This window comes from Xenorhabdus griffiniae, assembly GCF_037265215.1.
Lineage (GTDB): Bacteria > Pseudomonadota > Gammaproteobacteria > Enterobacterales > Enterobacteriaceae > Xenorhabdus > Xenorhabdus griffiniae.
Genome location: NZ_CP147737.1, coordinates 921109 through 1036451 on the forward strand (window position 1 = coordinate 921109; position 115343 = coordinate 1036451).

General features: G+C 42.1%; 97 protein-coding genes, 2 tRNA genes, 4 pseudogenes and 1 other annotated feature (2 of these 104 only partly in view). Of the genes and pseudogenes, 49 read left to right on the forward strand and 54 right to left on the reverse strand.

Features of this window, described 5'->3' with window-relative positions; genetic code table 11:
- A protein-coding gene (locus WDV75_RS04055) for an ABC transporter substrate-binding protein (RefSeq protein WP_273559151.1) crosses the window boundary here: on the reverse strand, nucleotides 1-735 show its beginning. The gene continues 888 nt to the left of window position 1, outside the view; the window shows 735 of its 1623 coding nt (coding positions 1-735); the start codon lies at nucleotides 733-735; the stop codon falls past the left edge of the window.
- A gap of 554 nt (nucleotides 736-1289) precedes the next feature.
- Between WDV75_RS04055 and gltP the strand changes: the two genes are divergently transcribed.
- Complete coding sequence (gene gltP, locus WDV75_RS04060; protein WP_273559153.1) at nucleotides 1290-2603, forward strand: glutamate/aspartate:proton symporter GltP; 1314 nt, start codon at nucleotides 1290-1292, stop codon at nucleotides 2601-2603.
- Between the two features lie 83 nt (nucleotides 2604-2686).
- On the opposite strand, the gene WDV75_RS04065 is transcribed toward gltP, so the two are convergent.
- From WDV75_RS04065 to mak, 5 genes are all read right to left on the reverse strand, one after another.
- A complete protein-coding gene (locus WDV75_RS04065; RefSeq protein ID WP_273559155.1) occupies nucleotides 2687-4309 on the reverse strand; it encodes an ABC transporter substrate-binding protein in 1623 nt (540 codons plus the stop codon).
- A 169-nt stretch (nucleotides 4310-4478) separates the two neighbouring features.
- Complete coding sequence (locus WDV75_RS04070; RefSeq protein WP_273559157.1) at nucleotides 4479-6113, reverse strand: ABC transporter substrate-binding protein; 1635 nt, start codon at nucleotides 6111-6113, stop codon at nucleotides 4479-4481.
- A 128-nt stretch (nucleotides 6114-6241) separates the two neighbouring features.
- Entirely contained in the window at nucleotides 6242-7876 is a 1635-nt protein-coding gene (locus WDV75_RS04075) for an ABC transporter substrate-binding protein (RefSeq protein WP_338860726.1), read from the reverse strand.
- A 694-nt stretch (nucleotides 7877-8570) separates the two neighbouring features.
- Nucleotides 8571-10541 (reverse strand): bifunctional 2',3'-cyclic-nucleotide 2'-phosphodiesterase/3'-nucleotidase, encoded by a 1971-nt coding sequence (locus WDV75_RS04080; RefSeq protein ID WP_273559197.1) that lies wholly within the window; start codon nucleotides 10539-10541, stop codon nucleotides 8571-8573.
- A 152-nt stretch (nucleotides 10542-10693) separates the two neighbouring features.
- Nucleotides 10694-11602 (reverse strand): fructokinase, encoded by a 909-nt coding sequence (gene mak, locus WDV75_RS04085; RefSeq protein ID WP_189760321.1) that lies wholly within the window; start codon nucleotides 11600-11602, stop codon nucleotides 10694-10696.
- Between the two features lie 168 nt (nucleotides 11603-11770).
- Here mak and rdgC point away from each other — a divergent pair, with 168 nt between their 5' ends.
- The gene (gene rdgC / locus WDV75_RS04090; RefSeq protein ID WP_273559159.1) at nucleotides 11771-12682 is read left to right on the forward strand and encodes a recombination-associated protein RdgC; all 912 of its coding nucleotides are present in this window, start codon (nucleotides 11771-11773) and stop codon (nucleotides 12680-12682) included.
- A 59-nt stretch (nucleotides 12683-12741) separates the two neighbouring features.
- On the opposite strand, the gene WDV75_RS04095 is transcribed toward rdgC, so the two are convergent.
- On the reverse strand, nucleotides 12742-13890 hold the full coding sequence (locus tag WDV75_RS04095; RefSeq protein WP_273559161.1) for a porin: 1149 nt from the start codon (nucleotides 13888-13890) through the stop codon (nucleotides 12742-12744).
- 466 nt (nucleotides 13891-14356) lie between these two features.
- Here WDV75_RS04095 and WDV75_RS22080 point away from each other — a divergent pair, with 466 nt between their 5' ends.
- On the forward strand, nucleotides 14357-14491 hold the full coding sequence (locus WDV75_RS22080; RefSeq protein ID WP_420497511.1) for a PIN domain-containing protein: 135 nt from the start codon (nucleotides 14357-14359) through the stop codon (nucleotides 14489-14491).
- Between the two features lie 174 nt (nucleotides 14492-14665).
- Entirely contained in the window at nucleotides 14666-15292 is a 627-nt protein-coding gene (locus tag WDV75_RS04100; RefSeq protein WP_273559163.1) for a TetR/AcrR family transcriptional regulator, read from the forward strand.
- 136 nt (nucleotides 15293-15428) lie between these two features.
- On the opposite strand, the pseudogene WDV75_RS04105 reads toward WDV75_RS04100, so the two are convergent.
- Nucleotides 15429-15723 (reverse strand): annotated as a pseudogene (locus WDV75_RS04105) (helix-turn-helix domain-containing protein).
- Between the two features lie 916 nt (nucleotides 15724-16639).
- Nucleotides 16640-16729, reverse strand: a complete 90-nt coding sequence (locus WDV75_RS22085) for an IS3 family transposase (RefSeq protein WP_420497513.1) — start codon at nucleotides 16727-16729, stop codon at nucleotides 16640-16642.
- A 265-nt stretch (nucleotides 16730-16994) separates the two neighbouring features.
- On the opposite strand from WDV75_RS22085, the gene WDV75_RS04110 reads away from it, so the two are divergent.
- Nucleotides 16995-17219, forward strand: coding sequence for a helix-turn-helix domain-containing protein (locus tag WDV75_RS04110; RefSeq protein WP_273559165.1), 225 nt, complete (start codon nucleotides 16995-16997; stop codon nucleotides 17217-17219).
- Here WDV75_RS04110 and WDV75_RS04115 read toward each other — a convergent pair.
- From WDV75_RS04115 to WDV75_RS04140, 5 genes and pseudogenes are all read right to left on the reverse strand, one after another.
- On the reverse strand, nucleotides 17202-18245 hold the full coding sequence (locus WDV75_RS04115) for an acyltransferase (protein WP_273559167.1): 1044 nt from the start codon (nucleotides 18243-18245) through the stop codon (nucleotides 17202-17204). The genes WDV75_RS04110 and WDV75_RS04115 overlap by 18 nt on opposite strands.
- Nucleotides 18246-18257: 12 nt before the next feature.
- A complete protein-coding gene (locus tag WDV75_RS04120; protein WP_273559168.1) occupies nucleotides 18258-18914 on the reverse strand; it encodes an SGNH/GDSL hydrolase family protein in 657 nt (218 codons plus the stop codon).
- 580 nt (nucleotides 18915-19494) lie between these two features.
- Nucleotides 19495-20547: an alpha-xenorhabdolysin family binary toxin subunit B gene (locus WDV75_RS04130; RefSeq protein WP_273559170.1), complete on the reverse strand. Its 1053-nt coding sequence runs from the start codon at nucleotides 20545-20547 to the stop codon at nucleotides 19495-19497.
- A gap of 42 nt (nucleotides 20548-20589) precedes the next feature.
- Nucleotides 20590-21816 (reverse strand): annotated as a pseudogene (locus tag WDV75_RS04135) (alpha-xenorhabdolysin family binary toxin subunit A).
- A gap of 972 nt (nucleotides 21817-22788) precedes the next feature.
- Nucleotides 22789-24705, reverse strand: coding sequence for a BglG family transcription antiterminator (locus WDV75_RS04140; protein ID WP_273559172.1), 1917 nt, complete (start codon nucleotides 24703-24705; stop codon nucleotides 22789-22791).
- 245 nt (nucleotides 24706-24950) lie between these two features.
- Here WDV75_RS04140 and WDV75_RS04145 point away from each other — a divergent pair, with 245 nt between their 5' ends.
- The 6 genes from WDV75_RS04145 (at nucleotide 24951) to WDV75_RS04170 (ending at nucleotide 29293) form a co-directional block, all read left to right on the forward strand.
- On the forward strand, nucleotides 24951-25265 hold the full coding sequence (locus WDV75_RS04145; protein ID WP_189761261.1) for a PTS sugar transporter subunit IIB: 315 nt from the start codon (nucleotides 24951-24953) through the stop codon (nucleotides 25263-25265).
- Nucleotides 25266-25328: 63 nt separating this feature from the next.
- The gene (locus tag WDV75_RS04150; RefSeq protein WP_273559175.1) at nucleotides 25329-26573 is read left to right on the forward strand and encodes a PTS transporter subunit EIIC; all 1245 of its coding nucleotides are present in this window, start codon (nucleotides 25329-25331) and stop codon (nucleotides 26571-26573) included.
- Nucleotides 26574-26602: 29 nt separating this feature from the next.
- Entirely contained in the window at nucleotides 26603-26944 is a 342-nt protein-coding gene (locus WDV75_RS04155) for a PTS lactose/cellobiose transporter subunit IIA (protein ID WP_273559177.1), read from the forward strand.
- 11 nt (nucleotides 26945-26955) lie between these two features.
- Nucleotides 26956-28395, forward strand: coding sequence for a glycoside hydrolase family 1 protein (locus WDV75_RS04160; RefSeq protein ID WP_273559179.1), 1440 nt, complete (start codon nucleotides 26956-26958; stop codon nucleotides 28393-28395).
- A gap of 198 nt (nucleotides 28396-28593) precedes the next feature.
- Entirely contained in the window at nucleotides 28594-28854 is a 261-nt protein-coding gene (locus WDV75_RS04165) for an HPr family phosphocarrier protein (protein ID WP_273559181.1), read from the forward strand.
- A 46-nt stretch (nucleotides 28855-28900) separates the two neighbouring features.
- A complete protein-coding gene (locus WDV75_RS04170) occupies nucleotides 28901-29293 on the forward strand; it encodes a cytidine deaminase family protein (protein WP_273559183.1) in 393 nt (130 codons plus the stop codon).
- A 61-nt stretch (nucleotides 29294-29354) separates the two neighbouring features.
- On the opposite strand, the gene exbD is transcribed toward WDV75_RS04170, so the two are convergent.
- Nucleotides 29355-29780: a TonB system transport protein ExbD gene (exbD, locus tag WDV75_RS04175; protein ID WP_189758347.1), complete on the reverse strand. Its 426-nt coding sequence runs from the start codon at nucleotides 29778-29780 to the stop codon at nucleotides 29355-29357.
- A gap of 6 nt (nucleotides 29781-29786) precedes the next feature.
- The gene (exbB, locus tag WDV75_RS04180; RefSeq protein ID WP_273559186.1) at nucleotides 29787-30758 is read right to left on the reverse strand and encodes a tonB-system energizer ExbB; all 972 of its coding nucleotides are present in this window, start codon (nucleotides 30756-30758) and stop codon (nucleotides 29787-29789) included.
- Between the two features lie 559 nt (nucleotides 30759-31317).
- Between exbB and metC the strand changes: the two genes are divergently transcribed.
- The 3 genes from metC (at nucleotide 31318) to dkgA (ending at nucleotide 34427) form a co-directional block, all read left to right on the forward strand.
- Nucleotides 31318-32511, forward strand: coding sequence for a cystathionine beta-lyase (gene metC / locus WDV75_RS04185; RefSeq protein ID WP_273559188.1), 1194 nt, complete (start codon nucleotides 31318-31320; stop codon nucleotides 32509-32511).
- A gap of 154 nt (nucleotides 32512-32665) precedes the next feature.
- Entirely contained in the window at nucleotides 32666-33337 is a 672-nt protein-coding gene (locus tag WDV75_RS04190) for a DedA family protein (RefSeq protein ID WP_189758344.1), read from the forward strand.
- A 259-nt stretch (nucleotides 33338-33596) separates the two neighbouring features.
- Nucleotides 33597-34427 carry a 2,5-didehydrogluconate reductase DkgA gene (gene dkgA / locus WDV75_RS04195; RefSeq protein WP_273559189.1) on the forward strand — a complete coding sequence of 277 codons (831 nt, stop codon included), beginning with the start codon at nucleotides 33597-33599 and terminating at the stop codon, nucleotides 34425-34427.
- Between the two features lie 132 nt (nucleotides 34428-34559).
- Here dkgA and WDV75_RS04200 read toward each other — a convergent pair whose 3' ends face one another.
- Nucleotides 34560-35768, reverse strand: a complete 1209-nt coding sequence (locus WDV75_RS04200; RefSeq protein ID WP_338860734.1) for a transposase — start codon at nucleotides 35766-35768, stop codon at nucleotides 34560-34562.
- 22 nt (nucleotides 35769-35790) lie between these two features.
- Between WDV75_RS04200 and tnpA the strand changes: the two genes are divergently transcribed.
- A complete protein-coding gene (gene tnpA, locus WDV75_RS04205; protein ID WP_338861193.1) occupies nucleotides 35791-36207 on the forward strand; it encodes an IS200/IS605 family transposase in 417 nt (138 codons plus the stop codon).
- Nucleotides 36208-36280: 73 nt separating this feature from the next.
- Here tnpA and WDV75_RS04210 read toward each other — a convergent pair whose 3' ends face one another.
- Nucleotides 36281-37750 (reverse strand): transposase, encoded by a 1470-nt coding sequence (locus WDV75_RS04210; protein WP_338860736.1) that lies wholly within the window; start codon nucleotides 37748-37750, stop codon nucleotides 36281-36283.
- Between the two features lie 299 nt (nucleotides 37751-38049).
- On the opposite strand from WDV75_RS04210, the gene WDV75_RS04215 reads away from it, so the two are divergent.
- Complete coding sequence (locus WDV75_RS04215) at nucleotides 38050-38367, forward strand: hypothetical protein (protein WP_189758342.1); 318 nt, start codon at nucleotides 38050-38052, stop codon at nucleotides 38365-38367.
- Nucleotides 38368-38373: 6 nt separating this feature from the next.
- Here the strand turns inward: WDV75_RS04215 and WDV75_RS04220 are convergent, their stop codons facing one another.
- Complete coding sequence (locus tag WDV75_RS04220) at nucleotides 38374-39039, reverse strand: YtjB family periplasmic protein (protein ID WP_273558041.1); 666 nt, start codon at nucleotides 39037-39039, stop codon at nucleotides 38374-38376.
- A gap of 116 nt (nucleotides 39040-39155) precedes the next feature.
- On the opposite strand from WDV75_RS04220, the gene serB reads away from it, so the two are divergent.
- From serB to WDV75_RS04240, 4 genes are all read left to right on the forward strand, one after another.
- On the forward strand, nucleotides 39156-40133 hold the full coding sequence (gene serB, locus WDV75_RS04225) for a phosphoserine phosphatase (RefSeq protein WP_189758340.1): 978 nt from the start codon (nucleotides 39156-39158) through the stop codon (nucleotides 40131-40133).
- A 29-nt stretch (nucleotides 40134-40162) separates the two neighbouring features.
- Nucleotides 40163-41548: a DNA repair protein RadA gene (gene radA, locus WDV75_RS04230; RefSeq protein ID WP_273558042.1), complete on the forward strand. Its 1386-nt coding sequence runs from the start codon at nucleotides 40163-40165 to the stop codon at nucleotides 41546-41548.
- A 725-nt stretch (nucleotides 41549-42273) separates the two neighbouring features.
- Nucleotides 42274-43500: a multifunctional transcriptional regulator/nicotinamide-nucleotide adenylyltransferase/ribosylnicotinamide kinase NadR gene (gene nadR / locus WDV75_RS04235; RefSeq protein ID WP_273558043.1), complete on the forward strand. Its 1227-nt coding sequence runs from the start codon at nucleotides 42274-42276 to the stop codon at nucleotides 43498-43500.
- Between the two features lie 670 nt (nucleotides 43501-44170).
- The gene (locus WDV75_RS04240) at nucleotides 44171-44899 is read left to right on the forward strand and encodes an ATP-binding cassette domain-containing protein (protein WP_273558044.1); all 729 of its coding nucleotides are present in this window, start codon (nucleotides 44171-44173) and stop codon (nucleotides 44897-44899) included.
- Nucleotides 44900-44974: 75 nt separating this feature from the next.
- Here the strand turns inward: WDV75_RS04240 and ettA are convergent, their stop codons facing one another.
- Nucleotides 44975-46642, reverse strand: coding sequence for an energy-dependent translational throttle protein EttA (ettA, locus tag WDV75_RS04245; protein ID WP_273558045.1), 1668 nt, complete (start codon nucleotides 46640-46642; stop codon nucleotides 44975-44977).
- A gap of 249 nt (nucleotides 46643-46891) precedes the next feature.
- On the opposite strand from ettA, the gene WDV75_RS04250 reads away from it, so the two are divergent.
- The 4 genes from WDV75_RS04250 (at nucleotide 46892) to trpR (ending at nucleotide 49948) form a co-directional block, all read left to right on the forward strand.
- Entirely contained in the window at nucleotides 46892-47068 is a 177-nt protein-coding gene (locus tag WDV75_RS04250) for a hypothetical protein (protein WP_338860738.1), read from the forward strand.
- Nucleotides 47005-47286 carry a type II toxin-antitoxin system PemK/MazF family toxin gene (locus WDV75_RS04255; RefSeq protein WP_338861195.1) on the forward strand — a complete coding sequence of 94 codons (282 nt, stop codon included), beginning with the start codon at nucleotides 47005-47007 and terminating at the stop codon, nucleotides 47284-47286. Before WDV75_RS04250 ends, WDV75_RS04255 begins: the two co-directional genes overlap by 64 nt.
- Before the next feature lie 364 nt (nucleotides 47287-47650).
- Entirely contained in the window at nucleotides 47651-49570 is a 1920-nt protein-coding gene (sltY, locus tag WDV75_RS04260) for a murein transglycosylase (protein ID WP_273558046.1), read from the forward strand.
- A gap of 54 nt (nucleotides 49571-49624) precedes the next feature.
- The gene (gene trpR / locus WDV75_RS04265) at nucleotides 49625-49948 is read left to right on the forward strand and encodes a trp operon repressor (RefSeq protein ID WP_189758332.1); all 324 of its coding nucleotides are present in this window, start codon (nucleotides 49625-49627) and stop codon (nucleotides 49946-49948) included.
- Nucleotides 49949-50031: 83 nt separating this feature from the next.
- On the opposite strand, the gene yjjX is transcribed toward trpR, so the two are convergent.
- A complete protein-coding gene (gene yjjX / locus WDV75_RS04270; RefSeq protein WP_189758331.1) occupies nucleotides 50032-50559 on the reverse strand; it encodes an inosine/xanthosine triphosphatase in 528 nt (175 codons plus the stop codon).
- Between the two features lie 54 nt (nucleotides 50560-50613).
- Between yjjX and gpmB the strand changes: the two genes are divergently transcribed.
- Nucleotides 50614-51261, forward strand: coding sequence for a 2,3-diphosphoglycerate-dependent phosphoglycerate mutase GpmB (gpmB, locus tag WDV75_RS04275; RefSeq protein ID WP_273558047.1), 648 nt, complete (start codon nucleotides 50614-50616; stop codon nucleotides 51259-51261).
- Here gpmB and robA read toward each other — a convergent pair.
- A complete protein-coding gene (gene robA, locus WDV75_RS04280) occupies nucleotides 51258-52139 on the reverse strand; it encodes an MDR efflux pump AcrAB transcriptional activator RobA (RefSeq protein WP_273558048.1) in 882 nt (293 codons plus the stop codon). The genes gpmB and robA overlap by 4 nt on opposite strands.
- Before the next feature lie 629 nt (nucleotides 52140-52768).
- On the opposite strand from robA, the gene creA reads away from it, so the two are divergent.
- Nucleotides 52769-53245, forward strand: coding sequence for a protein CreA (creA, locus tag WDV75_RS04285; protein WP_189758328.1), 477 nt, complete (start codon nucleotides 52769-52771; stop codon nucleotides 53243-53245).
- A 174-nt stretch (nucleotides 53246-53419) separates the two neighbouring features.
- Here the strand turns inward: creA and arcA are convergent, their stop codons facing one another.
- Nucleotides 53420-54136 (reverse strand): two-component system response regulator ArcA, encoded by a 717-nt coding sequence (gene arcA / locus WDV75_RS04290; protein WP_074022800.1) that lies wholly within the window; start codon nucleotides 54134-54136, stop codon nucleotides 53420-53422.
- A gap of 680 nt (nucleotides 54137-54816) precedes the next feature.
- Nucleotides 54817-54936: a sequence feature (Thr leader region), on the forward strand.
- A gap of 25 nt (nucleotides 54937-54961) precedes the next feature.
- Here arcA and thrA point away from each other — a divergent pair.
- Genes thrA through thrC form a run of 3 tightly spaced genes read left to right on the forward strand, consistent with a single transcriptional unit; the run spans nucleotide 54962 to nucleotide 59663 of the window.
- Nucleotides 54962-57436, forward strand: coding sequence for a bifunctional aspartate kinase/homoserine dehydrogenase I (gene thrA / locus WDV75_RS04295; protein ID WP_273558049.1), 2475 nt, complete (start codon nucleotides 54962-54964; stop codon nucleotides 57434-57436).
- Nucleotides 57418-58368: a homoserine kinase gene (gene thrB, locus WDV75_RS04300; protein ID WP_273558050.1), complete on the forward strand. Its 951-nt coding sequence runs from the start codon at nucleotides 57418-57420 to the stop codon at nucleotides 58366-58368. The genes thrA and thrB overlap by 19 nt, the downstream gene beginning before the upstream one ends.
- Before the next feature lie 2 nt (nucleotides 58369-58370).
- Nucleotides 58371-59663, forward strand: coding sequence for a threonine synthase (gene thrC, locus WDV75_RS04305; RefSeq protein WP_273558051.1), 1293 nt, complete (start codon nucleotides 58371-58373; stop codon nucleotides 59661-59663).
- A 61-nt stretch (nucleotides 59664-59724) separates the two neighbouring features.
- Here the strand turns inward: thrC and yaaA are convergent, their stop codons facing one another.
- Complete coding sequence (gene yaaA / locus WDV75_RS04310; protein ID WP_273558052.1) at nucleotides 59725-60501, reverse strand: peroxide stress protein YaaA; 777 nt, start codon at nucleotides 60499-60501, stop codon at nucleotides 59725-59727.
- 170 nt (nucleotides 60502-60671) lie between these two features.
- Between yaaA and tal the strand changes: the two genes are divergently transcribed.
- Together tal and mog are read left to right on the forward strand one after the other, a co-directional pair.
- Nucleotides 60672-61625 carry a transaldolase gene (gene tal, locus WDV75_RS04315; RefSeq protein WP_273558053.1) on the forward strand — a complete coding sequence of 318 codons (954 nt, stop codon included), beginning with the start codon at nucleotides 60672-60674 and terminating at the stop codon, nucleotides 61623-61625.
- Between the two features lie 123 nt (nucleotides 61626-61748).
- Nucleotides 61749-62324 carry a molybdopterin adenylyltransferase gene (gene mog, locus WDV75_RS04320; protein ID WP_273558054.1) on the forward strand — a complete coding sequence of 192 codons (576 nt, stop codon included), beginning with the start codon at nucleotides 61749-61751 and terminating at the stop codon, nucleotides 62322-62324.
- A 68-nt stretch (nucleotides 62325-62392) separates the two neighbouring features.
- Here the strand turns inward: mog and WDV75_RS04325 are convergent, their stop codons facing one another.
- Together WDV75_RS04325 and WDV75_RS04330 are read right to left on the reverse strand one after the other, a co-directional pair.
- Nucleotides 62393-63793, reverse strand: coding sequence for a glycoside hydrolase family 1 protein (locus tag WDV75_RS04325; RefSeq protein WP_273558055.1), 1401 nt, complete (start codon nucleotides 63791-63793; stop codon nucleotides 62393-62395).
- Between the two features lie 71 nt (nucleotides 63794-63864).
- Nucleotides 63865-65250 (reverse strand): annotated as a pseudogene (locus WDV75_RS04330) (PTS transporter subunit EIIC); the annotation flags it as partial.
- Nucleotides 65251-65694: 444 nt separating this feature from the next.
- On the opposite strand from WDV75_RS04330, the gene WDV75_RS04335 reads away from it, so the two are divergent.
- Nucleotides 65695-66966: an MFS transporter gene (locus WDV75_RS04335; RefSeq protein WP_273558056.1), complete on the forward strand. Its 1272-nt coding sequence runs from the start codon at nucleotides 65695-65697 to the stop codon at nucleotides 66964-66966.
- A gap of 69 nt (nucleotides 66967-67035) precedes the next feature.
- On the opposite strand, the gene satP is transcribed toward WDV75_RS04335, so the two are convergent.
- Nucleotides 67036-67608 carry an acetate uptake transporter gene (satP, locus tag WDV75_RS04340; protein ID WP_189758318.1) on the reverse strand — a complete coding sequence of 191 codons (573 nt, stop codon included), beginning with the start codon at nucleotides 67606-67608 and terminating at the stop codon, nucleotides 67036-67038.
- 349 nt (nucleotides 67609-67957) lie between these two features.
- Here satP and dnaK point away from each other — a divergent pair, with 349 nt between their 5' ends.
- Both dnaK and dnaJ read left to right on the forward strand, forming a co-directional pair.
- The gene (gene dnaK / locus WDV75_RS04345) at nucleotides 67958-69868 is read left to right on the forward strand and encodes a molecular chaperone DnaK (RefSeq protein ID WP_273558057.1); all 1911 of its coding nucleotides are present in this window, start codon (nucleotides 67958-67960) and stop codon (nucleotides 69866-69868) included.
- A gap of 104 nt (nucleotides 69869-69972) precedes the next feature.
- On the forward strand, nucleotides 69973-71109 hold the full coding sequence (dnaJ, locus tag WDV75_RS04350) for a molecular chaperone DnaJ (RefSeq protein WP_273558058.1): 1137 nt from the start codon (nucleotides 69973-69975) through the stop codon (nucleotides 71107-71109).
- A 91-nt stretch (nucleotides 71110-71200) separates the two neighbouring features.
- Here the strand turns inward: dnaJ and WDV75_RS04355 are convergent, their stop codons facing one another.
- Nucleotides 71201-72046: a DMT family transporter gene (locus WDV75_RS04355; protein WP_273558059.1), complete on the reverse strand. Its 846-nt coding sequence runs from the start codon at nucleotides 72044-72046 to the stop codon at nucleotides 71201-71203.
- 207 nt (nucleotides 72047-72253) lie between these two features.
- On the opposite strand from WDV75_RS04355, the gene nhaA reads away from it, so the two are divergent.
- Both nhaA and nhaR read left to right on the forward strand, forming a co-directional pair.
- Entirely contained in the window at nucleotides 72254-73423 is a 1170-nt protein-coding gene (gene nhaA, locus WDV75_RS04360; RefSeq protein ID WP_273558060.1) for a Na+/H+ antiporter NhaA, read from the forward strand.
- Nucleotides 73424-73650: 227 nt separating this feature from the next.
- Nucleotides 73651-74577: a transcriptional activator NhaR gene (gene nhaR, locus WDV75_RS04365; RefSeq protein WP_189758313.1), complete on the forward strand. Its 927-nt coding sequence runs from the start codon at nucleotides 73651-73653 to the stop codon at nucleotides 74575-74577.
- Between the two features lie 64 nt (nucleotides 74578-74641).
- Here the strand turns inward: nhaR and rpsT are convergent, their stop codons facing one another.
- Nucleotides 74642-74902, reverse strand: coding sequence for a 30S ribosomal protein S20 (rpsT, locus tag WDV75_RS04370; protein ID WP_038240544.1), 261 nt, complete (start codon nucleotides 74900-74902; stop codon nucleotides 74642-74644).
- 348 nt (nucleotides 74903-75250) lie between these two features.
- On the opposite strand from rpsT, the gene ribF reads away from it, so the two are divergent.
- From ribF to ispH, 5 genes are all read left to right on the forward strand, one after another.
- Nucleotides 75251-76195 carry a bifunctional riboflavin kinase/FAD synthetase gene (ribF, locus tag WDV75_RS04375; protein WP_189758312.1) on the forward strand — a complete coding sequence of 315 codons (945 nt, stop codon included), beginning with the start codon at nucleotides 75251-75253 and terminating at the stop codon, nucleotides 76193-76195.
- A 26-nt stretch (nucleotides 76196-76221) separates the two neighbouring features.
- Complete coding sequence (gene ileS, locus WDV75_RS04380; protein ID WP_273558061.1) at nucleotides 76222-79035, forward strand: isoleucine--tRNA ligase; 2814 nt, start codon at nucleotides 76222-76224, stop codon at nucleotides 79033-79035.
- Complete coding sequence (lspA, locus tag WDV75_RS04385) at nucleotides 79035-79547, forward strand: signal peptidase II (RefSeq protein ID WP_189758310.1); 513 nt, start codon at nucleotides 79035-79037, stop codon at nucleotides 79545-79547. The genes ileS and lspA overlap by 1 nt, the downstream gene beginning before the upstream one ends.
- 115 nt (nucleotides 79548-79662) lie before the next feature.
- Complete coding sequence (fkpB, locus tag WDV75_RS04390; protein ID WP_273558062.1) at nucleotides 79663-80133, forward strand: FKBP-type peptidyl-prolyl cis-trans isomerase; 471 nt, start codon at nucleotides 79663-79665, stop codon at nucleotides 80131-80133.
- Nucleotides 80114-81067: a 4-hydroxy-3-methylbut-2-enyl diphosphate reductase gene (gene ispH, locus WDV75_RS04395; RefSeq protein WP_273558063.1), complete on the forward strand. Its 954-nt coding sequence runs from the start codon at nucleotides 80114-80116 to the stop codon at nucleotides 81065-81067. Before fkpB ends, ispH begins: the two co-directional genes overlap by 20 nt.
- A 121-nt stretch (nucleotides 81068-81188) precedes the next feature.
- On the opposite strand, the gene WDV75_RS04400 is transcribed toward ispH, so the two are convergent.
- From WDV75_RS04400 to WDV75_RS04410, 3 genes are read right to left on the reverse strand one after another with little or no spacing between them, the layout of a single operon-like run.
- Nucleotides 81189-81686 (reverse strand): FAD-dependent oxidoreductase, encoded by a 498-nt coding sequence (locus WDV75_RS04400; RefSeq protein WP_273558064.1) that lies wholly within the window; start codon nucleotides 81684-81686, stop codon nucleotides 81189-81191.
- Entirely contained in the window at nucleotides 81683-82939 is a 1257-nt protein-coding gene (locus WDV75_RS04405; protein WP_273558065.1) for an MFS transporter, read from the reverse strand. The genes WDV75_RS04400 and WDV75_RS04405 overlap by 4 nt, the downstream gene beginning before the upstream one ends.
- Nucleotides 82940-82956: 17 nt before the next feature.
- Nucleotides 82957-83184: a hypothetical protein gene (locus WDV75_RS04410; RefSeq protein WP_273558066.1), complete on the reverse strand. Its 228-nt coding sequence runs from the start codon at nucleotides 83182-83184 to the stop codon at nucleotides 82957-82959.
- Nucleotides 83185-84241: 1057 nt separating this feature from the next.
- Here WDV75_RS04410 and WDV75_RS04415 point away from each other — a divergent pair.
- Nucleotides 84242-84675, forward strand: a pseudogene (locus tag WDV75_RS04415) (transposase); the annotation flags it as partial.
- Between the two features lie 82 nt (nucleotides 84676-84757).
- Here WDV75_RS04415 and WDV75_RS04420 read toward each other — a convergent pair.
- The gene (locus WDV75_RS04420) at nucleotides 84758-85405 is read right to left on the reverse strand and encodes a GNAT family N-acetyltransferase (RefSeq protein ID WP_273558067.1); all 648 of its coding nucleotides are present in this window, start codon (nucleotides 85403-85405) and stop codon (nucleotides 84758-84760) included.
- A 30-nt stretch (nucleotides 85406-85435) separates the two neighbouring features.
- Nucleotides 85436-86113: a hypothetical protein gene (locus tag WDV75_RS04425; protein WP_273558068.1), complete on the reverse strand. Its 678-nt coding sequence runs from the start codon at nucleotides 86111-86113 to the stop codon at nucleotides 85436-85438.
- 538 nt (nucleotides 86114-86651) lie between these two features.
- Between WDV75_RS04425 and dapB the strand changes: the two genes are divergently transcribed.
- The 3 genes from dapB to carB all read left to right on the forward strand — a co-directional run bounded on the left by dapB (nucleotide 86652) and on the right by carB (nucleotide 92314).
- Nucleotides 86652-87473 carry a 4-hydroxy-tetrahydrodipicolinate reductase gene (gene dapB, locus WDV75_RS04430; protein WP_273558069.1) on the forward strand — a complete coding sequence of 274 codons (822 nt, stop codon included), beginning with the start codon at nucleotides 86652-86654 and terminating at the stop codon, nucleotides 87471-87473.
- Nucleotides 87474-87911: 438 nt separating this feature from the next.
- Entirely contained in the window at nucleotides 87912-89072 is a 1161-nt protein-coding gene (gene carA, locus WDV75_RS04435) for a glutamine-hydrolyzing carbamoyl-phosphate synthase small subunit (protein ID WP_273558070.1), read from the forward strand.
- Nucleotides 89073-89089: 17 nt separating this feature from the next.
- The gene (gene carB / locus WDV75_RS04440) at nucleotides 89090-92314 is read left to right on the forward strand and encodes a carbamoyl-phosphate synthase large subunit (protein ID WP_273558071.1); all 3225 of its coding nucleotides are present in this window, start codon (nucleotides 89090-89092) and stop codon (nucleotides 92312-92314) included.
- An 80-nt stretch (nucleotides 92315-92394) separates the two neighbouring features.
- Here carB and WDV75_RS04445 read toward each other — a convergent pair whose 3' ends face one another.
- From WDV75_RS04445 to prfC, 15 genes are all read right to left on the reverse strand, one after another.
- Complete coding sequence (locus WDV75_RS04445) at nucleotides 92395-92634, reverse strand: helix-turn-helix transcriptional regulator (protein ID WP_311062233.1); 240 nt, start codon at nucleotides 92632-92634, stop codon at nucleotides 92395-92397.
- Nucleotides 92635-92688: 54 nt separating this feature from the next.
- Nucleotides 92689-93441, reverse strand: a complete 753-nt coding sequence (locus tag WDV75_RS04450; RefSeq protein WP_273558072.1) for a pilus assembly protein — start codon at nucleotides 93439-93441, stop codon at nucleotides 92689-92691.
- A gap of 151 nt (nucleotides 93442-93592) precedes the next feature.
- The gene (locus WDV75_RS04455) at nucleotides 93593-94156 is read right to left on the reverse strand and encodes a fimbrial protein (RefSeq protein WP_273558073.1); all 564 of its coding nucleotides are present in this window, start codon (nucleotides 94154-94156) and stop codon (nucleotides 93593-93595) included.
- Between the two features lie 118 nt (nucleotides 94157-94274).
- Entirely contained in the window at nucleotides 94275-95033 is a 759-nt protein-coding gene (locus WDV75_RS04460; protein ID WP_273558074.1) for a fimbria/pilus periplasmic chaperone, read from the reverse strand.
- A 130-nt stretch (nucleotides 95034-95163) separates the two neighbouring features.
- Entirely contained in the window at nucleotides 95164-97824 is a 2661-nt protein-coding gene (locus WDV75_RS04465; RefSeq protein ID WP_422399061.1) for an outer membrane usher protein, read from the reverse strand.
- A 419-nt stretch (nucleotides 97825-98243) separates the two neighbouring features.
- Nucleotides 98244-98786 carry a fimbrial protein gene (locus tag WDV75_RS04470; RefSeq protein ID WP_273558076.1) on the reverse strand — a complete coding sequence of 181 codons (543 nt, stop codon included), beginning with the start codon at nucleotides 98784-98786 and terminating at the stop codon, nucleotides 98244-98246.
- 928 nt (nucleotides 98787-99714) lie between these two features.
- On the reverse strand, nucleotides 99715-100431 hold the full coding sequence (gene deoD / locus WDV75_RS04475) for a purine-nucleoside phosphorylase (RefSeq protein WP_273558077.1): 717 nt from the start codon (nucleotides 100429-100431) through the stop codon (nucleotides 99715-99717).
- 73 nt (nucleotides 100432-100504) lie between these two features.
- Nucleotides 100505-101728 (reverse strand): phosphopentomutase, encoded by a 1224-nt coding sequence (deoB, locus tag WDV75_RS04480; RefSeq protein ID WP_189758296.1) that lies wholly within the window; start codon nucleotides 101726-101728, stop codon nucleotides 100505-100507.
- 77 nt (nucleotides 101729-101805) lie between these two features.
- Nucleotides 101806-103161: a thymidine phosphorylase gene (deoA, locus tag WDV75_RS04485; protein WP_273558078.1), complete on the reverse strand. Its 1356-nt coding sequence runs from the start codon at nucleotides 103159-103161 to the stop codon at nucleotides 101806-101808.
- Nucleotides 103162-103245: 84 nt separating this feature from the next.
- Entirely contained in the window at nucleotides 103246-104025 is a 780-nt protein-coding gene (deoC, locus tag WDV75_RS04490) for a deoxyribose-phosphate aldolase (protein ID WP_273558079.1), read from the reverse strand.
- A 108-nt stretch (nucleotides 104026-104133) separates the two neighbouring features.
- Nucleotides 104134-105399 carry a NupC/NupG family nucleoside CNT transporter gene (locus WDV75_RS04495; protein WP_273558136.1) on the reverse strand — a complete coding sequence of 422 codons (1266 nt, stop codon included), beginning with the start codon at nucleotides 105397-105399 and terminating at the stop codon, nucleotides 104134-104136.
- A gap of 369 nt (nucleotides 105400-105768) precedes the next feature.
- The gene (locus WDV75_RS04500; protein ID WP_273558080.1) at nucleotides 105769-106539 is read right to left on the reverse strand and encodes a TatD family hydrolase; all 771 of its coding nucleotides are present in this window, start codon (nucleotides 106537-106539) and stop codon (nucleotides 105769-105771) included.
- The gene (locus WDV75_RS04505) at nucleotides 106540-107646 is read right to left on the reverse strand and encodes a patatin-like phospholipase family protein (protein ID WP_273558081.1); all 1107 of its coding nucleotides are present in this window, start codon (nucleotides 107644-107646) and stop codon (nucleotides 106540-106542) included.
- Between the two features lie 268 nt (nucleotides 107647-107914).
- The gene (locus WDV75_RS04510) at nucleotides 107915-108313 is read right to left on the reverse strand and encodes a BON domain-containing protein (protein ID WP_273558082.1); all 399 of its coding nucleotides are present in this window, start codon (nucleotides 108311-108313) and stop codon (nucleotides 107915-107917) included.
- A gap of 208 nt (nucleotides 108314-108521) precedes the next feature.
- On the reverse strand, nucleotides 108522-110111 hold the full coding sequence (gene prfC, locus WDV75_RS04515; protein WP_273558083.1) for a peptide chain release factor 3: 1590 nt from the start codon (nucleotides 110109-110111) through the stop codon (nucleotides 108522-108524).
- A gap of 500 nt (nucleotides 110112-110611) precedes the next feature.
- On the opposite strand from prfC, the gene WDV75_RS04520 reads away from it, so the two are divergent.
- Nucleotides 110612-111175: a hypothetical protein gene (locus WDV75_RS04520; protein ID WP_273558084.1), complete on the forward strand. Its 564-nt coding sequence runs from the start codon at nucleotides 110612-110614 to the stop codon at nucleotides 111173-111175.
- Nucleotides 111176-111244: 69 nt separating this feature from the next.
- Here WDV75_RS04520 and rimI read toward each other — a convergent pair whose 3' ends face one another.
- Nucleotides 111245-111697 carry a ribosomal protein S18-alanine N-acetyltransferase gene (rimI, locus tag WDV75_RS04525; protein WP_273558085.1) on the reverse strand — a complete coding sequence of 151 codons (453 nt, stop codon included), beginning with the start codon at nucleotides 111695-111697 and terminating at the stop codon, nucleotides 111245-111247.
- The gene (locus WDV75_RS04530) at nucleotides 111666-112076 is read right to left on the reverse strand and encodes a DNA polymerase III subunit psi (protein WP_273558086.1); all 411 of its coding nucleotides are present in this window, start codon (nucleotides 112074-112076) and stop codon (nucleotides 111666-111668) included. Before WDV75_RS04530 ends, rimI begins: the two co-directional genes overlap by 32 nt.
- Before the next feature lie 136 nt (nucleotides 112077-112212).
- Between WDV75_RS04530 and rsmC the strand changes: the two genes are divergently transcribed.
- The 3 genes from rsmC (at nucleotide 112213) to WDV75_RS04545 (ending at nucleotide 113663) form a co-directional block, all read left to right on the forward strand.
- The gene (gene rsmC / locus WDV75_RS04535; RefSeq protein ID WP_273558087.1) at nucleotides 112213-113226 is read left to right on the forward strand and encodes a 16S rRNA (guanine(1207)-N(2))-methyltransferase RsmC; all 1014 of its coding nucleotides are present in this window, start codon (nucleotides 112213-112215) and stop codon (nucleotides 113224-113226) included.
- A gap of 217 nt (nucleotides 113227-113443) precedes the next feature.
- Nucleotides 113444-113530 (forward strand) — tRNA-Leu (locus WDV75_RS04540).
- 46 nt (nucleotides 113531-113576) lie between these two features.
- Nucleotides 113577-113663, forward strand: a tRNA-Leu gene (locus tag WDV75_RS04545).
- A gap of 32 nt (nucleotides 113664-113695) precedes the next feature.
- Here WDV75_RS04545 and WDV75_RS04550 read toward each other — a convergent pair.
- From WDV75_RS04550 to WDV75_RS04560, 3 genes are all read right to left on the reverse strand, one after another.
- Nucleotides 113696-113974, reverse strand: coding sequence for a DUF1435 family protein (locus WDV75_RS04550; protein WP_273558088.1), 279 nt, complete (start codon nucleotides 113972-113974; stop codon nucleotides 113696-113698).
- 136 nt (nucleotides 113975-114110) lie between these two features.
- Nucleotides 114111-114653 (reverse strand): GNAT family N-acetyltransferase, encoded by a 543-nt coding sequence (locus WDV75_RS04555; protein ID WP_273558089.1) that lies wholly within the window; start codon nucleotides 114651-114653, stop codon nucleotides 114111-114113.
- 176 nt (nucleotides 114654-114829) lie between these two features.
- Nucleotides 114830-115343: the final stretch of an aldehyde dehydrogenase family protein gene (locus tag WDV75_RS04560; RefSeq protein WP_273558090.1), read on the reverse strand. The gene runs 980 nt beyond the window's last position; 514 of the gene's 1494 nt are visible here — the last part of the coding sequence; its start codon lies beyond the right edge, outside the window; the stop codon is at nucleotides 114830-114832.

The following is a 115343-nucleotide window of genomic DNA, read 5'->3' on the forward strand; positions in this document are numbered from 1 at the left end:
GGTGTTTTTATTATCCCAATAATAAGGATTTCTTACTCCAACAATTTTTTCATTCACTTTCCACTCTGCTAATTTAAATGCGCCACTAGAAACAAAAAATTCAGGTTGAGTCCATTTATCCCCGTATTTTTCAACGACTTTTTCGCTAATCGGAGCCGCAATATTGAATGCCAGCATCTGTAAAAAGTATCCAACCGGTTTTTCTAGCCTGACCTCCAATGTCGAATCGTCCAGTGCCTTAACACCAAGCTCCTCCACTTTTTTCTTTCCGGCTAAAATATCTTTAGCATTAACCATAGAAGCATCAACAAAATAGCTGCCATATGGGGAAAGTGTTTTAGGATTTGTCAGCCGTTGCCAGCTAAAAACAACATCATGAGCGGTAATGGGTGTACCATCAGACCATTTGATTCCTTTCCTTAAATGGAAAATCCACGTTTTATTATCCTTAGTTTCCCAGCTTGCAGCCAGTCTAGGTATGATCTGGCCTTGTTTATCCATTCCCACTAACGTATCAAAAAAATCATTGATAATGTTTAATGCAATATTACCTTCAACTTTATCGACATCCAGTGATGCAGGTTCGGCACCATTATTGCGAACAATCTCTTGTTTTTCCGCCAATTGTGTACCAGGTAGAATAACTGCAGCATAAGACAGTGTTGTACTACCCAATATCATACTTATAGAACAAATTAATGTTTTAACCGTTTTTTTGCTGATTTGATTTAACATGTTATGTCTCCCCATGGCTGTGCTGTAATTATTTATTCTTTGTCCTTTATTTTATTTTCAATCCATGTTACAGAATGACATGCTATTTATTACTCAATAAACCATTTAGTGCAACAATAATAAAATTTTCAAATACTGTATTTATAGCTATGTATTTATACACAATAGTTTTCAAATTTCAGCACAGAGGCAAAAAAGTGATGGATAGGGCTTGAGCAAGCCGCTAACCTCAGAAACCCAAATGACAATATTGATACATCAATTCAAGGAATTACTCCTAAATAGCGTTTCAAAATGATAGGAGTATTCCTTACCCCGCGCTCAGCGCGGGGTAAGGGACTCCAACATCTGATACTCTCAGTATTATGAAAACCTATTTAGGTTAATGTCAGATGGGTTCTCATGATCTAACTTGAATAATAAACAAACATCTTAAATGATGACGAGTATCATTTATACATTATTTAAAAGATTATCTCAGATTTTATTGTGCATTAGGTCAAGGTTATTGTATAAGAAAGAGGAGTAAAGAAAAGAAAACATAAGGTTGTCTAATGAATAAGACCGAAACAGTTAATAAAAAGAAATTTAAATTTGGGCTCGGCTGGCAGATTTTAGCTGCGCTAATATTGGGAGTTATTGCAGGAGCAATTTTACATGACAATGAGCACAAACAGTGGTTAATTATTAATGTACTTTCTCCTGCTGGTAAAATATTTATCCAGCTTATTAAGATGATTGTTGTTCCGATTGTAATTTCAACATTGGTTGTTGGCATTGCCGGTGTTGGTAATACTAAACAATTAGGAAAATTAGGTTTAAAAACAATTTTGTATTTTGAGATTGTCACAACAATTGCAATAATTGTAGGCATTTTTTTGGCAAATACATTTAAACCTGGTGCAGGTATCGATATGTCTACTCTCCATCAAATAGATATATCTCAATATGAACGCACAACACAGCAAGTTGAAAGTCATTCACACGGTATTGTTAATACTATTCTATCATTAGTGCCTAATAATATTTTTGCGGCGATGTCCAGTGGCGAAATGTTGCCCGTTATTTTCTTTGCCGTATTATTTGGTTTAGGTTTATCATCACTACCAAAGGAAAAAAAAGAACCTTTATTAACGGTATTACAAACATTCTCTGAAACCATGTTTAGAGTGACTCATATTATTATGATGTATGCTCCAATTGGGGTATTTTCGTTAATTTCAGTAACAGTGGCTAACTTCGGCTTTAGCTCATTATTGCCATTGATAAAATTAGTTATTTTAGTTCACTGTGCAATTTTATTTTTTGCTATTGTCATTCTTGGTTTGATTGCCCGTTACTGTGATATCAACATCTTTATACTCTTTAAAATCCTGAAAGATGAACTACTGTTAGCTTATTCTACTGCCAGCTCAGAAACCGTATTACCCCGTATCATGGATAAAATGGAACAATATGGTGCTTCAAAATCAGTGACCAGCTTTGTTATTCCGATTGGCTATTCATTTAACCTTGATGGTTCAACTCTGTATCAGAGTATCGCCGCTATTTTTATTGCTCAGCTCTATGGAATTGATTTATCCCTTTGGCAAGAAATTACACTTGTCCTCACATTGATTATTACCTCAAAGGGGATTGCTGGTGTTCCAGGGGTTTCTTTCGTTGTTCTGTTAGCCACATTGGGCAGCGTAGGCATTCCATTAGAAGGTTTAGCCTTCATTGCGGGTATTGACCGGATTCTTGATATGGCTCGTACCGCATTAAATGTAGTCGGTAATGCACTCGCTGCACTTGTTGTGGCTAAGTGGGAGAGACAATTTGATCAACAAAAAGCTAAGCAATATGAAGAATCTTTGATTTCTGAATAATATTTATTTTTAATTCTATTTCCCGGAAAGGAAAAGCAATCCTTGCTTTTCCTTTGAATAGATATTATGAACCACTATGGTTATCAATGTTCAATAATATAAAGATCTTTTGTGAAATATTCACCTCTCGTATTAATATTAAACCCACCAATATAGGGTTTAACCATATTATGATTCACATAAAAATAAATCGGAATGGCGGGTAACTCTTTGGTTAGGATGTCTGATGCCTGTTGATAATATTCTTTAGCGTTATTACTACTTGCCTTTTCCACTAATTTGTCAAACTCAGCATTTTCATACATAGATGTGTTTTTGACCTGATTAGATAAAAATATCGTTAAAAATGCCATCGGGCTATTATAATCAGCAACCCATGCTCGCCGGATAACATCAAATTTACCTTGATGCATATTATCCAACATCACTTTCCATTCTTGATTCTGCAAGACAGCCTTCACACCAAGATTCTTTTTCCACATTGAACTCACCGCAATAGCAATTTTTTTATGCCCTTCCTGAGTATTATAAAGCAGATTAAAAGTCAGTGGATTATCTTGATTAAATCCTGCTTCATTCAATAATGCTTTTGCTTTAGCAATACGCTGAGCCTGAGTCCAAAAAGCATAATCAGGTTGCTCAAAATTAAAGCCCCCTATATTTGGCGTAAGCATTGTATATGCCGGTAATTGCCCCTGCCCCAATATCTTATCCACAATGATATCGCGATCTATAGCCAAACTCAGTGCCTGCCTGACCCTGACATCATTAAATGGCGGTTTTTTATTATTAAACTCATAGAAATAGACTGTGGCTTTAGGTGAAATATGTACCTGATCAGGCAACGTTTTCTTCAATGATGGAAAAGATTCTGCGGCAATAGTATTGGTAATATCGATCTCTCCCGCCAGATAACGGTTTAAATCTGCTTTTTCAGAAGAGAGAGGCAGGTAAGTGACTTGATTAATCACTGTATTTTTATTATCCCAATATTGGGGATTTCTAACCCCAACAATCTTTTCATTGACGATCCACTCAGAAAGTTTATATGGGCCACTTCCCACAAAGACTTCTGGTCTGGTCCATTTATCGCCATATTGTTTTACTGCCTTTTCACTTATCGGAAACATAACAGGGTGAGTCAGCATTTGTAGAAAATCTCCGACAGGTTTATCTAGCCTTACCTCTAGCGTCTTATCATCCAACGCTTTTATCCCAAGCTCTTCCGTTTTTTTCTTACCAATCAATATCTGATTTGCATTTACTACAGAAGCATTTTCAAGATAACTTCCATAAGGGGAAACGGTATCAGGATCAATCAAACGCCGCCAACTGAATACCACATCATGCGCGGTAATGGGTGAACCATCTGACCATTTGATATCTTTCCTCAAATGAAAAATCCAGGTTTTATTATCATTGGTTTCCCAATGAGTTGCTAACCTTGGCTCAATATTGCCCTGGTTATCAACCTGAATCAGGCCATCAAAAAAGTCGTTAATAATATTAAATTCAACATCACTTGAAACTTTATGTGTATCCAATGAAGCTGGTTCTGCACCATTATTACGCACAATTTCCTGTTTAGCAGCCAGTTTTGTTCCTTCAGGAACCACCGCAGCATAAGATAATCCGATATTCCCAAACAGGGCAGTGATAGCCAAAGAGAGAATTTTTATCTTTTTGTTTATCGTTATTTTCTTCATATTCTATCCTTCATAACTGTATTTATTTTTTAATCCAATATTTTCCCACAAGGCATTAATTTATATACGCATTAAACTTCAAGTTGCAATTGACAACACTCTATGAAACCTGATTTCTCCCCGCTTCGCGGGGAGATATAAAACGCATCTTGAAGTTAGATTGGTATATTTAATGCTTAATAACATAGAGATCTTTTGTAGAAATATAATCCATTGGGGTAACGTAAAATCCACCAATATAAGGCTTCACCAGGCGATTACTGACATAATAATAAACAGGGATCACGGGAATATCATGATTAAAAATATCCATCGCTTTTTGGTAATAAACGATATCATTCGTTTCACCTGCTTTAATAACTGCCTGATCAAAATCATTATTGGCATATTGTGGTATATTATGACTGCTTCCCGTCAGGAAAGTATCCAAAAAAGACATTGGGCTGTTGTAATCTGCCGTCCATGCATATCTGACGACATCAAACTTGTTCTGATGCATATTATCCAACATCACTTTCCATTCCTGATTTTGTAAACTGGCTTGAACACCTAAATTCTGTTTCCACATTGAAGTGACAGCGATGGCAAGTTTTTTATGGGATTCTCTCGTGTTATAAAGCAAGTTGAATTTGAGCGGATTTTTCTCACTAAAACCGGCTTCGCTCAATAATTCCCTGGCTTTTTCAACCCGCTGTGCCTGCGTCCAGGAAGCATATTCTGGTGGGGATAATGTGATACCGCCGATATTAGGGGGCAAAATATCGAAAGCGGGCAATTGCCCCATTCCCAATACCTTATCAGCAATCACATCCCTATCTATAGCTAGACTTAATGCTTTCCGCACCCTTACATCATTAAATGGCGGTTTTTGCGTATTAAACACGTAATAGTAAGTGCTGAGCATAGAATTCACATGAACTTGATCACTCAATGTTTTCTTTAATGATGCAAAAGAATCCAGAGGAATGGTCATCGTCATATCAATTTCACCGGCGAGGTAGCGGTTTAAATCCGACTTTTCTGATGTAATGGCAAGGTAAGTCACTTTATTAATGACTGTGTTTTTATCATCCCAATAATGGGGATTCCTGATCCCAATCACATTTTCATTCACTTTCCATTCAGATAGCTTAAATGCACCACTCCCAACAAAAACATCGGGATGTGTCCATTTGTCACCATATTTTTTAACCGCTGTTGCACTCACCGGCACTAAAATTGGATGGGTGAGCATTTGCAGGAAATAAGCCACAGGTTTATCGAGTTTCACTTCCAGGGTGAAATCATCCAATGCCTTCACTCCAAGCTCTTCCGCTTTTTTCTTACCCAGCAAAATGTCGTTTGCATTCACTACATGGGCTGTTCCAAGGTAACTGCCATAAGGCGAACCCATTTCGGGATCAAGCAGACGTCGCCAGCTAAATACGACATCATGGGCGGTAATCGGCGATCCATCAGACCATTTAGCGCCTTTTCTTAAATGAAAGCGCCAGGTTTGGTGGTCATTCGTTTCCCAACGTTCAGCCAATCTGGGTTCAATATGGCCTTTTCTGTCGGTGTAAACCAAACCATCAAAAAAATCATGAATAATATTCAATTCAACATTACTTTCTACTTTATGTACATCTAAAGAGGCGGGGAAAGAGCCATTGTTGCGCACAATTTCTTGTTTTTCAGCTAATTGTGTTCCAGGAGGAACAACAGCAGCATAAGAGAGTGTGATGTTTGTTAATAGTATTCCTATCGAACAGGTAAGGATTTGAGGGAGCTTATTATTCATTAACCCAGCCATGATTTTTTTCATATTTTCAACCTCCATTAATTTCCATTTTTATTATTACATTACGATACCATTTTTATTTAACTTATAATTTCAATTAACTTTATTAAGTAATAAGAGCCTAATGAAAACAGGCTCTTATTAAGAAAAGATTAGTGTTTAATAATATAGAGATCTTTTGTCGGAATATTTCCCATTGAGTCAACGTGGAATCCACCAACATAAGGCTTAACGAGTTTTACACGGACATAATAATAAACGGGGATGGCGGGTATTTCTTGATTGAGAATATCAATGGCTTGTTGGTAATCAGCGGGATCATTCGTTTCATCTGCTTTTAAAGCCAATCGATCAAATTCCTTATTTTGATATCGCATATGGTTATTGGTATTCCCTGATGTGAAAATATCTAAAAAGCTAGTTGGGCTATTATAATCAGCATTCCATGCGTATCTCGTCAGCTCAAAGTTACCCTGCGTCATACTATCATTCTGCGTTTTAGTTTCCTGATTTTGTAAGATAACTTCAACTCCCAGATTCTTTTTCCACGCAGAGGTAGCAGCAATAGCAATTTTTTTATGGCCATCAGAGGTGTTATACAATAAGGTAAACTTAAGTGGGTTCTTTTCATTAAAGCCCGCCTCATTCAGTAACGTTTTAGCTTTGGCAATGCGCTGTTCCTGTGTCCATGAGGCATATTCAGGCTGTTTTAAATAAATACCACCCGCCCCAGGGGACACCACATCATAAGCGGGTTTTTGACCATTGCCTAATACCTTGTCAGTGATAATATTTCTGTCCAATGCTAAAGCCAGCGCTTGCCTGATCCGAATATCATCAAAGGGCGGTTTTTGTGTATTAAAGAGATAATAATAAACACTCATCATGGGCTTAACATGTAATTGATCACCAAATTTCTTCTTAACGGTTGGCAAGAATTCCGATGGCCCTCCGTTAGATATATCAATCTCTCCTGTCATATAGCGGTTTAGATCCGCTTTATAATCTGATAATGGCAAGTAAGTGACTTTATTAATGACGGTATTTTTATCATTCCAATAATGGGAATTTCTGACACCCACAATTTTTTCATTCACTACCCATTCAGAGAGTTTAAAAGGCCCATTGCTGACAAAATGTTGAGGCTGAGTCCATTTACTGCCATATTTTTTAATAGCCTGTTCACTAACAGGAGACATGGCGGGATGAGCCAGCATTTGCAGAAAAACGGTTTTTGGCCTTTCCAGGGTAATTTCTACCGTTGCATCATCCAATGCTTTAACACCGAGTTCTTCCGGTTTTTTCTTACCAGATAATACATCTCGGGCGTTCACGACAGTCGCCTGAATCAGATAACTACCGTAAGGAGAAATCGTGTCAGGTGTCACCAGCCGTCGTAAAGAAAAAACGATATCATGGGCGGTAATTGGTGTACCGTCAGACCATTTAACCCCTTTTCTTAAATAGAAGATCCACGTTTTATTATCTTTGGTTTCCCAGCGTTCAGCCAAAGCGGGGATAATATTCTCGTCTTTATCTGTATCAACTAAGCGTTCAAAAAAATCCTGCAAAATATCAAATTCACTGCTCCCCTCAGACTTATGCGGATCTAATGAGGCAGGTTCGGAAAAATTATTGCGGGTAATTTCCTGCTTATCCGCTAATTGCACATTGGGGGGAACAATAGCAGCATATGAGAAAGTGATATTTGCCAGAATCAAACTGATAGAACAGATAAATATTTTAGCTATTTTATTTTTTATTATCCTTACCAACATTGTCTGCATATTAGTGATCTCCATAATTGTTTTCATTATTAAATCATCAATACATATATACGCATTAAACTTCAAGTTGCAATTTACAACACGATTGAAACCCGATTTCTCCCCGCTTCGCGGGGAGAAATCACACGCATCTTGAAGTTAGATGGGTATATACGCATTAAACTCCAAGTTGCAATTTACAACACGATTGAAACCCGATTTCTCCCTGCTTCGCGGGGAGAAATCACACGCATCTTGAAGTTAGATGGGTATACACATTAAACTTCAAGTTGCAATTACAACACGATATGAAACCTGATTTGCTTCCCGCTTCGCGGAGATAAATTAGCATTTCACTTCTGATCTGGATCAAACAATCGTTACAGTATCTTTGATCTATTGGTTTTATCTACGCCGATCTGTATTATCTTTTATCCCCGTCACATTATTTTGTTCCGATATCAATAACCGAAGCCCAGAACTTGCACATCCGCAACATGCAGCACCAATCGCAATCAGAACTCATTGATATTTATCTACCAATCGCCTTTCAATATGCGGCTTATATCTCCCCGCTACTCGGGGAAATATAAACAATCACATTGATTTACAGTTGGATTGGTATAATCCCTTTTGTTATCCCTTAACGTGCACATTTGCCTGCCCTTTAGCTATGTAAGAGAGCAGGCATTCATATAATGATGTTCAGTCCGTTTTATTTTTTCTCTGTCAAATCAATTTGATAGATAGCGAAACCAGTATCATCATTTTTTATATACTTCAGCGGGTATTGGGCGTGTTGTTTAATGAATTTTGCCGCTTTTTCTGTTGGGGACGTTTCGAAACGGATATCTAATTTTTTATCTGTTTTGATTGGCAAGAATGACCAATTGTTTTCAGCCTGAGTTGATACTACGCCCTGCTCTTTGGTTATTCTGGAAATGTAAGAAGCCAAAATGGTGCGATTTTCATCCGGTGAAGCAAATGCAATGTGCTCCTCTCCGGTTCCGGCAAATTTACCGCCGTAACCACGGTAGTTATTGGTGGCGATCAGGAAAGTGGCTTTTGGATCAATCGGCTTACCCTGATAGGTAACATCTTTGATACGGTTCGCATCTTTATTGATAAGCTGACAATCGGTGTCGTATTTAGCGGGTTGAGTCAGGTCTATCTTATAGTTAACCCCGCTGATGGTATCGAAATTGTAAGTACGGAAACCCTCCCAGTTCAGCAATTCTTGCGGTTTGGTGGAGTTTGCATCAATCTGGTTAAACATGCCCGCCGAGCATTCCAGCCATTCAACCACATTCGCCCCCGTTGCTTTCACTACCACCAATGTATTTGGGTAGAGGTATAAATCAGCCGCGTTACGGAAAGTCAAATCACCTTTTTCTACTTCCACAAAATCAGCTGGTGAATTTTTACGCCCGCCCACTTTGAAAGGTGCCGCCGCAGCTAAAACAGGAAGCCCATCCAGATTTGGATCGCCCTGGATAAAGCGTCTGGTGTAATCTACCTGCGCATCGTTGACGATCTGGACAGTTGGATCGCTTTGGATCAGCGCCAGATAGCTGTACATGTTGTCAGTGGCTTTTCCAATGAATTTACTCACAAATTTGCGCGTTCCCAGGTGATCTGTTTCGATAATGGAAGCCAGTTTATTATCGCGTTCAACCAATGCTTTTTTATGGACTTTGTCATAGATAGGGCGGGCTTGCGCTTTGGCCGATTCGACTTTCCATGCACCACTGTCGTTATTGATCACCATATCGACAACCCCCAGATGATCCCCCCATTGCCCCGGCATAACGGCAGGAATGCCATTAATCGTACCATTAGCGACATTAACCCCCTTAATACCTGTATATTCCTTGCTTGGAAACACACCGTGAGCATGACCAAACATAATGGCATCAATGCCAGGAACTTCACTTAGATAGTAAACCGAGTTTTCTGCCATCGCTTTATAAGGATCTTGGGAAAAACCAGAATGGGGAATGGCGATAATCAGGTCTGCGCCTTCTTTTTTCATTTGAGGAACGAATTTTTTCGCGGTTTCCGTGATGTCATTAACAACCACTTTGCCATTGAGGTTGGCTTTATCCCAAATGGTGATTTGTGGTGGCACAAAACCGATATAGCCGATCTTAATCGTGTGCTCTTTGCCTTCGCGATCTTTAACTGGCGTATCAACGATAATATACGGCGTAAAGTAGTTTTTGCCGGTTTTGGCATCGAGGATATTTGCATTGATATAAGGGAATTTGGCACCGGCAACAGCCTGTTTCAGGTAATCCAACCCAAAGTTGAATTCATGGTTACCAAAGTTACCGACGGTATAGCCCATCGTATTCATCAATTTGTAAGCCGGATGAACTTCCCCTTGTTGCAATCCCTTTGCCACTACATAATCCGCCAGCGGGCTGCCTTGAATCAAATCACCGTTATCTACCAAGATCGCATTGGTTGCTTCTGCTTTGGCCGCCTTAATTAAGTTTACAGTACGAACCAAACCAAATTGCTCCGTGGATTTATCTTTAAAGTAATCGAAATCCATCAGATTGCCGTGAATATCTGAGGTTTCCATCACCCTTAAATCAACGGTTGCCGCGTTCACATTAAATGCCACCAGCATTGCCAGCGTTGACATTGTCAACACGTTCTTACTTTTCAACATATTCTTCATCATGTTATGCCCCTTTATATACCAATCGCCTTTCAAGATGCGGCTTATATCTCCCGCTACGTGGGGAGATATAAACAATCACATTGATTTACAAGCTGCAACTTGAAGTTGGATTGGTATAGAGTTGTTCCCAGGCATCATAATAAACCGTTTCAACAAACAGGCCATAACCAAGCCGCACCACGCACACCACTGGAATCCCCATGCACTGCTTTTCTGATGGGGGTTGCACACTCGCCACCAAAAACCCACTCTTTCACTAAATCAGGCAATGTTTGGTAAAGGCGATCAACATTGCTCATGCCACCGCCGAGGACAATCACATCCGGATCCAATAAATTAATCACCTGTGCCAGCGCTCGCGCCAAACGCCTTTCATAACGACGCATCGCCAATTCCGCATACTCATCTCCCTGTGCCAACGCCTCTATAATTTCATGGCCTTTTTTCTGCACACCGCTCAGGCGGAAGTAATCCGTCATAAATCCAGTGCCTGACACAAATGTCTCAGTACATCCTGGTTTACCGCAAAAACAGCGCACTTCATCCTGATACACGCGATCTTCTTCATCCATCCACGGTAATGGGTTATGCCCCCATTCTCCTGCCAATCCATTACCACCGGCATGAACCCGTCCCTTAAATGCAATACCTGAACCACAACCTGTCCCAATGATAACAGCAAATACCATTGGCCTTCCTTCACCTGCACCATCAGTGGCTTCTGATACCGCCAGACAATTTGCATCGTTGGCGATACGCACTTCACGCCCTAACAAAGCAGCGATATCCTTATCCAATATTTTTCCATTCAGCCAAACTGAGTTAGCATTTTTTACTTTTCCGGTAAAAGGCGAAATCGCGCCAGGAATACCAATCCCCACTGTTCCTTGCTGTCCGGTTGCCTGTTCCGCATCGATAACCAGCCCAGCAATCGCTGCCAATGTTTTCTGATAATCATTGCGGGGAGTATCCACCCGTTTGCGAAATAACGTTTCCCCTTGATCGCCTAATGCAATCACTTCAATTTTGGTTCCGCCAAGATCAATTCCTATGCGCATAGCTTATCTTTCCTATTTATCGGGACGACGCTGTTTATTATATGAGAATGAAGACGTGATTATAGGAAACTCATGAAGTTCTAGGGCTTCGTCACATGATTCGTTATCATGCACCCTTATGTTTTAAGATAACCTTTGTCACGATGCGCAACAATATGGGGTAACTGCATGTTATGGTTCAAAAATTTAATGATTTACCGTTTAAACCGAGAGATTTCTCTTTCGGCGGATGAACTGGAAAAACAATTAAGCCCATTGGCATTCACCCCATGCGGCAGCCAGGATATGATGAAAACGGGCTGGGTTTCGCCAATGGGAGCTCACGGTGAAGCATTAACCCATGCTTGCGGCAATCAAATTCTGATCTGCGCACGCAAAGAAGAGAAAATGCTACCTTCTCCGGTGATTAAGCAGGAATTACAGGACAAAATAGCCCGTCTGGAAGGCGAACAACATCGCAAACTGAAAAAGACAGAAAAAGATTCGCTGAAAGATGAAGTCATTCATACGCTGCTGCCAAGAGCATTCAGCCGTTTCAGCCAAACCTATATTTGGATCGATACTGTCAATCATTTGATTATCGTTGATGCCGCCAGCGCAAAACGGGCCGAAGATAATCTGGCACTGTTGAGAAAAACATTGGGATCACTGCCCGTTGTTCCGCTGACTTTCACCAACCCCATTGAATTGACGCTAACCGAGTGGGTACGTTCAGGTGATCTTCCTTCCGGTTATGCCTTGATGGATGAAGCCGAACTCAAAGCCATTCTGGAAGAAGGTGGCGTGATCCGCTGTAAGAAGCAGGATTTGGTTTCAGATGAAATTGCAGCACATATTGAATCTGGCAAATATGTCACTAAGTTGGCCCTGGATTGGGAAGAGCGTATTCAGTTTATGCTGTCAGATGATGGCGCTTTCAAACGGATTAAATTCAGCGAAACTTTACGTGACCAAAACGATGATATCGATCGTGAAGATGTCGCCCAACGATTCGACGCTGACTTTACCTTAATGACGGGTGAACTCAGCGCACTGATCAAAAATACGATTGATGCGCTGGGCGGTGAAGCCGAAAGGTAATGGCAAGCGGACTGCCTTAACAGTTAAATCCATTAAGGCAGTTCAGCAAGAAATGACAATTAGAAACGATAAACTAAACCAACCCCAAAGACATCGTCAGTGCTGATCTTCGCTTTCTTGGTGAAATCATTGTCTTTCAATAAGTTGAATTGATATTCAGCATATGTGCCCATATTTTTGTTGAAATTATAGAAGGCACCGACTGAAACATATTTCACCAAATCTTCAGATCCCTTGTCTGTCAGTATGCTCTTATCAGCCAGGTCATTACCCAAATCTTTACCTTTGGAATAAACAAAAGCAACAGAGGGGCGCAAGCCGAAATCAAACTGATACTGAGCCGTCAACTCAATGTTTTGGGTTTTATTGGCAAACATCGTGTAGTTATTCACAGAGCTGCCAAATCTGGTCATATTACGGGTTTCACCATACATGGCTGCCAGATAGACATTATCTTTGTCATACTTGGCAGAAACGATCCATGCTTCGGCTTTATTCCCTTTTGCCAGAACCTTAGCGGCGTCAGAACCCAGTTTCTGTACCGAAGTCCGGTTAGAGTTGCCGTATGATGCCCCAATGTTGAAGCCATTACCAAAGTCATAGGTACTGGAAAGGCCAAAACCATCACCATTCTGCCTTGCAACATCACTACGGCTATTTTTAGTGCCATCATCATTTTTAGCCTGATACTGCAAGGCAAAATTCAGACCATTGACCAGACCAAAAAAGTCAGTGTTACGGTAGGTTAATAACCCGGTTGAACGCCCCATCAGGAAGTTATCGGTTGCGGCCATGGAATCACCACCAAATACTGGCAATACATCTGTCCATGAATTGGCATCATAAACCACACCATAATTGCGCCCATAATCCAGCGAACCGTATTCGTCAAATTTCAATCCAGCGAAAGCCAAACGTGTTCTGGTGTTTGCCCCACTTTCCACTTCTGTGCCATTGGCACCCATATTGAATTCCCAGCGCCCGAAGCCCGTGAGTGTATCCGTAATTTGGGTTGAACCTTTAATACCGATACGACCGACAGAACCATCACCAGACTGACTATTTGATTTGGAGAAAGTTCTCTGCACATCGGCTTTTCCATATAAATCTATTTTATTTCCATCTTTATTATAAATTTCAGCAGCATTCGCTCCCCCTGTAATGAGAAGTACCGAAATTGCCATTGCGAGTGTGTTGCGTTTTATCATTATCATAATCCTCATTAGTCTTGTTATTATTTAGCCACCGCCAAAATATTCATCCCCCAAGAACGACTTGCTCTGGCATAGTCAATAATCAGGTAGGCGGAGTATTTTACTTGTTTTAGTTAATTTAATGTTAAATTTGTAACAAGTAATGACGATACTAAGATCTAAACAAGCCTTTTGCTAACAAAAATTAGCAAAAAATGCCATCTTGTGATGAACGTCACATCATAGAAATATTCCCTATAATTCAACAATATTAATTATGAAAATAAATTATTAAAAACAGTAAGTTATAAATAATGGGTGGGTAATAAAAAATGCTATGGAACAAATCAACATGGGAGGTGGTCATTAAAAGCAATTTAAACAAACCTGATTTTTCCATAGATCCCGAACAGTTCAGGGATGGGCTGTTTGACGCTGGTTTGATTGAAATCCCCATTAAAAGCGATCATATGCTCGTTGTATGCAATTAAATAAAGACCCATTTGATCGGTTAATTGTCGCTCAGGCAAAACACAACAAGATTCCACTCATCACGAGTGATAGCAAGCTAATAGATTTTGTCAGCGATTATATTACCGTCATCCCTAATAAATGACACAGCTCTCTCCAAACAGAACCGCGCGCCCACTCTATTCTGCTATTTCATAACCGGATAATCACACTTTAATAGAGTTGACAAGCCTCTGCGAGTTGTGTATCAGTTTGTTCTGTTTATTAATGGGATCACGCCAGCGCGATACAAATATTAATAACTTATTAAGGTGCTAAAATGGCAGAAAATCATCCACGTCCACGAGGCCGCCCCACCATTCCAGAGCAAGTCATACGCCAAAAAATTCTCGACGTTACCTTTCTACTTCTGATTAATCAAGGTTATAACAAAACAACCATGGATGTGGTTGCCAAAAAAGCCGGCATTGCTAAAAAAACGCTCTACCGTTTTGCCAAAAACCGAGAAGATCTGCTTGAACAAGTGGTTATGGGTTGGGAAGATAATTTTATTCCCACTTTTAAGAAAGACGCTAATAATTTTCAGCAATTGATGAAGTCATTGAAAATATTTCTGATTGAAATAGCAGAGAAAACTTTATCTATGGAAGCGGTAGGATTATTTAAATTATTACAATCTGATTTTCCTCATCGTGAAGTATTATTGGATAAATATCAACAAAGTGGAATTGAAAAAAGCAGAAATATATTGGCCAATTGGCTTGAGCGCCAGTATCAAAAAGAATTACTAAAAAAAATGGATTTTCATATTATCAGTGAACTTATCATCTCGATGGTAATTGCAGAACCACTCAGAAAAATGGCACTGGGTATTCTTCCACCATTGCCAGAAACAGATATGACACCTCGGATTAATGCAGCGGTTATTTTTCTTGAATATGAGTAATATTTATTATTAAGGCTGAGAAATAAATTCCCAGCCTTTTATTTATCAGAATATTCATTGAAACGTTATTTCGTGATCTCAATGCAGGCGTCTGAATACACGAGCCATCAGTCCAAGCGCAACTATAAATTACAAATCACAGATGAAATGCCACACGCTTACCGGTTGGAAGTGTCACATCAATACTTAGCTCCCCTCCTAAAGCTGCCACATAACGCTTGAGCGTTGAGAGGCGCGGATCATGGTCGGAATTTTCTATTCGAGAAATAGCAGGCTGCTCCCATAACAGCCGCAAGTTCCGCCTGTGACATATCCAGTTCATCACGTAGTTGACTAAGAGCCAATTTGATACTTGCTTGTTCAATTCGTTCTTCAACACGCGCCTGCATTTCTGGGCTTTCTTGCGCTAACAATTCTCTGTAAGTCGCCATAATTATTTCTCCAGTCTTTCCAAGTGAAGGCGGTATTCAAAATCGGCTTGTTGGATCATTTCCTTGTAGAACCGTTTTTCAGATAAATTCCCTAAGTTCATCATCTTGAGCCAGAAACCACCGGTCAAAGTATTCCATCGTTATAACTTCCCACATATTGACCTCATAACTTATTCGTTATAATTAAGAATATAACATATTTGTTATATCATCAAAACTGATGTTGAACAAGGACAGCATTATTCGATTGGGATCAAAACGCGGCCAAAACCTGTGGGACACTCCGCTCCAACGTGGAACAAGCAGACAGAACTATAAGAACAATGGATCAACTGATTGCCGTTCATGCACGCTCCCCTCATAATTTCATGAACAGATAATCATATTTTGATAGGTTACTAAAAATGGGGGAGGATATAGAATATTGGGGTTATACAAGTGACAATCAACCTAATATTGATTCTTTGACTGGGTTGCAACCTAATACAGATATTGAACATATTTCGGAGTTCCTTTTTAAGGATGGAAGGGGTAGGACTCAGAAGGGAGGTAAAGTTCCTAATATAATTACTACCTCACTGTCTTTGCATATATCCTCGAATCAGAATAACTATCAGAAAGTAATGGCACTTCTTAATAAAACTCTTTATGTCACCGTTGATAATGTAACTTATAATCTTATGATTGACAGTCCTAGTAGAATACATGGAGACAGTGCCAATTATACGTGTAGCGTCGTTTACACAGAAGACGCTGAAGACTCTGATATATACGAATTAGGTAACATATTGAAGCAACAAATAGGCCAAACCAAACATTTTAGTCTCAAGTGGAGTGATAATTAATTCACCAAAATCGATACTCTAAATCAAAGTATATGCTTAGTGAAGTGGTATCATAAAATTAGGCACTTTGATTAACTCGTTGACCAGGCTTGATTTCGGTATTCCACCGGATTCGGGCCTTTTAATTTTATCTTTATTCGTTTGGTCTTATAATATTCAATGTGTTAAATAGGTTTTCATAATACTGAGAGTATCAGATGTTGGAGTTCCTTACCCCGCGCTTCGCGGGGAGAAATCACACGCATCTTGAAGTTAGATTGGTATAGCATTAAGCGCTGAAATAATTTCACTTCTTGATAAAGTAATATTACAAATGAAATTTGATTTATTGATTTTATTTGTGTCCAAGAAGGTGATAGTTAATCATTTTGAATAATAATATAATACGCCCAAAACCTGTTTGTTAACGAGAACGAGGATAATTCCATGGAAAATAATTTATTTAATAATCTTCTTAGTAGCGTAGAGGAGATGGTTGCGATCGAGAATGGTGATTTTGGCATGAAACAATCCGAATTTGCGGAAATGATAGGAGCAAGTGTTTCGTTGGTTCGGAGTTGGGAACAAAAGCGCCGTATTCCATCGGGAACGGCGCGTTTTTACCCCATCACATACATCCTTCAATTCATCACATTAAACAGTGATGATTGACGAGGTTATCTTAAATTTTCGTAATAAAACACACAGCATATATGACAGGAAAAAAGCCAGTAATGAATACACTATTATATAAATATATATATTTACGTAATAAAATTTCCTCAAAAAAAACTTGTGGATAAATTCATTATGTATCTCAACAACAAAAATATTGTGAACGAGATATATCCCCAGTATATTTTTGTTTATATCTTTTGTTATATTTGATATTTTACTTACATTTAAATTAACCAAGAATAAAAATAAGTATACGGAAGACACCTGAAGGAAAACATTATAAAATTTCCCATAAAAGAAGTTCATTCCTGTCCTGACTGAGATTAATGATAACAATATCAAGGAGATAATAGATAACACCAACAGCGTGATGTGGTTAAAAGAGAAAGTTTTTATTTTAGGGTTCGTCAGTCCTATATACCCGCCTATCAGAAAACTAAGAAGCCCTTGAACCTGGAATGGGAGTAAAATATTAAAGGGCACAATGGAAAAGTTATATTTATAGTCTGTCAATGCATTCAACAAGGTAAAATTAGAAATAATAAACATTATGATTATTATCTTTACCAGCCCCTTGGCATTTTCTAAATTAAATGCACTCCGTATTAATGGGGTTAGTATGTAAAGAGCAATTATTGCAAATATAAACCATAAATGCGTGGCATCGGATATAACATTGCTAACGTTAACATAATTTAAAAAGCTGACAGGGGGAATTGTTGTGAATTTACTAATAAAGTAATTATCATAGCAATAATAAAACACCAACCAAAACAATAATACAATGATAATTTTCTTTACTTTATTAATTGCATAAGCTGTTTGGTTTTCATGTTTGTTATTTAGCAAAAAATAACCACTGCACATAAAAAATAACGAAACACCCAACTGACCTGCTTGTCTGTACAAATACAAAATCACATCATTATCATGACGTAACAAAAAGAATAATGTGACGTGGGATACGACAACGAAAAATATGGCCATTATCTTTAATAAATCTATGGTTAGAATTCTCATTTAAAATCTCTCTTAAATTGATAACATGAAATTTGCAATTTTAGGTGCTATTTTTGCCATGCCTATTTTTGATGGATGCAATCCATCGGACACTGTACCTAAGCTATTGCTTGTCATGATATCTATATTTCCTTCATTAAAACCGGAGTTTTTCAATAAATCCAGATATGGAATAGAATATCTTTCGCAAACTTCCCTGCAAACATGGCAATAATCAGACAAATAGTATCCTTTCAAATTTTTTTCGTGCATTCCTCTTTTTATTGAAAGAGGCGTTGTAATGATGAACCCTATCCGTGATAACGGGTATTGCTTTGTTATTCCTGCCAGCAATAAATTCATGGCACCAATAAATGTTAATGGAGTTTTATCTTTACTGTCTCCTATTTCTATCCCGCCATGAGACCCAAAATCATAGCCAAAATCGTTAACCCCGCCCCATACGGTAATGATGTCTGGATTGCTTCCCATTTCTTTATATCTTAAACACATAGCAGAACTGTCATCTTTATCTTTTTGAGCTATACATGTTCCGCCAATACCGTAATTGACAAATTCTTTTAAGCCTAATATTTCAGTTACGATAGGTTGATACCACCCTCTTTCTGTTATGCTGTCGCCGAGTGAAAACCAAACTTGCCCTGCCAAATGAGATTGAATATAAGACATTTCTTTTCCTTTGTTTGTCCTGGAATGATAATCGGGGCATTTCTGGAGGTATCCTTCTTAGGAAAAAGGACATCCACATCACAGTATTTGCCCGCATTAAAGAAATTAAATTAACAGTTAAATTCGTAAAATATTGTGTGTAACCTATCATTTTGTAATTATTTATATACCAATTTAACTTCATGATGCGTGCCATGTCTCCCCGCTTCGCGGGGAGACATCACGTTTCATATATACCAATCTAACTTCATGATGCGTGTGATTTCTTCCCCGCTTCGGGGGAAGAAATCAGGTTTAATATCGTGTTGTAAATTGCAACTTGAAGTTTAATGCGTATAGATCAGAGGACGGGTTATTGGGTGTGCACAGTATTGTAGAAGCGCGAGGAGACATGGCACAGATTGCCGATAAAGCAGTCGTGTCACGTGAGGCGTTATATCGAACACGGCCACCTAAAGGTCAAAAACTTTGTGCAATATCAGTTTTCTCATATTGCGGCAATGATTTAATCTGGCCAGATACAATTTATCAAAACGAAGGCTGAGAATACCTATTCTCAGCCTCTTATTTATCAGAATACTTATTTCAACATATTATATTGTAAGGTTAAATTAGCTAAAAAATCCAATTGGTCATTTATCAACCCGGTTAAATATTTTTGATCAACTTTATTCCCTGATAAATGATGTAATTGAGTCGCGAATGCATTCCACGCTTGTACCAGTTTAACCGCCTCAGCAAGCATAATGGTGCGTTCTGCTTCGATTTGCATTACATCTTTTAAACCAGAAAGCCGTTGTTCCGTTTCTCGTAATGTCACTTTCAATGCATCAGATTCTTTTATCACTTGTTCGATTTGAACACTCAATTTCATTCTGGCATCGGCCAGATCGATATATTTCAATCCTTCAGAAACTTTACCTAATATTTTTCTGGCTATTTCAACACCTTGTTTTATAGCCTGTTTAATAGCCTCTTTTTTAGGTTGAGTAAAATCCAAACCATCAATATCACTGGCACTAGGGATAAAATCTTTAAACATATCCGCAATATTATTTTCACGGATCACATCCTGACTTTCGATAATTTTAGCCCGTTCAGCATCCAATTTATTTCTTTTTTCGGCTTTACTCTCAATATCACTCAGCAATTTTGCTTTCTGTGATTCCGTTTGTGTTAAAAGCTCCCCCAAACGCTCCGCAATCACCATATTGCGAATATCGTTGATTTTTCCATCCAGTTGCTTAGTGCTGTTACTGAAATTAACAATCACATGGTCAATATCTTGTGATAACTTTTGGATCAATTGATCACGTTCTGCCAACAAAGCTTGGCGATCATCGTCACTCACACCAGAAACTGCCAAAGCTTCATCGATTTGGTTGATTGTTTGGAAAGTCTCTCCCGCTGCAAGCTGACTAAGTATCGGCGTTAATTGCGACAACGAACGACGCACCAGTTCATCAAGGTCACGACTATAAAGCCTGATTCTTTCAACTTTTTCCCCGATAATTGCAATACCGGATGTTTGTCGTTGTGCCAAAAGCCAAATAGCATTTACCGCCTGACTCATAGCTTTGATATTAATTTCTGGATACAAAATTTCTTTTTTTAAGATAATATCTTCAAACATTTTAATATTCCTTTTTATTTTATCAATTCTTCTCAGAAAAAATTAATTATAGAGTTTTTTATATTCTGCCAATGCTTCATCAAAGGTCTTCACTAATTGCACAGCAGAGCCTTGGACTTCTTTCCAAGGGCTAATAACTTGCTTAAATGTTGCCACAAAAGAGGTCAGCTTCAATGCATCATTAATTTCAGCAAATTTATCTTTTGAAGACGTAATTTGCGTTAGCATTGTATTCCACATAAAACCTAAGTGATTTAAGGCAGATTCTGCATCTAACATACAAATATGAATATTGTAAAAATTCAGGGAAAGATTTTGAATGGCTGTTTGCAATGCACTTTTATTTTTCACTTGATCTTGCAATCCCTTAACTTCCTCGATCAGTTCATTTTTTCGTTTACGGGCTTTTTCTGCTTTATCACCAAAAATACCTCCCGTAATCGCCCAACCAATTATGCCTCCGGCGATGCCAGAAAATGCCAGACCAACGTATTTATCATAGTCTTTTTGAAGTTGTTCGATCTCTTTATTCTTCTCATCAATCTTATCTTGCAGATCTTTAATCGTTGCAGAAAGATTATTATCATCCATCAGTTTTTTCTTACTATTTACCTGTGGCTCTAATCCTTGTGCAATTTCGCCATTTGTTAATTTCCCACCAATTAAAGTGATCTTAAAATCGGTTACCGCATTTTTAACTTTCTGAGTATTTTCCTATTGCTTTTTAATATCTTTCTTCATGCTCTCAAGGATATTACCCAATTCAACAGCGATTTCTTTATCATCATTGGTATAAGTTATTTCTGCTAATTGCTTATCAGTTAAATCACCTAATTTTGTTTTGACTCGTTCAATAATCGGCATTTGTTCAATAACACTGATTATTTCTTCTCCAGTTTCGGTAATTTGCCGGCCGGCATTTTCCAGATCGATACTTTGCTGTTGGACGTTACTTTCTACATCACTCCAACTAAGTGCATGATCGTGAATTTCTTTAAACAGAGCGGTAATATTCGCGGGTTTCAAACCATCAATATCAATATCGTTATAACCGATATATTCCTTGACGCCCTGTAAAGTAAATGGAAGTTCCAAACTATGTTTAACATATAATTTGATATTAATGAGATCTTCTTTAGTAAAGATACCGCCTGGACGAACAACTCCTTCTATCTGGCTGGTTAACATTTTTAAGGTCACTGCGGGAACTTCTGTAACAGGTATATTATTTTCTGCTAAGCGTTGATTTAATGACATATCGTTCTCCATTCGTGTTGCAGGTTTAATTTAAAATTAATTTAACTTCTCATTTCCCCATCTGAAAACCCTTTTATTTCGATATAATTTGAATTCGAACACTTACATTAACCTTAATGTGAAAAGTTGATATTTTTATCGGTAAATTTACTTTAATTTATTCTTTTTATTTTGTTTATTCTTATTACATAAGCATCATAACAAAATCAAAATTTCATTTATTTATGATTGAATTAACTAAAATAATTGGATTAATGATTCATTATTAATATTTATTTTAGTGTGCTATATAATATATTGTTATTTTTCCTCCACTTCCATATAATAATATATATCCGTTATAAATAAAAACAACAGAAAAATATCCTAACCCAAAGCTAAATAGAAGCATTTCAATATAAAGCAATATAGTAAAAACAATCTATCTTTTACTTTTTTTAATACAGAGGAATAAACCAAACCTCCCTAAATAAAACAAAAAATATAATATCAGCACAAATAACATTATCTGAGAATATTTCAATTCAGGAAGCTAAACTAAAGATACAGTTTTGTATTCTATAATCGGTTATGAGCATGATCTAAACTTAACGGAATATGATTAATGATGTATATGTTATAAATAGCGTTTCAAAATGATAGGAGTATTCCTTATCCCGCGCGCCGCGCGGGATAAGGAACGCCAACATCTGATACTCTCAGTATGATGAAAACCTATTTAGAGCAGCTCTTTTGTCCATCGAAAAAACCACCTATCAAGGCTGTCTTTTAGTCACATCTCAAATTATGAGTAAATAGCCGTAATTTGATAAATATACTCAACTGATTTTAAAGGAAATATTTTTCAACACTGTCTCGATAAGTTTAAAATAATTATTATAAAAAACAGTAGGATACAAAGTTGTGTATAAGAGACAGCTTATCAAAGCGGTTTTTTCGTTTATCTCAGCCAAATAGCCATTATGCTTCTGGGAATTCATTTCTTTAATGATGGTGATATTCAATTAAAATATTTCGAAACTTTTCGAAATTAGTGATTTTACCAAGTGCACCAATAACGCTACCATCGTGATTAAAGATATCTAACAACGCATCGTAACTCTCAGCAAAACACGCCCTATCTACCCGATTTATTGCACTCAAAAACACCACATGTACTCGTTCATCTTTTCCCCAACGTATGCCTTTTGGACTGATGACTACAGCGATACAGGTTTTCACCGCATCCAGTTTGATCGAATGAGGTAACGCTAAAATGCCAAAAGCTGTCGAAGATGCATGTTCACGCTCATACACAGCGTTGATAAAATCAGCTTCAACATAGCCCTTCGCAAACATTTTCTGGCACACTATTTCGATAAGTTCATCCCGATTGCGAAAATTGGGATTAAAAAGAAAAAGTTCGGGATCAAAGAATAAATCAATATTTCGGATTAATGTGGCCCTTTTCCGGTTAGCATTGGCTATGTCAATTTTTTCCATCAATTCAGAATGCTTATCTCTTAAATGGAAAGGAGATATGTAGACAGTTTCACAATATCGTTCTGGAGAAAAATTTATTGTCGTAATCAATAACGCAAACTCTATACCTTCCAATTCAGCAGGCTGGGAAATAATCTTAATTAGATTTATTTCATCACCAAAATCACGTAGTAGCTGATGGTAAATTTTATTTTCAATTCCACGATAACTCGGACACAAGAGTACAGTTCTCACTTTAGTAATATTTCTTTTCTGCCGTTCAAACTCAGCCCCAACATGTAATGCAATAAAAGAAATTTCATCTTCATTTAATGTATTATCGAAATAGCTATTCAATTGCAAAGAGATGAAAATAGCAATATCAAAAACGATCCTACATTCCTTTTTGATTATTTCCAACATGGGATTTTTAGTATAGATTTTATGTTTCAGCCTTGTTTGTAATCCTGACAAGTGTAAGGATAGCAAAGAAATAAAATCATCAGAGGCTAAATCAATTAGGTAATTTTCTTGCACGGACTCAGCTAATTGCCGAGTCAGTTGGTAAAGTTTAGCGCCAACTAAATCAATGACTTCATTATCTATCTTATTAAGGTTTGTATTGGTTTTCAAAAAAAGATAGCAAGATCTTCTTTCATTTTCAGGAATAAGAATGCCAAAACAAAGTTGGAGTTTGTCGCATAACTCATCAGAGATCAATCTTAGATCACTATTTTCTCTAGGTAATGACTGATTCTCCAGATACCTGCCCTTTTTCAAGCGTTCTATCAGTATCAGGAAGTGTAAAATAAGATTGGTATACGAAAAGTCACTAAGATACAATTCCCATTTATCAAAAATGCTGGTCATTATTCCAACAACATCTTTAACTTGTTTTTCTTCAAATATTTTCTCCAATACTTTGGAGTCAATAAAACGATAGCTTGTTTGTTCAAAGATCGTGTAAGAAACTAATTTTCTTAAATCATGCTCTGTTCCTAATATTTCAATATGACTGTTTTTACATAAGAATTTCACGTTGAAGCGTTGAAATGATGCATTCATCTTGTATACTAATGCCTTTAACGTAGAATCACTTATACATAAATCATTACTGAGGTCATATATATTACTGCTTCTCTTAAATAACAAAATAGCTTTAATAATAAAGTGTGCTCTTTCTTGATACGTTTTAGGTAAACTGTTTTTCTGGCAATTTAACTGATTTACTATATTTTGCGATGATAAATTTTGTGACAACAAATATCCCTGCCGACTGGAAATAATAATTCTTCGCTCATAAAACCCATTAATTTCCGCAACATAATTTTTTACAGATCTTATTGACACAGCCAAAACTTGAGATAATTTTAATGCTGAAACAGGGGTCTTCTGGGTTAATAGGTAATTTAATAAATCTTTCAGTTTAATTCTTAGCATAACAATACCCATAAAGTTAAAAATAATTATTTTATACCCATCTAACTCCAAGATGCGTGTGATTTCATATAGTGTTGCAACTTGCAGTTTAATGCGTACATATTACTGTCAATATTTTTATTTAAAAATAAAAACCTGCCCTCTATGAGTGCAAATATTAATTTGAATATGCAAAAGAAATGGTAGAGAGTGTATCCACATCACAAAACAGCAATCAATGAACAAATCAATAAAAAGAGGATCACATGAAGAAGATATTTATTATGTTATGCTGCGGTGCAGGTATTTCTAGCGGAATGCTGGCAACCAGAACCCGCAATGCAGCAAAAGATAAGGCCATCCCTGTCACTGTTGAAGCCAGAAGTGAAAGTGAGGTTGCAGAGTATTTTTCTGTCATCGATATTTTATTCCTTGGGCCACACTATGCTTCACAGCAAAAAGAGTTTCAGAAACATGCCGACCGTTATCATATTCCTGTATTGGTAGTACCACAAGAAATCTATGGAAGATTAGATGGTAAAGCATTACTCGAGTTAGCCATAAATACCCTGAAAAACTAACTTAATTTTTTAAATTAAATTTCACCAGGGAATTTCAGAGGAAAAATTAAAGAGAGATACAAAATGCAAGCATTTATGTCTTGGTTATCTGACTCATTTGCACCTGCTATGCAAAATTTTACCAAACGGCCTTGGGTAGCTGCAATTTCTGGGGCAATGCAAAAAAATATTCCTTTTATCTTAGCTGGTTCACTTATCTTTTTTTATAACGTATTTCGTTCTTATTTTTTGTTTTTGCCCGATCTTGGCAAGATTGCCAATTATTCTTTCGGTATGCTCGGTTTAATTACGGCTTTTATGATTGCAAATCAAATGATGGAGAAGCTGTATCACTTTCGTTATACGCTCATTGCCGGACTTACTGCGATTTGTGTTTACATGATGTTCATTAAGCCAGAATTTACCGATGGCAATATGCTCGTCAGTTTTGATCGCTTTGGCCCAGCGGGGATATTATTAGGTATTGTCACTGGGATGTTTGTTTCTTATCTCTTTCATTTATATACCAAGTTAGGATTCTTGAAAGAGAGTTCTTTACCCGATTTCGTTGTCGGCTGGATACATGCGATTATTCCCATACTGATTTCCATTGGCTGTGGAACATTATTGGTCTTCACTTTTGATATTGATGTTTTTTCCAAATTGTTATCGTTCTTTTCTCCCATTGCTGCGTTCGGGCAAACCCTACCTGGCTTTATTCTTATGGCGCTAATTCCGGCAATAGCCATGTCTATGGGTATTTCTGTCTGGACATTCACCGGTCTGCAAATGCCAATCTTCATGCTTGGGATCACTGCCAATATTGCGCTGGTTGCTGCCGGTCACCCCCCCACCAATATTGTGACTTACGAAACCCTATTTACCGCCGCTTTAATCACCATGGGAGGAACGGGAGCAACGCTTGCCTTGAATCTTTTAATGCTGTTTTCAAAATCCAAGGAACTGAAAACAACAGGTTATATCTGTATCGGCCCTTCTTTTTTCAATATTAACGAACCGCTGGTATTTGGTACGCCAATCGTCCTTAATCCACTCTTAATGCTGCCAATGTGGATCAATGCAATTACCAGCCCAATTATCGTATGGATTTTCATGCGCTCAGATTGGCTGAACATACCTTCGAAAATGATTCAAGTTGGTCAGATACCAGCTCCATTTTCCAGCGTCATCATTACGGAAGATTGGCGAGCAATTATTTGCTATGCCGTGCTTATGGCCGTTTTCCTTATCACCTGGTATCCCTTCTTTAAGGTTTATGAAAAAAAACGTATTGAGGAAGAAAGTGCCAATACAAGTCAGCAAGATTGAATTGTTTAATTTCATCAGGAAGTTTAAAAATGAATAGTGAGGACAACATCTTAACCCCCGTTGCTCTGGAAATTATTCTCAATGCAGGTAATGCAAGAGAAAAAAGTGAAGAAGCCATTAAATATGCTCATATTGGCGATTTTAAGAATGCCTATTTATATCTGGAAAAAGCCAAAAAAATGATGCTCTCGGCTCACCATGCACAAACTGAAATTATTCAAAAAGAGACGCAAGGTGAAAGTTTTTATTTAGGCCTGCTGTTTATCCATGCTCAGGATACATTAATGACGATACGGAGCGAGCTTAATCTGCGAAAAGAGATAATTGGCCTTTATGAATTTATTCATAATATCACTAATAAAAGTCAATAAAGGAAAACACCATGATAAAAAATAATGATTTATTTCCAGAGAGTTTTCTTTGGGGCGCATCAACCAGTGCTTATCAGGTTGAAGGTGCCGCGGAAGAATACGGTAAAAAACTTTCACAACAAGATGTCATTAATAATAATCCAGGTTTTGCTGATACCCATATAACCAGTGATCATTACCATCGCTATAAAGAAGATATTGCGTTAATGAAAGAGCTTGGTTTGAAATCTTACCGCTTTTCTATTGCGTGGTCGCGTATTTTTCCAGATGGCATCGGAGAAGCTAATGTTCAAGGAGTGGAATTTTATCATAATCTTATCGATGAATTGTTGAGAAATGGAATAACACCGATTCCGACACTCTACCATTATGATATGCCTATGGCGCTGGTTGAAAAATATCATGGCTGGATTAATCGGCAAAGTGTTGCAGATTTTGCTTATTACGCAGAATTTGTAATCAAAGAATTTAGCAAGAAAGTCCAATATTGGTTAACCATCAATGAACAAAGTATTATTGTGCAATTCTGGACGAAAAAATGTCTGATCCCAGAGCACTATTTGCATGATGAACAAATCAAGTATCAGATCAACCATCATATGAATCTTGCCCATGCTATCGCCTGCAAATTGGTTCATCAATGGGTTCCCAATGGCTTGGTTGGCGCAGCCTTGGGGTATTCCGCTATTTATCCACTCACCAGCAAACCGGAAGATAATTTGGCGGCTCAAAATGCCAATGATCTGCGTAATTACTACTTCACAGATGTCTACCTGAAAGGGCACTATAATCAATCAGCCCTCATTTATCTAAAAAATCAGGGGTTGGCTCCGCATATTGAAGTCGGTGACATGGAATTGATTAAAGAAGGTTATTCTGATTTTCTGGCAATTAATTACTATTGTAGTCACGCCGCCGCCGCAGTGCCAAAAGGTGCTCAACGGCGAATGGATGGCTTTAATCCAACGGGCATTAAAGGGCAAATAGACGGACATGAAATTCAACCAGATTTCTATCAAATCCATAAAAACCCACATCTTGATACAACAGATTGGGATTGGGCAATTGATCCTATTGGATTGGAATATCTTTTGCGAGATTTGTATACCCGTTATCAGAAGCCATTGATGATCACAGAAAATGGCTTTGGTGCCGATGATAAATTAGAATCTGATGGTTCGATTCATGATGATTATCGCATTAACTATATTCAACAACATATTAATGCCATTAAGCGAGCAATGGATTATGGCGTTAAGGTAATTTCCTATAACCCGTGGAGTTTTATTGATCTGCTTTCCACCAGCAATGGCTATAAAAAAAGATATGGTTTTGTCTATGTTAATCGAACAGATAAAGATATTAAAGATCTCTCCCGCCATAAAAAAGACTCATTTTACTGGTATCAGAATGTTATTCAAACCCGTGGTAGCTCGCTAAAAAAATCCTGATCTTATTTCTATACCAATTCAACTTCAAGTTGCAGCTTGTAAATCAATGTGATTGTTTATATCTCCCCGCGTCGCGGGAGATATAAGACACATCTTGAAAAGCGATTGGTATATACCTAAGAAATTGCGAGTTGTGGCTGGAAAGATAAAGGATATACCAATCTAACTTCAAGATGCGTATATAAAAAGGTGATTTTTATGATTGAATATTCGGTGGTTGTTACTGCTCCTTCGGGGTTACATACACGGCCTTGTGCTCAACTCTGTAATTTTGTTAAAAATTACAGCGGTAAAATTGAAATTGTCAGGGGAGATAAAAGCGCAAATCTAAAAAGTATGTTTAAAGTGATGTCAATGGGAATCAAAAGTGGCATGGAAGTGATTATTCGGGTTGAAGGCGATAATGAGAAGGAGATGGCACAATCGGTTATTGAGTTTATTCTTAATATAACAGACTGAGCCATCTACTTTATTAATCCATTCAATTATGAACAAGGAGTATTTTGTGGTTTCTTTTGAGGAAATGGAGCATATGGCACATTGCCTAATATCCCCGACTCAATTAAATAAATATATTAAATATGGTCACGTAGGTGCCGTTATTCAAAGTAAATCTGGTCATATTTATACTGGTATTAATATTGATACAGCTTGCTCTATGGGATTTTGTGCAGAGCACTGTGCCATCGCTGAGATGATAAAGCGAGGTGAAACACAGATAATCAGGATTATTGCTGTTAACCGGCATGGCAATATCATTCCTCCCTGTGGCCGTTGCCGAGAGTTTATCAGCCAGATAAATCCAGAAAATATCCATGCAGAAGTAAAAGTCTCTCAAGAAAAGATTTTATCTCTTAGTGAACTATTACCTTTTGACTGGAAGAAGCAGTCCTGGTGATTACTTAAAACTGCCCGATTAACGATTCGGGCAGTTCATATTTCAGGTAATCAAAGAAACGTTATTGTGCGGAAACTGATTCCATCCCCACTAATCCCACTTTGAGATAACCCGCTTTGCGTAGGGAATCCATGACACTCATCAGGGTTTCATAATCCACGGTTTTATCAGCCTGAAAGAAAATTGTTGTGTCTTTGTTGGATTGCGTGGTTTGATCCAATACCAAAGACAAGTTATTACGATCAACCGCCTGCTCTCCCACATACAACTGCTTATCTGCTTTTACCGTTAAAAATACCGGTTTTTCTGGTCGTGGTTGCGGCTTAGCGGTTGATGCTGGCAAATCAACTTTAATATCTACCGTTGCCAATGGCGCTGCTACCATGAAAATAATCAATAGCACTAACATCACGTCAATAAACGGCGTAACGTTAATTTCATGCAGTTCGCCGTTATCGTCCAAATCTTCATTAAGACGTATTGCCATAATTTATTACCTTGCTTCTGCTTTTTCTGTTTTGCTTTCAGCCAGATCAAGATCACGTCCCAGCAACAGGATTGCCTTAGCGGCCATATCTCCCACCTGACCACGGTATGACGAAATAACGCGGGCAAAGACGTTATAAATCACAACCGCAGGGATCGCTGCTACCAGCCCCAATGCGGTCGCTAACAGTGCTTCCGCAATCCCTGGTGCAACAACGGCCAGGTTAGTCGTTTGTGAATGCGCAATGCCGATAAAACTGTTCATGATCCCCCAAACAGTACCAAACAGCCCCACAAACGGAGAAATTGCGCCAATGGTCGCCAGATAACCGTTACCACGCCCCATATGGCGGCTAATGGCGGCAACGGCACGTTCCATACGGAACGAAGTTCGCTCTTTGGTTCCAACCTTGTCAATACTGTCAACAGACAGAGCACGCTCAGACTGTGCTTCACTCAACAACAGACGACTGATGCTGCGATTGCCAAAATCTGCTGCAATTTTCACTGCTTCATCCAGATTGGCTACGTCGGCCAAAGCCAATTGCTCTTTACACAAACGACGGCGAGCCATTAAGAGTTCTGTACCTTTGGAGAAAAACAGCGCCCATGTGATGACAGAAGCGATCACCAGTCCCACCATAACAGTTTTTACTACCGCATCTGCGTTTTGATACATACCCCAAACAGACAGATCCGTTGCGAAACCACCAGACTGGTTGCCAGAAACTTCTTTAATGGGTGCCACAACGGTTTCTTCTGCCGTCACCGCTACATTTTCCGTGGTATCTGCCGTCACGGTTTGTGCATCTGGGGTTGATGGTGCATCAGTTGTTGGTTCAGCCGCTTGCAGAGCTGGGGAAGATGCTGGTGTTACCTGAGCAGCAGCCTGATTTTCTGACGTGGCTGGTGTTGTATCAGCCCATGCTGAACTTGTTAATCCGAGTGCCAATAGAATAGAAGCTGTCAAATTACGCATCAGTTAGCCTTACTCTCTTTCTTATAGATTCTGTTACTTAGCAGTGAATCACGTTTACTCATCTTGCTAATCCTAATATTTCCTGAGTCACAGCTCACTTTTTGACCACACATCTCCGACCTCTTGCAGCTTGATAACGGCACTGCAAAGTGAAGATACTGGTTTCATTTGAGCCCTGATCCATGCCTCTTACCTCGAAAGAGGAAAAAGTCCGCTACAAATGATATCAGACATTTGTCGATTTGATAGTAATTATCATTACTATTTAATAAAAAAGTCTCACTTAATGATGCGCCTTCATTAATCAATCCTGATTGACCACACCAGCTCACCTTGAATTTTCGTCAAGTTGTTCGAATCTCTTTGGTAAAACGCGCCCAAATCTTTTAACTTGCTCATCATTATTTAAACGATTCTATTTATACCCATCTCACTTCAAGATGCGTGTGATTTCTCCCAGCTTCGCGGGGAGAAATCAGGTTTCATATCGTGTTGTAAATTGCAACTTGAAGTTTAATGCGTATAGATACAGGCAGGAAATAACTTGGGGAACGATGCCATGACAGAAAAAAAACTAGAAACCTTATTGGTTAGTGCAGGGAGACAAAAAAGATATACGCAAAGTGCCGTTAATCCCCTGATTCAACGCACTTCATCTGTCATTTTCGATACCGTTGAAGATTTAAAGCAAGCCTTGAAGAACCGTGCCAAAGGTGAATTATTTTATGGACGCCGTGGCACTTTGACTCACTTTTCTTTCCAGGCAGCGATGGCTGAACTGGAAGGCGGCGCTGGCTGTGCTCTTTATCCTTCCGGTACGGCAGCGATTACCCATTCAATTCTGGCATTTGTGGCAACCGGTGATCATGTTTTAATGACAGGTACGGCCTATGAACCTACACAGGAATTTTGCCAGCATGTGCTGAAAAAAATGGGGGTTTCCACCGATTATTTTAACCCCATGATCGGAGAAAATATTGCTTCGCTGATTCAGCCTAATACCAAAGTTATCTTTCTTGAATCACCCGGCTCTCTGACGATGGAAGTGCAAGATATTCCTGCTATCGTGCGTGCGATTCGACAAGTCAATGCTGAGATTGTGATTATCATTGATAATACATGGGCGGCTGGCGTACTGTTTAAGGCTCTGGAGTTTGGCATCGATATTTCCATCCAATCCGCCACCAAATATATTATTGGTCATTCAGACGGGATGCTGGGTACAGCGGTCGCTAATGCGCGATGTTGGGATCAACTTAGGGAAGGATCTTATCTGCTAGGGCAAATTGCCGATCCCGATACAGTGTATATGGCAAACCGAGGGTTACGCACCTTAGCCATTCGTTTAAAACAACACGAAGAAAACAGTATCAAAATCGCCAAATGGCTTGCTCAGCGGCCGGAAGTTGCCGAAGTTTATCACCCTGCCTTACCTTCTTGCCCAGGGCATCAGTTCTTTCAGCGTGATTTCACTGGCTCCTGTGGGCTATTTTCTTTTCTCCTGAATACCCAGCTTACACACCAACAATTTGCAGATTATCTCGATAACCTGAATCATTTTAAGATGGCCTTTTCGTGGGGAGGTTTTGAGTCATTGATTTTAGGCATTCAACCAGAAATGCTGCAACGGCTACGTCAATACCCTTCACCACCAAAAACCGGCACTTTATTCCGTCTCCATATTGGGCTGGAAAATCCACAAGACTTGATTGATGATTTGGAAGCCGGTTTTGCTCGTTTGGCCATTCGTTAAGTTCCACCTTCCAATTGTGGCTATCTCTTTCCTTTTGCAGATAGCCACGGTTTCCCCTGATGCTGAATCAAATCCCCTCCTTTCATCATTTTGCGGTACACTGAAGCAGATCTGTTTGTTAATTATTTTACTCGCAAAAGTCACAGGATAAACAATGGAAACGTTAAGCGAGATCGTACATGCACTCTGGCATCATGATTTTAATCAACTTGCCAATCCAGACGTCATCTGGGTTATTTATGGCGTCCTCTTTGTCACGCTAGTGCTGGAAAATGGCCTACTGCCAGCCGCCTTTTTGCCCGGCGATACTCTGTTGGTGCTTTCCGGTGCTTTAATTGCCAAAGGTGTCATGAGTTTCATTCCCACGGTAGTTCTGCTAACCATCGCAGCAAGCCTGGGTTGTTGGCTGGGTTATTTACAGGGGCGCTGGCTCGGCCATACCCGTATTGTCAAAAACTGGCTAGCTCAACTTCCTTTGCAATATCGCCAACGTGCCAATGTCTTATTCTCTAAACACGGTCTGTCTGCCTTGCTTATCGGACGCTTTTTAGCGTTTGTTCGTACTCTCCTGCCAACATTTGCCGGTATTTCTGGCCTAAATAATAAACGCTTTCAATTTTTTAACTGGTTAAGTGGCTTCTTATGGGTCATTATTATCGTGGGTTTTGGCTATATCTTGAACCAAATCCCTTTCGTTAAAGCACATCAAGATATGGTCATGAATATTTTGGTAATTTTGCCTGTCATTCTGTTGATCAGCGGGTTATCCGCTTCTGTACTGATGTATTGGCGTCATAAGAGAGGAACAGCAAAGAAAAAAAAATAACGGGCTTATCGTCTTAACACGATCGCAAAAAACCACTATTTTTTCTATTTACTTGATTTTCTATTTACTTGACTATCATCTTACTGGATTATCAACTCAATAATTGAACAACCAGAGTCCATTCCAACAGGTACTGTTACTACCCACTATTTAAGCTGTGCTCAAATTTAACATGCTGAATAACTTCCCCTGAATGGGATGGACAACCTCATTAACCAACCCACATCGAAATTAGGTTTAGGCGTAAAAGGAGGTAATAATGGGTCAGCAGACAATTATTAAACTCGCTGATGGAAATCACATGCCACAATTGGGGCTTGGTGTTTGGAAAGCGAGTAATGAACAGGTTGTTAAGTCTATCCATACTGCATTGGAAGTCGGTTATCGCTCCATTGATACAGCAGCAATTTTTCATAACGAAGCCGGGGTGGGAAAAGCTTTAAAGGAAACTGATATCCCACGCGAAGAAATTTTCATCACCACCAAACTTTGGAATGATCGCCACCTGGATGCACGTGCAGCATTGCAAGAAAGCCTGGATAAACTACAGTTAGATTATGTTGATCTCTATCTCATTCAGTGGCCAGTGCCCGAACAAGATCACTATGTTGATGCATGGAAGCAACTGATTGAGCTGAAAGAAACTGGCCTGACTCACAGTATTGGAGTATGTAATTTTCATATCGAGCATTTACAAAAAATAATACAGGAAACGGGGGTAGCTCCCGTCATCAACCAAATCGAATTGCACCCTTTACTGCAACAGCGACAACTTCATTCATGGAATGCCACCCATCACATTACAACTGAGTCTTGGAGCCCGTTGTCACGGGGTGGAAAAGGTGTTTTTAATTCGCCACTGGTTGAACGTCTGGCGCTTAAATACGGCAAAACTCCAGCGCAGATTGTGATTCGTTGGCACCTTGAATGCGGCATGATTGCCATTCCTAAATCTATTACACCTTCTCGTATTAAAGAAAATTTTGCTGTATTCGATTTCAGACTGGAAAAAGAAGACTTAACAGCCATGGCTGAACTGGAGATCGGGAAGCGGATAGGCCCAAATCCCGATACTTATAACCAATTTTAGTTAGCAGGCTCCCCCTCCATCGATTCATCTACCCACTCCAACAGACCTGAACGCTGTTCTTCCGCAGGGTTCAGGTCATCTACCTCTGATTGACATCCTCCCCGCCCTAAAGGACGGGGATTCCTACAGCGTTCAGACCGAAGCCTGACTCACCTCGGTGGGTTCCTGCTTCAACGGGCGGTCTGACTGCACCATCCCTCCACAGGCAAGTACGGCATGTCCTGCCGCTAAAATATTACGTGCGGCGTTTACATCCGCGTTCGCGCTGTAGCCGCATACCTGACACACGAATTGACTTTGCGTCTGACGGTTTTCTTTCGCCGTATGACCACAGCAGGCACACCGCTGGCTGGTGTATGCCGGAGGTATCGCCACTACCTGACCACCGCGCCAGAGCTGCTTGTACTCAAGCTGACGGCGCATTTCATGCCAGCCTTGATCCCGTATCGAGCGGTTCAAGCCTGATTTGCCTCTGACGTTTCTTCCGTGCTTCTCTGCCGTGCCTTTTGCCGATTTCGACATGTTACTGACCTTCAAGTCTTCAATGACGATCATCGCGTGGTTTTTGCTGATTTCACTGGTGACTTTGTGAAGGTAGTCGCGCCGGATATTGGCAATGTGCGAGTGCAAACACTGGATTTTCCGTTTTTGTTTCTGCCAGTTTGCGCTGAATTTTACTTTGCGACTCAACTGCCGCTGGAGTGTTGCCAGCTTACGTTGGTTTGCTTTGAAGCTGCTTACTGGCTGATATACCGTGCCATCTGAAAGCGTGGCAAGTTTTGTTACTCCGGCATCCAGTCCGACCATGGATTCTGCATTGTGAGCAGGGTCAGTCACTTCGTATTCAGTCTGGATACTGACGTACCATTTGCCGCATGACTGGCTGACCGTGACGTTTTTCACTTCGCCAATGACTTCACGGCTGTTGCGATAGCGTATCCACCCTAACTTTGGCAACGAGATTCGACTGTTGGGCTGATCGAGCTTCACGCCCTGCGGGTAGCGGAATGAGTCATGTTGACCACGTTTTTTGAAGCGGGGGAATGCAGCCCGCTTCTGGAAGAAATTTTTGTAGCCGCGCTCCAGATCTTTCAGTGACTGCTGCAACGGTTGCGAGGGAGATTCTTTCAGCCATTGTGTTTCAGGTACGGATTTCCACTCAATCAGCCATGAAGCCATTTTGGTGTAGGGGAGATATTTATTCCCTGCTTCATGGTTCTCATTCTGGAGTGCCAGTGCACGGTTAAAAACGAAGCGACAAGCCCCTGCGAAGCGTCGCATATCGCGCTCCTGCTGACCATTTGGTCTTAACTGGAATTTGAAGGCTTGAAGTCGTTTCATGACTATCATTATACTTTGGTCTATGACAAAAGAAACTGATATTCGACGCGGAAGACACGGTGTTTTCCTGATGCACGTCCACTTGGTATTCGTCGCCAAGTATCGACGAAAGATATTCGATCTGGATGCCATCGAAAAGCTACGCAGCTACTTTAGCAGCGTATGTGCTGATTTTGGTGTTGAACTGGTTGAAATGGACGGCGAATACGACCACGTGCATTTGCTGATCAACTACCCGCCAAAGCTCGCAGTATCGAATCTGGTCAACAGTCTTAAAGGCGTTTCCAGCAGGCTGCTTCGGCGTGACCGTCCAGATATTGCTCTACGCTATTACTACAAAGGCGTTCTGTGGACACCGAGCTATTTTGCAAGTAGTTGCGGAGGTGCGCCGATCTCGATCATCCGGCAATACATCGAGCAGCAGAAAACACCAGGTTAGTCGGAAAACCGCGCCTTATATCCCCGCCCTGAAGAGGGTGTCGTAAAAGGGGGGAGGTCATTTTTGCAACGCGTTAAGTTGAGATCCTCTCCCATTTTTCAGTGCCTGTTATTTGAACCAATAACAGGCTGAAAATCATCCATAATATCAGAGCCACTGCTCTTGATAAGTTATAGGCCATCGCATGCAGGGTAAATTCCAGCTTTACCGCTGATAATCCTCTACGCCGAAAGCGCTCCAGTCCCTGAATTCCCCGCAAAGCTGAAAATACCGGTTCTACTCTGCGCTTTCGTTGACTCAATATCCGTTTTGACTCAGGGTTAGCCATATGCAAACGCAGTTCATCCCGCTTTTCATCTTCCCGATAGCGTTTTATTTTTCTTCCACCTTTGGCCCGTGTACATTGGGTTTTTTGCCGGCATTGAGTGCCATTGGCACTGCCATAGACCCGATAACCTCGCGCTTTTTCTGACGCGGCCACGGTGCTTTTCAACGATAATGAATGATGGGCCGGGCAGAGATAAGTGTCTTTCTCAGCATCATAGATAAATAACGATTTGGGGGAGATTTTTCGGGGGCTCTGCCGGGTTGAATTTTCAGAGCAAAACAGCGGGATCTGATATTTTTGTGCCTCAGCCATCACCGCGTCATGGAAATAACCGGCATCCAACAACAATTTGTCCGGATGATATCCCGATAAATTGAAATTCTGCACCAATAAATCCGCCATTACCCGTGTCTCACTGGATGGATCTACGGTTTGGGCGACGATAATACGTCCTGTGTTGACTAAAACAGACGGTTTATAGGCTGTTGAAAATCCCTTTCCCCGCTTGAGTTTCTGGACGACAGCGTCTGGCTCTGTGGGATTAATACGTAACTGGCTACCATCTTTCCCCTTTTTTGCCCGGTTTTCTTGCCGGCGTCGTAATACTTCTGTGCCCTGTTCCAATTGCTGAAGACGTTTCTCTGTCTGCCCCGTGGCAGGCGCTGCACTGAGGGTCTTTTTTTCGCGGGAAATGGCTGCCTGAGTCAAAAGATGATAATGAGAACACATGGCCTCAATCACTGTCCCGTCACCCGCCAGACACGAAATACCGGATTGACTGCGGCGCAAAACAGATAAGGTCAGCTCTTTAAAAAACATCCCCGTCAGGACAGTTTGATGCTGATAAATGAAACGTCCAAGACTGGCATGATCAGGGGTAATTCCCTGACTGACCCAAATACAGCCCAAATCTAAACGCGCCAAGCGTTCAAGTGCTCTGAGCGAACGCTGTCCTTTCATGATCCCATAAAGCAGGCTCCCCATCATGGCGCGGGGAGAATAAGGAGCCCTGCCTGTTGAAGCATAATGACGTTCGAAAGGTCCCCAGTCTTGTTCATCCAGGATCTCCGCGACAATAAGTGCACTGTGTTCTCCCATTTGCTTGAGATAATCCCCAAGGGAAAGAGAGCCATCCAATACAGGTAAATGCTGCGCTTTGACAAATTGACGTTGGGTGTGAACAGACGATTCCAGTTTTCGGGTGAATAAGGTCATAAAAGATCGGCGCCTAAAGGAAGAGCGCCGATCTTAATGGATAACATGAGCTTTTACGACACCCTCTGAAGGACGGGGTTTTACGGCGCACCTGATAAAACACTATAATTTATCAACAAAATCAAAAAAATTAATAATAACTATGTTTACTATTTATGTATAAATCATGTTCTAGACTTACTTCACGTCGCTAAATAACAGGCATATTAAATTGATAATTGAAACACGCAGCATGTTTATGACGTGTTCAATCTATCTACTTACATCAATGTTTCAAACAAAAACTTAAGGAAATGATAATGGTTTACGTAGTTATTTCTTTATTAATGCTTATCCCTTTTTTCTTCACTTTAAAATGGTTCCTGCTGTCACACCGGATCCACCACAATGCAGCGGGGATTTTACTTGCAATCGCTGCGATGGCCTTTCATATGTATATCTTTCGTTTTAACAATATTCCGATTGTACATATTAATGTTGCCCATCAGCCGATTGTGTTTTATGGCGCAGTAATGATTACACTTCTACACGGCGTACTCTATTCTATTTGTTTCAAGCGGTATTATGGAAAGGACATTGATAACAAGGAAAGCCATCCGCACAATAACCAACGGTAATGTGACTTACCGTTGGTTGTCATCATCTTGTGCTTTGCTTTCTGCTTCATCAGAAGGTTTAGTATTGGCAGTCAGCAGATAAGGGGATTGTTGCCAGCGACTAGGAGACAGTTTCAGCAAATTATGAGCCAGAATAAAACCAATCGCCAAAGATAGCAGGAGCATTACCCTAAGTAAGTTCGTTGTGTTATCGACCTGTTTTGCCTCGGTTGCCAAGCGATGCGTATCCAGTGTCAGGCGAAGAAAACCTTTCGGATGATTTTTTCCTGGTATCGGCACAACAATTTGTTGGTTAAAATAACTACTGGATTTTTTACCTTCCAGCGATAATCGTTCACGAACAGAAATCGGCTCACCACTTCGTGCTATCTGTGTGCCATTCTCCAAATAGACGCTGGCATCCAAAATTCGGCTATTGCTGGTCAAGTAATCTAAGTTGGCGACAATCTTCCTATTATTAAGATCTTTGCTACCATTCTCCATATAATCAGACAAGCTGAATGCAACCTGTTTTGCTAATGTTTTCGCCAGATCTTCAAATTGATCCATATGCGCCTGTTGTTGAGAACGGCTGAAATAGGAAACTCCCTGCATCAGCAGTACAAGCAGTGCTATACAGACTAATATAATCGCCGTCTTGTGCAGTCTAATTTTTAGCTTGGCTTTTATCATAGTTATCTCATCCCATGTTCAGAAAGCACATGTTGCCAGATGCGGTAATGATAGGATAGTTTGAAAAGCGTTTTTTGCCTGCACCAAATTATATGGAATTACAGGAGTCAATGTTCATGTCTAATAATCTGGCCTATCGTTACTTACCGGATGAGATCCATAAATGGCCCGGATTACCCCTATCCCTCAGTGGTGATGAAGTCATGCCACTGGATTATCGGGCAGGAGATAGCGGCTGGTTGCTGTATGGACGTGGTTTGAATAAACAGCGTATCAGCGAGTTCCAGCACCGATTGGGCGCTGCCATTGTGGTGGTTTCTTCATGGCGGATCGATGATTATCAGGTTGTCCGTATTGCCGGTAGCCTCTCACCTCGCATAAAACGGCAGGCAGATGAATGCCGTTTGGATGTCGTTCCCTTGGGGCAGATCCCTCGTCTCCGCTCACCTGGCTTATTGGTGATGGATATGGATTCTACGGCTATCCAGATTGAATGCATTGATGAAATTGCCCGCCTGGCCGGGGTTGGTGATAAAGTGGCGGAAATCACCGAACGGGCGATGCAAGGCGAGCTGGATTTTTCAGAAAGTCTGCGCGAGCGAGTTGCTCAGTTGGCAGGCGCCGATGCATCAATCTTGCAGCAAGTGATGGAAACACTTCCGCTAATGCCAGGGTTAACCAGCCTGGTTCGCAAGTTACAATCATTGGATTGGCATGTCGCGATTGCCTCCGGTGGTTTTACTTTCTTTGCCGATAATCTTCGACAGCAGCTACGCCTTTTTGACGCAGTCGCCAATCAACTGGAGATAAAAAATGGCAAGCTGACCGGTAAAGTCAAAGGGCCGATCGTCGATGCAAAATACAAGGCAACCACGCTAATAAGATTGGCAAAAGCACTGGATATTCCTCTGAGCCAGACCGTCGCGATTGGGGATGGAGCCAATGATCTGAAAATGATCCGTAAGGCAGGATTGGGGATCGCCTATCATGCTAAGCCAAAAGTTTACACCCAGGCTAAAGTTGCTATCCGCCATGCAGATTTAATGGGCGTTCTGTGTGTGTTGAGTGGTGGTTTGAAACACGAAGAACGCTAGCAAAAGCGATTATATTGAGGAAGTACAAAGTGGCAAAAGCAGCAAAACGGGCATTTGTCTGTAACGAATGTGGTGCGGATTATCCCCGCTGGCAGGGGCAATGTAGTGCCTGCCACGCATGGAATACCATTACAGAAGTGCGTTTAGCCGCAGCTTCATCATCATCCCGTAATGAGCGTTTCAGTGGCTATGCCGGAAATGCCAGTATCAGTAAAGTACAGAAACTCTCTGATATCAGTCTGGAAGAGCTGCCCCGTTTTTCAACAGGGTTTAAAGAGTTTGACCGTGTACTCGGCGGTGGTGTGGTTCCTGGCAGTGCCATTTTGATTGGCGGTAACCCTGGTGCGGGGAAAAGTACCCTGCTGTTACAAACCATGTGTCAGCTATCAACTCAGATGAAAACTCTGTATGTAACAGGGGAAGAATCATTACAACAAGTGGCGATGCGAGCACATCGGTTGGGTTTACCGACAGATCAGCTAAATATGCTATCGGAAACCAGCATTGAGCAGATTTGTCTGATCGCAGAGCAAGAACAACCTAAACTGATGGTGATTGATTCAATTCAGGTCATGCATATGGCTGATATCCAATCGTCACCAGGCAGTGTTGCACAAGTCAGGGAAACCGCAGCCTACCTGACACGGTTTGCCAAAACCCGCGGCGTTGCCATTATCATGGTTGGGCATGTGACAAAAGATGGCACGTTGGCAGGCCCCAAGGTACTCGAACACTGCATAGACTGTTCCGTCATGCTGGATGGTGAAACGGATTCCCGTTTCCGCACCCTGCGTAGCCATAAAAACCGCTTCGGTGCCGTTAATGAACTCGGTGTATTCGCGATGACCGAACAGGGGTTACGGGAAGTCAATAATCCTTCCGCCATTTTCCTGAGTCGTGGTGATGAAATTACCTCGGGCAGTTCTGTCATGATTGTCTGGGAAGGTACTCGTCCTCTACTCGTTGAAATTCAGGCATTAGTCGATCATTCCATGATGTCAAATCCACGCCGCGTAGCCGTAGGTCTTGAACAAAACAGGCTGGCTATTCTGCTTGCCGTTCTGCATCGACATGGCGGTTTGCAAATGGCTGATCAAGATGTTTTTGTCAATGTCGTAGGTGGGGTAAAAGTAACAGAAACGAGTGCTGATCTGGCGTTATTACTCTCTTTGGTTTCCAGTTTCCGCGACCGGCCTCTGCCTCGTGATCTGGTGGTATTTGGAGAAGTGGGATTGGCAGGAGAAATTCGTCCCGTTCCCAGTGGACAAGAACGCATTTCAGAAGCGGCCAAACACGGTTTTAAACGCGCTATTGTTCCCCATGCTAACATGCCGAAAAAATCACTGCCTGATATGAAAGTATTTGGCGTCAAAAAACTGGCCGATGCATTGTTTGTTCTGGATGATCTGGATTAAGAAATAATTTTTTATTCCTTTTAGATCTAAATATAGCAATCGCCTTGCAAGATAAGTCTTATATCTCCCCGCTACGCGGGGAGTATAAACAATCACAACTTGCAGTTGGATTGGTATATCAAGTGAAGCGAATAATACCATTTTGCACAAATATTTTTATTCATCTTACTTAAATAAAAAATCAAATAGTTAATCACCATATTATTTAATTTTTTTCTATCTCACCCTACTCTATACCAATCTAACTTCAAGATGCGTGTGATTTCATAGAGTGTTGTAAATTGCAACTTGAAGTTTAATGCGTATATTATTTATTGATTACAAAACACTGATTAAATTCAAACCATAAATGGTTATGTAAATATTTATACAACGAATAAAGCCAGGCAATCTGTTCAATAATAATTGAACAAACACTATTATTATTCATCTTTATTATTTAAATAAGTTTTCATAATACTGAGAGTATCAGATGTTGGCGTTCCTTACCCCGCGCGGTGCGCGGGGTAAGGAGTACTCCTATCATTTTGAAGCGCTATTTAACTATCAATTTAGCATTTGGTTGTTTTATTTAAAATAAATAGCTGATTATACAATTTTAAATACTTATTATAGTCAAGATGATGGTATTTAATCCCAAAAAATCAATAAACAACCAATTTTATTTTTACCTTTCACGGCAAACATGCTACTTTGTTTAGTATACTAAACTAAGAGGAGGTCTTATGCCGCAATTTGACTATTTGAAAGAGGCGATCAAACAGGCAGGTTACACATTACAGCAGGTTGCTGATGCCAGCGGAATGACCAAAGGCTATCTAAGCCAACTCATTAATGCCAAAATAAAAAGTCCCAGCGCACAGAAGCTGGCTGCTCTTCATCAATATCTAGGATTAGCATATCCCATGGAAAAGAAAACCGTCGGAGTTGTGTTTGGTAAATTTTACCCATTACATACTGGACACATTTATTTGATCCAACGAGCCTCCAGTCAAGTTGATGAGTTACATGTTGTTCTTTGTTATGACGAAATGCGTGATCGTGAGTTATTCATCAACAGTTCTATGTCTCAACAACCTACTGTCAGTGACCGTCTGAGATGGTTGCTGCAAACATTCAAGTATCAGAAAAGTATTCATATTCATGCATTTGATGAACAAGGCATGGAGCCTTACCCAAATGGCTGGGAAGCGTGGAGTCAAAGCGTTAAATCATTTCTGGCAGCAAAAAGCATCACCCCTAATTATATCTACTCCAGCGAAGCACAGGATGTTCCTCGTTATAAAGAATATTTCGGCGTTGAAACGGTGCTTATCGACCCACAGCGTTCATTCATGAATATTAGTGGTAGCCAAATCCGCCAGGCGCCTTTCCGTTACTGGGAATATATCCCTACAGAAGTAAAGCCATTTTTTGTACGTACAGTGGCTATTCTTGGTGGGGAATCGAGCGGAAAATCGACATTGGTGAATAAGCTGGCCAATATGTTTAACACGACCAGCGCATGGGAATATGGCCGCGAATATGTATTTTCCCATCTGGGAAGCGATGAAATGGCTTTACAATATTCAGATTACGATAAAATTGCATTAGGTCATGCTCAATACATTGATTTTGCTGTTAAATATGCCAATAAGGTTGCGTTTATCGATACTGATTTTGTCACAACACAGGCATTTTGCAAACGCTATGAAGGAAAAGAACATCCTTTTGTTCAGGCGATGATTGATGAATATCGCTTTGATTTAGTTATTCTTTTGGAAAACAACACGCCGTGGATTGCAGATGGTTTAAGAAGCTTAGGCAGTGAACGCGATCGCAAAGAATTTCAACATTTGCTTGAAAGTTTGTTGAAAAAAAATAATATCGATTATATCTGTGTAAATTCACCAGATTATGATCAACGTTTTCTACGTTGCGTTGAATTAGTTCAAAAGATGTTAATGGAATAAGTAACTTTTATCTATAAAATAGATTACACTTATATTATTATCACGATCAATTGATAGTGATTTATTATTCAGTGTAATCTTTATCTTATTTATATTTACCCTACCTTAACAATAAGTTAAATGTTTACTTTGGTTATTTTAACAAATGTAATAAAATAAATTGTGATAATAATATTTTTTGATACTTTAATTTTACTGTTTTGACTTGAATTACAGGGAAATAAGTCATTTAATGAACAGGCATATTTATATAATTTTTATTAGTTACTGACAAACCCACAAATATTCTAGGTGTTTTTAGCAAAAAAGGAGGTGATAATAAGTAACATTAAAATATTAACGAAATATAAAATGACTTTTTCCCTTATTATAAAAGTGGAATAAAAATAGAAGAGTTTATGCTATTTTTATTTTTTCATTGTAGCCTTAAGCATAATTCATTAATATTTTTTGACTTTTTATTCCAAGACTAAGAAACATCTCATTTATTAGATAGTCATTGTAAATAATAATTGACATAAGATGAGTATATCCTTGATGAAGATGTTTCGCATATAGACTATTTTTATTCACATAATGCCATAAGGATATCAGTGTTATTGCGAATGAATTTAGACAGCATATGTTTAAGGAAAAAGCTTTAATCTTTTAACCTAATTGTGTTGAGAATATGAACTTGAATCAATTTAAATCGATTGAGGTTATCAATATTTCATATGGTTTAACTGATGCAACAGTTAATCATGAAATGATTTCAAATATCACATTTTCTATTATACCAGGTGAAATTACTTTGATAACAGGGCCGAAGGCATCGACTAACCGCACGGTATTGTCGATTGCATCGGGTATGTTACAACCAGATCAAGGAGATGTATTAATTAATAATAACAAGTTGAAACTAATGAATGATGTGGAATTAGGAAAGTTTCATCATGAAAATAGCGGATTTATTTTCCAAGATTTCAACTTATTTAGTGAACTTACTCTCTTAGATAACTTGTTATTATCAACGTCTTATGGATTGTCACTTGCTCGCGAGCAAGCCGAAAAAATCGCACAAAAATCGCTGGATATTGTGAAATTAGGCGATAAAAGCCGTTATTATCCAGGGGAACTGTCTGAAAACGAGAAACAATTGGCAGCAATGGCGAAAGCCATAGTCAGAAGACCTGAGTATTTATTTGCAGATGACCCAACACGCAATTTAGATGATCAGGCATTTCAGACGTTCATGAATATCTTTAAATTTATTGCCCATGAACAGAAAGGTACGGTTGTCATTGCCTCTCAGGACAGGCGCCTGATAAAACATGCGGATAGCGTTATCACTTTAGCAAGTGGAAAGGCAACTAAGACTTATGAATCCATAATGGAACAACGCGTTTTAGTGTCGTAATCGCTCAGTAATAACAATGGGTTAGTTACATGCAACAAAAAACGGCCTGCTCGCAGGCCGTTTTTTCTGGCAGACTTACTTACTGATCTTTTTATATTTAATGCGGTGAGGCTCCAGCGCTTCCGCCCCCATAGTCCGCTTCTTGTAATCTTCGTATTCGCTGAAGTTTCCTTCAAAGAAGGTGACTTTACCTTCATCCTGATAATCAATAATGTGTGTCGCGATACGGTCAAGGAACCAACGGTCATGGGAAATAACCATCGCACAGCCTGGGAACTCCAACAAGGCGTTTTCCAATGCACGCAAAGTTTCGACGTCTAAATCGTTAGTTGGTTCGTCAAGCAGTAACATGTTGCCGCCAACTTGCAGCAGTTTAGCTAAATGCAGACGGCCACGCTCACCACCAGACAATTCACCAACACGCTTACCTTGATCTACGCCTTTGAAGTTAAAGCGCCCCACATAGGCACGGCTCGGAATTTCAAAGTTACCAATGCGCATAATGTCTTGACCGCCAGAAACTTCTTCCCAAACGGTTTTGCTATCATCCATGCTATCGCGGAACTGTTCAACAGAAGACAATTTAACCGTTTCACCCAGTGCAATTGAGCCAGAATCTGGCTGCTCCTGACCGGACAACATACGGAACAGCGTTGATTTACCTGCACCGTTCGGGCCGATGATCCCAACAATCGCCCCTTTTGGCAAAGAGAAACTCAAGTTGTCGATCAGTACGCGATCACCATAAGACTTGGTTAGATTAGTGACTTCCAGCACCTTGTCCCCCAAACGTGGGCCAGGCGGAATAAACAATTCGCTGGTTTCATTACGTTTCTGGTAGTCAACACTATTCAGTTCTTCAAAGCGCGCTAAACGTGCCTTGCCTTTTGCCTGACGTCCTTTCGGATTTTGGCGGATCCACTCAAGTTCTTTCTCAATGGATTTACGACGAGCTGCTTCTGACGCCGCTTCCTGTGCCAGACGTGCATCTTTTTGTTCCAGCCATGAAGAGTAGTTGCCTTCCCACGGAATACCTTCACCACGGTCAAGTTCCAAGATCCAACCAGCGACGTTATCCAGGAAGTAACGGTCGTGGGTGATCGCAACCACTGTGCCTTCATAATCGTGCAGGAAGCGCTCCAGCCATGCGACAGATTCAGCATCAAGGTGGTTAGTGGGTTCGTCAAGCAGCAGCATGTCTGGTTTTTCCAACAACAGCTGGCAAATTGCTACACGACGGCGTTCACCACCAGATAAGTGTTCAATCTTCGCATCCCATGCAGGCAGACGCAAAGCATCAGCCGCTCGCTCAAGCTGATTATCCAGATTGTGGCCGTCATGGGATTGGATAATCGCTTCCAGTTCACCTTGCTCTTTTGCCAGCTTATCGAAATCCGCATCTGGATCAGCATAAGCAGCATAAACTTCATCCAGGCGAGTCAACGCATTTTTAACTTCGCTAACAGCTTCTTCCACAGCTTCACGAACCGTATGTTCAGGATTAAGCTTAGGTTCTTGCGGCAGATAGCCGATTTTAATACCCGGTTGTGGACGTGCTTCTCCCTCAATATCTTTATCAATACCCGCCATGATGCGCAGTAAAGTAGATTTACCAGCACCATTGAGGCCGAGAACACCAATTTTTGCTCCAGGGAAAAAACTCAGAGAAATATTTTTCAGAATATGCCTTTTAGGAGGAACAACTTTTCCTACCCGATGCATACTATAAACATATTGGGCCAATGTAGTTTACCTTTTGATTATCTGCTTAATGGATCTGGTATTGTACGACTTCTTTTTAACTTGCCAACTGAGGAAGTTGGATCTTTCTCACTGTAATCGCTGTTCTGCCTTTTTTATCACCTTGCCGTTTCTAGCTGGGCGATGTATGCCAGTGCCTGAAATTGATGTGTTAAATTTTGCACAAATCACCTTGTCATTCTCACTGATAGAAGTATTTACTATGTATAAACATTCACTATGGAGGTTTGTATGTCTACTGCCATTAAAAAATGGGGGAATAGTCAAGGAATTATTATACCTACCCATATCCTCAATCAGGTTGGTCTGAAAACCGGTGTTTTGAACCCGTTAAAGGAAAAGAGATCGGTAAGTACCGACCGGCTCTTGTTCTTTCAAGTGAGGAATACAATAAAAAAACTGGGTTAGTCATGATATGTCCAATTAGTACAAGTATCCGTGGTGGAATGACTGAAGTGCCAGTAAATAATCTGGCAAAAGCAAGCGTTGTTGCTGCAAGCCTGATTCAAACATTGCCATGGAAAGACAGGAAATCCCAGTTTGTAACTGAAGCTGAAGCCGATGTGATGAACGAGGTTTTGGCTCGATTGATTTCATTGATTGGCGCAAATCATTTTTTTGAATAACCTAACCCGACTCGTACGGATTTCTCTTTTCTAGTGCCGCTAAACTGCGGTTTTATTGCGTCTCAATTTTAATATGCCGCAGTTCCTGCTGGGCTCCCGCACGTCTGGAGCAAATGAATTTTGTCTTTTGATTAAAAAATCGTTTGTATTTATCGAGCCTGGATGTCGTATTTTATCTATCCACTTATAAAATAACACTTTTTCAGTGTTTCCCATTTGGTATGACAATTGTAATAACTCATATCAATAATATGATTATAATTACATAACATCTTAACAATTCACTTGGACAACGCACCTGAGCAAGCATTTAGACACAGGGCATTTGGACACTGAGCGTCGTTTTTCGAAGGGGTATGTGGCAATGAGTAAGTGGCAGCATTTCATTACGGCTGTGAGTATGGTTTCTGTTGTTGCTGGAGCGGCACATGCCGATTCTCTGAATGCCCAACGTCAACGATATCAAGCAATAAAGCAGGCATGGGATGACAAAAATAGCGCGGAAGTGGCGCGTCTGATGCCAACGTTGAAAAACTATCCCCTGTATCCCTATCTGGAATATCGTCAATTATCTCATGATTTGGCAACGTCCACGCCTGAGCAAGTTCAGCACTTTATTAATACTCACCCTACCTTGCCACCAGCACGTTCGCTAACATCTCGATTTATCAATGTACTGGCAAACAATAGTGATTGGCGCGCCATCCTGACATTCAGCCCCAACCCGCCAACTACCGTTGCCGAACGCTGTGATTACTATTTTGCGCAATGGGCCACAGGACACCAACAAGTCGCTTGGCAAGGGACTAAAGAAATTTGGCTCAGTGGCAACTCATTACCTGATAGTTGCGATAAGTTACTCACGGCCTGGGATCAAGCTGGATACCTGTCTGCAAAATTAATTTTACAGCGTATCGAATTGGCGATGAAAGCCAATAACACCACACTTGTTACCTATCTTGCCAAACGCTTGCCGTTGCCTTATCAAGGCTTGAGTACGAATTTACTGAAGCTGCAACAAGATCCAGCGTTAATTGAACAATTTGCTACAACTACCACACCAACCGACTTCACCCGCTCGGTTATCATAACGACCTTTTCTCGATTTGCCCGCACAAATGCTGAACTTGCCAGAATAAGCATTCCTACACTTGTCCGCGCCCAAAAGATGCATAACGACGAACGACAGCAATTAAAAGATATCGTCGCATGGCAATTGATGGGAGACATTACACCAGAGCAGGCAAAATGGCGGGATGATACTATTCGCGCTTCACACTCTATCAAATTAATTGAGAGACGTGCTCGTTTAGCATTGAGGGATGGTGATCTTTCTGGGCTTGAAAGATGGATTTCGTTGCTGCCGCAAAAAACGTTGCAACAAGATGAGTGGCAATATTGGCGTGCTATTATTCTGATCAATCAAAAGAAAAACGCAGAAGGCCATGCGATATTACATAAACTGACCAGACATCGTGGTTTTTATCCCATGGTGGCAGCCCAGAAATTAGATATTTCTTATCCATTGATCATCAATAAATCAGAGAAACCCGATCGCTCCATTGCCAATATGCCGGCAATTAAGCGTATCCGAGAGTTACTGTATTGGAATATGGATAATTTGGCACGCTCAGAATGGCTCCTCCTGGTTTCTTCGCAAGATCGCGTGACACAAGAACAGTTAGCTCGTTATGCATTTGAGCAGCACTGGCCCGCATTCAGTGTACAAGCTACCATTGCGGGAAAAATGTGGGATCACCTTGAAGAGCGTTTCCCGATGGCATGGCAAAACGAATTTGCAAACTTCACGTCAGATAAAAATATTTCACAAAGTTATGCCATGGCAATTGCCCGTCAGGAAAGTGCCTGGAACCCACAGGCCCGTTCTTCCAAAGGAGCTAGCGGATTAATGCAGATCATGCCAAAAACTGCCGAACATACTGTGAAAAAAGAGAAGATTCAGGGTTATGTCAACAGCAATCAATTAATGGATCCGATTACGAATATTAAAATTGGTACCGCTTATCTGGAATCGGTCTATCAGCGTTTTGACAATAACCGTATTCTTGCCAGTGCCGCTTATAATGCCGGCCCTGCAAATGTTGAACGTTGGTTAGCGAATACCGCTGGGAATATCGATCCCATCGCCTTTATAGAAAGCATTCCCTTTGCAGAAACGCGCGCTTATGTCAAAAATGTTCTTGCCTACGATATGTTCTACCATAATTTTATGGGGAAAATGTCAAATGTGCTGACAAATGCGGAATGGCAAAGACGTTATTAATTTAAGATAAATATGGTATGCTATTGTACTAGTTGAATAGTATGGTAGTGAATTATGGCACAAAATCATTTGATTGATCCGGCACTTTCCCCGGAAGATAGTGATGACTGGCTCGCATTTGTTGAGTTGTTAAAAATAGCATTTGAACAAAATTTGCAACATTCTATTTTGCAGCTATTATTGACTCCCGATGAACGTACCGCTTTATCAACACGGGTTCGGATTATTCAGGAATTGATGCGTGGGAAAATGAATCAGCGCGAACTGAAAAATGAGCTGGGCGTTGGCATTGCGACAATTACACGTGGTTCCAATAGTTTAAAAAACGCACCGGCTCATGTTAAGAAATGGCTGGAAAATCAATTAATTACTGATTGACAATAACCACGATAAAATAACAAATTAAATAATGCAGCGGGGGCCGTCTAATCGCGCCCCCAAACAACGGCATACCGTTAAGATTAGTTATTCGACTCTTTGTAAATTTCATGATGGATAGGCACAAGAGCCAGTATCAGAGCTTGATGATAAACGCTGGTACGCGTCAGAATACCATGGGTAAAAAAGCCAATCGCACCACCTTTCTGCTTGATATTATCGACGCCAGTAACATCCGCCATTTCATGGCCAAGTTCGCGTCCTTGACGAATGCCTTCCAGGACTTTTTCTGGCAACATCAAACTCGCAGAACGCGATTCTCCCCGAATTTGTTTATGTTCAACGACCATCCAGGCAAACGTCATGTCATCTTCAATTCCTGCTTCAACGCCAACCCAAAAATCAGCTTCTGGCCGAACCTGACGAGCAGCCATAACCCGATGGCGGGCACCTGTACGCGTTTCGGTATTACCAATAGGTTGTTGAGGTACACTACTGTCTACATTAACATCTTCTATGTGGTAAGTGCCTGGGCCAAAAACATCATCGAATGCAAGGCTAATCGCTTTTATCTTCGCAGGGTTAGTTGTTGCTGCAATAACGTGGTACATATAAATAAATTATCCTTTGAATTATTTCATGATGCAGTATAACGGAAAATAACTATGTTACAGGTCTATCTTGTTCGTCATGGCGAAACCGAATGGAATGTGGCTCGTCGTATTCAGGGGCAGTCTGACAGCCCTTTGACCGAAACTGGCCGGCGCCAAGCTCACTTGGTCGCGCAGAGAGTTAAATCAGAAAACATTACCCATGTTATCACCAGTGACCTTGGTCGGACACGCCAAACAGCAGAAATCATCGCGAGAGCCTGTGGCTGCGATATCATACTGGAACCACGCCTGCGAGAGTTAAATATGGGCGTTCTGGAAAATCGCGAACTAACTTCCCTTACACCAAAAGAAGAATCCTGGCGTAAAAGCCTTGTTGATGGTACACCAAATGGACGGATCCCAGAAGGTGAATCGATGGATGAAGTGTCTACCCGTATGCGGGCCGCACTGGAAAATTGCCTTAACCTGCCTGCGGGTAGTCGTCCACTGTTGGTCAGTCATGGAATAGCTCTCGTCAGTTTGATCTGCTCTATTCTGGGTCTTCCCGCTAACTCAGAACGTCGTCTTCGGTTGAGAAACTGTTCCATCTCACGGGTGGATTATCAAGATAGCCCGTGGCTGGCTCCAGGTTGGATAGTTGAAACAACGGGCGATATCACCCATCTGGATATGCCCGCCTTGGATGAATTACAAGGTTAACGTTCAATTGGGATGAGATACTCAAATTCCACAATATGATTTTGTGTCTCATCCCCAAGATTTTTCCATTCAAGATTGGTGAGGTAATATCGCTCGACATCGTATCCCTTTCTGCGAGTTATGTTTAGTGTAGGCAAACAGACGCCATAAACTGTAAAGAGAAATTCTTGTAACTGCTCTTTATCACCAAAATAACTGAATGAAATATAATCCCCACTTGGCAAGACGACTGGATGGCTATTTTTGCTATCAAAGGTCGCATATTCTGGTTCTACAGCTGTGGTATAGAACACGGTCTGTTCATCTTCACTCTCCACACAAGGGGTCGTATGGTGTAATCCATAAAGTCTCGGTGGTAATACTTCAGCATTCTGTAGATAGTTAATCCAAAAATCGTGACGCATATTCTTGCAATCTTCTGACCACTGCTCAAGTGTGTAACTGCAAGTGTGCTCAGTACCGATAAGTGACTTCTCTTCCAACGTGACAAATTTGTGCTCTGGCAACGGTTTGTTATCCAGCAAGATAGGAGGATGTATTCCTTTTGCGCACCATTCTTCGCTGCGACGATAGGCTGCTGGCGTTCGGTCAAACTGTTTTTTAAAAGCTCTTGTGAAAGTTTGTTGAGAATCAAAACGATATTGCAAGGCAATGTCCAAGATTGGACGGCTGGTTAAACGTAATGCAACGGCGGCCCTGGATAATCTTCTCGCACGGATATAAGAGCCTATTGCCTGGCCTGTTACTTCCTTAAACATGCGCTGCAAGTGCCATTTGGAGTAACCGGCTTTTGCTGCAACGTTATCAAGAGACAATGGACGATCCAGATTATTATCCACCCAATGCAGCAAGTCTCGAATGATGTTGGTTTGATCCATACATCTCCCTCAGTCATTAAGACAAAAAGAAAATCATATAAATGTAAAACAACTTATCAGTTTGAAAACTAAAAGTTTTTCCCTAAAAACAGATATTATGCAGTTTGATCAATAATCAACACCTATACTTTTCCCAAAATAAACCTAGATTACAATTTCCCTGAGTGTTGTTGCAGTATCCACTATCCTAGTAATTGGTTACTAATATTTATTATAACTATTGGTTAGTTATTCTTTAGGTACAATATGCCAAGCTGGTTCCATTAGGCAGATTGATTGTTACATTGATGTTACCAACACACTCTCAATAAATTAAACAAGCTTTTGCTTGGAATAAATTAATAGCAGAATTGGTAATATGTCAAGCATTGTCTTGATAAATAAGCCAGTGGTATGAATTGTAAGAGAAAATTATTTACTACCGAAGTGCTGGATGTTGACCTAACTCCAATGGCATAACTTTTTAAAGATCAGGACTTACTCGTCTTGGATGCATATTCAGCTATAATGCCCAAGTTTTCCATCACAGATACATTCCATTAGAAATGATTTAGTTAAATTTATTGCGTTACATTATATGTGAATGATAGATATTTTCACTGTATTTATTTAATTCAATTGGACTATATATGGCAACAATGAAGAAAATAGTGATAGCGGCGACCTTACTCTTTTCTCCTGCGGCTTTACATGCTGAAGAGATCGGTTCTGTTGACACCGTGTTCAAACTTTTTGGCCCTGATAACAAGATAGTGATAGAAGCTTTTGATGATCCTGACGTTAAAAATGTCACCTGTTATCTCAGCAGAGCTAAAACTGGCGGACTCAAGGGAGGATTAGGATTGGCAGAAGATACTTCTGATGCAGCCATATCCTGCCAGCAAGTTGGCCCGATTGAATTGGCAGATAAGATAAAAAAATCCCCTAAGAAAGGACAAGTCGTCTTCCAAAAACGCACTTCTTTGGTATTTAAAAAATTGCAGGTTGTACGCTTCTATGATCCAAAGCGTAATTCACTAATTTATTTAACTTATTCTGACAAAGTGATCGATGGTTCTCCTAAAAATGCAATCAGTGCTGTACCGATTATGCCGTGGAAAGAGTGAATAACTCATCACTGAGACAAGAAAAGCCCTGATGCCATCGGACATACGGGGCTTTTTGACAGATACACTATGTAGAAGATATACCTATATACGCATTAAACTTCAAATTGCAATTTACAACACTCTATGAAATCACACGCATCTTGAAGTTAGCTTGGTATAAAAAAGTATCAATTAGTCTTCTAAATCACCACAGAAACGGTAACCTTCACCGTGGATGGTCGCAATGATTTCTGGAGTATCTGGTGTCGATTCGAAGTGCTTACGAATGCGGCGAATAGTCACATCAACAGTACGATCGTGCGGTTTCAGTTCGCGGCCTGTCATTTTTTTCAACAATTCGGCACGGGTTTGGATTTTTCCTGGATTCTCACAGAAATGAAGCATCGCACGGAATTCGCTACGCGGCAATTTGTAATGATCGCCCATCGGACTAACCAAAGAGCGGCTATTAATATCCAGCTCCCATCCATTGAACTTATAACTTTCAACTTGGCGACGCTCTTCTCCTGGATGACTCAGGTTCATTGTCCGCGAAAGCAAATTACGTGCACGGATGGTTAATTCGCGTGGGTTAAATGGCTTAGTTATATAATCATCAGCACCGATTTCGAGACCAAGAATTTTGTCCACTTCATTATCACGGCCGGTTAGGAACATCAACGCAACATTTGCCTGCTCACGTAATTCACGGGCAAGCAGTAAGCCATTTTTACCTGGCAGATTGATATCCATAATGACTAAATTGATATCGTTATCTGACAGAATGTTGTGCATTTCTGAACCATCATTGGCTTCATAAACAACATACCCTTCAGCCTCAAAAATACTCTTAAGGGTATTGCGTGTGACAATTTCGTCTTCAACAATCAAAATGTGCGGGGTTTGCATGGTTGCTACCTAAAATCGCTAAAAAACAGAATCTGTATGGCACAAGCTGTTATTATTAAAAGAAAATATGCTGATCTTGTTCTGAATGCCAGAAAACCAGCTTATGCCCGAAATAAACGTTTTGATATGTTTTACGCTAAAACGCTAGCGTCGCTTTCCTAGAGGGTACATACCCGATTTAAACGAGGCTTCTATATTAGTCTATTAACAGCAATATAACAGCTAGTAATGCATTTGCCTTCTAAAAAAACTAACTTTTGTTGATACATATCAAAATCAATTGTAGCACGTTAACATTAATTGTAATTGTTAATTTTAATTTGGGCCATTTGTTATTAACTTGAATAAATTATGTTAATGGATGTTAAAATACCGTGAATCCTTGAAGAGATTCGCTCGGCACTGAAATATCCAGATGACACGTTTTTATCATAAAGACAAAATAATTACAAAATATGTTTTTTGTAAAATTAAATGCTATTAAATAAGCTGACTAACCAAATAATGATTTGTCATTTGGGCTATATTTTGAATAATTTCGATACGGAAAATGACGTTTTTTTCTTCTTTCGTCATAAAAAATATTTGACATTGACCACAATTTAATTTAACCAATAGGGGGTCAAACGAATTAAAAAGACAGACAGGAAACTATGCTCCACATCAGCTCAAAAAAAATGGTTCTTGCAAACACCACTACAACCACGATTACCACCGGAACCATGAGTTGCGGTGCGGGCTGACGCATACACATAAAACAACAATAAGCCCGTATCCTACAAGATACGGGCTTTTTTTTGGACAGAAATCAGGAGAAGAACGTTAATGCGAGTATTGAAATTTGGCGGAACCTCAGTTGCGAATCACCAGCGGGTACTGAGTGTTGCAGATATCGCCGAGAATGAGTTATCCCTAGGGCAAGTTGCCTTAGTGCTTTCTGCACCAGCAAAAATCACAAACCATCTGGTGGCGATGATCGAAAAAACGGTTGCCGGGCAAGATATTGTTTCCAATATGAGTGATGCCAGCCAAATCTTTACTGATTTGCTGTCAGGATTGAAAGAGCAACAACCCGGGTTTGATTATGAACGCCTGAAAGGACTAGTAGAACGTGAGCTAGCCAGCCTTAAACAGACTCTGCACGGCATTTCCTTATTAAAACAATGCCCAGATAGCATTAATGCCTCCCTGATCTGTCGTGGCGAGAAATTGTCGATTGCCATCATGGAATCCGTACTACAGGCTCGTGGTCATAAAGTGACTGTCATTGATCCGGTCAAAAACCTTTTGGCGCATGGACATTGTCTCGAATCCACCGTCGATATCCATGAATCTACCAAACGCATTGCAGCACTCAACATTCCTGCTGACCATATTATCCTGATGGCGGGTTTCACTGCGGGCAATGAAAATGGCGAATTGGTCGTGTTGGGACGCAACGGTTCTGACTATTCAGCCGCAGTATTGGCGGCATGTCTGCGTGCGGATTGTTGTGAAATCTGGACGGATGTAGACGGTGTTTATACTTGTGATCCAAGGGCGGTGAAAGATGCACGCTTGCTGAAAAGCTTGTCATATCAGGAAGCGATGGAATTGTCTTATTTCGGTGCGAAAGTCCTCCATCCTCGCACTATCGCCCCGATTGCTCAGTTTCAAATTCCTTGCCTGATAAAAAATACTGCCAATCCCGATGCTCCAGGTACTTTTATTGGCGATGCACGCATTAATGATGGGCAAAAAGAGCAGAATATGCCGATTAAAGGCATTACCAATCTGGATCACATGGCGATGTTCAACGTTTCCGGCCCTGGCATGAAAGGTATGGTCGGGATGGCGGCACGGATCTTTTCCGTCATGTCACGCAAGGGTATTTCCGTTGTATTAATCACACAGTCTTCGTCAGAATACAGCATCAGCTTCTGTGTGCCACAAAAAGAATTGGCAAAAGCACAAAAGGCACTGACAGAAGAATTTTACCTGGAGCTGAAAGATGGTGTACTTGATCCCATCGACGTGATCGACAATCTTGCCATTATTTCTGTCGTTGGCGATGGTATGCGCACTCAGCCAGGAACGTCAGCCCGCTTTTTCTCCGCATTGACACGCGCCAATATCAACATCATTGCCATCGCGCAAGGCTCTTCTGAACGTTCCATTTCTGCCGTTATTGAAAACGATGCCGCGACCACGGCTGTTCGTCTTTGCCACCAAATGCTGTTTAACACCGCTCAGGTTGTTGAAGTCTTCGTTGTCGGTGTGGGGGGGGTAGGCAGTGCGTTGATCGAGCAAATACGTCGTCAGCAAACCTGGCTCAAACAGAAACACATCGATCTGCGCGTCTGTGGTATTGCCAACTCCCGCGCTTTATTGACTGATGTGCAAGGCATCTGTCTGGATAACTGGCAGCAGGCACTCTCAGAAGCCACCGAACCTTTTAGCTTGAGTCGCCTGATCCGCCTTGAAAAAGAGTACCATCTCCTGAATCCTGTCATTGTCGACTGCACTTCCAATCAGTCGATTGCGGAACAGTATGCAAGTTTCCTCAGCGATGGCTTTAACGTTGTCACACCCAATAAAAAAGCCAATACCTTATCAATGGCTTATTATCGCCAAATCCGTCAGGCCGCCGAGAAATCGAAACGTAAGTTCTTGTATGACACTAACGTAGGGGCTGGATTACCGGTTATCGAAAACTTACAAAATCTGCTTAATGCCGGTGATGAATTAGTGCAGTTCAGTGGCATTCTGTCGGGTTCTTTGTCCTATATTTTCGGTATGCTGGATGAAGGTATGACGCTGTCACAAGCGACCTTGCTAGCCAAAGAGAAAGGCTTTACTGAACCCGATCCACGCGATGATCTCTCCGGCATGGATGTTGCGCGGAAGCTGCTGATCCTGGCACGTGAGGCAGGTTATGAACTGGAACTGGACGATATTCATGTCGAACCCGTTCTGCCTATATCGTTCGACGCCAGTGGCGATGTTGATAGTTTCCTGCAACATTTACCGCAACTGGATCAGGAATTTAGCCAACGTGCAAAACAAGCCGCAGAACAAGGAAAAGTATTACGTTATGTTGGCTTAATTGAGCAAGGCCGTTGTACAGTGAAAATTGTCTCTGTTGATGGCAACGATCCACTTTATAAAGTCAAAAATGGCGAAAATGCTTTGGCTTTCTACACCCGTTATTATCAACCCATTCCGCTGGTATTACGTGGTTATGGTGCAGGAAATGATGTAACGGCAGCCGGTGTTTTTGCTGATATATTACGCACTCTGTCATGGAAATTGGGGGTTTAATGGTTATCAGGGTTTATGCGCCTGCCTCTATCGGGAACGTTGGCGTCGGATTTGATGTGCTTGGCGCAGCAGTTTCTCCCATTGATGGCTCATTACTTGGAGATTGTGTCTCTGTAAGTGAAGCTGATAGTTTCAGTTTGAATAATAAAGGACGATTTGTTGGCAAATTACCGACCGATCCCAAACAGAATATCGTCTATCAATGCTGGCAGCTTTTTTGTCAACGACTGGGAAAAGACCTGCCCGTTACCATAACATTAGAGAAAAATATGCCGATCGGTTCGGGATTAGGCTCCAGTGCCTGCTCTGTCGTCGCCGGTTTAGTCGCATTGAACGAATATGCTGGTCACCCATTTAACCAACACCAGTTGCTGGAGATGATGGGAGAATTAGAAGGACGTATTTCCGGTGGTGTTCATTATGATAATGTCGCGCCCTGCTATTTGGGCGGATTGCAATTGATATTATCTCAGGAAGATACCACCTGTCTGCCTGTTCCCACATTTGCAGATTGGCTATGGGTAATGGCTTATCCCGGCATCAAAGTATCGACAGCAGAAGCCCGTGCAATCCTACCCAATCACTATGCCCGTGAGGACATCATTGAGCACGGACGTCACTTTGCTGGCTTTATCCATGCCTGCCATACCCAGCAATCAGGGTTGGCTGCCAAATTAATGCAAGATGTTGTGGCAGAGCCTTATCGCACACAACTGTTACCCGGCTTTGCTCATGCACGTGATGCAGTCAAAACATTAGGGGCGCTGGCGTGCGGCATTTCCGGCTCCGGCCCGACACTGTTTGCCATTTGCCATGAAATGGCTGTAGCAGAAGAGGTTGCACAGTGGCTGCAACAACATTACATACAGAATGATGAAGGCTTTGTACACATTTGCCGTCTGGATCTCGCAGGCGCACGACAGGTAAAGTAACCATGAAATTATATAACTTAAAAGATAACAGTGAGCAGGTCAGTTTTTCACAGGCGGTAAAACAAGGGTTAGGTAAACAGCAGGGCCTCTTTTTTCCGCAGGATTTGCCAGAATTCAGCCGTAATGAAATTGACGATTTATTGAAATTGGATTTTGTCAGTCGCAGCCAACGCATTCTCTCTGCTTTTATTGGCGATGAAATTCCCACAGAACAATTGGCAGCCCGCGTAAAAAACGCGTTTGCCTTCCCTGCCCCTGTAGCAACTGTCGAAGATGATATCGCTTCACTGGAGCTTTATCACGGCCCGACACTGGCGTTCAAAGACTTTGGTGGCCGTTTTATGGCACAAATTCTTGCTCAAATTGCAGGAGAGCAGCCCGTCACGATTTTAACTGCAACATCCGGTGATACCGGCGCCGCAGTGGCCCATGCTTTCTATGGCTTGCATAACGTACAGGTGGTGATCCTTTATCCCGAAGGCAAGATCAGCCCATTGCAGGAAAAACTCTTTTGTACTCTGGGTGGCAATATTCATACAGTTGCTATCAAGGGGGATTTCGATGCTTGCCAGGCATTGGTCAAACAGGCTTTTGATGACGAAGAACTGAAACAGGCTTTACATCTCAACTCAGCTAATTCAATTAATATCAGCCGCCTACTGGCACAAATCTGTTATTATTTTGAAGCCGTTGCGCAGATCCCCGCAGAAAAACGTGAGCAATTGGTCATTTCCGTCCCAAGTGGTAATTTTGGTAATTTAACCGCCGGGCTGCTGGCAAAATCATTAGGACTACCGGTAAAACGTTTTATCGCGGCAACCAACGTCAATGACACCGTTCCTCGTTATTTAGCGGCAGGTAAGTGGCAGCCACATCAGACCATTCCGACGCTATCCAATGCTATGGATGTCAGCCAGCCCAATAACTGGCCACGTATTGAAGAATTGTTCAAACGCAAAGGCTGGGCACTGAGTGAATTGGCAAACGGGGTTGTGGATGACTCAACCACTCAAAGCACCATGCGCGAACTGGCGGCAAAAGGCTATATTTCCGAACCACATGCTGCCATCGCTTATCGTGTTTTGCGGGATCAATTACAAGAAGGGGAATATGGCTTGTTTCTGGGCACTGCTCATCCAGCCAAATTTAAGGAAAGCGTCGAGGCCACTCTCGGCCAACCATTGTCCTTGCCACAAGCGTTATCTGAGCGCGCAGATCTGGACTTGTTATCCCACTTTATGCCCGCTGACTTCTCAACATTGCGTGAATTTTTGATGGAAAAAACATCGAAATAACATGGCATTTATCACTCCGCCTATTTATAGGTGGAGTGATATCAGGTTTTGAAAATTAAAATTAATGCTGCTCAGAACGCTTAAATACCAACTCATCTCCTTTAGAGAGAGATTCATCAAAAGCGTATCCTTCCAGATTGAACGCCACCAGTTGTGCTGGTTCGGTCAGTTGGTTCTGAATAATAAAACGGCTCATCAGGCCACGGGCTTTTTTAGCATAGAAACTAATGACCTTGTATTTGCCATTTTTTTCATCCAGAAAAACAGGCTTGATAACTCTGGCTGCCAGCTTTTTGCTATTTACTGATTTAAAATACTCATCTGATGCCAGATTGACCAGAATCTCATCACCTTGCTGTTCCAGAGCCGCATTTAAATTTTCAGTAATGCGGTCGCCCCAAAACTGATACAGATCCTTACCACGTGGATTTTCCAGCTTAATACCCATTTCCAAACGATAAGGCTGCATCAAATCGAGAGGACGCAAAACGCCATACAGGCCAGATAGAATTCTTAAATGTGTTTGAGCAAAATCAAAATCGTCAGCAGAAAAAGTTTCTGCCTGCATACCGGTATAAACATCACCTTTAAATGCCAAAATCGCCTGGCGGGCATTGTCTGGCGTAAAATGGGGCTGCCATTCACCAAAACGAGCAGCATTCAATCCTGCCAACTTATCACTAATACTCATCAAACTGCCGATTTGCGCAGGCGTTAAAGTCCGGCAAATCTCGATCAATTGTTGGGCTTCCGCCAATAGCAGTGGTTGACTATATTTTTCTGTTGCAAGAGGGCTTTCATAATCAAGTGTTTTTGCCGGTGAAATGGTAATAAGCATTATTTTTTCCTAATAATCCAGACTTCCCTCACTTTAGCAAAAAAGACAAAAAGAGGAGAATCTTAGCAAGAGAATTTTCCTACCTTACAGCCGCGCCTGACCATGTTATTATCACCAGATGGCGAGGCAATGTTGCCAAAGATTTTACGTATAACGATGAGATATTAAACATGACCGATAAACTGACTTCCCTGCGTAAACTGACAACAGTAGTAGCAGATACCGGGGATATCGCGGCGATGAAACTGTATCAGCCGCAAGATGCGACCACCAACCCTTCCCTGATTTTGAATGCAGCTCAAATTCCAGAATATCGCCAACTGATCGATGAAGCTGTTGAATGGGCGCGTGGTCAAAGCGATTCCCGTGAACAACAAATTATCGATGCCAGCGATAAATTGGCTGTCAACATTGGCCTGGAAATTCTGAAACTGATCCCTGGCCGTATCTCCACTGAAGTTGATGCACGCCTGTCTTATGACACCGAAGCAAGCGTAGCGAAAGCAAAACGTCTGATCAAGCTGTACAACGAAGCAGGTATCAGCAACGATCGCATTCTGATCAAACTGGCTTCTACCTGGCAAGGTATCCGTGCTGCGGAACAACTGGAAAAAGAAGGCATCAACTGTAACCTGACTCTGTTATTCTCCTTTGCTCAGGCACGTGCTTGTGCTGAAGCGGGGGTCTACCTGATCTCTCCATTTGTTGGCCGTATCCTTGACTGGTATAAAGCAAATAGTGGTCAGAAAGAATTCGCACCGCATGAAGATCCAGGTGTGATTTCCGTTACTGAAATTTATCAGTACTACAAAGAACACGGTTACAACACGGTTGTTATGGGTGCAAGTTTCCGTAACGCGGGTGAAATTCTGGAACTGGCAGGCTGTGATCGCCTGACAATCTCTCCAGCACTGCTGAAAGAGCTGTCAGAAACAGCGGGTGAAGTTGAGCGTAAATTGGGTTATGAAGGCGAAATCAAAGAGCGCCCAGCACCAATGACTGAAGCTGAGTTCTACTGGAACCACCACCAGGATGCAATGGCAACGGAAAAACTGGCAGAAGGTATCCGTAAGTTTGCAGTAGACCAAGGCAAACTTGAAAGCATGATCGCTGACTTGCTGTAATTTCAAGCGATACGCTATTTTTTCTTGTACAAAGGCGACAAAATAGGTCGCCTTTTGTTTATTTCACGTTACCACCCACAAATTTTATTATTTTTCCTATTATTATAATTAATTGAGGTTTGTATGAATGTATTGCGCATTGGCCTCGTGTCTGTTTCCGATCGTGCTTCAAACGGCGTTTATCAGGATAAAGGGCTGCCCGCACTGGAAACATGGCTGAAAAAAGCGATTACCACACCTTTTAGCGTAGAAACCCGCCTTATTCCTGATGAGCAAATCCTGATTGAACAAACATTGTGTGAATTGGTCGATGAACTGGGCTGCCATTTGGTACTCACCACGGGGGGAACAGGACCTGCGCGTCGTGATGTCACGCCAGATGCAACGTTGGCAATTGCGGATCGTGAAATGCCCGGATTTGGGGAACAGATGCGTCAAATCAGCCTTCAATTTGTGCCAACCGCCATCCTGTCCCGACAAGTCGGCGTGATCCGCAATCAAGCACTGATTCTCAACCTTCCCGGACAACCGAAAGCCATCGCAGAAACACTGGAAGGATTAAAAGACGAAAATGGCAAGGTATTGGTAGCGGGAATTTTTGCCAGTGTTCCCTATTGCATCCAATTGCTGGATGGCCCTTATGTGGAAACGGCTGAAAGCGTTGTCGCCGCGTTCAGGCCGAAAAGTGCACGTCGTTAAAAGTCCAATTCATTGAATACCATAAAGGTTCTGAACAGGCTCAGAACCTTATGGATAAAAAAATAGCATTACTCACCCAAACTACTACCATTGGTTTCAATCACCCGCTTATACCAATAAAAACTCTTCTTACGACGCCGCTCCAATGAACCGGTTCCCTGTTCATTCTGGTCAACATAGATATAACCATAACGTTTGCTTATCTCACCTTTTGAAGCACTGACCAAATCAATCGGCCCCCAACTGGTATATCCCATAATATCCACACCATCTTCAATCGCTTCTCTGACCTGAATAAGATGATCGCTAAGGTATTGAATACGATAGTCATCCTGAATATTGCCATCCGCTTCCGGTGTATCTTTCGCACCCAAGCCATTCTCAACGATAAACAAAGGTTTCTGATAGCGATCCCATAACAAATTCAATATCGTGCGTAACCCAAGGGGATCTATCTGCCAACCCCATTCTGAACTGGGTAAATAAGGATTAGCCACCATATGCAGAATATTACCCTGCTGTTTCTGGTATTCCGCCTCATCTGCGGTCATACAGCCGCTCATGTAATAACTGAATGAAATAAAATCGACCGTATTTTTCAGATCATGCTTATCTTGCTCTGTAATTGCCAGTTCAATGCCATTCTCGCGAAAATAACGCAACATATAGCCAGGATAATTCCCACGGCTTTGGACATCGCCAAAAAATAACCACTTTTGATTTTTCTGAAGCGTTGCTAATACATCTTCGGGTTTACAGGTTAATGGATACATCAAACCACCCAGTAACATATTACCAATCTGGGCATCAGGAATGATCTCTCGGCACAATTTCACTGCCCTGGCGCTGGCAACCAATTGATGGTGAATAGCTTGATAGATCTCTGATTGAGTACTGTTTCTCGATAATCCAACACCTGTCAGCGGTTCATGCAGCGACATATTGATTTCATTAAATGTCAGCCATAACTTCACTTTACTCTGGTAGCGATTAAATACCGTGCGCGCATAGTGTTCAAAAAAGGCGATCAATCTGCGATCTCCCCACCCGCCATATTTTTTGACTAGCGTCCACGGCATTTCATAGTGAGATAATGTGATCAAAGGTTGGATGCCATATTTGGCCATTTCGTCGAACAGCCGATCATAAAATGCCAGGCCCACTTCATTGGGTTGCTTTTCATCCCCATGAGGAAAAATCCGGCTCCAAGCAATCGAGGTACGTAAGCATTTAAATCCCATTTCTGCAAACAGGGCGATATCTTCGGGGTAACGGTGATAGAAATCGATAGCAATATCTTTGAGATATCGCGTTTCATCCGCAGGATCACGTTCAACAACGGGGCCAGTAATCCCTTGTGGCAAAACATCTGAAGTGGAAAAGCCTTTTCCATCCGTCAAATAAGCACCTTCAACTTGATTGGCAGCAATCGCGCCTCCCCATAAAAAATGCGTTGGAAACTGTTTCATGCAAACCCTCCTCTCATGGATATTTAAGGCTTATGTAGGAATTCAGATTGGTTTTTATCGGTATTGTTTTCTGTAGGTGAATTGGTAACAGCAGGCAGGCCAAATAACCACGTCAAAATGGTCGCGATAATAAACGCTAGCAATGTGCCAATCATTGCGCCCCATACGGTATTATCGATTCCTGATGGCGGGATCATTTGAGTAAAAGTAAAAATATTGCTTAGTCCTATTGAATAAACGGCACTTTGGTAATAACCAACCACAGAGCCACCAATCGCACCAGCAATACAGCCAAAGATAAACGGCCGACGGTAAGGCAGGGTAACCCCATAAACCGCAGGCTCAGTGATACCAAAGATACCGGCGGTAACAGCAGAGCCAGACAACATTTTTAATTTAGCATCGCGGGTACGCAAGAAAACGCCCAATGCAGCCCCCGTTTGCCCTATTACGGCCGGTAACAACAAGGGGGTTAACGTATCATGCCCCAAAACCGTTAAGTTGTTGAACATGATTGGTACTAATCCCCAATGCAGCCCAAAAATGACACAAACTTGCCAGATTGCCCCCATAATCGCCCCTGCCAGAGCCGGTGCAAACTCATATACTGCCTGATAACCATAAGCCAATGAATGGCTTAGCGATGTCGCCACTGGCCCAATGACAATAAAGACGAGTGGAACAATCAATATCAGGCAGACAAGGGGAGTAATGAAGGTTTTAATGGTGGCGGGCAGGCGTGAATCCAATTTTTTCTCTATTTTACAGCTTATCCAGGAGGCAAAAATAATTGGGATCACAGAAGAGCTATAATTCAAAAATGAGAGTGGGATACCCATAAAGTATTCAGTTGTGCTGCCAGCAACTATAGATGCCTCGAAAGCAGAGATAATCATGGGATGCACCAAGGCTCCGCCAATTCCCATTGTAATAAATGGATTGCCCCCAAACTTTTTACCTGCGGTATAGCCAAGTAATAAAGGGAAAAAATAAAACAGCGAGTCACTGGCGGCATACCAGATACGATAAGTACCGCTGTCAGGTGTTAGCCAATGAAATGCAATGGTAACGGCAAGCAAGCCTTTTAAGATCCCGGAAGCTGCCATTACCCCCAAAAATGGGGTAAAGATACCCGAAATAATATCGATAAAATGGTTAAATAAGTTATCGCGCTTGCCAGTTGGATTTGGCATTGAAGGTGTTTCATCAGAAGGTGCTAACACTTGTTGGATAACCTGATATACCTCTTTGACTTGATTACCAATCACAACCTGAAATTGCCCCCCACTTTCGACAACCGTAATAATATCGGGATGGGCTTTTAGTTTATTGATATCGGCGAGTGAGCGATCCCATAGTTTAAAACGCAGCCGAGTCGCACAATGAACGAGACTGACAATATTTGCTTTACCACCAACACCTACAATGATTTCCTGGGCCAGTATCTGGTATTTCATGCCACTTCCCTCATTTTCCGCACTGCCTGTGCTTTAAAAAAGATAGTATGCGTGTGATTTCATATAGTGTTGTAAATTGCAACTTGAAGTTTAATGCGTATAAACAAAATCATTAAATATCACCCCATGTTAAGGACGACTTTATCTTTAGATGGACAACAGCGGATTTTACCCATCCATTAAATTACATGATTCCTATTCAGGATGGTAGAAGGTGGTCAGCGTCAGAAAAAGATAATAGGCAGGCAAAACTTCGTCAGGAAATGGAAACTCAATTTATTCGACATGGAAGTGACATAACATGTGGGTTGGATTCTTTTTAAAATTTGTAGAATAAATACCTTTTAATATAGCATAAGTTTTATTTTCATCTATTTTGAGTCTGGTCAGAACATTGAAAATAAACACCTCAGAACCCATTTTATAACTATAAATCGGTAACTTATGTCACAACATCACAATCGTCCATTAAATAAACAAGATTATAAAACGCTGTCCTTAGCGGCTTTAGGTGGCGCTCTGGAATTTTACGACTTCATTATCTTTATCTTTTTTGCTGTTGCACTTGGAGAACTCTTTTTCCCCGCGGATATACCTGAATGGCTCAGACAACTACAGACATTCGGTATTTTTGCGGCGGGTTATCTGGTTCGGCCTTTAGGTGGGATCATCATGGCCCATTTTGGTGATCTCATTGGGCGTAAGAAAATGTTTTCACTCAGCATATTGTTGATGGCTGTACCAACACTGGCTATCGGCATGTTACCCACCTATGACGTCATAGGCATGGCTGCCCCTGTCCTACTGCTACTGATGCGGATTATGCAAGGAGCCGCAATTGGCGGAGAAGTGCCCGGAGCCTGGGTTTTTGTGGCAGAACATGTTCCCCATAAACGCATTGGATTTGCCTGTGGTGTTTTAACGGCAGGATTGAGTTTGGGGATTTTATTTGGTTCTCTCGTCGCAACTATTATTACTTCGATTTATTCCAGACAAGAAGTCCTGGATTGGGCATGGCGTCTGCCATTTTTCTTAGGCGGTATTTTCGGTTTATGCGCTATGTATCTGCGCCGCTGGCTGCATGAAACCCCTGTCTTCAAGGAAATGCAGGAACGCAAAGCGTTGGCAGGAGAGCTGCCACTAAAGACGGTTGTTTTTAATTACAAGCGCGCCACCTCTATTTCCATGCTGCTTACATGGCTCCTTTCTGCTGGCATTGTCGTTGTTATCCTGATGACACCAACCTATATGCAGACAGTCTTTAATCTTGAACAATCACTGACTTTGAAAGCAAACAGTCTGGCGATTATCTCATTAGCGATTGGCTGTATCTTTGCCGGATACTTATGCGATAAATGGGGAGCCGGTATCGTTCTGATTATAGGTTGCATTCTATTGGCTGCCACAACATGGTTTTTCTACCACAATATCAGCCATGAACCGCTCAAACTATTTAGTGCTTATTCCCTCACTGGTCTGACTGTCGGTGTGATTGGCGCTACTCCTTTTGTTATGGTGAAAAGCTATCCGCCAGAAGTCAGGTTTAGTGGCATTTCATTTGCGTATAATTTGGCTTATGCCATTTTTGGGGGACTGACACCAATCTTCGTCACCTTATTGCTGACATATACCGCACTGGCACCCGCTTATTACATGATGACCTTATCGGTAGTTGGTCTTTTATTGGGGGCTTACTTGCGGAAAAAATCTATCTGAAAACAGGTGGGAAATTAAAGGATAATCAAACACAGGATGAGCATAACTCACTCATCCTGTTAAAAGTAATTAAGCGTGTTTCACTTCACCAATTGGCAGAATAGTACGGCCATATTGTTCATTCAGAACTTCAGCCATTGCCAGATAGAAAGCACTCGCACCACAGATAACACCTTCAAAACCTGCAAAGGTCAAAATGCTGGCATTGCCGGTGATATTGCCAATTGCCAGCAATGCAAACAGCAGCGTCAAGCTGGCAAATACAAATTGCAGAACACGGTTAGCTTTCAACGTACCAAAGAACATAAACAGGGTGAATATTCCCCACAAGGCGAGATAAACGCCAAGGAACTCATGACTGGTTGCTTCAGCCAGCCCCATCTTTGGCAGAAACAGCAAAGCGATCAGGCTCAGCCAGAACAAGCCGTAAGAGGTAAATGCGGTTGCCGCAAACGTATTTCCTTTTTTGTACTCAAAGATACCTGCCAGTACCTGAGCCAAACCACCGTAAAAAATTCCCATGCTCAAAATTGCTGATGCCAATGGGAAAAAACCTGCATTGTGCAGATTCAACAAAATGGTTGTCATGCCAAAACCCATTAAACCCAATGGGCCTGGGTTCGCTAACTGATTAGAATGCATATTTCCCCTAGAAAACACAAATAAAACAAAATATTAAAAAAGTTATCGTGGCACTTTCCTGCACCAAGAAACCATAAAAGGCGGCGAATCATAATGTGATGACATCAACTACACAATGGCCTGCGAAAAATTTTTTTATTAAATCTCAATTTTTTTTCAATTCTCCCCTTGATGATGAGATGAATGACCCCATCTAAGTCTCAACTACAGTTACTACTGAATATTTCGGCATTAGCTGGAAAATAAAATGAGGAATTTCTGGCGAACAGCGCCATTGAAAAGCAAACATTCGTCCTCATATAGCTTAGTAACTTGACCGAATATATGAATTCTTTGTGGAGGCGTTTAGATGGGTAAAATCATTGGTATCGACTTGGGAACTACCAACTCTTGTGTAGCAATTATGGACGGCACGACCACTCGTGTGCTTGAAAACAGCGAGGGTGACCGTACCACACCTTCTATCATCGCATATACTCAGGATGGTGAAACTCTGGTTGGTCAACCAGCTAAACGTCAGGCTGTTACTAACCCGCAAAACACGTTGTTCGCCATTAAGCGTTTGATTGGCCGTCGTTTCCAAGACGAAGAAGTGCAGCGTGACGTCTCTATCATGCCATACAAAATCATGGCAGCGGATAACGGCGATGCATGGCTGGAAGTAAAAGGCCAAAAAATGGCACCACCTCAGGTTTCTGCTGAAGTTCTGAAGAAGATGAAGAAAACAGCGGAAGACTATCTGGGTGAACCAGTAACCGAAGCTGTTATCACCGTTCCTGCATACTTCAACGATGCACAGCGTCAGGCAACTAAAGATGCTGGCCGTATCGCAGGTCTGGAAGTTAAGCGTATCATCAACGAACCAACCGCGGCTGCGCTGGCTTACGGCCTGGATAAAGAAGTCGGCAACCGCACCATCGCAGTTTATGACCTGGGTGGTGGTACTTTCGATATCTCTATCATCGAAATCGATGAAGTTGATGGCGAAAAAACGTATGAAGTTCTGGCAACCAATGGTGATACCCACTTGGGTGGTGAAGACTTCGACAGCCGCATGATCAACTATCTGGTTGACGAGTTTAAGAAAGAACAAGGCATCGACCTGCGTAATGACCCACTGGCAATGCAGCGTCTGAAAGAAGCGGCAGAAAAAGCGAAAATCGAACTTTCTTCTGCACAGCAGACTGATGTAAACCTGCCATACATCACAGCCGATGCGACCGGTCCTAAGCACATGAACATTAAAGTGACTCGTGCAAAACTGGAATCTCTGGTTGAAGACCTGGTTAAACGTTCAATCGAGCCTCTGAAAGTCGCACTGAATGACGCCGGTCTGTCTGTATCTGACGTCCACGATGTGATTCTGGTTGGTGGTCAGACTCGTATGCCAATGGTGCAGAAAGCCGTTGCAGATTTCTTCGGCAAAGAGCCACGTAAAGATGTGAACCCAGACGAAGCAGTAGCAATGGGTGCTGCGGTTCAGGGCGGTGTACTGGCTGGCGACGTGAAAGACGTTCTGCTGCTGGACGTCACACCACTGTCTCTGGGTATTGAAACCATGGGCGGCGTGATGACTTCCCTGATTTCCAAGAACACCACTATTCCAACTAAACATAGCCAGGTGTTCTCTACCGCGGAAGATAACCAATCTGCGGTAACGATCCACGTAATACAGGGTGAGCGTAAACGTGCCAGCGATAACAAATCTCTGGGCCAGTTCAACCTGGATGGCATTCAACCAGCAATGCGCGGTACTCCGCAGATCGAAGTGACTTTCGATATCGATGCTGACGGCATCCTGCATGTTTCTGCGAAAGATAAAAACACAGGTCGTGAGCAAAACATCACCATCAAAGCCTCTTCTGGTCTGAACGAAGAAGAAATCCAACAGATGGTACGTGACGCAGAAGCAAACGCAGAAGCTGACCGTAAGTTTGAAGAGCTGGTTCAGATCCGTAACCAAGCTGACCAGCTGATCCACGGCACTCGTAAGCAAGTTGAAGAAGCGGGTGATAAACTGGCAGCAGACGATAAAGCGGCAATCGAGAAAGCAACTTCTGAGCTGGAAACTGCGGCGAAAGGCGAAGATAAAGCTGAAATTGAAGCGAAAATCCAAGCTCTGGTTGAAGCATCCCAGAAACTACTGGAAATTGCCCAACAGCAAGCCCAAGCTGGTGCTACCGATGCTGGCGCAAACAACGCGAAGAAAGATGACGATGTTGTAGACGCTGAATTCGAAGAAGTTAAAGACAAAAAATAATAGCCCTTAGCGGGCAAAGTAACAGGGCGCCTGTTACTTGTTAACTGGCACGGGCGTTGAGGTAACTCCACGCCCGTGTGTGCGTGTTAAGGGTAAACAATACGATGGCAAAAAAAGATTATTACGAAGTTTTGGGCGTTTCCAAAACCGCAGACGAAAAAGAGATCAAAAAAGCCTATAAACGGCTGGCAATGAAATATCACCCTGACCGTAACCAAGGTGATAAAGAATCAGAAAGTAAATTCAAAGAAATTAAAGCAGCGTATGAGATCCTGACAGATCCTCAAAAACGTGCTGCTTATGACCAATATGGTCATGCTGCCTTTGAACAGGGTGGCATGGGCGGCGGCGCAGGTGGTTTCGGTAATGGAGCTGACTTTAGCGATATCTTTGGTGACGTTTTCGGCGATATTTTCGGTGGTGGCCGTCGTCAGCAGCGTCCTAGCCGTGGATCAGACCTGCGTTACAGCATGGAATTAACCCTGGAAGAAGCTGTCCGTGGTGTGACCAAAGAGATCCGCATTCCAACCCTGGAATCTTGCGATACCTGCCATGGCAGCGGAGCCAAAGCAGGAACCAGCCCAGAAACGTGTCCAACCTGTCATGGAGCTGGTCAGGTACAAATGCGTCAAGGATTTTTCGCGGTTCAACAACCTTGTCCGCAGTGTCATGGCCGCGGAAAAATCATCAAAGAGCCTTGCGGTAAATGTCATGGACATGGCCGCGTTGAAAAATACAAGACACTGTCCGTTAAAATTCCAGCGGGCGTCGATACCGGCGATCGCATTCGTTTGAGTGGTGAAGGTGAAGCAGGTGAACACGGCGCACCATCCGGCGACTTGTACGTTCAGGTTCAAGTCAAGGCTCACCATATCTTTGAGCGTGATGGCAGCAATCTCTATTGTGAAGTGCCGATCAACTTCGCAACGGCGGCATTGGGTGGCGAAATTGAAGTTCCAACCCTTGATGGTCGTGTCAGCCTGAAAATTCCTGCGGAAACCCAGACTGGCAAGCTGTTCCGTATGAAAGGCAAAGGTGTTAAATCCGTCCGTGGCGGTGTTCAAGGCGACTTGCTGTGCCGTGTCGTAGTAGAAACACCGGTTAAGCTGAATGAAGAACAAAAAGAGCTGATGCGCAAATTGGGCGAATCTTTTGGCGGGAAAAGCGGTGAAACCAATAGCCCTCGCTCCAAAAGTTTCCTTGATGGCGTGAAGAAATTTTTTGATGATCTGACCAAGTAATTTAGATCTCTCATAAATCCCGCCTGATTATTTTTCTAATGTATTGGCGGGATTTCTAATTTATTAAGCCACCTTCAATTTTAACGGGAAGTTACCCCAGCTTCGTGACAATCACCCCAACCACAATCACAATACAAGCCAATAAACGCATTTTGCTAAACGGCTCTCGCAAGATAACAACAGACAATAACATCGCAAATAACACGCTAGTTTCACGTAATGCCGCAACCAGCACGATGGGGGCATGACTCATCGCCCAAATCACTATGCCATAACTGAGTAATTGCATCAGCCCACCCAATAACCCTTGTTTCCAATATTGATGCAGCTTCCTTCCGGCCGTATTCCAATACCTGAAATACATCATCACGCCCATGATCCAACCATTAATAGCAAACAGCCATAAGATATAGGCCAAGGTATTATCGCCAGCTCTGGAGCCAGCGCCATCGGACAAAGTATAACCGGCGGTAAATGCCGATGTTGTGATTGCCGCAAGTAACGTTTTACGATCCAGATGAAGAGCATTTTTTCCATGTGGAAAAGCAATTAACATAATCCCCACGATAATAAGCGCCACTCCCAGCATGGCTAGAGGTGGTAACATTTCCTGCAAAATTATCCAACTCAATAACGCGGTAATGAGTGGCGCACAACCTCTGGCAATAGGATATACCTGCCCCAAATCTCCCGTCGCATAAGAGCGACTTAAAAACAGACAATAAGCCGTATGTAAAACAGCAGATAAGATTAACCACGGCACAGAAGGTAATGACGGTAATCCAACCCAAAACAGCCCCGAAGTGGCAATCATTCCGGCAAAAAAGACAATAATTGAAATGCCCAGGAACCGATCAGCGCTAATCTTAACTAAGGCATTCCAACTGGCATGTAACAAAGCAGCGCCAAGAACAAACAGGAAAAGTAATGTTGTCATGGAGTATCTTACTCATCTCGTTATTACAAATAATGATTAAAATTTCTTCTTCTATACAGTGTAATTTATCAAAATTTTAAAAAATATTATTTCAATATGTTACAATTCGAATATCACGATCAATTTTGCACAAATAATCTACTTTTTCCGATGTCATGACTATAATAACATGCGTAACCTTGAGCAATTTCATAGGTTAATTTATCCATGACTGCAATCATTCGCCAATTTTTGAAATTAGAGGCCGCAGGGGGGATCCTTCTCATTATCGCGGCCATCATTGCGCTGGTTATGGCGAATACGCCATTGCAGGGTATCTATCATCACTTTCTCAATCTTCCTGTTGCAGTACAATTTGCAGCGTTGGAAATCAACAAGCCATTATTACTATGGATAAATGATGGATTAATGGCGGTCTTTTTTCTCATTGTCGGGCTGGAAGTGAAACGAGAACTCATGGAAGGCTCACTTGCGGGCCGTGATAAAGCCATTTTCCCAGCCATCGCGGCATTAGGAGGAATGTTGGCGCCGGCATTGATCTATCTGCTGTTTAATGGCAGTGACGAGATCACCCAACAAGGTTGGGCAATTCCCTGCGCAACAGATATCGCTTTTGCACTAGGGATCATGGCATTACTGGGGAAACGCGTTCCCACCGCATTGAAAGTCTTTTTGCTTGCGCTGGCGATTATTGATGATTTAGGTGTCATCATCATTATCGCACTGTTCTATACCAAAACAGTCTCTCTGACTGCATTAGGCTTGGCTACCGCCATGATTGGGCTACTGGCCTGGATGAATTGGAAAGGGATCGCTAAAACATCCGCTTATCTGATTGTTGGTGCTGTTTTATGGGTGTGTATCTTGAAATCAGGTGTTCATGCTACATTGGCTGGCGTTATTGTCGGGTTTCTGATCCCCCTTCGAAATAAAAAAGGCGAATCACCTTCTGAAACTTTGGAGCATGAACTGCATTCATGGGTTGCTTATTTCATTCTGCCACTGTTTGCTTTTGCCAATGCCGGCGTTTCATTACAAGGCGTCACATTAGATGGCTTAACCAGTATATTGCCTATAGGCATTGCCCTTGGCCTGTTTATTGGCAAGCCATTAGGTATTTTCCTGTTTAGCTGGATTGCGGTAAAACTGGGAATTGCTAAATTGCCGGAAAAAATTGGCATGAGACAAATCTTCGCTGTTTCCGTACTGTGTGGGATCGGTTTTACCATGTCTATTTTTATCTCAGGTCTAGCATTTGAAGGTCTCAATGACACTTTCAGCACATATTCCCGCTTAGGTATATTGATAGGTTCTACCACCGCAGCGGTTGTTGGTTATGGATTACTAGCCATACTGTTACCGAAGAAAAAGACGTAGTCAAAAACAGATGAATAGACTAATTTAAACACAGATATAGAAAGAATTTCCGAGGTAACTCATTCTCTTAATATTCGCGGCAAAGCGTTTATAACTGTGATGCCGCGAATATTTTTATTGTCATAGAAAATAGCAATAGAAAAATAGGAAAACGCCATAATCTGGCGACCTGAAATGTATGGTCACGGCTGTTATACAGATGTGAGGCAATACACAAGGATAAATATATGCGGGTTTCACATTTAAATTTTAACCATCTCTATTATTTTTGGCATGTTTGCAAGGAAGGCTCGGTTGTAGGGGCGGCAGAAGCGCTATACCTGACACCACAAACCATTACAGGGCAGATAAAAGCGTTGGAAGAGCGTCTGGGTGGGAAGTTATTCAAGCGCCAGGGAAGAGGATTAGTCCCCTCAGAGTTGGGGCAATTAATTTTTCGCTATGCGGATAAGATGTTTACACTCAGCCAGGAAATGATGGACATCGTGACTTACAGCCGAGAATCAAATCTGCTGTTTGATGTGGGTGTCGCTGATGCGCTGTCCAAACGTTTAGTGAGTAAAGTGCTGGAAACAACCGTTGTGGAGCACGAAAAGATCCACTTGCGTTGCTTTGAATCGACACATGAAATGCTACTTGAACAGCTCAGCCAGCATAAACTGGATATGATCCTATCCGATTGCCCTGTGGATTCTTCTCAGCAGGAAGGATTGTTCTCAGTGAAATTGGGCGAATGCAATATCAGTTTTTACTGCCGCCAGCCGATCCCAGAAAAGCCCTTTCCAGCCTGTTTGGAAGAGCGCCGTTTATTAATCCCAGGCCGCCGCTCGATGTTAGGCAGAAAGCTCCTGACATGGATACGCAATAAAAATCTCGAAGTTGAAGTGCTGGGCGAATTTGATGATGCCGCTTTGATGAAAGCGTTTGGTCTGTATCACAACGCCATTTTCATTGCGCCTTCTTTCTACGCCAATGATATTTTCGCTGACAGTGATATTGTTGAGATAGGTCGATTGGATACGGTGCAGGAAGAATATTACGTTATCTTTGCCGAGCGTATGATCCAGCATCCGGCTGTCCAACGCGTGTGTAACAAAGATTTTTCTGCTTTGTTTAGCTCGCCACCAAAAAGTCGTCCTGAAAAATTATATTAAAATCAGCAGATACAAAAAAAAAACCGGCTTTAAGCCGGTTTTTTTAGGTCATCAAAATCAATGATTACATTGCTTTGATTTGTGCTGCCAGAGCAGATTTATGACGTGCTGCTTTGTTTTTGTGGATCAGACCTTTGCAGGCGTGACGATCAACAATTGGTTGCATGTCATTGAATGCTTTCTGTGCAGCTTCTTTGTCGCCAGCAGCGATAGCCGCGTAGACTTTCTTGATAAAAGTGCGCACCATAGAACGACGGCTCGCATTGTGCTGACGGCGTTTCTCAGACTGTACGGCGCGTTTCTTAGCTGATTTGATATTAGCCAAGGTCCAACTCCCAAATATATTCTATCGAGGACAATTCAAAGGCCGAGGAATATGCCTGTTCAGCCTTCTTTTGTCAATGGATTTGTGCAAATAAGCGTCGTTGTACAGCGACGCTGGTTACGTTGTGATGGGGCAGGATTTTATCAGCTTACTCAGAGGGAATACAGTCTTTCGCAATAAAAAACTGAATGAATCACAGAGAAATGCGATAAATTAAATATTTTTCGGGCATCTAGCCTATTTTTATTGTATGAATCAGGTTATTAATTAAAACCCTTTGTGATCGTGGGTTAACCTTGCGCTTTGTACAAGGTATAATCCGGCAATTTCCACGGTATTGAGCCAGCTATGGAGCTAATTCGCGGTATACACAATATCCGGGCGCGTCACCATGGTTGCGTGCTGACGATTGGTAATTTTGATGGTGTCCATCGCGGGCATCAGGCTTTATTAAAACACTTGAAGCAAGAAGGGCAGCGTCTCGGATTACCGACGATGGTCATGATTTTCGAACCGCAGCCTCTGGAAGTTTTTGTGGCAGATAAAGCGCCTGCTCGCCTGACAAGGCTGAGAGATAAAATAAAGTATCTAGCCCAAAATGGCGTTGATTATCTGTTATGTGTGAAATTTGACAAACATTTTGCAGCCAACTCACCTGAAGCCTTTGTTTCGCAGTTGCTCGTTGAAAAACTGGGTGTTAAGTTTTTGGCAATAGGAGATGATTTCCGTTTTGGCAAAAATCGCCGCGGAGATTTTCACTATTTGCAGCAAGCAGGTAAACAATACCGTTTTGATGTCGCCAGCACAGCCAGCTTTTGTGACAGTGGTCTTAGGATCAGCAGTACAATCATTCGTCAGGCACTGCAAAATGATGACCTGACTTTGGCCGAAATATTACTGGGGCATCCTTACAGTATAAGTGGCAGAGTTGTTCACGGTAAGCAATTGGGACGCACCATCGGTTTTCCCACTGCCAATTTACCGTTGAAACGTCTCGTGGCGCCTGTTAAGGGCGTTTATGCTGTAGAAGTCCATGGATTAGGTGATAACCCCCTACCGGGTGTTGCAAATATAGGCAATCGCCCTACGGTTGCGGGCCTGGGCCTGCAACTTGAAGTGCATTTGATTGATACCCAAATGGATCTGTATGGGCGTCATATCGATGTAGTATTACGTAAAAAATTGCGTAATGAGCAGCGATTTGCTTCGCTTGATGCGCTTAAACAGCAAATCGCAAATGATGTGGTTGCAGCGAGAGACTATCTCTTGCAGCGATCCAAGTCATGTATCTAGCGGAAAATTGGAACTGAGAATCTATAATGAGTGACTATAAAGACACCCTGAATTTACCGGAAACAGGGTTCCCTATGCGCGGGGATTTAGCGAAGCGCGAACCAGATATGTTAAAACGTTGGTACAAAGAAGGTTTGTATCAGGCAATTAGAAAAGCAAAATCTGGCAAGAAAACGTTTATTTTGCATGATGGCCCTCCATATGCAAACGGCGATATTCATATTGGTCACTCAGTTAATAAAATTCTCAAAGATATTGTTATTAAGTCCAAAGGGCTGTCAGGCTTCGACTCGCCTTATATTCCAGGTTGGGACTGCCACGGTTTGCCTATTGAGCTCAAGGTTGAGCAGATTATCGGCAAGCCTGGGGAAAAATTTTCCGCCGCTGAATTTCGTGCTGAGTGCCGTAAATATGCCATGACTCAGGTCGAAGCACAGAAAGCGGACTTCAAACGTCTGGGGGTTCTGGGCGATTGGGATAAACCTTACCTGACCATGGACTTCAAAACTGAAGCTGACATCATTCGTGCGCTAGGCCGTATTATCAAAAATGGACACTTACTGAAAGGGGTAAAACCCGTTCACTGGTGTACTGACTGTGGTTCCTCCCTCGCCGAAGCGGAAGTGGAATACTACGATAAAACCTCCCCTTCCATCGACGTGCGCTTCACGGCTGTTGATGCTGATGCCGTGTACGCCAAATTTAATGTACAACCACAAGGTCTGCCTGTTTCTTTAATTATCTGGACCACCACCCCGTGGACATTGCCAGCAAACCGTGCGATTGCTTTGGGTGCAGAAATCACCTACCAATTGGTCAAAATCGATGATGAATGCATCATTCTGGCGGCTGAGCTTGTCGAGAGCGTTATGCAGCGCGCGGGTATCACTGCATGGGAAGTTTTAAGCGATTGCACAGGGGAGGCTCTGGAACTATTACGCTTCAACCATCCATTCATGAGCTACGATGTGCCTGCTATCCTCGGTGATCACGTCACGCTTGAAGCAGGTACAGGTGCAGTCCATACCGCGGGTGGTCACGGTCCAGACGACTACGCTATCAGCTTAAAATATGGTCTTGAAATCGCCAACCCGGTTGGGCCGAATGGCTGCTATCTCTCTGGCACTTATCCTTCTCTGGATGGACAATTTGTCTTTAAAGCCAACGACATCATCGTTGAATTGCTGAAAGAGAAAAGTGCATTACTGAGTCTGGCAAAAATCCAACACAGCTACCCGTGCTGCTGGCGCCACAAAAAACCCATTATCTTCCGTGCAACACCACAATGGTTCATCAGCATGGACAAAAATGGTTTGCGTGAACAATCGCTGAAAGAGATCAAAGATGTCCAGTGGATCCCAGGCTGGGGACAAGCACGTATCGAATCAATGGTAGAAAACCGTCCAGACTGGTGTATCTCTCGCCAGCGTACATGGGGCGTACCAATGTCTCTGTTCATTCATAAAGAGACACAAGAACCACATCCTCGTACCGTTGAATTGATCGAAGAAGTCGCCAAGCGCGTTGAAGTCGATGGCATTCAAGCCTGGTGGGATCTGGACACAGCAGACCTGCTGGGTGATGAGGCCGCAGATTACACCAAGGCGCCAGATACGCTGGATGTTTGGTTTGATTCAGGCAGTACCCACTCTTCGGTTGTGGATGCCCGTCCAGAATTCAACGGCAATTCAGCCGATCTGTATCTGGAAGGTTCTGACCAGCACCGTGGCTGGTTCATGTCTTCACTGATGCTGTCCACTGCGATCAAAGGCAAAGCCCCTTATCGCCAGGTTCTGACTCATGGTTTCACCGTTGATGAACAAGGGCGTAAAATGTCCAAATCCATCGGCAATACCGTCAGCCCGCAAGATGTGATGAACAAACTGGGGGCAGATATCCTGCGTTTATGGGTGGCAGCCACTGATTATACTGGTGAAATCGCTGTTTCTGACGAGATCTTGAAACGTTCGGCTGATGCTTACCGTCGTATCCGCAATACCGCCCGTTTCCTGCTGGCAAACCTGAATGGTTTCAACCCAGAAGAGCACATGGTAAAAGCGGAAGATATGGTGGTTCTGGATCGCTGGGCTGTCGGTCGTGCTCAGGCCGCACAAGCTGATATCCTTAAATACTATGAAGAGTATGATTTCCACTCTGTCGTTCAACGCTTGATGCAATTCTGTTCCGTGGAAATGGGCTCGTTCTATCTGGATATCATCAAAGATCGCCAATATACCGCGAAAAGTGATGGCCTTGCTCGTCGTAGCTGCCAGACTGCCTTGTTCCATATTGCAGAAGCCCTGGTTCGCTGGATGATGCCGATTCTGTCGTTCACTGCTGATGAAATTTGGCATGAATTGCCAGGCAAACGTGCTCAATACGTCTTTACCGAAGAGTGGTATGACGGATTATTTGGTCTGGCAGATGGCGAAGATATGAACGATACTTTCTGGGCTGATCTGCTGACAGTACGTAGCGAAGTGAACAAAGTTCTGGAACAGGCGCGTAATGACAAACATATCCGTAGTTCACTGGAAGCGGCTGTCACACTCTATGCCGATGCAGCACTGGCAGAAAAACTCAACAAACTGTCTGACGAACTGCGCTTTGTCCTGCTAACCTCTCAGGTTGAAGTTGCTGCTTATGCAGCCGCCGATGAGAATGCACAGCAAAGCGAAATTGCAGGCTTGAAAGTCGCCTTGCGCAAAGCAGACGGAGAAAAATGTCCACGTTGCTGGCATTATGCTAAAAACGTGGGCCAGGTGGCGGAACATGCTGAACTTTGCGGCCGCTGTGTGACTAACGTTGCCGGTAACGGTGAAGAGCGTAAATTTGCCTGATGAGTAAACCCATTTGTTCCACCGGACTTCGCTGGCTTTGGCTGGTTGTTGTGGTATTAATACTGGATTTGGGAAGCAAGCATTTAGTGTTGCAGCATTTTACGCTGTACGAATCCATGCCATTGATACCTTATTTCAATCTGACTTACGCCCAGAATTTAGGGGCGGCCTTTAGTTTTCTGGCCGATAAGGGCGGCTGGCAGCGTTGGTTCTTTGCATTGGTCGCCGTTGTCATCACGGTTGTACTGCTGGTAATGATGTATCGTTCCCATGCCAGGCAAAAACTGAGCAATATTGCCTACGCTTTAGTGATTGGTGGCGCTTTGGGAAATTTGTTCGATAGGCTGGTACATGGCTTTGTTGTCGATTTTATCGACTTTTATGTCGGAGAATGGCACTGGCCTACCTTTAATATTGCTGATTCTGCAATTTGCATCGGGGCTGCTCTCATTATCATTGAGAGCTTTATCAGCCCTGATGACAAGGACAAACAAGCAGTCTCGAAAACTTAGTCATTGAAAGAATGATAATAAACCATCTCCGGCTTAGTTAACCGGGGATGGTAACTTCGTCTATACCCAATAGCGGTATATTTGCAATCATTTTTAAGTAAAAGGCTTGAGCAACATGTCAATGCAGGTGCAAACGCACAGTGCAGTTTTATTACATTTCACCTTAAAGCTGGATGATGGCTCTACAGCGGACTCAACTTACAACCAAGGTAAACCCGCATTATTCCGCCTCGGTAATGGTAGTCTCTCAGCCCCACTGGAAGAGCAGCTTCTTGGTTTGAAAGTCGGTGATAAACATCAATTTACTCTGGCTGGAGAAACCATTTTTGGCAAACACAATCCTGATTTAATCCAATATTTCACTCCTCGTGATTTTTCCGATGCCGGTGTGCCAGAAGTGGGAACCATCATGTTATTTACCGCCATGAACGGCAGTGAAATGCCTGGATTTATCAAAGAAGTGGCTGAAGGTTCCATTACTGTTGATTTTAACCATCCACTGGCTGAACAAAACATCACTTTTGAGATTGAAGTGTTGGAAATTGACCCTCAGTTGGAGGAAACCCATGCAAATATTGCTGGCTAACCCTCGTGGTTTCTGTGCGGGTGTTGATCGTGCTATCAGCATCGTAGAGCGTGCACTGGAATTGTACGGTGCTCCCATCTATGTTCGCCATGAAGTGGTACATAACCGTTATGTGGTTGACAACCTGAGAAAGCGTGGCGCCATTTTTATTGAAGAAATTTCAGAAGTGCCTGATGGCGCTATTTTGATCTTCTCTGCCCATGGTGTTTCCCAAGCCATTCGTGCAGAAGCCCGCTCCCGTAATTTAACTATGCTGTTTGACGCGACCTGCCCGCTGGTCACCAAAGTTCATATGGAAGTCGCCAGGGCAAGTCGCAAAGGCAAAGAGGCGATTTTAATCGGGCATGCTGGTCATCCCGAAGTTGAAGGCACCATGGGGCAATACAATAACCCCAACGGTGGCATGTATCTGGTGGAATCACCGGAAGACGTATGGAAACTGCAAGTTAAGGATGAAAATAACCTCTGCTTTATGACCCAAACGACACTTTCTGTTGATGACACCTCAGAAGTGATTGATGCGCTTAATGCAAAATTCCCCAATATTATCGGTCCACGCAAAGACGATATCTGCTATGCCACAACTAACCGTCAGGAAGCCGTGCGTGATTTGGCATTAGGGGCTGATGTCGTGCTGGTGGTTGGTTCTAAAAACTCATCAAATTCAAATCGTCTGGCCGAACTGGCACAGCGCGTAGGCAAGCCTGCCTATTTGATTGATTCTGCCGAGGATATCCAAGCAGAGTGGATCACAGGTGTGAACGCCGTGGGTGTCACAGCGGGTGCATCGGCGCCTGATATTTTGGTACAACAGGTGATTGAACGCCTGAAAACTTTTGGCGCAGAAACAGTTAACGAACTGCATGGCCGAGAAGAAAATATCGTTTTTGAAGTCCCAAAAGAGTTACGGGTTGAAGTGAAAGAGGTTAATTAACCTTATATCTTGATTGTCACTTTTACAGAGCGATAATCCCCTGACTGATCATCAGGGATGTTGTTGTGAGTTTGTTATTATTAACCTGAACCTTAGCCTGTCATTCAATGGAGTTCGGAATTCAGAGTAAACCACAACAGTCAAAATTTTGTTGAATAATTGAAGAGAAGTTATTTTCCTTTATGAAAATAACTTCTCTTATAACAATACCATTGGAGCCAATATCAATTGCGTTTAACGTAACAGAACGTTTGATTTCTCCACCCAGCTCAATAAAATATTCTTCCAGTAACCGTTCAGTTTCCGGTTGTGGAATGGCAAGAATGTGCTGATAGCAACTGTTCAACTGGCGGTAGTCGACATGTGAAATGCGCTGTTGATCCCAGTAAATTAAAATATCACTTATCTCTTTTCCTGACAGCTCGAAACGCTCCACCACGCCAAGAGAACGAAGTAAAGCCAGTGAGGCAGCGTTCATTGATAGTGCTTTCGAGTGCGTTGAGCGGGAAGATCTTTTTTCAACCACTGCCACATCAATTCCATTTTTCTTCAGCCTGCACGCTAGTAGCAATCCGACAGGACCGGCACCCACAATTAATACCTGATAATGGCTTTTCATTGGGATTCCTCGTACTCGCGCATCTCTTTGCGATTAATAGCTCTCAGGCGCGCCACAAAAAGTAGCCAACTAATTAGCAGCAATAATCCGCCACCCACCACTGTTACCCGGATATTAGTGGTATCAAGGAAACCGCCCACCAACATGACCATCAGTGTGGCTAGCGCCTGAATGGAACTGATAGACCCCATAATTTCGCCCTGTTCATTTTCCGGCACAAGATTTGAAATACTGCTTATCAGGCCGGGCAATGCAAAGCCCATAGAGGTGACGAAAAGGGTAATTAATATATGCAGATAAATAACATTGCTAACTATTGGAATTGCCATGACCGCAAGTGATGACACCACAAGTGAATATCGCACCATACTTTCAGGTTTAGCGAATTTAGCAACGTGTCTTACGACGAAATACTGGAATAATGCGTAGGTTGCCCCCATTGACGCGAGGAACGTACCGATCTGAAACGAACTGAAACGGTAAATATCCAGCAGGTAAGCGGGCAGGAAAGATTCAAACAACCACCAACCCGCAACGAAAATCGTCCAGACAGCAAATGCGGTTCTTAGCTCAGTGTGGCTGTAGGCTTTCGCAATTTGTACCAAACCAGAAAAGGCATTTATTTTTTCCTGAGTATGTTTCTCCAGAGTATCGGGGTACGCAACCAACGTGTAAATAAATAACAGAATAAAGATGGCTGCCATAATAACAAACGGCGTCATATATCCGCTAAATGACCCCAAAGAGAAATTGGTTAGCCAACCTCCGGTCGGTGGTCCTATTACCCAGGCTAGGCCCAATGCAGTCTGGATCATGGTGAGGTTTTTAGTTTTATTGCCCGGTGTGCTGATATCAGCCATGCTTGCCTGTGCAATCGCTACGTTACCCGCCATCATCCCGGCCAGCAAACGGCTAAGCAACAGTAGCCCTGCCGATGATTCAATAACCGCATAGGCACTGATGGCAAAGGCTATTGCAGTGCCCGCTACAGTCATTAGCATCATTTTTCTGCGGCCATAAATGTCCGACATTTTGCCCAGTATGGAGGCACCAAAAAACTGGCCAAGAGGGTAGATTGCAAGGAAAACCCCCAACATAATCACCTTTTTTTGATGATCCCAGCCGTCAGGGAATAGTGAAGCAGCATCAGAAATCATCATATGTGGGAATATTGCTACCACCATTCCTAAACCGATAAAATCAAGTAGCGCAACCAACACCAGATACCAAATAACTCCTGGTTTTTCTCTCATTTTTGTACTCCTTAAATTTACCAATTCGTTTGATTAAGCATCAATGTCTTATTAGTATCACCATGACATAATGAATTTTTAAATTCCTCAATATTTTCTTTAGAAAGTCCCTGACCAAAGATAACCTGATAATCATCTTTACATTTAACAGCAGAAAGAAATTTCAATGCCTGAGAAAATGTAAATACATTGTCGTTTTCACTGAATTCAGAAAAACGCTCCCCTACAACGACTATATAAGTCATTATCTTTTCCTTAATTTCATCATAAGTTAAACTTGATTAACGCAATAATAGCAATACGTACCCGTACAGGTTTCGACAGAGGATGTCCATTTAAAACCTTTCGTGACGTCATGTAAGATATTAAATCCATTACACATATCCATATAGGCATTATTCCATTCTGTATTAAAATCAAATAGTAATTGGAGATACAAGTTTGTTAACTCTTGTTTTTCACGATAATTTTTTGATAATGGAATGAATTAATGTAATATTATTAGTTGATATAAACCATATAACAACTCCATAAATGAAGGTTTTATTTTCAATAAATTACTTAATAGACCATAAATAAGTTGAGAAAAAGATATACGCATTAAACTTCAAGTCGCAATTTACAACACGATATGAAGCCTGATTTCTCCCCCGCTTCGCGGGGAGAAATCACACGCACCTTGAAGTTAGATTGGTATATAACAAATAAAAATATAGCTATTGCACTTTGTATGTTGGATTCACTAACGTTGTAATAACCCCCCATTTTACTCAAGGCGAGAAGAAATATATTTGACGAGATCGCCTCCACAGAAAGAAAAACCATTAAAACAATGAATAATGTAGAGTGAAATTTATTTCTCATAAAAAGTTAATCAATTGATATAGAATGCGTGTATATTAGAGCCAAATGATCATAAAAAAAATAAACAGTCATTCAACGAAAATAAAACACATAATAAATAGAACAACATTATCATAATAATATTCTTTCATTTTAGAGTTGGGTTCGATTTTTTATGATAAATAACCACAATTAGAACAATAACATTTATACAAATGAAAATAATTCAATCTTAAAATAGTAAAAATAAAAATTCATTTTTATAAATACTTAAACAAGTAGGAGTATAAGTGATGGTAGGGGGGCGGTACTTCATGCGTCATTATTTAATGCAGAAATACCGCTTGCAGTTTAATGACTGAGACGGTATCTGAATTCTGGATAAGAAATTGACGAAGTGCCTGTTCCAGGAGCAAAGTTTTGGTGCACACCAAAAACCGCTCTGGGGAGGAACAGGCAATGAACAAATTAGTTGAAATTTTCTACGATGCCGATGACTTTTGTCGTTTTTTCATTCCTCAATGGGAACAGTTTTGTTTTAATAAGGGGTATCGTTGGCGTCGCCGACAAGGTCATATACATTCCAGTGAAATCATGACCATCCTGATCCTCTTTCATATGTCGCCTAACCATGATCTTAAAAATTTTTATCTGGAGCATATTTGAAAATATCATCATAACGACTTTCCAACCTTGCTCAGTTATACCCACTCTGTCAGTGTTGCTCTTTCCGTTTTGGTGCCACTGTGCAGATATCTGACTCAATTAAAAGGAAAACCCACGGGGATGTTTTTATTGATTCCACGAGTTTACGTGTGTGCCATAACATCCAGATCCCCCGCCATAAGGTCTTTGAGGGGGTAGCAAGACGTGGAAAAACCTCAATGGGTTGGGAAGGATAAGAAATAAATCCCGACCCGATCTCCGACAAAAAATCCGAATACATGATGACGTCTTGAGCGCTCTGATTGAAATTTAGATAAACTTATATCTATAAGTATTAGTTATCCCATCATATTTCCATTTGTCATTGCTCTCAATCGGGCGTAATTCCATGTAAGATTCTGTCACAACAAATCCCATCTTCATATATGCCGGCACTGCGTCAATTACTGCTCGAAGTTTTAGATTACCGTTTTTCCCCAATTGTTGCGATTTATTTACTGCCTGTTCAATTAGTAAAACCCCACAATCTCGAATACCGCAATGAGTGGCTAAAAAATTAACTTTAAGAAAATCAGTGGGGGTATTATCACGTGAAGACAGCTGTAATCCCCCTATGGGAGTCCCCCTAAAATAAGCAACAAAAAATGATGCGTTCTCTCCTAGTACAGGTTGTCCTGCATTTATTCCTATGCCACCCAATATACTATGTGCTCTAGTAAACCGACTATTCCATTTTTTTTGCTCACTATCACCATCACCACATTTCCAACCATTACTCGCCATTTCTTCTCTTATCTGACGCATTGCAGCTAACGCTTCTTGTGGATTAACCTCCTTAATAACGATAGATGCTCTTACATTGACTGAGCTTGGCCATTTCTCTGAAAAGGATTGTGTTCGGGTTAAAGAGCCAGATGCTAAAGGTTGATGAGTATTAAAAGATTTTGATCTAAACATCATTTTCTCCTAATAATTCCGTATATTAAATCAACATGTTATATATCTATAGCTATTATTGCTAAGGTTAAAACGCCATTTATGACTGTTAGCAGGATCTAACACCATGTATCCTAAATTACCAGGAGAAAATCCCATGTTAATATATACCTGCGTAGCTTCATGTAATGGAAAAAGTTTTATCTTACCATTGCTTCCTAATTGCTGTGATTTATTCACTGCATGTTCCATTAGTAAAACACCACAATTTCTAATACCACAATGTGTTGCCAACCACTCAACTGTAGGCAGATCAGTAGTCATGTTATCTGCAGGAATAAATGCTAAAATTCCAACAGGAACACCTTTAAAATAGGCAGCAAAAAATAATAAATCCATTTTTGATAATTTTTTCCTCCTAATAAAACACTCGATTTTGTTATGTACAAGTTCAAATATAGAATATGCAGAATAATATCTCATGTTCCATTTTTCTTGTTCATTATTACCAAGCAAGTATTCGGAGCTACTGCATTTCCATTCAGTGTTCATAGTGGTTGTCATTATTATGTTGGTTACATTTAATGCTTCATGTGGGGTAACCTCCTTGATTGTTATAAAAATTCTGGCATCAACTACTGCTGAACCGATGTCTGAAACAGACTTAGCATGAGTTAAGGAACCCAGTGTTGCGGGCCGAGGAATATTAAAAGATTTTGATCTAAACATGATGCAACCCCATGCAATAGTTTAATTAACTTGATTTTCATTATTCCAATATCATAATATACAACCAACTCTACTTTATTAAAAAAATTTATGATTCACATTAACATAAAATAAATTAACTTTGTCATGCCATGGTATAAAATGGAGTAACTTACTGTTTTTATAAAATACCATCAAGATATTTTTATTGTAAAAAAACATGAGCCAGTCAGAATATCAATTAAATTTAAACATAAACTAAAAGTGTTTATTATAATAAGTGAATCACGGTGGAAATACTACATTATATACCAATATAACTTCAATATGCGTCTTATATCTCCTCCAGCCTCAACATATTTATTTGGTTAATCGGTATAAGTACGGTTTTTCATTAGACGCTGACGAACCCTGAATAGATAAATTTTATAATTTCCAACCTGATCCCTGTTTTTCTTATGATCAGGCTATAAATCTGGCGCTGCCAGTCCTTGCCAGTTAAGCTGTAGAACAGTTTTCTTTGTCACCTCAATTAAAAACGATTTACAGAGAGGGCCTTATGGCTGATACAGATATTCGCGTTGCTATCGTGGGCGCTGGCGGACGTATGGGACGCAATCTTATTCAGGCCGTCCAGCTGTTGGATGGTGTTACACTGGGCGCAGCATTAGAGCGTTCCGGCTCTTCATTGGTGGGAACCGATGCGGGAGAACTGGCAGGGATAGGTAAAAATGGTGTGATGATTAATGATGATCTGCATCAAATCATTGAACAATTTGATGTTTTAGTCGATTTTACGCGTCCTGAAGGCACATTAGCCTACCTCTCCATTTGTCGGCAGCATCACAAATCAATGGTCATCGGCACCACCGGTTTTGATGACGCCGGTAAACTAGCGATTACAGAAGCCTCCCGTGAGATCCCTATTGTTTTTGCCGCAAATTTTAGTGTTGGCGTTAATCTGGTACTCAAACTGCTGGAAAAAGCCGCCACAGTAATGGGGGAATATACCGACATCGAGATTATCGAAGCCCACCATCGCCACAAAGTGGATGCGCCATCAGGGACAGCGCTGGCAATGGGAGAGTCTATCGCCAATGCATTAGGCCGTGATCTCAAAACCAGCGCCGTTTATGCCCGCGAAGGCTATACCGGAGAACGCGATCCTAAAAGCATTGGATTTGCCACCATCCGGGCGGGCGATATTGTTGGGGAACATACAGCAATCTTTGCCGATATCGGTGAACGTGTAGAGATAAGCCACAAGGCTTCAAGCCGAATGACCTTTGCTAATGGCGCAATTAAGGCAGCAATGTGGTTAACAGGCAAAAACAGTGGTCTTTATAATATGAAAGATGTGTTAAATCTTGACAAAATTTAATATTTAAAAATTATAACCTTATGTAATTACGCAATTATTTTTTAAATAGTTGCGTAATAATGACATACATAAATATTATTACAAATAATCCAAATTAATCACGATTTTTATAAGAATAGTTAGCTTTTTTGTTGCCTTTTTCCTATAAACACGAAAAAAGCCCTATATTTTTTCTGTTCTTAAGTTTTCTCTCACCATAATCGTTTATCTACTCCCCCTTTCCTTATATTTTTCAGCTACATTTACTCAAAACAAGAGCGAGAGTTGTAAAAAAGCCAATAAAAATGCCATTTTTTGTAGACAACCCCCACTCTCATCATTAGAATGCGCGCAATTTGCCAAAATTTTGACAAAAATCATGATTGGCATTGATTTTAAGGACTAATTCTGAATTAATATGCATTGGATGCGACTGATTATTCATTTTTGGAGGGCGTTTTGATTAAGTCAGCTATATTGGTTCTGGAAGATGGAACCCAATTTCACGGTCGCGCCATTGGTGCAGAGGGTGTGGCTGTTGGGGAAGTGGTCTTCAATACTTCAATGACCGGATATCAAGAAATACTTACCGACCCTTCCTATTCCCGCCAAATTGTTACTCTTACTTATCCCCATATTGGTAATGTCGGCATCAATGCCGCTGATGAAGAATCCCCCACCATTCAAGCCCAAGGCTTAGTTATTCGCGATTTACCCTTAGTGACCAGTAACTTCCGCAGTGAAGAAAACCTGTCTGATTACCTAAAACGTCATAATATCGTCGCCATCGCGGATATCGATACACGCAAACTGACCCGCCTGTTAAGAGAAAAAGGGGCACAAAACGGCTGTATCATTGCCGGTAATGCGGCCGATGCCCAAGTTGCACTGGCAAAAGCAAAAGCATTCCCTGGCTTGAAAGGCATGGATTTGGCAAAAGAAGTTACAACCGCACAATCTTACCAATGGGTACAAGGAAGTTGGACATTAGCAGATGGGCTACCTGAAGCGCGTGAAGCGCAAGAATTGCCTTACCACATTGTGGCCTATGACTTTGGGGTGAAGCGCAACATCCTGCGTATGCTGGTCGATCGCGGCTGCCGCGTTACCGTTGTACCGGCAAAAACTCCCGCCGATGAAGTGCTGAAAATGGCACCAGATGGCATTTTTCTGTCCAATGGACCTGGTGATCCAGAACCGTGTGACTATGCTATCGAAGCAATTAAAACCTTTCTGGAAACTGAAATCCCTGTATTCGGCATCTGCTTAGGACACCAGTTGCTGGCACTGGCCAGTGGTGCAAAAACCATAAAAATGAAGTTTGGTCACCATGGTGGCAACCATCCCGTTAAAGATCTGGATCGCAATGTTGTCATGATCACAGCACAGAACCACGGTTTTGCTGTTGATGAAAGCTCACTACCAGCCAATTTGCGTGTAACGCATAAGTCACTCTTTGATGGCACCTTGCAAGGCATTCATCGCACTGACAAGCCAGCATTCAGTTTTCAGGGACACCCTGAAGCCAGCCCTGGTCCACATGAAGCCGCTTCACTGTTCGATCATTTTATCGAGTTAATTGAGCAATATCGCCAGGCAAACGTTCAGAACACTAAATAATCAGGAGAAGAAAAAAAATGGCAAAACGTACTGATATTAAAAGTATCCTGATCTTAGGTGCTGGCCCCATTGTTATCGGCCAGGCTTGTGAATTTGACTACTCTGGTGCGCAGGCTTGTAAGGCGCTACGAGAAGAAGGTTATCGTGTCATTCTGGTAAACTCGAACCCAGCAACAATAATGACCGACCCTGAGATGGCGGATGCAACTTATATCGAGCCGATCCAGTGGGAAGTGGTACGCAAAATCATTGAAAAAGAACGCCCAGATGCCATCCTGCCAACAATGGGTGGGCAAACGGCACTAAACTGTGCATTAGAGCTGGAGCGCCAAGGCGTACTGACAGAATTTGGTGTCACCATGATTGGTGCGACCGCTGATGCCATTGATAAAGCAGAAGATCGCCAGCGTTTTGACAAGGCGATGAAAAAAATTGGCCTGGATACCGCGCGTTCTGGCATTGCGCACACGATGGAAGAAGCGCTGGCGGTAGCCGAAGAAGTCGGTTTCCCTTGCATTATTCGCCCCTCTTTTACCATGGGCGGAACCGGCGGCGGTATCGCTTACAACCGTGAAGAATTCGAAGAAATCTGCGAACGCGGCTTAGACCTCTCTCCAACCAATGAATTGCTGATCGATGAATCTTTGATTGGCTGGAAAGAATATGAGATGGAAGTGGTGCGGGATAAAAACGATAACTGCATTATCGTCTGCTCCATTGAAAACTTCGATCCAATGGGTATCCATACTGGTGACTCCATCACCGTAGCACCAGCACAGACACTGACCGATAAAGAATACCAAATCATGCGTAACGCTTCGATGGCGGTATTGCGTGAAATCGGCGTAGAAACCGGTGGTTCCAACGTTCAGTTCGCAGTGAACCCGAAAAATGGCCGCCTGATCGTCATTGAAATGAACCCACGTGTTTCTCGTTCATCAGCATTGGCTTCTAAGGCAACAGGTTTCCCCATCGCCAAAATTGCCGCAAAACTGGCGGTCGGTTATACCCTTGATGAATTGATGAATGACATCACGGGCGGACGCACCCCTGCGTCTTTCGAACCTTCCATCGATTATGTTGTGACGAAAATTCCTCGCTTCAACTTTGAGAAATTTGCCGGCAGTAATGACCGCCTAACCACCCAGATGAAATCTGTTGGTGAAGTAATGGCGATTGGCCGTACTTTCCAGGAATCCATGCAAAAAGCTCTGCGCGGTCTGGAAGTCGGTGCGACCGGATTTGATCCTAAAGTCAATCTGGATGATCCACAATCCCTGACCAAAATCCGTAGTGAATTGAAAGATGCCGGCGCTGAGCGTATTTGGTATATCGCTGATGCTTTCCGCGCTGGTATGTCTGTTGATGGGCTTTTCAACTTGACCAATATCGACCGCTGGTTCCTGGTGCAAATTGAAGAATTGATCCGTCTGGAAGAACAAATTGCTGAACAAGGTGTTAACAGCCTGACCCCTGATTTCTTGCGTCATCTGAAACGCAAAGGCTTTGCTGATGAGCGCCTGGCGAAACTGGTAGGTGTCTCTGGTAAAGAGATCCGTAAGCTACGCCATGACTACAACTTATATCCAGTTTATAAGCGAGTTGACACCTGTGCGGCAGAATTTTCTACCGATACTGCGTACATGTACTCCACATACGAAGATGAATGTGAAGCCAATCCGAACAATGACAAACCGAAAATTATGGTCTTGGGTGGTGGTCCTAACCGTATCGGGCAAGGCATTGAGTTCGATTATTGCTGCGTACATGCTGCACTGGCTCTGCGTGAAGACGGTTTTGAAACCATCATGGTGAACTGTAACCCCGAAACGGTCTCTACTGATTACGACACGTCGGATCGCTTGTACTTTGAACCTGTCACGCTGGAAGACGTACTGGAAATCGTGCGTGTTGAACAACCAAAAGGTGTTATCGTCCAGTATGGCGGCCAGACGCCTCTGAAACTGGCCCGTGAACTGGAAGCCGCCGGTGTCCCTATTATCGGCACCAGCCCTGATGCGATTGATCGTGCAGAAGACCGTGAACGTTTTCAGCAAGCCGTTAATCGTCTTGGCCTGAAACAACCAGCCAATGCCACAGTATCCACTATCGAGCAAGCGGTTGAAAAAGGTAATGAGATTGGTTATCCGTTAGTCGTTCGTCCGTCGTATGTATTGGGTGGGCGTGCAATGGAAATCGTATACGACGAGTCAGACTTGCGCCGTTACTTCCAGACTGCGGTTAGCGTGTCCAATGATGCCCCCGTCCTGCTGGATCGCTTCCTTGATGATGCTGTTGAAGTTGATGTGGATGCTATCTGTGATGGTGAACGCGTCTTGATTGGCGGCATCATGGAACATATCGAGCAAGCAGGTGTTCACTCTGGTGACTCCGCCTGTTCTTTGCCGGCTTATACCTTGAGCAAAGAAATTCAGGATGTGATGCGCCAGCAAGTTGAAAAACTGGCCTTTGAACTGCGTGTCCGCGGCCTGATGAACGTCCAGTTTGCGGTGAAAGACAACGAAGTTTATCTGATTGAAGTGAACCCACGCGCAGCACGTACCGTGCCATTTGTTTCCAAAGCAACGGGTATGCCACTGGCAAAAATAGCAGCACGTGTGATGGCCGGCCAGTCTCTGCTCGAACAAGGGACAATTGAAGAGATTATTCCACCTTACTACTCCGTGAAAGAAGTGGTATTGCCATTCAATAAATTCCCAGGCGTTGACCCCATTCTGGGGCCAGAAATGCGTTCTACCGGTGAAGTAATGGGGGTTGGCCGGACCTTTGCCGAAGCTTTTTCAAAAGCAATGTTAGGCAGTAATTCCACTATGCGTAAGCAAGGTCGGGCGCTACTGTCTGTACGCGAAGGTGATAAGGAGCGTGTTGTCGATTTGGCAGCAAAATTACTTAAACACGGCTTTGAACTGGACGCAACGCACGGTACAGCAATTGTACTGGGTGAAGCAGGGATCAATCCACGTTTGGTGAATAAAGTTCATGAAGGACGTCCACATATTCAGGACAGAATCAAAAACGGTGAATATGACTACATCGTTAATACCACCGCAGGTCGCCAGGCGATTGAAGATTCAAAACTGCTGCGTCGCAGCGCACTACAATATAAAGTGCACTATGACACAACCCTGAATGGCGGCTTTGCAACTACGATGGCTCTGAGCGCAGATCCGACTGAACAGGTTATTTCTGTACAAGAAATGCATGCTAAGATTGCTAAATAAAATAAGATACCGCCATTTTTGGCGGTAAAAAAATCAAGCCATTCCTGAATTGGAATGGCTATTATCAATATAAGCTCGTGTTATAAACCCAGAATTGTTTCTGCTACACAAGTATATTGATTATTCATATGAACCTTAGGGGGAGTAAAACAATCCTCTAAAAACCAGTTTGCGGGCGTTTCCAGGGCAATAGAAATAGCGACCAAATGCTCCAGACTGATTTTATTGGTTCCGCGTTCATAACGTGACAATTGCTGATGACTCACTCCAATTTTGTCTGCCAGCTCTGCTGCTGTCACTCCAATTTCTTTTCTTTTCATTTGGATTCTTTTTCCTACCAGCATACTGACTTGCATAATATCTTTACTCTCAATTTATAAATAAGTTAAATAGACTATTGCAGTACCTTCATATTTTCCGGCTTTCGGTGGTGTTAGTGTGTGCAATACTGACGTCAGTGTGAAAGGCGTGGCAACATTCTTCCCTCCAGTCGTGACATTCACTCCATTTGCTGCATTTTTTTTATTAATCTGTAACGTTGAATATATTTGCTTATCAGAATCGAGATAAACTTTTTCTTCATTATGCGCTGATCTGGCATGTAACATAATTTTGTTACTGCTAACCGCACATTTAAATGTACCGTCAATGGTGCGAGTGGCATTATTCACTCCTGCTGCGGTTAATTCCCCATAAGCAATTTCAGAAGGTAAATGGATTTCACAACGTTGATTTGGAGGAGGCATTTTGTTGCAAATGGAATTAGGAAATTGTTGAGCCTGACCGTATCCCGGATCTATCTTTGTTGTATAAAACAAACCGATACAATCCGCCTCTGTGGTCATGATGGTAAATGTTACCTGTTTAGGAATACCAAATTTATGTTTATAGGCTCGCATAACGTCGGCAGTTGTCTGGTATTTATGTGCATCATTTAAACATACTCTTGCCCCTTCACAGGAACCCTGCATTCCCGGCCATAGCCCATTCCTATACTTTACATCTGGGCCAACATAGCATTTGGTATTTCCATAACAAGGATTCGGTATCCCTTCTTCCTCTGTCCAGGCAGCGATTTCCATAGTCGTAACAGCTTGATCACCTGAAGGAATTGTATTGACTGGCATAACATAAGCCCCGCCATAAACATACGTGGTACTAACCAAAAACAACAAGGCTGCTAGCTTCAACAACGATTTCTTAATATGGTGCATAACTTATTTTCCAATAACATCAAATTCTGACTAAAGATCGTGGATGAAAAACCAGTCAGCGTGACTAGTCGTAATTAACTTCAAAAGTCGCGATAGCAGTAAATGGACCAAAACCAATTTTTTTCTCTTGAATAGCACGGGGAGCTGCTTGTATATATGCCCGGAATGGGATCACATTCTCTTTTTCATTCGCTATTAACGGAAATTCATGGGTTTTATTAAACGGCATCGGCGTACCATCAATTTTTTCCATACCAATGGCAACACCGTGAAGGCGGTCGTTAGATCTCATTGCCAACAACCCCGGTAACTCTTCGCTTGTCTCTCCCAAGAATTTGATTTTTAGGCGCTTTATCATCTGAGGATCACAGTCGTTTAAGTACAGATTAAATAGTTCGCCCTCTGTACGATGTTTCAGATAAAGATCGCTGTTAAGAATATTTCCAAAATTCACGTCTATGTTTTGATCTGCTGTCTTAATCGAACAGGTAGGAGCAAGGACAGTTAGCGTAATTCTGACATCCTGACGCAGATTATCCTGTGCATAGGCACGTTGCTGGCTACCCATGCCGAAAAGAAACAACATTGGCAGTATATATCTGGATAATCTGGTGCTTAACGGATTCATTATTATTTACCCTACATTTATCCAACTAATTACCGAAAAAACGCATCGTATTTCGACTAATTCTGTGTTGATGCTCCGTCAATATCTTGATTGATGGAACATCATCTATACAACTTAATCAGTTTCCATCAGTGACGGCTTTTATTACTGCGCAGGTATTGCCACTACAGCTAAATGTTAACTGTGGACGTCCACCATAATCATTGACATAAGTCAGTACTGGTGTATTGCCTAATGAATTAGCGCTTCCTCCCAGTTTTTCACTGCTTTTGGGTGCCAACATAATAGGCTCAAATCCCTCGATACTTTTACCGTTCACCTTATTCGATGCTTCTGAAATAGTGATGTAATAAGGTGTTGGGTTATTCACCACATATTGATTGCCTTCACGGGTTAAGGTGAGTTTTTCCTGCCAGGGATTATCAAGATCGATACGGCGTGCAATCACAGCTTCCGGGCGATAGAACAGCTTGACGCGTGTTTGCAAGGCAATTTGCAGTACGTTTGGTTTCTCACTACGTGGTGGAATTTCACGTAAGTTGAAATAGAACAAGCTTTCCCGATCTTGTGGCAATTGGGCTATTGTTGGCAGTGTTTGAATTTTGACCTGGCTCTTCGCTCCAGCTTCAACACGCTGTACTGGCGGAACAACCACAATCGGGCCATTGATCTTATTTCCCTTATCATCTTCAATCCATGCCTGTGCCAGATAAGGCAAATCAAGATGCTGATTTTCAATGTTCAGGCTGACAGATTTTGTATTGCCATTAAAAATCACACGTGTGCGATCTAGCGCTATCGCTGCCGTTGCCTGATGCATTGGCATCAAGCAACTTACCGTCATAGCGGTTATCATTAGAATATTTTTCAGTTTCATAGTGTCATTTGCTCAAGCTCAAAAGAAACTCATGTTTATATTTGCTGCACTAGCTCATCGCCGCATTTTTCAAATCAAACAAACATAATAATCTATTAAATAATGCTTTTTCAGATCGTTTCATTACAATTTACTGACCATCACCTGTTAAAAACTGGCAAGGTAGCAAAAGTGAAGTTAAAGACTCTGGCGTCATTTTATCCGGTACTGTAATCTCGCACTGAGCTTGTCCATCCCAATGCACTTGCAGTTTTTCACCCTGATTTATTCCGCTCAGATATGCATATCCATCATCACTGACAATCCCGATTTCACGCTGGGCAGAATTCAAGACAGATGCACCAAAAGGCGGGAATGAACCGTCAGGTAACCGAATAATTGTCATCGCTTTAATGCCTGATATCACTTGGAATTTACGATAACCAATCGCACCTTCCGTTAATGTTGCCTGCTGAACAGAACGTAGTGCTTCTACATCATCCGGTAAGTTATCTAAGTCAATATTTGCCTTGTTGCGATAGTAGTTATTCACATCGGCCAGCACAGCTTTACCAAAGTAGTTGGTATGCACCGCTGAACCAAATCCCCGAATAGGTACATTGCTAACCCCTTCTGTATCGACCATCAAGCGCGTCGCACCAGGCATGTTAGTACGATGCAGTGCAGCCCCTTTTGCCGTTACAGTCACCCCACCTTGCAGGCCAAGAGCCGCCGTAGTATTGCCACCATCCCGATAACTGGCACTGGCAGTAAGCAACGCCTGGTCACCATAATGGTTGTAATAACCGTCAACGGATGCCCTGCCTTCGATACTCGTCCCCATTGAAACTCGATAGTTATTGCGATCATCAATACGATCAAAATAACCCACTGTATGAGCATTGCCCTGACGATTAACCAACCCGTTATAACTGACCGTGCCACTTTCTCCCCATGGAATGGAAAGATTCAGATACATGCCGTCATCTTTTTTATTGTCAAAATTGTTACGATAGGCTGACAGATTGACGTTGATATTTTTATAACGCCCAATATCAAAATATTTGGATAAGGAAATGTTATAGCGATCGTTTGTTGGCCGATTCCAGTAAGTTTGATGGCTATAGTTAAGGTAAGCACTTAAGCCAATATCGATAAATTGTTTGCTGAAGGTAATGGTATACATCTCTTTACCGCTATTAGAAGAAATGTTGCGATAGCGGCGATCGATATACTGCCCCATGTTCATGAAATTACGCTCAGAGAAACGATAACCGGCAAACGTCACCTGACTGTTATATTGATCAAAACGTTTCGAATAACTGAAACGATAAGATCCTCCGGTTAGCGTTTTGTTTTCTCTCGGTAATCTTGCCCTTGATTCCGTCACATCAAACGACAGTGCACCAAACATCAGCAAATCGCGGCCGATCCCCAGTGACAGGGAATTATAATCTCCCGCGGCTAAAAGACCGCCATACAGCGACCAACCGTTGTTAATTCCCCATGAGAATTCACCCAAACCAAACGCAGGCCCTTCACGACGGTGCTTATCATTCGTGGATTGACCACCAACAAATTTGTACTGAACTCGTCCGGGACGAGTCAGATAGGGGATCGTCGCAGTATTAACCTGAAACTCTTGCACTCCACCGTCTTGTTCTTCGACTCTGACATCCAGCGCTCCTACCACCGCATCACTAAGATCCTGAATACGGAATGGGCCAGAAGCGACCTGCGTTTCATACAGCACTCTCCCCTGTTGTTTAATCGTTACCTTGGCATTAGTCCGTGCTACACCTGTGACTTCAGGCGCATATCCACGTAAATTCGGTGGCAACATATTTTCATCAGTCACTAAACTGACACCCGTATAGCGGAAACTATCGAAAATGCTGGAATTGAGGTAATCCTCACCTAATGTCAATTTTGCTTCCAGACGCGGGATCGCACGATAGATGTAGTAACGGCTCCAATCCCAATCACGTTCTCTTCCACCAGACGAGTCTAATTTATCACCACTCCGGTTGTTGAAACGGTTATATCTGGCCTGCCAATCAGCCCGAAAACGCCACTCCCCCAGATTCATGCCCGCTGTTCCGATCGCACTTATCTGTTGGTTACTACTACCGTGAGCGGGTTTAGAGGTTTGTGCGTTAACGTTATAATCAAACAGCAATCCGGCTATCCCATTATCCCAACGAGCAGGAGGGTCCCAGTCTGGTAAGTCATATTCTAGGTAAACTTTAGGTATGATTAAATAAAGCGTATAAGTAGCAAGATCACCTCTGGCTGACATACCGGGCAACGTATTGAGATCAAGACATTGACCTTCATTCTGCCAACCTAATTTTTCTACCCACTGCTGTTTCAGTGCGATTTGTTTCACCAATTCAGGGGATATACAGGCTTCACTACCTGTTGGATCATCAGGTGGTGCAATAAAATCGATAGAATAGGTATCTGGCAGTTCATGCTGATTTATCCGAGCACTCATCATATAGTTACCCGGCATGATGTAACCTGCACGGGCAAATTTATCCAAGTCAATATTGGCACGTTCATTGACATCCAGTGCACCAATATTGAATTCTATTGATGACTTAGAATGAGTGACCTGAATGCCAGACAAGGCAAACAGTATAAGAGCAAAAAGAGGATTAATTCCGAATAGTAGGTGCTCTGTTTTTATTTTATTCGCTATTCTTTTTTGATTAATCACTTTATTTCTATCAAAGGTATTTTTTCTATTACTGTTTGTCTTTTTATTACTGATTATTTCTCTATTATCAGATAAAAAATCATGATTCATAGAATCTGAAAACAAAGCCATAGCATCCTCTGAACAATGAATCGTTAATCATCCAGTTTGAATTTAGCCGCTACCTGACGCGACCAAGTCTGTAAGCGCACAGGAGTTCTGGCGTCATTAAAGTTCATCGATCTACATTGAGGACCCTGACCGATACTAGGGTTAGTTAAATAAAAAAGGGTATTTCAATTTACCGCTATAGGGATCATTTTGTTAATGACACAATCTGCTTACTCAATCATGAATAATATTGATTTACATCAATAAAACAGATCTTGTTAGAGAATATTGTAGTCATATCTTACTGACACGTTATATCCCAGAAATACCCTAAATATATTATCAGGAAAGTCAAGGTTAACAATTAAAGTGAATTTCCTGATATTCAAGCATTAAAAAATATCAGATAGCTTACAATATTATAGGTAGTTTAAAGTAAAGTTTGCGATCGCAGTGAAGTCACCTGGTACAACTTTCACAGGAGTTGCACCTTCTTCTCCAGACTGACCTGTCAAACCTTTCAGATGTGCTGCGAAATTCAGATCGTTGTTACCGTCATGCAGAGACATTGCATCTGATTCTGTACCTAAAGGAATGACTTTGTTACCGTGGTTAGTGATTGCGATTGCTGCACCTTGTGCCGTACCTTCGATAGCCAACAAGCCTTTCTCACTCGCTTCTGGGCCAGTGAAGGTGGTTTTCACACTCTTTTTAGTCTCAGTATTACAACCTTCTAACTCAATTTTGAAAGGCTTAGAAGCTGAACGACCGCCTTTGTCCAGCTGCTGACTAGAAACAGCACCCATATCAACTTCAACATTGGTGTTTTTGATTGAGCAAGGCGCATCAATGATAGAGCCTCTGAATTTAACTGTACCACTACCTTGGTTAGTTGCACTTGCAGCGCCAGCAGCTAAAGCTACACCAAAACCTAAAACCATTGCCAATTTGTTAAGTTTCATAATTTAACTTATTCCTTTAATCAAAAAGTAGATATTCATAACCAAAGGGAAGCCGAAGCCCAGAAATTAATTTCTGACACTTAGGCAAATGATTATTTAGTTTTTTGACAGAAATCATACCCAGTCAAAATAAACCAAACCGGCAATATCATTGTACATAATAAATCTTAAGTCAAATTTCAGCCGATAAATCTACTTATGATCCTTAACATCATATGAAATATGAATTTTTGCCAAAAAGTACGGATAACGAGTAGTATATTTTACTAATTATTTTTCAATTTTGGGTTATTCCCCTGAGTTATATCGAACAATGTTTAGTAATTTAGTATCTTAATTGGCGTTGTTTTATTGCTCTGTTTTATCTTCCTGAAAGACATGTGCATTTTATTATCCCGTTATCACCATAACATTTAGTTTTTATTGTCATGATTATCGGGGACGTCAATATAAAATCACGATATTTATCTAACCAACATAATTATCAAGCTAATTGTTAATTGAAAATATCACTTAAAAAAACCGTTCAAATATTGTTAAGGTAATTAATTTTCATTCGCTTTTTAGAAAAATTATAACAAAGGAAATACCTATTAAATAAATAGCTAAAAACTATTCTCAATAATATACCAATCACCTTTCAAGATACGTCTTATATCTCCCTGCATAGCGGGGAGATATAAACAATCGTATTGATTTGAAGCTGCAATTTGAAGTTGGATTGGTATATACCCATCTCACTTCAAGATGCACATTGTTTCTCTCCGCTTCGCGGGGAGAAACAATGAGTTATGTTGCCTTATAATGAGCAACTTGAAAGGTAACGCGTATAGATATCAATTGGCCTGTAATTTATAAAAAAAACCCTTTCCAATAACGGAAAGGGCCTGTAATTCTTTAATGAAAGACTTAAACTATTTACGCTTTTTTAATTGTCACCCATCAGTATGGATTCAAGCGCAATCTCGATCATGTCATTAAATGTATTTTGGCGCTCTTCCGCCGTGGTTTGTTCACCAGTGCGGATATGGTCAGACACAGTACAAATCGTCAACGCTTTTGCCCCAAATTCAGCAGCCACACCATAAATACCCGCGGCTTCCATTTCAACACCCAGAATGCCGTACTTTTCCATGACGTCGAACATTTGCGGATCTGGCGAATAAAACAGATCCACAGAGAAAATGTTACCAACACGCACATTGACATCTTTTGCCTTCGCCGCATCCACTGCATTACGCACCAGATCAAAATCAGCAATAGCAGCGAAATCGTGATCTTTAAAACGCATACGGTTTACTTTGGAATCGGTACATGCCCCCATACCGATCACAACATCACGGATTTTAACGTCTTTGCTGACGGCGCCACAGGAACCAATACGGATGATTTTTTTCACACCAAATTCAGTGATCAGCTCCTTGGCATAAATAGAGCAGGATGGGATACCCATCCCATGCCCCATAACAGAGATGCGGCGGCCTTTATAAGTACCGGTGAAACCCAGCATACCGCGAACATTGTTAACCTGACGAGCATCTTCCAGAAAAGTTTCCGCAATGTATTTTGCGCGCAGTGGATCACCAGGCATCAAAACAACATCAGCAAAATCGCCCATCTCAGCATTAATATGTGGGGTGGCCATAAATGTATTTCCTTGTTTTTATTACGTATCAAAATAGGTGAAAATGGGAAGACCTGTAGGTCTCCGTCAAAACTTAAAACATCGCTTTACCATAATCCATTGGAGTTAGATCGAAGTATTTTGCTACTGTCTGCCCCATGTCGGCGAACGTTTCACGATGGCCTAATGAACCCGGTTTAACTTTAGGTCCGTAAACCAGAACCGGAACATGTTCACGGGTATGATCTGTTCCCACCCAGGTTGGGTCACAACCATGGTCAGCGGTCAAGATCAGAATGTCATCTTCTTTAACCAATTTCAGCATTTCTGGTAAACGACGGTCGAACAATTCCAGTGCTGCCGCGTAACCGGCGACATCACGGCGGTGACCGTAGGAAGAGTCAAAATCAACAAAGTTGGTAAATACGATAGTGTTATCCCCCGCCTGCTCCATTTCAATCAACGAAGCATCAAACAGGGCATCAATGCCTGTCGCCTTGACCTTTTTGCTGATCCCGACATTCGCGTAGATATCTGCAATTTTGCCAATGGAAACCACTTCACCTTGCTTTTCATCAAGGAGTTTTTTCAAGACGGTTGGCGCTGGTGGCTCAACGGCCAAATCATGACGGTTGCCAGTACGTTGGAAACTTCCGGCTTTATCCCCCACAAATGGGCGGGCAATAACGCGGCCAATGTTATATTCGCCAATATTCAACTCTTCACGCGCGATTTCACACAGCTCATACAGACGATCCAGGCCAAATGTTTCTTCATGGCAAGCAATCTGGAAAACAGAATCCGCAGAGGTATAAAAAATCGGTTTACCGGTTTTCATGTGCTCTTCACCCAGCTTGTCCAGAATCACAGTACCAGAAGAGTGACAGTTACCCAGATAACCAGGTAGATTTGCACGTTCGACCAGTTTATCCAGCAATTCCTGTGGGAAGCTGTTTTCTTCGTCACGGAAATAACCCCAGTCAAACAGAACCGGAACGCCTGCAATTTCCCAATGCCCTGACGGCGTGTCTTTACCAGAAGAAAGCTCACTCGCGTAACCATAGGCACCAATAATTTCGGCTTCTTTATCCAGGCCAATCGGGAACGTTCCGCAAGACTCTTCTGCTGCCTTACCCAATCCCAGACGACTTAAGTTTGGCAAATGGAGTGGTCCCTTACGGCCAATATCAGCCTCACCACGGGCACAACGTTCTGCTATATGACCCAAGGTGTTAGATCCTGTATCACCAAACTTTTCGGCATCAGCAGTTGCACCGATACCAAAGGAATCCAATACCATGATGAATGTACGTTTCATAATTTTCTCCTGCGTCAATTCACGCTCTCAATGCGGAAACTGCCAGCTATTAAAATCAATTTCATTGCTTGTATGGTTTATTCTCGGATATAACGATAAACCATCGGTGTAGTAGCTTGTGTCTCGCTTTCCTTAAAAACAAGAGCTTTACGTACTGCTTTTGCGGCTTCATGCCAATCATGCTCACTGCTAGCATGAATCATTGCCAAGGGAGTATCTGCATTCACGTTTGTGCCTAGCGCAATGATATCACTCAGCCCCACACTGTAATTAATCGGATCTGTCGCCTTACGACGCCCTCCACCTAATGCAACAACAGACATTCCTAAGGCACGGGTATCCATTTCTGCAACAATGCAATTTTTTCCCGCTAACATCTGTTCAGCTAACACCTCTCCAGCCAATATTGGCTTGACAAATTCCGCAGTCGGGAGGTAGCGCGTGTAATTCTCAACAAAATCAATCGGCCCTTTCTGCGCTGCCACCATACGACCAAATGTTTCCGCCGCCCTGCCACTGTCCAGTGCTGCCTGTAACTTATGGTATGCATCGCTACGATCAACTGCCAAATTACCTGACACCAGCATTTCAGCAGACAATGCCATGGTGACTTCGAGTAACCGCGGGTTACGATATTCCCCCGTCAGGAATTGGACAGCTTCACGCACTTCCAAAGCATTACCCGCGCTGGATGCCAAAACTTGATTCATATCCGTCAATAGTGCCGTAGTCTTACATCCCGCACCATTGGCGACTTCAACGATGGCTTCAGCCAGCCGTTCCGATTGTTCGTAGGTCGGCATAAATGCCCCAGAACCCACTTTCACGTCCATGACTAAAGCATCCAGCCCTTCAGCTAATTTTTTACCCAAGATAGAGGCGGTAATCAAAGGGATAGAATCAACGGTCGCCGTGATGTCGCGCGTCGCATAAAAGCGTTTATCCGCAGGTGCCAGCGAATTTGTCTGGCCGATAATGGCAATGCCTACATCGCGAATAATATCGCGGAAACGGTGCTCATCAGGGAAAATGTCAAAATCGGGAATGGATTCTAATTTATCCAGCGTTCCGCCGGTATGCCCCAAACCACGCCCCGATATCATCGGTACATATCCCCCGCAAGCCGCCACCATTGGACCAAGTATCAGGGAAGTCACATCCCCCACACCGCCCGTCGAGTGTTTATCGACAATCGGGCCGGGTAAATTCAATTTCTTCCAGTCTAAAACCGTACCGGAATCACGTATCGCTAATGTCAATGCAACACGTTCATCCATCGTCATGTCATGGAAATAGATAGTCATTGCCAGTGCGGCAATCTGCCCTTCAGAAACCGTATTATCGCGGACGCCGTTGATAAAGAAGCGGATCTCTTCTTCATTCAATGGATGACCATCACGTTTTTTGCGGATAATTTCCTGTGCCAGAAACAAAGCTACCTCCCAATCATTATTATCTGAAAAGAATGGCAGTAATGCACACTATCTTAACCTGTGTGCAATTAATCATTATTGATCTCAATAACCACTACTCTGTTTTTGACTCTGGTAGCCAAGAGTCGTCAGCAAACTGTCCAACAAACTGGAAGCACCAAAACGGAAATGGCGGGAATCAACCCATTTGTCGCCCATAATGCGTTCTGCCAACGCCAAATATTGTGCGGCTTCTTGAGTCGTGCGCACGCCACCCGCCGGTTTGAAACCAACGCTATCACCTACACCCAGATCACGGATCACACTCAGCATAATTTCGGCACTTTCCAGCGTCGCATTAACCGGAACCTTACCGGTTGACGTTTTGATGAAATCCGCTCCAGCCTGAATGGAAATTTCAGATGCCTTGCGAATCAAGGCCGCTTCTTTTAATTCACCCGTTTCAATGATGACTTTTAGCCAAACGCCCGATTCAGCACAGGCCGTTTTACAGGCTGTGACCAAATCAAAACCAATCTGCTCATTACCAGCCATCAATGCGCGATAAGGAAAAACAACATCCACTTCATCAGCACCATAAGCTATGGCAGCACGAGTTTCAGCCAGTGCAATGTCGATATCATCATTGCCATGCGGGAAATTAGTCACCGTGGCAATGCGAATATCAGGGGTTCCCTGTTCACGTAATACCTTACGTGCCACGGGAATAAAACGTGGGTAGATACAAATAGCGGCTGTCTGTCCGGCAGGACTGTTTGCCTGGCGACAAAGTGCAGCCACTTTCTCATCTGTATCATCATCATTAAGCGTAGTTAAATCCATCAAACTCAGCGCCTGCTGAGCGGCGGCGGTTAAATCGGTCATAAAACTCTCCAACGGTATTATTATCGTCACTGAATCAGACAACAGACTTAAAACAAATGCAGGTGAGAAATCTCACCTGCATTCAATGTGATATAAACTTCCGACGTCTTACAACGAGAGGAAGAATCCGGCAATTGTTGCACTCATCAAGTTAGAGAGTGAACCCGCCAATACAGCTTTCAAACCGAAACGGGCAATGTCACCGCGACGGTTTGGTGCCATACCACCTAAGCCGCCCAGAAGGATCGCGACAGAAGACAGGTTAGCGAAACCACACAGAGCAAAAGAGATAATGGCTTTAGTATGATCAGAAAGCACTTGCAGACCTGCTGCCTTAACGACATCATCTGTTGCCAGGTATTCACTAAAGTTCATGAATGCCACGAATTCATTGACAACTAATTTCTGCCCAATGAAAGAACCCGCAATTGTTGCCTCATTCCACGGAATACCAATCAGGTAAGCGATTGGTGCAAAAACCCAACCCAAAACCAATTCCATCGATAATTGAGGATAATCAAACCAGCCGCCGATACCGCCTAAGATACCGTTTAGTAAAGCAATCAATGCGGTGAAGGCTAATAGCATAGCGCCGACATTCAGGGCTAACTGCATACCGGATGCGGCACCCGATGCTGCAGCATCAATAATATTTGCAGGGCGATCTTCCGCCGCAACCAACGACATCGCGTCAGCCGTATCGTGCGTTTTTTCTGTTTCCGGCACCAGCAATTTTGCAAACAGCAGACCACCTGGCGCGGCCATAAATGAAGCCGCAATCAGGTATTCTAATGGAACACCCATAGATGCATAGCCCGCCAGTACAGAGCCAGCAACAGAAGCCAATCCACCGCACATCACAGCGAACAACTCAGATTGGGTCATGGTCGCGATATAAGGGCGTACAACCAATGGGGCTTCGGTCTGACCTACGAAAATATTCGCCGTTGCAGACAAAGATTCAGTCCGTGAGGTTCCCAGTATTTTCTGCAATCCGCCACCCAATATTTTGATGACGATCTGCATAATGCCCATGTAATACAACACCGCAATGAGTGATGAGAAGAAAACAATGACTGGCAGGACACGCAGGGCAAAGACAAAACCACCGCCGCCGAACAATTCAAACATTTTGTCGGACACCAGGCCGCCAAAAATAAAATCTGTTCCTTTTTGTCCGTATCCTATTACGTTGGAAACGCCTTTTGACATTCCCCCCAGAATATCTTTACCGGCTGGTACGTAAAGTACAAATGCCCCAATGGCAACCTGAATTAGAAAGGCGCCCAGGACAGTGCGGATTTTAATGGCTCGATAATTACTGGAGAAGAGTACTGCGATAAAAACCAGCACTGCCATACCGACCAGGCTCATAAGGAGTTGCATTGGAAGAATCCCTGTTCACTAAAAAATAATAAGAAAATATGTCAGTTATTCCATAAGATTCTACTGACATTGTGTGTGGGCCGATTATACCTAGGACTAAAAAAGAACAAGCAACTAACATCACAAATTAATACAGCAAAAAGTAATATAAAAATGAAAAATGAGACATGCGTCACATAAAATCATCTAATTTCGGTAGGATTAGATAATTTAACGGAGGAAAAGGTAAAAAACAGGATAAACAGGCAAGAAATACAAGTTAAGCATTATTAATATGTTATATACCAATCTAGCTCCAAGATGCGTGTGATTTCATCGAGTGTTGTAAATTGCAACTTGAAGTTTAATGCGTATAAGTCAACCCAGTGCAAATAGGGTCATACTATTTTGATAAATTTGATTGGCAATTTCATCTGTCGGCTCTCGACGCAACTGACACAATACGGAAAAAACCTGTGCAACTCTTTCTGGTCGATTTGGCTGCCCCTGAAATCCCGATAATGGCATGTCAGGCGCATCCGTTTCCAATACCAAAGATGACAGAGGTAATTGTGCGATAGCACTACGTGTTTTTTGTGCTCTGTCGTAGGTAATTGTCCCTCCAACACCAATGTAAAATCCCAGGCGAATAAAAGCTTGAGCTTGGGATAAACTCCCCGCAAAACCATGAATAACCCCGGCTCGTAGTAATTTGTGTTTTCTCAAGATTGCCGCCAATTGATCATGACTTTTTCTGGAATGGAGGATCACAGGTAGATCGTATTGTTTAGCGAGTCTTAGCTGTACTTCTAACATGCTTTTCTGCTTTTCAAATTGCGGCTCTGGCATATAAAGGTCAAGGCCAATTTCACCTACCGCCACGCATTTGGCCTCTTTTTTCTGTAATTTTTGCGCCAACGCATCCAAATGAACCTGTTGGTGTTCAGCAATATAGAGAGGATGTAAACCAAATGCGGCATAAATCGGAGAATAAGTCTCAGCCAACGCAGAAACTCTCTGGAAGTTTGTTTGACTTATTGTGGGAACGATAATTTTTTCCACCCCCATTTGGCTGGCTTGTTGCAGACTCGCTATTTCATCACCAGCAAAAGGAGGAAAATCAAAATGGCAATGTGTATCAATAAGCATTTAGTCCAACTTATCCATCATGAGAGTTCTTGACGGCTCCACCACCTCAAGCGCAGGCGGTTCCACTGGCGAACAATGATTGCCGCTGTTCAGGAAATGGTTTCGCCGAAAACAGTTGCGATCAGAACTTAACCCTGTACGGCATACCCCATAACTTTTACGTTCTGGATATCCAAATTTTCCTCCAACAAAAGTATGCCCAATCGTTGCCAGAAAATATCGTCCGCAACGCCGCCCCAAATGATAATCCTGATTTAGCGCATTGAGCCGACTACCTAAAGCCATTGTTGCCAATGGTGCTGGTGGATAAATTTCGAAGATTTGCACATCATCCGGTGGATTTTCGATAAATTTCTGAGTTCGACGGTAACTTTGTGCATGAAGGTTAAGCATCTTGACCATTTTTTGCAAACTACTTACCTCTAACCAGCGCTCTATGCGCTTGAACCACTGAGGTGTATAGTAAAGCTGTGAAGGCACTGTGCGAATCACAACGATAGTATCCGCGCCTCGGCGATAGGCCTCCTGCACGGGGATCGCATCACAAATACCCCCATCTTGATAAACCACATCCCCAAGAGTCACACCATTACGATAAAATCCCGGAATGGCACTTGAGGCTTTGACAATATCCATCCAATTTTTGTCATCTGGATGCAGGTAACTCGGTTCAAAATTATCCGAACGGCAAGCACACATGTAAAATTCACGTCCAGCATCAAACTGACGCATCGCAACAGAAATATTGAGCGGCAACTGCTCAGATAGGGTATCGATATACCAATCTAAATCGATCAAATGTCCACCGCGCACAAAGCGCAATGGATTAAAAAAAGCCGGATCGGTTGTATAACGGTTGATTACCTTGCGGGCATATCCTCTCTGACCACAAATATAGGCAGAAAGGTTTTGCGCTCCCGCAGATGTTCCAAGGAATAATTCAAACGGATTAAAACCAAGACGGAGAAATTCATCCAAAACACCCGCAGTAAAAATCCCTCGCTGACCACCACCTTCACAGACGAGAGCAATTTTCCCAGGTTTAATCTGTGACTTATAAGCTAAAGGTTCGATATTACCCAATGTTATTGAAATATGTTTCCCCACTCTTCTCTCCCTCTGAACGCCGCCGGATATTTATCAGTATATCGTTGCTCAAACAACTTGCTTGTAACATTTTTATAAAAAGTGGAGAAATAAAGCATCAATAGTTAAATTGATATGAGAATAGCAAGTTACCAAAATACCGCCAGCGAATAGCATTCCTATGCATAATCTCGTCACTTAACAAGATATTATTTGAGGAAAAGAAGCAGAAAGAGTGGCTATTATCAGCCACTCTATTCTCAATATTTGTTATTTTTTCAGATTAAGATTATTTTTTAATCTCTATCGTGCTTTTTACTGATTTGACACCTTTTATTCCATGAGCAATCTTAACTATCTTTGCCGCTTGATGTTTGTTTTTGACAAAACCAGAAAGATGGACAATGCCTTTTTCCGTTTTCACCGCAATGTCACGGCTATTTATGCCCTTATGTTCCAGCAATTTTTTCTTCACTTTTGCTGTAATGGCACTATCGTCTAAATAAGCATCTGCTTTTTGCAAGGAGTTATCAATTTTATCTCCTGCTTTGTCTAGAGATTTATCGATTTTTTGTCCTGTACTCTCCAACGTTTTTCCCACAGAAAGATCCGCTGCCAGAGCACTACTGGTCAATACCGAGCCTAGTAAAACAGCCAGTAGTGAATGTGTAAACTTAATACTTTTCATCCTACCACCTTATTTAATTTCAGCCTAAACACAGTTATCAAAACAGTATGCAGTATGTCAATTAGGCAATGGCGATAAAATCAGATTTACAAAAAATAACGTATATTTTCATTAACACAGGAAGTTATTCTTTTATTGGCATGAAAAACAGCATATGCAGATAGAATAAATAATAAGGGCCAACAGAATAGTTGGCCCAGAAAGAGGATTAATGTTCCCGTGTTTTGCGGAAGGAAACATCAGGATAGCGTTCACTGGTCAAGTTTAAATTGACCATGGTTGGTGCGATGTAGGTTAAGTTATCGCCACCATCGAGAGCCAGGTTCTGCTCATTTTTGCGCTTGAACTCTTCCAATTTCTTCGCATCGCTGCACTCTACCCAGCGAGCCGTAGAAACGTTAACAGGTTCATACAGCGCTTCAACGTTGTATTCACTCTTCAGACGGGCAACAACTACGTCGAACTGAAGCACACCTACCGCCCCGACGATCAAATCGTTATTGGACAGCGGGCGGAATACCTGTACAGCACCTTCTTCTGACAATTGCACCAGACCTTTCAGCAACTGTTTCTGCTTCAACGGATCACGCAGACGAATACGACGGAACAATTCAGGAGCAAAGTTAGGGATGCCGGTAAACTTCAACTCTTCGCCTTGGGTAAAGGTATCACCAATCTGGATGGTGCCATGATTGTGTAGACCGATAATGTCCCCAGGATAAGCGTGCTCGACATGAGAGCGATCCCCTGCCATAAAGGTCAGTGCATCAGAAATGACAACATCTTTCTTAATGCGAACTTGACGCAGTTTCATGCCTTTTTCATATTTACCGGAAACAACACGCAAAAATGCCACACGGTCACGGTGTTTCGGGTCCATATTCGCCTGAATTTTGAAAACAAAACCGGTGAATTTTTCTTCACTGGCAGAGACTTGACGCGCATCAGCCTGACGCGGCATTGGGGTTGGAGCCCATTTAACCAGGCCGTCCAGCATGTGATCAACACCAAAGTTACCCAATGCAGTACCGAAAAAGACCGGTGTTAATTCTCCCTGTAAAAAAGCTTCCAGATCGAATTCATGGGATGCACCTTTGACGAGTTCCAACTCTTCACGCAATTGATCCGCCAGCTCTTCACCCACTGCCGCATCCAGTTCAGGGTTATCCAATCCCTTGATAGCACGAACCTCTTGAATGGTATGTCCCTGACCGGATTGGTACAGGTAAGTTTCATCAAGGTAGAGGTGATAAACGCCTTTAAAGGATTTACCACAGCCGATTGGCCATGTAATCGGGCTACAGGCTATGTTCAGCTCATTTTCCACTTCATCCATCAGCTCCATTGGATCACGAATATCACGGTCGAGCTTGTTCATGAATGTCAGGATCGGCGTATCACGCAGGCGAGTGACTTCCATTAACTTACGGGTACGATCCTCAACCCCTTTCGCGGCGTCAATGACCATCAAACAGCAGTCAACGGCTGTCAAAGTACGGTAAGTATCTTCCGAGAAGTCTTCGTGCCCTGGGGTATCCAGTAAGTTAACCAAACAATCAGCATAGGGAAACTGCATCACGGAAGTGGTAATAGAGATACCACGCTGTTTTTCCATCTCCATCCAGTCTGATTTAGCGTGTTGGTTGGAACCTCGGCCTTTTACCGTCCCCGCTTTCTGGATCGCCTGTCCGAACAGTAATACTTTTTCGGTAATGGTTGTTTTACCCGCATCCGGGTGGGAAATGATTGCAAATGTTCTTCGCTTAGCGACTTCACTGGCGAAAATGGGGTTTTGCATAGAAATTTTTCCAATTATGTACAATGCCATGTACAGCAAATAAATTTGCGAAAATTTTACACTGCCAGAGCACCTTTGCAAATTACAACTTATCATGCGATCAGAGTGGTAACAAATGTTGACGACGAATATCATTCTGGTTACTATTGTTACCGTTAGTTGGTCGTTTTGACTGGCTGTGTTCTTTAAAAAGTGAGGCTTAAAAAGGAGTATTGTCTATCGCGTATCACAAAAACAAAGAGATTAATGCGGCTATTTCCTATGCCGTGTCTCAAGGCTGGATCTACGTAAAACGTAAAGGAAAAGGCCATGCAGTTGGGATTTTACGCTGTGGTAGTGAAAATAAATGCCACCAAAAATCAGTTTGGGGAACACCTGAAAGTCCTCAAGACCACGCGAAAGACATAATCTCATTAATCGATAAATGCAAATAGTATCAAGGCCGTCAAACAACGGCCTTTTTATCGGAAGTCTCACATCTTAATCATAGGAAAGTCGATATGAGAAAATACAGTTTTAGTATTGTGGTAGGTGGAAAGAAAATCACTACTGATGATGAGTTATTTGATATCTCAGACGCTTTGTATGAAGCAGGATGCCGTGATGCACACCCCGCTGCATACAATGGGACATTGTACGTAAATTTTACCCGCAACAGCGAAAATTACGTCAAAGCAGTTATGACTGCAATCGCTGACATTGAATCAGTTTCAGGTTTGATGTGTCTGTCGGTCGATATTGGTGATGTCGTCAGTTTAAGTGATGCGGCTGAACTGGCAGGTATCACCAAAGCAGCATTATCTCGATACAGTAAGGGAAGCCGTGGCGCTGGTGATTTTCCTACGCCTCTTCTGCGCGTAGACAGTAGCCGCCCATTATGGTCTTGGACGGATATTGCTGAATGGCTTGCAAAAAATGAGATCATCGACAGCGAGTTGGTAGAGCAAGCCCGCATTACTGGTTCTATCAACACAGCGCTATCCATCCGAAACACGAATTCAATGGATATCGTATTTCAGTTTATGAACGTATTAAAAAATAACCTAAAGGCAGTCACTGCGTAGTTGACAAAATGCTTTCAAAACAATAAGTCTCACTATTATTGGCCATCTTAATGATGGCTTTTTTTATCCTCAAACTCCACCAAACAACGGCAATGCCATAATAATGGCATCTTCCTTACCTGCCGCTGTCGGGTAATAATTCTTACGGATGGAAACTTCATTGAAGCCCATCTCTTCGTATAAACGAATGGCGGCCAGGTTAGAACGCCGGACTTCAAGCCACAATGTATTAATCTGTTTTTCAGGTAATATGTTGATGAGATACGCCAGCAATGCCCTGCCATAGCCTCGTGATTGATATTCAGGATGAATAGCGATATTAAATAGTGTTGCTTCGTCCATCACACACTGTGTTATCGCAAAACCGATAATTTGGTCATTCTGCGTTATCTTATAGTTGAGATAACGTTCCCCTTGATTAGAGTAAAAGGTCTTTTCACCCCACGGAAACGCATGGCTGGCCTGTTCTATTTGAAATGCTGTGGGAAGATCAGCGGGAGTTAATAGAGAAATATTCTTCATAATGGTAAATTTGTTGCCAAAGAGCGCGTTTTGCATTCCCATCAAGAGATAAGTCATTTAATGCCGGGCTTCTCAAAGAAATCCCTTGTACTGGTAAGGTAATATCAACCCCCAGCAGCCAGCTTGGGCAGTGGATTGATTCCGAAAGTAGCTCAACATCTTTTGTCGTGATGCAATATACCGATGAGGCTTCGATCCCCATGGCTGTAAAAATATCAGCAAACAATGAATGACTTAAGTCAATGTGATCATGGCTAATGATCAATAGACGGGTTGAATCAGGGATGAGGACAGATAATTCACCTTGCAAAGCCATTGGGCTACGCAAAACCCATTGGGTGATCCCCAACTGGGAGAGTAATCTGTCACGCTTTGTCATCGTGTTTTATTCCATCTGCCATAAAAAAATAACAGGTCATATATTATCAGAGGGCTTAGCTTTGCGCCAACCAGCCTGTCAGTACTGCCCGCTGATATTAATATTCAGATAAAGATTTATAAGGAGCTATACATAGATGTCAGTATTAACCCCGGCCAGCGAAGTTATCCTGCGCCATCATGAGCAATTTCGCTCCCATCATCTGCTTTTTGCCGGTGATCTTCAGGATAACCTGGCAACGGAAATCGAAGCCGCAAGTGTGCGTGTGCATACTAACCAATATCACCACTGGCAATCCCTGATCCGCCAGCTTGGTGATAATGCTTGGTTTGGCCTGGTAGCGGACAGCGCATTTATTAAAGGATGTGATACGCTGATTTATTACTGGCCAAAAAGCAAACAGGAAGCGCGTTTTCAACTACGCAACCTGTTTTCCATCCTGCCACCCGGTACGGATATTTTTATTGTGGGTGAAAATCGTAGTGGTGTACGCAGTATTGATAAGTTAATGGAAGGCATCGCTACTTTCCACAAAATTGATACGGCACGCCGTTGTAGCCTGTTTTACGGCCAATTGAAAAACCAGGTTCAATTTGATCAAAACAATTGGTGGAACAGCTATCAAGTGGAAGATATCGCTGTTAATACGCTGCCCGGCGTATTTAGCCAGGATAATTTGGATATCGGCAGTCGTCTGCTGCTTTCTACTTTCGATACCCCTATCTCTGGCAGTCTGTTGGATATGGCTTGCGGTGCTGGGGTATTGGCAGCCGTGTTAGGTAAAAAGAACCCGGATTTGTCCCTGACACTAAGCGATGTCAATGCTGCCGCCATCGTATCCAGTAAGGCAACCCTGCAAGCCAATAAACTGAAAGGCAATGTCGTCACAAGTAATGTGTATTCTGCCATTGAAGAAAAATTCGACTGGATTATTTCTAATCCTCCCTTCCATGATGGCCTGAAAACCAACCTGGCGGCGGCTGAAAACATGATCCGCATGGCACCCAATTATCTGAAATCAGGCGGTAAATTGCGGATTGTTGCAAACGCTTTCTTACCTTACCCTAATTTGCTGGATAATGCCTTTGGCAGCCATGAAGTCATTGCGCAAACAGGTAAATTCAAAGTATATCAAGCAACTAAAAAATAATTCGGATAGCAAACGCAATCCCTGTGTTGCCTGCCCGTTAAATTGAGGCAGGCAATTTCTATTTTCCGGCATGTCATTTCTGCCCTTACCAAACATATCGACATGTTGGTTTTTACACCAATCACACATTTTCTCCCTAAATAATGATTGACGCCAGCCATAAAATCTCTAGAATGCGCCTCCATGCTATTCGTTTAAGCAATAGTATCTGATTAACGCGAGGGTGGCGGAATTGGTAGACGCGCTAGCTTCAGGTGTTAGTGTCCTTACGGACGTGGGGGTTCAAGTCCCCCCCTTCGCACCAAATCAGATGGCTATCGGTTGAACAAACTAGATAAATGGCAGTACCTGCGAGGGTGGCGGAATTGGTAGACGCGCTAGCTTCAGGTGTTAGTGTCCTTACGGACGTGGGGGTTCAAGTCCCCCCCTTCGCACCACTGTTACATTTTTCTTCTCTCCCCAATCTTCCTTAATGTCCCAGATAACGCAAGCAGGCAAACAAGCTGCATATCACCGCAATGCCAGCAGGTATCAATAGAAAATGACGGGCATTACGATGCAGTAACAGAACAAGTGTCAGCAGTAAGGCACCTTGAATGATAAATTTAAATTGTTCTATTCCTGCACCGACTGTTTCCAGCACTGATACAACCAATGCTGATGTGATCAGACTGGATAACAGTAACCCCCAGAATCCCATCATACTTTGGCAAAAAAACGGCTTTAGCTTCCACTTTTCGCTAAACATAGTCAGCTCCCACTACAACAATAATGATTCTCAATACCAAGTATGATAGCGAATTAATCACAAGTTGAAAGTAAATCACCGAGATGATAAGCAATATGATAGAGAAAAGAGGCGGGAGAATATTTCCCGCACTGTATTAAGTATCGATGGTATAAACCAGGTGAATATCGTCAGGTTCCCGTTGGTAAAGTTCAATATCAGGCTGAGCAATCAGCACACATCCTATATGCCGATAGAAATTCACCGCATTTTCAGACGGTATTGATGAGATATATAACCCTTTCGCACCTTTTGCCTTGGCAAAATCAATACAGCAATGAAATAACTGTTTTCCCAACCCTAAACCACGATATGCCTTGCTAATATGCAAAAAAGACAATTGAAGCAGGTCACTATTTTCACCTCGCCAATGAGGATCAACGCTGGCGACAGCAATCAATTTGTCATTTTCGTTCTCTGCGAAAACGCCTAGAAAGAATGCCCCGCGATCATAACTATCCAGAAGAATTGGGGTATAAATTTCAGCTTCCCCTTCCGGCCAGCCTTGCATATCAAAACATTGCGGCGTAAGTATTAATTGATCTCGTTGCTGGACATATAAATTTTCAATCAATTCAGTGCGATCAATATTCCAGACTTCAGGGATTTCCTGACGGGATAACTGACGGATCGTCCTCATTTGTCACCATAATTTACTATCATAGCTACGCTACCTTTTGCATATACGCATTAAACTTCAAGTTGCGATTGACAACACGATATGAAACCTGATCTCTCCCCGCGAAGCGGGGAGAGATCACACGCATCTTGAAGTGAGATTGCTATAGAATAAAAAAAGCATTATTAACGTCTCCATTAATAACGCATCATGACCGATTTTAGCTCCGTATAATGTTCTATGAATGCACTGCCAAACTCACGGCCAACTCCTGAAGATTTAATCCCTCCAAATGGAACCGCAGGATCAAGGAACGTATGCATATTAATCCATAGCATACCCGCTTTAATGCATGGAGTCATACGCATCGCCTTGCTCATATCATTCGTCCAGAGGCTGGCAGACAACCCAAATGGTGTCGCATTCATCATGGTAATAAGCTCTTCCTCATCATCATAACTGAGGAAAGTACCAATCGGCCCGAATGTCTCCTCGTTCATGAGTGTGTCTTCAACACGATTGGCTTTAATCACTGTTGGTGCGACAAAAAATCCCGCTCCCTCCAAGGCATAGCCTCCGTAGACAATTTCATTGCCCTCCTGACGCGCTGTTTCAAACATAGACAAAATTTTTTCGTAATGTTTTTTGTTTGCCAAAGGCCCTATTTCTGTTGATTCATCAAGGGGTGAGCCAATTTTCATCGCAGATAAA

Excerpts from the sequence above, each read along its gene's own strand:
- metC (WP_273559188.1), top strand. The coding sequence starts at position 31,318 with ATGACAGAAAAAAAACTAGAAACCTTATTGGTTAGTGCAGGGAGACAA.
- thrC (WP_273558051.1), top strand. The coding sequence starts at position 58,371 with ATGAAATTATATAACTTAAAAGATAACAGTGAGCAGGTCAGTTTTTCA.
- WDV75_RS04220 (WP_273558041.1), bottom strand. The coding sequence starts at position 39,039 with ATGATAAAAGCCAAGCTAAAAATTAGACTGCACAAGACGGCGATTATA.
- WDV75_RS04200 (WP_338860734.1), bottom strand. The coding sequence starts at position 35,768 with ATGAAACGACTTCAAGCCTTCAAATTCCAGTTAAGACCAAATGGTCAG.
- WDV75_RS04155 (WP_273559177.1), top strand. The coding sequence starts at position 26,603 with ATGAATAGTGAGGACAACATCTTAACCCCCGTTGCTCTGGAAATTATT.
- WDV75_RS04555 (WP_273558089.1), bottom strand. The coding sequence starts at position 114,653 with ATGAGGACGATCCGTCAGTTATCCCGTCAGGAAATCCCTGAAGTCTGG.
- WDV75_RS04410 (WP_273558066.1), bottom strand. The coding sequence starts at position 83,184 with ATGACTTATATAGTCGTTGTAGGGGAGCGTTTTTCTGAATTCAGTGAA.
- WDV75_RS04500 (WP_273558080.1), bottom strand. The coding sequence starts at position 106,539 with ATGCTTATTGATACACATTGCCATTTTGATTTTCCTCCTTTTGCTGGT.
- deoD (WP_273558077.1), bottom strand. The coding sequence starts at position 100,431 with ATGGCCACCCCACATATTAATGCTGAGATGGGCGATTTTGCTGATGTT.
- thrA (WP_273558049.1), top strand. The coding sequence starts at position 54,962 with ATGCGAGTATTGAAATTTGGCGGAACCTCAGTTGCGAATCACCAGCGG.
- WDV75_RS04075 (WP_338860726.1), bottom strand. The coding sequence starts at position 7,876 with ATGCAGACAATGTTGGTAAGGATAATAAAAAATAAAATAGCTAAAATA.
- gltP (WP_273559153.1), top strand. The coding sequence starts at position 1,290 with ATGAATAAGACCGAAACAGTTAATAAAAAGAAATTTAAATTTGGGCTC.
- WDV75_RS04470 (WP_273558076.1), bottom strand. The coding sequence starts at position 98,786 with ATGAAACTTAACAAATTGGCAATGGTTTTAGGTTTTGGTGTAGCTTTA.
- WDV75_RS04550 (WP_273558088.1), bottom strand. The coding sequence starts at position 113,974 with ATGTTTAGCGAAAAGTGGAAGCTAAAGCCGTTTTTTTGCCAAAGTATG.
- mak (WP_189760321.1), bottom strand. The coding sequence starts at position 11,602 with ATGCGCATAGGAATTGATCTTGGCGGAACCAAAATTGAAGTGATTGCA.
- WDV75_RS04100 (WP_273559163.1), top strand. The coding sequence starts at position 14,666 with ATGGCAGAAAATCATCCACGTCCACGAGGCCGCCCCACCATTCCAGAG.
- WDV75_RS04140 (WP_273559172.1), bottom strand. The coding sequence starts at position 24,705 with ATGCTAAGAATTAAACTGAAAGATTTATTAAATTACCTATTAACCCAG.
- rdgC (WP_273559159.1), top strand. The coding sequence starts at position 11,771 with ATGTTATGGTTCAAAAATTTAATGATTTACCGTTTAAACCGAGAGATT.
- fkpB (WP_273558062.1), top strand. The coding sequence starts at position 79,663 with ATGTCAATGCAGGTGCAAACGCACAGTGCAGTTTTATTACATTTCACC.
- dnaK (WP_273558057.1), top strand. The coding sequence starts at position 67,958 with ATGGGTAAAATCATTGGTATCGACTTGGGAACTACCAACTCTTGTGTA.
- WDV75_RS04445 (WP_311062233.1), bottom strand. The coding sequence starts at position 92,634 with ATGAAAAGAAAAGAAATTGGAGTGACAGCAGCAGAGCTGGCAGACAAA.
- ispH (WP_273558063.1), top strand. The coding sequence starts at position 80,114 with ATGCAAATATTGCTGGCTAACCCTCGTGGTTTCTGTGCGGGTGTTGAT.
- WDV75_RS04130 (WP_273559170.1), bottom strand. The coding sequence starts at position 20,547 with ATGTTTGAAGATATTATCTTAAAAAAAGAAATTTTGTATCCAGAAATT.
- exbB (WP_273559186.1), bottom strand. The coding sequence starts at position 30,758 with ATGCGTAATTTGACAGCTTCTATTCTATTGGCACTCGGATTAACAAGT.
- WDV75_RS04210 (WP_338860736.1), bottom strand. The coding sequence starts at position 37,750 with ATGACCTTATTCACCCGAAAACTGGAATCGTCTGTTCACACCCAACGT.
- rimI (WP_273558085.1), bottom strand. The coding sequence starts at position 111,697 with ATGAAGAATATTTCTCTATTAACTCCCGCTGATCTTCCCACAGCATTT.
- WDV75_RS04405 (WP_273558065.1), bottom strand. The coding sequence starts at position 82,939 with ATGAGAGAAAAACCAGGAGTTATTTGGTATCTGGTGTTGGTTGCGCTA.
- WDV75_RS04510 (WP_273558082.1), bottom strand. The coding sequence starts at position 108,313 with ATGAAAAGTATTAAGTTTACACATTCACTACTGGCTGTTTTACTAGGC.
- WDV75_RS04250 (WP_338860738.1), top strand. The coding sequence starts at position 46,892 with ATGTCTACTGCCATTAAAAAATGGGGGAATAGTCAAGGAATTATTATA.
- nhaR (WP_189758313.1), top strand. The coding sequence starts at position 73,651 with ATGCGGGTTTCACATTTAAATTTTAACCATCTCTATTATTTTTGGCAT.
- nhaA (WP_273558060.1), top strand. The coding sequence starts at position 72,254 with ATGACTGCAATCATTCGCCAATTTTTGAAATTAGAGGCCGCAGGGGGG.
- WDV75_RS04520 (WP_273558084.1), top strand. The coding sequence starts at position 110,612 with ATGAGAAAATACAGTTTTAGTATTGTGGTAGGTGGAAAGAAAATCACT.
- dapB (WP_273558069.1), top strand. The coding sequence starts at position 86,652 with ATGGCTGATACAGATATTCGCGTTGCTATCGTGGGCGCTGGCGGACGT.
- deoB (WP_189758296.1), bottom strand. The coding sequence starts at position 101,728 with ATGAAACGTACATTCATCATGGTATTGGATTCCTTTGGTATCGGTGCA.
- WDV75_RS04420 (WP_273558067.1), bottom strand. The coding sequence starts at position 85,405 with ATGTTTAGATCAAAATCTTTTAATACTCATCAACCTTTAGCATCTGGC.
- WDV75_RS04080 (WP_273559197.1), bottom strand. The coding sequence starts at position 10,541 with ATGAAGAATATGTTGAAAAGTAAGAACGTGTTGACAATGTCAACGCTG.
- mog (WP_273558054.1), top strand. The coding sequence starts at position 61,749 with ATGAATGTATTGCGCATTGGCCTCGTGTCTGTTTCCGATCGTGCTTCA.
- WDV75_RS04165 (WP_273559181.1), top strand. The coding sequence starts at position 28,594 with ATGATTGAATATTCGGTGGTTGTTACTGCTCCTTCGGGGTTACATACA.
- WDV75_RS04160 (WP_273559179.1), top strand. The coding sequence starts at position 26,956 with ATGATAAAAAATAATGATTTATTTCCAGAGAGTTTTCTTTGGGGCGCA.
- creA (WP_189758328.1), top strand. The coding sequence starts at position 52,769 with ATGGCAACAATGAAGAAAATAGTGATAGCGGCGACCTTACTCTTTTCT.
- WDV75_RS04065 (WP_273559155.1), bottom strand. The coding sequence starts at position 4,309 with ATGAAGAAAATAACGATAAACAAAAAGATAAAAATTCTCTCTTTGGCT.
- WDV75_RS04425 (WP_273558068.1), bottom strand. The coding sequence starts at position 86,113 with ATGTTTAGATCAAAATCTTTTAATATTCCTCGGCCCGCAACACTGGGT.
- WDV75_RS04460 (WP_273558074.1), bottom strand. The coding sequence starts at position 95,033 with ATGAAACTGAAAAATATTCTAATGATAACCGCTATGACGGTAAGTTGC.
- WDV75_RS04215 (WP_189758342.1), top strand. The coding sequence starts at position 38,050 with ATGGTTTACGTAGTTATTTCTTTATTAATGCTTATCCCTTTTTTCTTC.
- deoC (WP_273558079.1), bottom strand. The coding sequence starts at position 104,025 with ATGACCGATTTAACCGCCGCCGCTCAGCAGGCGCTGAGTTTGATGGAT.
- yaaA (WP_273558052.1), bottom strand. The coding sequence starts at position 60,501 with ATGCTTATTACCATTTCACCGGCAAAAACACTTGATTATGAAAGCCCT.
- tnpA (WP_338861193.1), top strand. The coding sequence starts at position 35,791 with ATGACAAAAGAAACTGATATTCGACGCGGAAGACACGGTGTTTTCCTG.
- robA (WP_273558048.1), bottom strand. The coding sequence starts at position 52,139 with ATGGATCAAACCAACATCATTCGAGACTTGCTGCATTGGGTGGATAAT.
- trpR (WP_189758332.1), top strand. The coding sequence starts at position 49,625 with ATGGCACAAAATCATTTGATTGATCCGGCACTTTCCCCGGAAGATAGT.
- nadR (WP_273558043.1), top strand. The coding sequence starts at position 42,274 with ATGCCGCAATTTGACTATTTGAAAGAGGCGATCAAACAGGCAGGTTAC.
- gpmB (WP_273558047.1), top strand. The coding sequence starts at position 50,614 with ATGTTACAGGTCTATCTTGTTCGTCATGGCGAAACCGAATGGAATGTG.
- lspA (WP_189758310.1), top strand. The coding sequence starts at position 79,035 with ATGAGTAAACCCATTTGTTCCACCGGACTTCGCTGGCTTTGGCTGGTT.
- thrB (WP_273558050.1), top strand. The coding sequence starts at position 57,418 with ATGGAAATTGGGGGTTTAATGGTTATCAGGGTTTATGCGCCTGCCTCT.
- carB (WP_273558071.1), top strand. The coding sequence starts at position 89,090 with ATGGCAAAACGTACTGATATTAAAAGTATCCTGATCTTAGGTGCTGGC.
- WDV75_RS04145 (WP_189761261.1), top strand. The coding sequence starts at position 24,951 with ATGAAGAAGATATTTATTATGTTATGCTGCGGTGCAGGTATTTCTAGC.
- WDV75_RS04495 (WP_273558136.1), bottom strand. The coding sequence starts at position 105,399 with ATGAGCCTGGTCGGTATGGCAGTGCTGGTTTTTATCGCAGTACTCTTC.
- WDV75_RS04115 (WP_273559167.1), bottom strand. The coding sequence starts at position 18,245 with ATGAGAATTCTAACCATAGATTTATTAAAGATAATGGCCATATTTTTC.
- rsmC (WP_273558087.1), top strand. The coding sequence starts at position 112,213 with ATGTCAGTATTAACCCCGGCCAGCGAAGTTATCCTGCGCCATCATGAG.
- dkgA (WP_273559189.1), top strand. The coding sequence starts at position 33,597 with ATGGGTCAGCAGACAATTATTAAACTCGCTGATGGAAATCACATGCCA.
- WDV75_RS04325 (WP_273558055.1), bottom strand. The coding sequence starts at position 63,793 with ATGAAACAGTTTCCAACGCATTTTTTATGGGGAGGCGCGATTGCTGCC.
- WDV75_RS04355 (WP_273558059.1), bottom strand. The coding sequence starts at position 72,046 with ATGACAACATTACTTTTCCTGTTTGTTCTTGGCGCTGCTTTGTTACAT.
- WDV75_RS04455 (WP_273558073.1), bottom strand. The coding sequence starts at position 94,156 with ATGAATCCGTTAAGCACCAGATTATCCAGATATATACTGCCAATGTTG.
- WDV75_RS04070 (WP_273559157.1), bottom strand. The coding sequence starts at position 6,113 with ATGAAAAAAATCATGGCTGGGTTAATGAATAATAAGCTCCCTCAAATC.
- exbD (WP_189758347.1), bottom strand. The coding sequence starts at position 29,780 with ATGGCAATACGTCTTAATGAAGATTTGGACGATAACGGCGAACTGCAT.
- ileS (WP_273558061.1), top strand. The coding sequence starts at position 76,222 with ATGAGTGACTATAAAGACACCCTGAATTTACCGGAAACAGGGTTCCCT.
- WDV75_RS04240 (WP_273558044.1), top strand. The coding sequence starts at position 44,171 with ATGAACTTGAATCAATTTAAATCGATTGAGGTTATCAATATTTCATAT.
- tal (WP_273558053.1), top strand. The coding sequence starts at position 60,672 with ATGACCGATAAACTGACTTCCCTGCGTAAACTGACAACAGTAGTAGCA.
- sltY (WP_273558046.1), top strand. The coding sequence starts at position 47,651 with ATGAGTAAGTGGCAGCATTTCATTACGGCTGTGAGTATGGTTTCTGTT.
- WDV75_RS04530 (WP_273558086.1), bottom strand. The coding sequence starts at position 112,076 with ATGACAAAGCGTGACAGATTACTCTCCCAGTTGGGGATCACCCAATGG.
- WDV75_RS04335 (WP_273558056.1), top strand. The coding sequence starts at position 65,695 with ATGTCACAACATCACAATCGTCCATTAAATAAACAAGATTATAAAACG.
- WDV75_RS04095 (WP_273559161.1), bottom strand. The coding sequence starts at position 13,890 with ATGATAAAACGCAACACACTCGCAATGGCAATTTCGGTACTTCTCATT.
- arcA (WP_074022800.1), bottom strand. The coding sequence starts at position 54,136 with ATGCAAACCCCGCACATTTTGATTGTTGAAGACGAAATTGTCACACGC.
- WDV75_RS04450 (WP_273558072.1), bottom strand. The coding sequence starts at position 93,441 with ATGCCAGTCAATACAATTCCTTCAGGTGATCAAGCTGTTACGACTATG.
- WDV75_RS04150 (WP_273559175.1), top strand. The coding sequence starts at position 25,329 with ATGCAAGCATTTATGTCTTGGTTATCTGACTCATTTGCACCTGCTATG.
- prfC (WP_273558083.1), bottom strand. The coding sequence starts at position 110,111 with ATGCAAAACCCCATTTTCGCCAGTGAAGTCGCTAAGCGAAGAACATTT.
- WDV75_RS04465 (WP_422399061.1), bottom strand. The coding sequence starts at position 97,824 with ATGAATCATGATTTTTTATCTGATAATAGAGAAATAATCAGTAATAAA.
- ribF (WP_189758312.1), top strand. The coding sequence starts at position 75,251 with ATGGAGCTAATTCGCGGTATACACAATATCCGGGCGCGTCACCATGGT.
- serB (WP_189758340.1), top strand. The coding sequence starts at position 39,156 with ATGTCTAATAATCTGGCCTATCGTTACTTACCGGATGAGATCCATAAA.
- WDV75_RS22080 (WP_420497511.1), top strand. The coding sequence starts at position 14,357 with ATGCAATTAAATAAAGACCCATTTGATCGGTTAATTGTCGCTCAGGCA.
- satP (WP_189758318.1), bottom strand. The coding sequence starts at position 67,608 with ATGCATTCTAATCAGTTAGCGAACCCAGGCCCATTGGGTTTAATGGGT.
- WDV75_RS04120 (WP_273559168.1), bottom strand. The coding sequence starts at position 18,914 with ATGTCTTATATTCAATCTCATTTGGCAGGGCAAGTTTGGTTTTCACTC.
- WDV75_RS04110 (WP_273559165.1), top strand. The coding sequence starts at position 16,995 with ATGGAAAATAATTTATTTAATAATCTTCTTAGTAGCGTAGAGGAGATG.
- WDV75_RS04190 (WP_189758344.1), top strand. The coding sequence starts at position 32,666 with ATGGAAACGTTAAGCGAGATCGTACATGCACTCTGGCATCATGATTTT.
- yjjX (WP_189758331.1), bottom strand. The coding sequence starts at position 50,559 with ATGTACCACGTTATTGCAGCAACAACTAACCCTGCGAAGATAAAAGCG.
- dnaJ (WP_273558058.1), top strand. The coding sequence starts at position 69,973 with ATGGCAAAAAAAGATTATTACGAAGTTTTGGGCGTTTCCAAAACCGCA.
- WDV75_RS04400 (WP_273558064.1), bottom strand. The coding sequence starts at position 81,686 with ATGAAAAGCCATTATCAGGTATTAATTGTGGGTGCCGGTCCTGTCGGA.